The organism is Emergencia timonensis, assembly GCF_900086585.1.
GTDB classification, from domain to species: domain Bacteria; phylum Bacillota; class Clostridia; order Peptostreptococcales; family Anaerovoracaceae; genus Senimuribacter; species Senimuribacter timonensis.
In genome coordinates, this window is the sequence record NZ_FLKM01000007.1 from 57,672 (window position 1) to 173,014 (window position 115,343).

A 115,343-nucleotide genomic window follows, 5' to 3' on the forward strand; every position below is an offset into this window, starting at 1 on the left:
CAATCCCTTCGCCTTGATTTCTTCTTTGACAGAGATACACCCGTCGAGGAAGTTTTCCACCGCTGCGTCTCCAATAGCGTGAATGGTCAAGTCAAAGTCGTGATCGACAATCTCTTTGGCAATGCGGGCAAGTTCCTCTTTGTTCCAGTAAAGGCATCCGCAGGTATCCGGCTTATCACTGTACGGTTCATTGAGTCCCGCTGACCAGGCCCCCAGTGATCCGTCGCCAAGGAATTTGATGGGACCGATTTTGACGTTGCCAAAACGCTGCCAGGAATGAAATCCAAAATCAAAAAACTCCTGCAGTTGATCCGGTCTGTGAATACGCAGTTGCAGAACCAGGTCAATGGGCATTCGTCCCTCAGCAAATAGTTCCAAGTAGGCCTCCCAAAGCGCGCGTTTGTCACTCACGGAATAAAAGTCCTCTGTATGACACACGGTTACACCGTTCTTAACCATTTCGTCAAAAGAAAAGGCCAGTAGTTCTTTTAATTCCAGCTTATCTCCGATCTTTGGCACGCAGTCCCCGATTAAGCTCATCGCACTTTCCAGCATGACGCCAGTAGGAGAACCATCAGCAAATCTCACCAGTTCTCCGCCCTGTGGGTCTTTGGTATTCCGGTCCACTCCAGCAATCCTCATGGCCATAGAATTGGCAGCGCAGATGGTTCCGCATCTTCGATTGAGCATCAGCGGGTGCTTGTCTGTAATCTGATCCAACTGCTCACAGGTAGGGAACTGTCCATCGGGAAAAGCCTCCTGATCCCAGCCAAAACCGGTAACCCACTGGCCTTCAGGAATATTCACATCGGCAATATACGCTTTCATGGTTTGAACCAGTTCCTCTACACTCTTCACCCCGCTGAGAAGTGCCGTTTTCTTCTCAAAGATGGCGTGGTCCAGAAGATGAATGTGTGCGTCGATGAAGCCAGGCAATACGTCTCGGCCAGCCAGATCTACAATCTCACAATCGCCCATCGCCTTGATGACCTCATCCTTGGTACCCAGCGCTGCAATCTTTCCGTCTTCACAGCCCATAGCCTGATAAAGACGATTTTCTGCATCAATTGCTCTAATTCTTCCATTAATAAATATTCGTTTCATTCTTAACCTCTTTTCAAAAATGCCGTACAGCAGTGAATCGCTCCGTAACCCTTCAAGATTTCATCAAACTGCACCGGTATGACTTTAATTCCATTTTGTTCGAGCAGTTCCTGGGACCGGGGATTGCCAGCCGGCATAACCACAAGCCCCGGTTCAATGGCTACAAAGTTGATAGCCAGCCCCTCTTTTGCCTCAATCTGTGACGGGCATTCCAGCAGCTTGATGCCTTTTTTCTTCAGTGCATCGCAGACATCATAGGGAACCTGTGATGCATGAATCATAGCTATCTCTTGACTGGCCATATTGAGCAATCCGTCAATATGGGCGTGGCCATAAGGAATCTGCATGTGTAAAATATCGGTGACTCCCATGCGCCGCAATTCTTCCTCTACCATCTCGTAGCCTTCCCGATTCGTTCTGACCCCTGAAGCTAAAACGACTGTGTGACGATCAATCCAAAGACCCATGGCCCCCTCAAAGGTGGCACTGCCGCAGACCGTTCTGATGATGGGAACGCCTAAGTCCGCTAATTTCTTTGCAGCGAAACGTTCTTCTCCTCGTCGCGCTTCCATAGCCGGTCTGGTCACAATGGCGCCCTCCGGCGTCATAAACACTAGATCCCGACAAAAGAGGGCATTGGGTCGGTCGCTTCGCTGCTCTTCTATGTAATGCACTCTGACTCCGTGGTCTCTGTAGATGTCTGCCAAAGCGTCATGCTGTGCCCTGAATCGTTTTACATCAATTGGCGCCTTAAATCTGGCCGCCTGCCAATCGAATTTTTCAATTTCAGTTCCCGGCCGCCGCATCAAAACGTCACGCAGGGGATCGACTTCGGAGCAGACACCCCAGTCGCCCCAAAGATCGCACATATCCTCAATGATGGATGTCTCTTTCGCAAACCACCGTTCGCCCGCCAAAGCGTCGATATCTATTCTCTTTTTTTCTTCCATCTTGTCTTTCTCCTCTAACCTCTTTTTAAATACGCTGTGATGCAGTGCAGCGCCCCCTTGCCTTTTATAATTTCAGAAATATCTACCGTCTGCACCTTGATTCCATTCTTCTCCAATAATTCCTGTGTGCGAGGATTCCCTTCCGGCATCAAAATGTGCCCTGGTTCCAGAGCGACAAAATTGCAGCCGAAGGACTCTCTCACTTCCGTCCTGGACGGCGCTTCCAAAATTTGAAAACCCTTCTTTTTCAGCATGTCGATGATGTCATAAGGCACTTGAGATGCATGTATCAGCACAGCCTCATTGCTCAGCGGGTTCATCAAACCATCAATATGAATATTGCTGTAAGGCTGCTGCATGTGATACACTTCCACACCCATCCGGTTCAATTCGTATTTTACCTGCTCATAGCCGCTTCCATTGCACCTGCTGCCAGTAGAAACTACACAGGTATGGCGGTCTACCCACATGGCATTGGCGCCTTCAAACATTCCGTCTCCTGTGATGGTTCTGAGAATCGGTACACCCAGCTTTCCCAGTGCCTCCGCAATATATCTTTCTTCACCACGCCGTGCCGCCATACCCGGTCTTGTCAGAATTGCGCCCTCCGGCGTCATAAACATCAAGTCTCTGCAAAAGATTGCATTCGGCCGATCTTCTCTTTGGTTTTCCACATAAAACACTTTGACTCCAAACTCCCTATAGATATTCACGACATCATCATGTTGTTTTCTCATGAGTTCGATATCAACTGGTTCCTGCGAGAATCTCACCGCTGCCGCGTCAAAGTGTTCAATTTCTTTACCCGGTCTGCGCATCAAAACTGCCTTCAGCGTATCTACTTCTGAGCAGACTCCCCAGTCTCCCCAATATTCACAAAGGTCCTCTTCAAAATTCGACTCCTTAGGGAACCACCTCTCTCCCGGAATCGCTTCGATATCCATTCTCTTATCTGTCATTATCATACCTCCAATCTATTTACTTCTGATATGTAACGCAATAACTGTGCCAAATAAAAAAGTGAATTCTTTCGTTTACATAGAATCCACTTTTATTAAAATCGTTAGAATTTCAACCTTTATTTTTTACTCCTGCAGGCTGACCGCCGTTCCCTCTTTCAGAACATATAAAATTTTTTCTCACTGTCAAAAATATTTTCATTTCCCCGCTGGCATCTGTAGGTGATACTGTTTCATCTTATGGTTTAGATTCTGCCTGGTGATCCCCAGCTTTTGCGCCACCTGTGGTAAATCTGCCGATTGTCTCATGGCTTCTTCAATCAGATGCTTTTCATAATTTCTGACCATATCCTTCAACGTCCCACCTGTCAAAAACCGATCGCAGAAGTCGTCATCCTCCATTTCTTTACCTCCATCATACCAACTGATGTCCTGCAGTTTTATAAAATGACCCTCGACAAAGTTAAAAGCCCCTGCGACGGTGTTTTCTAGTTCTCTGACGTTTCCCGGCCAGGGATATGTATGAAAAAATCGTTCCGTCTCTCCATTGAGTCCCATCACGTTTTTGCCCATCCGTTTATTGTATTTCTTAATAAAATACTTGGTGAGCAGGTCAATGTCGCCTTTTCGTTCTGATAATAGAGGCAGATCAATCTGCACGACCCGCAGCCGATAGTAGAGGTCTTCTCTCAATCTCATATCCTTGACGAGCTGCCAGGGATCCTGATTGGTCGCCGCAATGATTCGCACATCGATAAGCTTCGATTCATAATCCCCCACCCGGGTGATTCTCTGCTCCTCAATGGCTTTCAAAATTTTCGCCTGTATACTGAGATCCATATTGTTAATTTCGTCGAGAAACAGCGTCCCTCCATCGGCACTTTCCAACAGACCGATTCTATTTTCCGCCCCGGTAAAACTTCCTTTTACCGTACCGAACAAGATGCTCTCTAGCAGAGACGCTGGTATCGCCGCACAATTCTGTGAGATAAATCGCTTTGCTTTTCGCTTCCCACCTGTATGTATAGATTCCGCTACCATTTCTTTTCCAGTGCCCGTCTTGCCAAAGATCAATACGGAGGAATCCGTCTGGGCTACCTTTTTAATCTTGCGTTTCACTTCTTGCAGTTGTATACAGTCAGATATGATATCATCTGCAGTATATAGCTGCCGATGCTGCCCCATTGTCACTGGCGTAACAAAAATATTCTGGTGAAGTTCGTCCCCGATGATATATTTTGACACCTCTACCGCTCCAATAATGTTGTCGTTCTCGAAGATGGGAATTGTCGTGTTCACTTCGTTCAATTCTCTCCCCTTGAACGTCTTTACCCTCTGCGCTTTATTGGATGTCGGTATGCCTTTTGTCAGGGCCTCTATAATTGTACTGCTTGACAGGTCAAGGTTTGGATAAATCTGGCTGAGGTGTTTGCCCACCACATCTTCCTCTGTCAAATTGTTGATATCCTGTCGATTGTTATAATAGTATACCGCCACTGCATTCTGATCGAAGATAATTGCACCGTTAAAATAATTATATAGATTCAATACCTCCTGCGCATACTCTCTTAATTTCTGCATATCACGATCTCCTATGTCACAGATGCTCTGTAATCTCCAGTTCTTTCATCTTGTTGTTCAGCGTCTGGCGGCTGATGCCCAGACAGTCAGCCGCTTTTATCAAGTTATCGCACTTTTTAATGGCATCTGTAATGGCTTTGCGTTCAAAAATCCGGATCTGCTCTTTCAGAAATCCTTCACCACCCTTGTCCGCTTTTAAACCACTCGTGTTTTCGTTCGCCAAATTAAATAAGTTGATATCGATGTCTTCCTTTTCGATGATTTCACCCTCGCAGAGGTTAAAACCGCTTTCGATCATATTCCTCAGCTCTCTCACATTCCCTGGCCATTGATAATGAAAGAACAAAGATTTTACCTCGTCAGAAAGGTCTTTAATCTGCTTCTGCATTGTCCTGTTAAAAAAATCAAGGTAGTAAGCGGTCAGCGGCAGGATATCCTCTTTTCTATCTCTTAAAGGAGGGATATTCAGCTGCACCACCTTCAGGCGATAATAGAGATCCTCCCGCAATAGTCCTTCTTCTACACATTGCCACGGATCGGCATTCATGGCTGCGATGACGCGCACATCGATGGGAATCTCCTCCAAACCGCCGATTCTGAGAATTTTTTGTTCTTCTATCGCTTTTAGAATTTTTGCCTGCACAGAAATATCCATCGAGTTGATTTCATCTAAAAACAGGGTGCCGCCATTAGCCGCTTCAAAAAGCCCCATTCGATTTTCTGCATCAGTATACCCACCTCTGACAGTACCGAACAAAATACTTTCTAACAGGTTTTCTGGAATCGCAGCACAATTCTGAGAGAGAAAGCGCTTTCCGCTCCGTCTGCCGTTAGCGTGTATTGCTTGTGCGACCAATTCTTTGCCAGTGCCCGTCTCTCCATAGATCATCACAGTGGAATCCGTGTCTGACAATCTTAAAATCCTCCCTTTGAGAAGATTCATAGATCTGGAAACAGAAATGATATCATCCAGAACATAATAGCGCTTTGGCCCCTTGGCCTCTGCACCTGTGATGAAGATGTTCATGTATTTATCGCGCTCTTCCAAATAGAGAAAGATCTCGATGGCGCCGATGATTTTATTGTTGTCAAAGATGGGAAACGTGCTGCAGATTGCACCATATTTCTCTCCTTTAAAGTTAACCAGGCTCTGATAAACGCTAGACATCGCTTGGCCGGTACGCATCACTTCCATCAGCGTGCTGTTCTCCATGTCGATGCTGGAATAGATTTCGAAAAGGCTTTTCCCTAGGACATCTTTTTCTGTCAATGTATTGATGTCTTTTCGATTGTTATAGTAATATTCGATCATCCCTCTGCGATTTACCATAATCGCTCCGTTATAGTAATTATAGATGTTTAATATCTGTTCTGCGTAGTTTGATAATCCCATGGTCATTCGTCTCCCTGCTATAATTAGGTAAAGTCTATCACAGCCTTAAACTACCTTCAACGGCAGATGCGCGCTTCCCAAAATTTGGAACATTTGCACAGCAAGATTGGGACAGCCCTGTTTGCGTACTGTCCCAACAATTTTAATGATTTACTGCGATTTCTTGTTTTTCCTGTCATAATAAATGTAGATGACTGCCCCGATAATCGGTACAATGACAAGTCCCAGAATTGACATAACAGGGTCTTCGATAAAGTTGTTAACCATTAGTCCTGCAAAAATCAGTGTAGATATGACTACTGTCACCGCACCGCCCCATACTTTGTATGGTCTCTCCAGTTCTGGAAATCTGATTCTGTTGACCAGGACACCAGCAACACCCAGCAGCGAACCGATCATTCCCAAGAAGACGACCAGTGTAGTCAATTGATCCAAGTTTCGCAGGAGAACCAGAATGATAGAAATCACACCCTGCGTAATCAGACTGATTGCAGGTACGCCACGTTTTGACAGCTTCTTCTGGTTTCTAAAGAAGTGGCCTTCTTCTGCCATAGCATAACCGATTCTAGAATATGCCAGCACCTGACCGTTTAAAGAACCCAGCATGGCGATGAGCATTGCCACGACGACTAGGATGCTGCCTGCACTGCCGAACAATCTTCTAGCCACCTCTGTCCCTAAATAAACATTATCGGATTCGATCATAGCTTTTGCCTCTTCAACCGGAATCACTCTGTAAATGGCAAAGTTGAAGACCACATAAAAGACAGTCACAAAACCGACGCCGATAATCAGCGCCAATGGCAGGCTCTTCTTCGGGTTTTTCATCTCTTCTCCGATATTGGCAACGTTGGACCAGCCCTCATAAGCCCACAGTGATGACAGCACTGCGAAGGACACGATGCTGATGCTGCCACCAAAGCCCATGGTTTCTCCCTCTGCATCGGTCGGCACCGGATTTAAATCTGGCATATGACTGCCTACGGCAATGGCCGCTATGAGGATGATGAACATCGGCAGCAACTTGGCTATCAAAGTAACATTTGCCATCATCGCAGCCTCTTTTACTCCCAGAACATTGTATAGCGTAAATAAAATAATCAAAACGATAGCGATGGATTTTACCTGTCCATTGCCCATTTCTGGGAAAAAGTCGATCAGCGCTGTGGGTATGGCAATGGCCACAGCCGCAATGGAACCTGGACTTGCAATGAGCCACTGGCTGAATCCGTACATGTAGCCGACAATTGGGTGATACACCTCGTTCAGGTATACGGTAAGACCTCCTGCTTTCGGCCTTGATGCACCCAGTTCGGAAATACATAAGGCGCCCAGCAGGCTGATCAGACCGCCGATCACCCAGCAGAGAAGTGCCGTTCCAGTATTATAATTTGCTCTCTGCAGAACGTAAGATCCTAAGTAGAAAATACCGGAACCGATCATAATACCAGCTACGATGCTGACTCCTCCGAATACGCTGATTTCTTTTTTAAATTGTCTCCCTTCTGTTGGTGTATTCTGATTCTGACTTGACATAAGTTTTCCTCCTTTTCCTTTATTGGCATATATTATCGCAAGTTATATGCCAACTGATCAGAATCGTTTCCAAGGGTTGAAAATTACGCAATTGTCCGCATTTATTCATTTACCACGGTACTATTTTCACAGTCATATATCAAGAAAATTCGAAAATTTTTTAGACATGTCAACAAAGTTGTCCTGGCTTCTGTTTTGTAATAACGGATTTACAGCTTCTCTGTCGTTTATAAAAAATACCCGGCAGAGCTAAAAAAGTCCTGCCGGGTTTATCCATAAGTTTAAGGCTATTTTATTGTACACTCTCTTAAGACTGCTCTCGCCAGCATTGGCTAAGGGAAGGGAATAAAGCTTCCCAGTCTGTCGCATGCGACCTGTTTATGATCCAAGGCCACGCAGCCGCCGATGAGCACATAATCAATCCCTTCCGGCTGCTGATATAGATTATCGTAGGACGCACAATCCAAAATCGTCTTCGGGTCGAAGACCGTCAGATCCGCGTCAGCGCCGATGGCAATACGCCCCTTTGCAGACAGAGACAGCCTTTCTGCAGGATACAGCGTCATCTTCCGCAAGGCGTCCAGCAGGGGCATTCTCTTTTGCTCCCTGACATATCTTCCCAAAACACGCGGAAAAGTTCCAGCCGCTCTCGGATGTCCCTTTCCCTTATTCAAGATACCGTCACTGGCTATCATACCACATTTATGGCTCATAGCCTGTGCGATCTCCCCTTCATCCATGATAAAACCCACCGCCAGCATATCGGGATACTCTGACCGGGCCTTCAGGAGCACGTCCTCTGTACAATAGACATTTTTGTACGGCTCCTGGGTGAGCATGATGGTTCCGATGTCTTTGCACCACTGATCCAGGCTCTCCTTTTCGAACACCTCGCTGCCAATCAATGTGGAAAAAGCGTTATAAGGATAAATATCGAAGTCGATCCATGAATGCTTCTTCTTCGCCTCGTCAATGAGTTCCAAAGACTCCGCCATCTGTCCCGTAGCCGAGCAGCTGCCCAGGTGAGAAATCTGAAACTTTGCCCCCGAAACTTCAGACAGCGCGATCATCTCTTTGATCGAGTCCAGTGCTCCGTCTGCCGACTGGCGAAAATGTGCCGCCGCCAGATAGCTTTGATTGCCATGAAGCAGCATCAAAGCCTCCGCCATCTCGTCAAAGGTGATCGCGGGGTCGTATTCTATGCCAAAGGAAATACCGCTGGCGCCTTCCTCCAGTTCCTCACGCAGCAAATCCAGCACCTGCCGCTGCTGCTTTGGAGAAATGCTCTCATTATGGCCTATTCCCAGGAGATAGCGCATCTGATTATACCCCGCCAGCATGACATAATTGACCGGTGCGCCACCCAGGCGTTCAATCATCCTTTTAAACTGCGAAAGCCTTTGATTCTGCATACCGCAATTGCCGCCGCAGACGGTGGTAACGCCCATTTTCAGCATCAGTTCTCCGATGATATAGCCTGACCCGTCTTCCTGAAAATTTTCTTCGTGCATGTGGATATCTATGAAGCCAGGAGATACTACCCGCTCCGCCGCATCGATAATCCTTCGTGCAGACGGCCTTTGATCACCGATATAACTGATCTTTCCATTTTGAGTTCCGATATTCGCTTCTATCATTCTATCTCTTTCAAAATCAGGATAGCAGCCGTCTATAATCAACGTGTCTAGCATTTTGCGTCACGCTCTTTTCTTTTCTTCACGGCGAGATAGATGGAAATCGCCAGATACGTCAAAGCAAAGGCCACTGCTACCGCGTTGACTGCCCCTGGCAGCGGCAAGGTGTCTTTGACAAGAAGAAACACGGACATGGCCGCTACTGCTGCAATCACCAAGGCGCTCTTTTCCCGTCCGTAGGCAAGAGAAACTGCCAGTGCCACTGCTGAACAGATAGCGGGAAGGAACATCCATACATATACCATGGTCTTTACCTCTCAAAATCCTCTTTCAGTTTTTCCATATTTTTCGGGTCACAGAGCAGTTTTGCAACTTGCCTGCAGATAATCCGCGCCCCTGTCTGCAGCGCCTCATGTGCCCGCTCTGACTTCATGGCCTCGGCGAACTCCCGCGTGTGGACGGCTACGCCCTGATCCACCACCTGCAAAGTGGGATGGAATACCGGACAGATCATACTTACATTTCCGGTATCCGATGAACCGAAGATTTCCTCCGCATTGCCGTTTAGGGGCAGCTCCAGCTCCTCATAAACCCGCTTTAGATTTTCAATACCAAATGGATTCTGCTTCATGTTGTCGTAGACCTCTGCCGTCGCCTTCTTTTCCCAGGTCGTCTGGGTTGCAATGGCCGCACCTCTGGCACAGTCGTCGATCTTCCGAACCACCTCGTTAAGATTTTCCCGCTCCAGTGCGCGGATATACATCTCCAAGGCGTTCTCTTCCGGCACGATATTCGGTGCCTCTCCAGCATATCTGATAATTCCGTGGATCCTCACGTCAGGTGTCACGTGCTGCCGCAGCATATCCACCGCATGGAACATCAGCTGGCTGGCATTGAAGGCGTTACGTCCTTCCCATGGGCAGGCGGATGCATGCGCGGCCTGTCCGTGAAAGTAGTAGGTATAGGTGTCCATGGCCTGAAGTTTGGTATAAACCAAATTGGAGTCGTACAGATGTACCATCATGGCCATGTCATATCCGTCAAAAGCGCCCGCTCTGAGCATCTTTACCTTGCCGCCGTCGTATTCCTCATCCGGCGTCCCTATGATATGGATATCTGCATCAAGCTGATCCTCCAGGTCCTTCAATGCAATCCCTGCAAGTAAGCTGATGCAGCCGCTGAGACAATGTCCGCAGGCATGGCCCAGTTCGGGCAGCGCGTCATATTCCGTCAAAATCGCCACTTTGTATTTATGCTCTTTGCCTGTGTATGCCTTGAACGCTGTATCGAGGCCGGCGAAGGGGTAAAGGATCTGAAACCCCTCTTGAGCCAACAGCGCTGTCATCTTCCTGGAAGTTTCAAACTCCTTGGTCGAAACCTCAGGATGATCAGCAATGTCATCGTTGAGTTCTGTTAATTTTTTGTGATAGCGGCGGATTGTCTCCTCCGCCGCTTCTACTATCTTCTCATAACTATTCATCATTACCTCTCAACTTAAAATGGTCCCCAATTCATCAGATGTGCAATCACAATCAAAATCGCACCCAGCAGGTATTGCAGACCGATCAAAGGCAGAATCCATTTTGCCCATTTTTCCCATGGAATCTTTGCCAGAGCAAGTGCCGCCATGAAATATCCCGACGTCGGCGTAAAGATGTTGGAAATACCATCGCCCAATTGGAATGCCAATGTGGCTGTCTGTCTTGTAACACCGACTAGGTCCGAAAGCGGCGCCATGATTGGCATAGATACTGCCGCCTGTCCGCTTCCTGACGGAACGACAAAATTGAGCAGGCACTGGAAAATGTACATGCCGATTGCAGATATGACGGATGGCAGTTTCATGAGCACGTTTGCCGTCGCATGGAGAATCGTGTGAATGATGTTGCCGTCTGTCAGTACAACCATGATACCTCTCGCAAAACCGCAGACCAGCGCACCCGTTGCGATGTCTGCCATGCCTCTTCCCATCGCATTGGCAAACTGGTTCACGGACAGTCCGCCCAAAATGGCTGACACGATGCCCAGTCCGAAGAACAGACCTGCAATCTGCTCAAAATACCATCCCCATTGAATGGTTCCATAGGCTAAAAGGCCTACGGTAATTGCCAGAGCGATGAGGATGAGTTTCTGACGCATGCCGAAAGGATGTGTCCCCTCGTCCAGTTCAAGCTTATCTTCTCTCGCCTGGTCAATCTGGTACATCGGCGAAAGCTGTGGGTTTTTCTTGACTCTTCTGGCATAGATGAATACGAAGGTGATGGTCAGAAGCACCAAGCATCCGTAAACGACTAATCTGTATCCCAGCCCCGAAAACATCGGCAGTCCGGCAATACTCTGCGCTACGCCTTCGGTATATGGATTCAGAAATGCGCCTGCAAATCCTGCGGCTCCACCGCACAATACGATGGCCGTACCTGTAATGGAGTCAAAGCCCAGTGCCAAGCACAGGCTTACGCAGATCGGGATGTAGGGTAGCAAGTCCTCCGCCGAACCGATGATAGCGCCCATTACTGAAAAAATGACCATTAATACTGGAATAATTACTACTTCTTTGCCTGCAAGCGCCTTTGACGCCTTGACCAGGCCAGCCTCAATCGCTCCGGTTTCTCCGATAACGCCAAAACAAGCGCCAAAGATAAAAATCAGAAATACGATTTCCGCTGCTTCCAGCATGCCGCGGAATACGGCGGACATGGTTCCCATGACGCCTACCGGCGTCTGCTCGATGTAGTGGAAGGTTTCAGGATTCACTACCTCACGGCCGTCCTCCAGGGTCATCATGTCATAGGCGCCTGCCGGAATAATATAGGTTAAAATTGCACAAAGGATGATCAATCCTACCAGCAGCGCATAGACATGAGGTACTTGAAACTTTCTTTTTTTCTTTTCCATTTTCTTCTCCTCTCTATTATTTATATTGCAACTTATAGTTATTGTAATATAAACTATAAAGGGGAGTTTATCATTTGCTTTGGGTTTTCTGGTAAAGGATTCATATTTTTTGATTATTCTAACGATTGTACTGCGTTTTGCCCAAGCACAGGTTGGCGAAGAGGATTTTCAGAACATAATAAAAACGGCACAGCGCACAAACATTCACCGTGCACGTGTCGTATCTTCCTTCTACTATTATATCGGTACGATCAGGGACTTCCCAGCCTCCACAATTCTGCTGTCCCTCTTCTCGAGTAGCATATACTGGATCTCACTGCCTGCTTTGCTTTTTCACCTCCCCAAATACATTCTCTCCTGCTAACTAAATTTAAACATGACTACGGCTATTGGGCTGATAAACAGCATCTGCAGACCGATAATCCAAACAAAATTTAAAAACTGAGCTATAATTACCAACTCTGCAATGAGATATGATCCCATCAAAATTACTGCTAGCTTCTTGTTATTTTCACATAGGTATCTGCCATAAATAAAACCCAACAATAAATACGCCTGTGGCAATGTGGTGGACATCAAGGCTACTATAGTCATAGAACCACCCTTCATTGGATAAATATTTTTTATCTAATTCCCCTGCAGAAATCAAGCCACTAATGATGTCTTCGCCTGCATTCTTTGAAAAGCAAATACTAAAAAGCAAAATTAATATCGAAATCATGCTACAGAAAATAAACAGTTTTTTTCTTTCCTTCATTTCTTCACCTTCTTTTGAATCACTTCAATATTTACCACTTAATGCTACTGTTATCCTTCCGCTGTTACACTACATCTGTAGAAACAGCACTGCAGACATTTTAGCCTGTAGTGCTGTTTAGGTTCCTATTTTATTGCATAGTTTCTAGATCCCAGGATAATGCTTGCGGAAAATCATCTAAGCCATCATCAACGTGTGCTTCATTTCTTTTCTCGCCATCTTTTACATAGCGACCCATCTTCCTGCTTTTGCATATCCGCTGTAAATTCTTGCCTGCTAATTAGTTCCGCAGCCTGGTTCAACTTCTCATCCATAAACTCTGCTGCAACCTCTGGCGCTACGATATCCTTTAAATTTTCTGTATTGACATCCTGCTGCAAGACTGCTTCAATTGATCCACATCATCTATGTAACCTTGCTCCGTTTGTGCAGAAGATGGGATCGATGTCATTCCTAGAATCAGTGACGTGCTGATCAGTGCGATTAATAGTTTCCTTTTCATCTCCTAACCTACTTTGTATTAACACTGTTCCTTACTTCTAACCACACTATACCTCATGCTCTTCTCTGTCGCAACGACTGTGAAATAACTGGTCGTTTTTTGCAATAAGTGGTCATAATGATCACGACAAAGCGGCGCAAAACACGTTTTTTATGCGCCTTGCGCCGCTTGAGAACAAATTCCGAGGGTATATTCATTTTTTTAATGGTAAAGCAAAGGTTTTGGGGCAGCATCTACCAGCCTCACTTACATTATTTAACAAATATGTGCCATATAGTGATCAGATCTCATATTCAACTGCCCCGCAGCTGCCTCCGCTTAGAAAAAAGCGGCGCAGCAGTCCCCAAAACAGGTGTTTAGCGCCGGATAGGCTGATTTCATGGGCGCATATAGGACCAGGGGGTATCTGGGTGGGTAGGTCTCAAGGCGAGGAAAACAATGGTTCTGTTTTAGATCAAGTTGCACGGAATAAAGCAGTCCTTCTCATCAATCGGGATCACTTCTTCGCACATACAGATAATCCCGCCACTGCCCCGCTCACGATTTGCCTTGTCGACGACTTCAAACTTACGGGTTTTACGGCGATTCGGGTTCGCCGATTTTTTGATTTCCAATGGATGAATCTGAAAATCCGCCTCCACAAATACATCAATTTCCTTCATATTGGCGTCACGATAATACGTCAGGTTCGCGGTAAATTTTGCATATGCATAATTCTTTATCAACTCCATGACTACATAATTTTCAAAGTAATGGCCGCTTGCCGCGCCGTTCATCAGCGTATCCCGCGTCAACCACATAGAGAGAAATGCGCAGAGACCTGTATCGCAAAAATACAGCTTTGGCGTTTTGGTCAAACGCTTTAATTCGTTATTTGCATAGGGCTGCAACAGGTAAAGAATCCCCCCGCCCCTGGAGAATGCTTACCCACTCCTTTGCCGTGGGCTGTGAAATTTCCGCAGTCTCTGCCAGAGTTTTGTAGTTAACCTGCTCGCCCACAAGAGCCGCACATGCATTCAAAAATTTTCGAAAACGCACCACATCGGTGATTCCGCCAGTTTCTGATACGTCTCTCATGAGATACGTATCCACATAAGAATTGTAATATTCCATTCGCTGTTCTTCGTCGGCAAGGAGAACCTGCGGCATTCCCCCTCGCCAAATATGTTCAAAAACGTCGACGATATCATTCTTCTTTGTGACCTTCTGCCTCTCCAAAAGACAGGAAAGAGAAAAATCCAAAGCATTCGTGAACGTTGTTCTCTTTGATAAGCTGTAAAGAGTTAAATTTCCGATTCTGCCGGCAAGTCTTTCTCTGATATTCTTCATCACAGGTCACATTTGATATATTCCATAGGGCGCCTCCTTATTTTTATGATAATATAAAGCAGACTTTTCCAATAGAAAAGCTGCCTGCGAGGGGTCTCCCCCTGCAAAGCAGCTGTTCTACTTACGTTATTATATTTTAAGCAAAAGTGATTGCTGTACCAGTTTTTCCTTCTAAAGCATCGATTGCTTTATCCAGTGAAGTGATAATCGCTTTCTTGTTCGGATTTGCTCTTACAAACTTCATTGCCGCTTCTACCTTTGGAAGCATGCTTCCTGGCGCGAACTGTCCTTCTTCGATGTATTTTACTGCATCTTCTAAGTTCAATCTGTCTAAGTCTTTCTGATCTGGCTTGTTGAAGTTTACGGCAACCTTTTCAACCTCTGTCAGAATCATCAGCACGTCTGCGCCTACCTCCTCAGCGAGCAATTCTGCTGCAAAGTCTTTGTCGATAACGGCAGCAACGCCTTCCATAGTACCATCCATGTTTTCAACGACAGGAATTCCGCCGCCTCCGCAGGAAATGACGATGGAAGAATCCCACAGTTTCTTCACTGCGCCGATTTCTACGATCTTTCTAGGGAGCGGGGAAGCTACGACTCTTCTCCATCCTCTGCCGGCATCTTCCTTCATGGTGTATCCCTTTTCAGTTTCTAAAGCTTTTGCTTCTTCTTCTGAATAGAAAGGTCCAATCGGTTTTGTCGGATTCTGGAACGCAGGGTCCTTCTTCTCGACGATCATCTGTGTCGCAACCGTCAGAACAGGAATGTTCTTGTCTCTTTTGTTCAGTGCATACTTCAGAGCCTGCTGCAGGTGATATCCGATATATCCCTGTGACATAGCGCCGCATACGTCAAACGGCATAGCCGGTGTAACATCTTTTGCAGTTTCAGATGCAAGAAGAATTCTGCCTACCTGCGGTCCATTTCCGTGAACCAAGCCGATTTCGTATCCTTTGCAGCTGATGTCTGCAATATATTCACATGTCTTTTTAACTACTTCTAACTGCGCTTCCGCAGTAGCCTCGCTCTTACCTGACTGAAGAGCGTTTCCGCCTAAAGCGATAACAATTTTTTCTGCCATGTTTTTTCTCCTATTTTACAAACAAATTTAGTACGCGAACCCAAATAAATGCGCAACACTTCAACTGAAATACAACTGCACGCCAGGTGCCCTGTGTACACAAGGCACACGGGGCACACAGCGAAAGTTGTTTACAATGCTGTGAGTGAAATAACAAGCATCTTTTATAGGTCGTCTCTATTAACAGGGCAAGACATACATCTTGGGCCCCCTCTTCCTCTTGAAAGTTCAGCACTTGGAATGGTCAGCACTTTTACGCCCTTTTTGTCTAACAGATCGTTAGTCACGTAGTTTCTCTCATAGGTCACTACTGTTCCCGGAGCGATGCAAAGCGTGTTGGAACCATCGTTCCACTGTTCTCTCTGTGCAGCCATCAAGTCAGTTCCTCCGCAGCGGATTAACTCAACTGCCGGCAAATTCAGAACTTTCTTCAGGATATTCGGTAAGGAATCTGTCACTGATTCGAAATGCGCTTTTCCATCTTTTTCAAGAGTGATTTCGAACAACTGCAGAGGTCCTTCAATTTCTGGATGAATCGTGAACTTATCAAAGTCAACCATTGTGAATACGGTATCCAGATGCATAAATGCACGAGTCTTCGGAATGTCGAATACCAGTACTCTCTTGAAGGTGGACTTGTTCAACATATTTTCTGCGAATCTTTCGATGGCAGCGGCTGTTGTTCTCTGGCTAAGCCCGATTGCAACAGTTTCAGCGTTTAATACCAAAACGTCTCCGCCTTCAATTGAATATTCGTGGTCATAGTCATACCAGATCTGTGAGCCTTCTGGTGCAAAATCTCTGTTGTGAAGGAACATATACTTCAGAAGTAATGCTTCTCTTCTTCTCGTCGCTGTGCTCATGTGGTGAATGTTGATTCCATTACCCACGCATGCACCAGGGTCTCTAGTGAAGTAAAGGTTCGGCATCGGATCCATATAGAACGGATAAGAGGATGAAATGAAATCTGCTAAAGATTTACTTTCAACACCTGTGATTTCCTCTCTCTTTACTCCAGCGACGATTTTTTCAACCATCTGTTTCTCTGGCATTTTGATCAGATAGTCAAAGATGGCTTCTCTGATGCCTTCTGAATTGAGATGACTCTCGTCTAGCATTTTGTTTAAAAATTCTTTTTTAATTGTTGGATCTGCTAAAGCCTTTGCGGTTTCATCGACGTAATAAACAACTTCTACGCCGTTTTCTCTCAGCACTTCAGCGAATCTATCGTGTTCCTGCTGGGCAACTTTTAGGAAAGGAATGTCGTCGAACAACAATCTTTCAAAGTTGTCTGGAACTAAACCTTCTACTTCTTCACCGATTCTGTGAAGAAGCACTTTATTTAATTTACCAATTTCAGAATAATTATGAATTCCAGGATGCATAATTTATCTCCTTTTCATCTTTCGCATGAGGCTTTCCGCCTCACACTTCTTTTGCGGATCAGATCCGCGGTGTCTTTTTCTTAGAAATCTTTGAAAAAAGGACCGCCGCCTTCCGCGGCAGCCCTTGGGTTGGTTAGTACACATTACATAATGCGCATTCTATAATTCGCAGAGATTTTTTCGTTATGCTAGGCGCGACTGACGATGAGACTCGGAGCATACCTATAGTATGTGAGAATCGAATCGACAGGCAGCAACAACGCAGAACGGAAAAATAATGCGAATTAGCCGATGGTAGCTACGATAACAGCCTTGATTGTGTGCATTCTGTTCTCTGCTTCGTCAAATACTACAGAGTTCTTGCTTCTGAATACTTCGTCAGTAACCTCACGGATGTCATATCCTTCTTCCTTCTGTGTCTTAGCCATTTTGGTTTCGAAATCATGGAAGGAAGGCAGACAGTGCATGAAGATGCAGTCTGGGTTTTCAGTTGCTGCCATTAATTCTTCGGTTACTTTGAATGGAGTCAGAAGTCTTACTCTTTCAGGAATCTCTGCCTCTTCACCCATGGAAGCCCATACGTCAGCATAGATAACGTCTGCACCCTTCAGGCAAGCTGGATCTGAAGAAACTTCGATTGTTGCGCCAGTTTCTTTTGCAACTTCCTGAACCTTTGCGATAACGTCCTGCTTTAATTCAGCTTTCATTTCGTCTGGTCCATATGCAACGTAGTGCATTCCCATCTTAGCGCATCCATACATCCAAGCATAGCTCATGTTGTTTCTGATATCTCCGCTGAATACAACTTTTACTTTGTTAAGCGGTTTTGCAACGTGTTCTTCGATTGTCAACAGGTCAGCTAAGATCTGAGTAGGGTGGTCAACGTCAGTCAGACCATTCCATACAGGTACTCCAGCGTATTTTGCCAAACCTTCTACGACTTCCTGGTCGAATCCTCTGTATTCGATACCATCGTAGAATCTGCCCAATACTTTTGCAGTATCTTCCATTGTTTCCTTCTTGCCCATCTGGGAGCTTCCGGAATCTAAGAATGTAACGCCAGCGCCTTCATCCATAGCTGCTACTTCAAATGCGCATCTAGTTCTAGTTGAAGTCTTCTCGAACAGAAGAACGATGTTCTTTCCTTTCAGGACCTGATTGCAGATGCCTGCTCTCTTTTTTGCTTTGAGATCGTGTGCCAGATCAAGCATATATCTGATTTCTTCTGGTGTGAAATCCATAAGTGTTAAAAAGCTTCTTCCCTTTAAATTTACTGCCATTGGTGTAATCTCCTTTTCTCTTTGAATAATTTTAAATTTCGTTCATAAGATAGTTTAACTCTCGATAAAAAAATCATACTATATTTGTCAAAAAATTAAAGTACCAGCGCTTTGCTTTTTTTGTGTGCCAGTTTTAACCTTTCTTTTCCAAATTTGTCCTATTTTTACTCAAATTTACCTATTATGTCAATCCTCTGACAATGTCTATTAAATTCTCCATACCCAGTTTGATTCGGCCAATGGTCTCATAGGAATAATTCAGGCGAATATTATTCTGTCCGCCGTTTCTCGATGGATAAAAAATTTCTCCTGGTATAATAGAAATACCTCGTTTTAAGCTTTCAGCTACGACTGCTTTGCTGTCAACTGTCTTTGGTAGCTGACACCAAATATAAACGCCGCCGCCAGGTTTTTGATAGCTGACGCCAATATCAGACATCCGATCAAGATAAGAGCACATCAAATCCCGTTTTGTTTTGTTGAGAGCTGCAATTTTCTGTACGTTCTCATAGTATTTCCCATCTGTTATGTATTTAGCCAACAGTTTTTGCGTCATCCAATCCAAAGACATAATTCTAATCGAAACCAGATAACTGAGGCTTTTAATCAACTTCTCCGGGGCCGCTACAAAAGCCATGGACATGCCCGGAATAAAAGTTAAAGCAAAGGAGTAAATATAGATCACATTTTCACTGCGATCCATTGATTTGATCGTGGGCAAAAACTTTTCTTCAAAAGACAGTTCTGAAGCAGCGTCTTCCTCGATAATTGGCAGTCGATAACGGTTAGAAAGCTCCAAAAGCTTTCGCCTGCGTTCTACCGATAAAATATTGCCTGTAGGGTCGTGATAGCTGGAATTGACATAGATAAATTTGGGCCGATGGGTTTCTATCAGCGCTTCCAAATTATCGCAGATCATGCCATTCTCATCTACTGGTACTGTGACCGGTCTGCCGCCGGCCAGCTCGATTACCCGGTATACGTCGGGAGAAACCGGCTCCTCCGTTATCACCCTATCCCCAGGATTTAAAAGAGACGTGACGATAAAATCCAGTGCCTGATTGGTTTCTGAAAGAATCTGCACTTGGTTTAGTCCAGCTTTGATCCCCTTGGTTCGCAGATAGGCAATAATCTTATGCCGCAAGGTCAAATCCCCCTGATATGGGGAGAGGAAAAACGGCTTTCTGCCCTCTTCTCTGAGTATTGCGGCAAGGTCAGTCGCCAAGTCTTCTTCATCATAAATTGCTGGCGGCATCCCTGTTGAAAATGATATATTGTTTTCTTCTGTAAAGCGAAGGAATATATCGTCAAAGGTCTTCTCCATATCCTGGTACTCATCCTTAATAATGGTACTCCAATTGACCTTCCTCCTTACATCTGGCTCATAAAAGCTTTCACTTTTATAGGTTACACGATAGCCGACGCCCTGCAGCGAATCAATCAGTTCCTGATCCCTAAGATGAGAATAGGCCTTGATAATGGTGTTTCTGTGCACTCCCAGCATTTGGGCCAGGGAGCGCTCTGAAGGCAGAATTGATCCGTCCGCCATCTGCCCTTCAATAATCATCGCTTTAATCTGGTCTGCAATCTGCCAATACAGCGGCGTTCTGATACTTTTATCTACCGTAATATCCACAAGATCTTACTCCTTTTTTCCATGAAACTGGTAATAACATACTTCCAGCCTTCCGTTATAAAGCTTTCGTCTTCTATCCGCGGGTCTGCCCATAATCCTTTCCTCTACCGTCTTATCAGTGGTAATGAGAAAAAGCGACCAGGTTGGATTTTCTGCCATAAATTCTCTATATTTTTGATAGATTGTTTCAATCTGTTTTTCTTCGCCGATACGTTCCCCATAAGGAGGATTGGTAATAATAATGCCGTTGTTTTCCCTGCCTGCCAATTTTGTCATATTCATCCTTTTAAAGATGATGCAATCGTCTACTCCCGCCTCAATGGCATTTTCTGTAGCTGCTTCAATGGCTTTGCCGTCGATATCAAAGGCAAAGATCTTCAATTCAGCATCGTAATCCACTGCTTCGAAGGCGCTGCGTCTTTCGTTTTTCCACATCTCTTCTGGTATCAGCTCCCAATCTTCGGCGGCAAATTTACGATTGAGTCCCGGGGCGATATTTCTGCCTATCATAGCCGCTTCGATGGGAATCGTTCCGGATCCGCAGCAAGGATCGATCATAAGTCTGCCTGCCCGCCAAAATGACAATTGCACCATAGCTGCAGCAAGAGTCTCTTTAATGGGGGCCGCCACGTCACAAACTCGATATCCTCTCTTATGAAGCCCTGTGCCGCTGGTATCAATGGTCAGCGTCACCTTGTCCTTCAAAATAGTCGTTTTGACCGTATAAGACGCGCCGGTCTCTTCGAAATGATCGATACAGTAGTATTCTCCCAGCCGTTCTACAATGGCTTTTTTTACGATACTCTGGCAGGATGGAACGCTGTGCAGCTTTGACTTTACAGAGGTTCCTGTGACTGTAAATTTACCGTCTATGGGAATCAGCTCCTCCCAAGGGATCGCCTTGGTCTGCTGAAAGAGTTCCTCAAAGGTCAGCGCTGTAAACTCGCCCATCTTCAGCAATACTCTGTCTGCCGATCGGAGCCATAGATTGCTTCTGACGATGGCGCGTTCGTCTCCTAAAAAAGTAATTTTTGCGTCCTCAGATTTAATTACTTTATATCCCAGGTCCTGTATCTCTCTTTTTACAACTGCTTCCAGGCCAAAAGTGGCGGTTGCGATTAACTCTAATTTCATGAATTCTCCTCTGTTCTGATTGGTAAGGTTTTCAGTATTATAAGCGAAGCCCTCGCCTAAAGGAGGACATCCGGCATCTGTTATTATGATACCCGCTTTTTGCAAGTGTGTAAAGAAAATTTGCGCATCTCTGCGCTTGCTATCTGTATTATTTCCTTTTGCTAAAAGCTTGTAAACGGTCAGTCCTGATACCTTATAACGAGACGAAAGAAGGCGCTCTCGCAAAACGACTGATTTCAGCTATTTTGCAAGTGCGCCTTTATTGATTATAAATATGGTGCTCTTCTGTTTAAGGAGTTACTTTCCAGTGATTCTAACTCGTTGAGTGCCTTTCCTGTTCCGATTGCCACACAGGATGTCGGGTCGTCTGCAATTCTTACCTGAATGCCTGTCCGATCCTGAATTCTTCTATCGATACCATAAAGGAGGGCGCCGCCGCCAGTGATAACGATACCAGAATTACTGATATCTGCTGCCAGTTCAGGCGGTGTTTGTTCAAGAACGCTGTGGGCCGCTTCACAAATAGTGTGGAGCGGTTCTTCCAGAGCCTCCATGATTTCTTCTGAACTGACCTCTACTGTCTTAGGAAGGCCTGTAACCAAATCTCTCCCTCGGCATTCCATGACCATGTTCTCTTCTCTCGGATATGCAGTTCCGATGGTCTTTTTAATCTCTTCTCCGGTTCTTTCACCGATATACAGCTTGTGTACTTTTCTCATATATTTAATGATGGAATCGTCGAATTTATCTCCGGCCATCTTTACGGATGTACTTGCAACAATACCGCCAAGGGAAATGACGGCGATGTCTGTGGTTCCGCCTCCGATGTCGATAACCATGACACCATCTGGCTGTGCGATGTCTATTCCAGCGCCGATTGCAGCTGCAACTGGCTCTTCCATCAGATATACATCTTTCCCCCCTGCCTGTGTTGCCGCTTCTCTGACAGCTCTTTTTTCTACTTCAGTCACTCCACTTGGAACGCATACCATGATTTTAGGCTTAAAAAATCTGCCGCTTCCGCATGTCTTTTTTATAAAATATTTCAGCATCCTCTCAGTAATATCATAGTCTGAAATCACACCGTCACGAAGCGGCCTGACGGCGATGATATTAGCAGGTGTTCTGCCCAGCATCTGTCGTGCTTCTTCGCCTACAGCGAGAATATCATCAGTGTCTTTGTTAATTGCGACTACTGACGGCTCGTTCAGTACTATGCCTTTGTTTTTTATATATACTAAGACATTGGCTGTCCCTAAGTCAATTCCTACTTCACTTGCCATTTCCATACTCCTTTTCTCTAAAAAATTATATATTCTCAATTATATATAGCATTGACATTTTTTGAAACATTATACCATGACTTACCTCTGAATTTAGAATCAAATGTCATGATTCAATGGTTCCTACCTTACGGCAACGCCGAAAGATCGTGGAAACATGATACCATTTGCTTCCTCTAAATATAATTCAGATGACATGCTGCAAAGTTTCTCTCTTATAAGGTTACACTGCAAAAAACATGATACCATGTGTCTTCTTTTGAGTTCAGAATCGTGACACATGATTCAATGAACGCTTCCTCTCAGCAACGCTGTTAGAACGCTGCGTTTATTATATACAATTTTATATAATTTTTCAATGAAATTGCCGATTTTTTCAAAATATAACGCTAGATGGCATATTTTTTCTTGTACTCTGTAAACATTTTCCTAAATTCAGGATCATCCATGGTCTTCAGCTTGTCCAAATATTCATGAGTATCAAAGGCAGATTTTGATAATTCGATCATAGCGACAGCAATATTTGAGCAATGGTCTGACACCCTTTCATAGTTAGTCAATATGTCAGAAAGAACAAATCCCTGCTGGATGGTGCACTTCCCCGCCTGCAATCTATTTATATGGTTCAGCTTAATGCCTTCAATAATTCCATCTACCACCTGTTCCAGCGGCTCTACGCGGTAGGCGAGTTCTAAATTGTTCTCGTCAAAAGCCTTAATCGCAATCTCCATGATTTCGCGAATCGCCGCAGTAGCGACTTTGATTTCCGCCAGACCCTCTGGCGACAGAGGCGCTTTCTTCTCTTCAATTTCCTTAGCTGCTTGCATGACGTTCACTGCATGATCGCTGATTCTTTCAAAATCTCCGATGGTATGCAGAAGTTTAGAAATCTGTTTGCTATCCGTATCAGAGAGGTCGTAACCCGACAGTTTTACAAGATAAGAACCGAGGCGGTCTTCGTAAATATCCACTTCACCTTCCAGATCTTTTACACCGGCGGCCTTTTTCTCGTTGTAAGAGAAGAGCAGATCCATGGCGTCCATCATGGATTGCTTTGATACATATGCCATATCAGTCGTAATGTGATTGCATTCCTGCAGAGCGATAGAAGGCGTCTTCAAAAGACGTTCATCCAAGAAAGCAATTTCCTTTTCCGGTTCTGTTTTTATGGTTCCTTCCGCCAGCTTTACCAGCTGTTTCGAGAATGGCAGCAGTAAAACAGTCGTGGTGATGTTAAAGATACTGTGAACGACAGCAACTCCCACTGGACTGATTGCCTGTTCGATAAAGGACAGATCTACAAGGAAATGCAGTACAAAATAGAGCAGCAGACACACTGCCGTGCCCAAAAGGTTGAAGGCGATATGAATGACAGCGACACGTTTGGCATTTTTGTTCACACCGATACTGGAAATCAGAGCCGTCACACAAGTTCCGATATTCTGGCCCATAATGATAGGAATTGCCATGCCATAGGAAATTCCGCCGGTCAAGGTCAGCGCCTGCAAAATACCTACCGAAGCCGAGGAACTCTGTATCACTGCAGTCAGTACCAGGCCAGTGAGAATCCCCAGGAGCGGATTGGTAAATGCAGTCAGCATGGAAGTGAATTCAGGCATGTCCGCCAGAGGGCTTACAGAGTCACTCATAAAATCCATCCCATACATCAAAATGGCAAAACCGATCATGATGCTGCCAATATCCTTTTTTTTGCTGGTCTTTGATGACATCATTAAAATAATACCGATCAGTGCCAGGATTGGTGAAAAGGACTCTGGCTTCAATAATTTAATCCAGACGTTATTGCTTTCGATCCCTACCAAACTGAGAATCCAGGCAGTCACTGTCGTTCCAATATTCGAACCCATGATGACGCCGACTGTGCCGGAAAGCTGCATGATCCCCGAGTTAACCAGGCCTACCAGCATAACAGTAACGGCCGATGAGCTTTGGATCACAGCCGTGATGCCGATTCCCAGGAACAGACTCTTTACCGGGTTGGAAGTCATCTTTTTAAGAATTCCCTCTAATTTACCTCCAGCTAATTTTTCCAGGCCTTGTGACATCAGGCTCATGCCGTATAGGAACAGCGCCAGGCCTCCAAACAGCGAAATAAATGAAAAAATATCCATGTACGTTTTTCCTCTCTTAAATCAAAATCGTTATCTATATCAAAAAACAATTGTAATGCTCGTACCGTTGTTTAACTTGCTGTCAATTCTAATCCGTGCATTGTGATAAGCCGCTCCATGTTTTACGATTGACAGACCCAGCCCCGTTCCGCCGATCTCTTTGGAGTGACTCTTGTTAACGCGGAAGAACCGTTCGAATACGCGGTCTAAATCCTCCTCTGGTATCCCAATTCCCGTATCCTGTACAGTCACCGCCGCTTTTCCATCCTCCTCGTGGACGTTGACCGTGACGCTGCCGCCTTCCTTGTTATATTTTATCGCATTATCACACAAGTTATAAATAATTTCTCCCAAAATCTGTCCTACGCCTTCTGCGTAAAGATGCTTACCCATTATCTGCACATCGACATGGCGCTCAAAAGCAGCCGGTTCCAAGGTGTCGATGACGTCTTGGCATATGAGATAGAGATCCAGCCGTTCTTTTCTAGCTGCAATCTGCTTTTCATCTAGCTGCGACAATTTGATAATATCACCAACCAGGGTAATCAGTCTCTGGGCCTCATCATAGATTCTTCCCGCAAATCTTGGAATATCTTCTTCCTTGACAATGCCATTTTTGATAATTTCGGCAAAACCTGAAATCGAAGTCAGCGGCGTTTTCAGTTCGTGAGAAACGTTAGCCGTAAATTCTTTCCTGAAGTCCGCCTCCTTTGTCTTTTCGTCCACATCCACCTGCAGCTGGTTGATCTGATAGTTGAGCACCTTGTTCTGCTCTGAAATTTTATCTACCAGAGGTTTCACCTCTTCATAAATTTGTGCCGCTTCCGGATGCTCCAGGTCGATTTCGTTAATTGGGTTTACGATTTTTCTGGCAATCTGTGCCGCTAATAACAATGACAAAATCACCGCCAGCACCAGCACAATTAAAATCGGCTGCAGCATGCTGAGCACCAAGGTAAAGATAGAAAACTGCACTTGCGAAACTCTCATAATCGTGCCGTCCGTCAGCTTGACAGCACTGTAAATGGTTTTCTCAGCTAAAGTTTTTGAATAGCGGGTGTCCTCACCATAGCCTGTCTCCATGGCCTCCAGAACTTCTGGCCGACTGCCGTGATTCTCCAGCTTATCAGGATTGACGGAAGAGTCGTACTTTACAGTACCGTCTTGACCAATCCAGGTTATTCTGTGGTTCTCCGCCAATTTCAGGTCAGTAAAATAGTCCCCGCCGTTCTGCTCCACAGCGTGGGCTACAAGATAGACTTCGTTTTTAAGCTCTCGTACGTATTCACCGTTATACTGCATATAAAGGGCGCCCATGATGAGAATCATGCATGCAATCCATACCAGGATGGCTACTAGAAAAATTCCTTTAAATATTCGGCTTTTCATATTTATCCTCTCCAATTTTATAACCGATGCCCCGAACCGTTTCAATCAGCCCTCCGCATGCTCCCAGCTTCTGCCTCAGAGATCTGATGTGCACATCTACCGTTCTGCTTTCACCGTCAAACGCATAACCCCAGATTTTGGTGAGCAGCTGGTCGCGTGTAAATACGATGCCTTGATTTTCTACCAGCAGAGTCAGCATTTCAAATTCTTTCAGGGTCAGGGTTACATCGTCACCGCAGGCCCGAACAACGTGCTTTGAGGGAGATACAAAGAGCTGGCCGATGGTATAATCCCTGTCCGTGTCAACGACCTCTGCCCTGCGCAGCAGCGCTTTGACTCTGGCAATCAGTTCCATCATCCCAAAAGGCTTGGGGACGTAATCGTCAGCGCCATAGTCCAGGCCTATGACCTTGTCGTATTCTGTTCCCTTTGCGGTCAGCATCATGATAGGTATTTTGCTCGTTGCCGAAGAAGCCCTCAGTCTCTTCAAAATCTGCAGTCCATCTTCTTCCGGCAGCATGATGTCCAGCAAAATCAGCCGCGGCGCCTCCTGTTTCAGCGCCTCCCAAAAAAGAGACGGCCTTTCAAAGCCTCTGGCCTCATATCCTGCATTGTTAAGTGTATATAAAACAAGTTCTCTGATACTATTGTCGTCTTCAACAAAATAAATCATAACGATTTCCTCCATTTTTCTACATTCAGTCTACTATATCAGCAATGTAAATTCTATAGTTTTAATGTTAAATCTGTGTTAAACCCTAGTCTTAGTACCTTGATTTGGCAAGGGATACCCGCCGTCTGTGCCAGGTCTATAGTAAATAGATGTAAGCCATATGAACATGGCAAAAAGAAAAACCTGACGCAGAACGCGAAGGTTTTCTTTATCAGCGTAGGAACTCTACCTTAATCCATCTTGTTAAATAGTTCTGTCTGCCCATAGTCGATTTCAATACAGACTGTTTCCTTACGGTACAAGCTGTCTTCTACCTGATCCGGTTCCGCCAGGAATACCAGTTCCTGCCCGCCTGCCTTGACATGAATTTGGTAAGTGTCACCCAGATAGAAAATTTTCAAAAGAGACACTTCAAAGCCTTGGTCCGACAGTCTGATTTTCTCCTTTCGCAGCAAAGCGTCATATGCGCCGTCTGGCCGATTAGTTTCAAAAGTGACAGACTCCGCCCCACAATCACCGCGGAAGAACCCTTGCGATACGGTTCCAGAAATGGTGTTGCCCAGGCCTAGATATTGGGCAATCTGCAGATTAGCCGGGTGTTTATAAATCTCCTGCGGTTTATCACACTGTAAAATCCGTCCCTCTTTCATGACGGCAATTCGATCTGATAACTGCAGCGCTTCTTTTCTGTCGTGCGTGACGAGGACGATGGCGTTTTTCATCTCTCTGTGCAGCTCCAGCAAAAGCTGCCGCATATCCTCTCGCAGATTTTCATCAAGGCTGGAAAAAGGCTCGTCCAGCAATAATACGTTAGGATCTGCCGCCAGCCCCCTGGCTAAGGCCACCCGCTGCTGCTGGCCGCCCGAAAGCTGGGAGATCCGCCTGCGCTCAAGGCCGGAAAGCTGCACCTTCTCTAAATAATAGCGGGCCTTTTCATGACGCTCCGCCCTTTTCATACCTTGCATTTTTAGGGGAAAGGCCACGTTGTCTATGACGTTCATATTTGAAAACAGGCGCAGATCCTGGAAGACGACCACGATTCCCCGCTTATCCGGGGGCAGATGATCCAGCCGCTTTGCGCCTGCACTAATCTGCCCCCCTGCAATTTCAATGAAACCTGCAGCAGCCTTCAGCAGTGTACTTTTCCCACAGCCCGAAGGCCCTAACAGCGACAGCAGTTCTCCATCCGCTACGGATAACGACACTTCTTGAAGAATTGGAGTCTTTTCAATATCTACTGTCAGATGATTGATAGTCAAACTCATGCGATGCACCTAGCTTTCTTGCCAATTTTGTCAAAAATCAGAAATACGATAAAAGTAATGAGAATAAATAAGACGCTGTAATTTGCCGCGATGGTCTTATCGCCGCTTTGGATAAACGGCACCATGACCACGGAAAAGGTCTTTACCCTGCCTCCTCCAATCAACAGCGTCAGAAAATACTGGCTGAAGGAAATGATAAAGGTCATACTCAGAGCGGAGGCAATGCCTGGCGTCAGCTTCGGAAAACCGACCAGCCAGAAGCTTTGCCAAGAATTTGCCCCCAATACCATAGCCTGCTCTTCCAAATTGCGTCCATACAGCTTCGTGATATCAGTCATGATTTTGACGCCGTAGGGCAGTGATACCACGATGTGGGTCAAAATCACTCCCGTTATCGTGTGGTTCAAACCGCCTTTGATGAACATCATATGAATGCCCATACCGAAGACCGTTGCCGGTATGATGACGGGAATCATGGTCAGAAACTCCAATATACGCTTCCCCTTAAAATCATAGAAGACAACCGCTCTGGCCGCAAGAGCTGATGCAGTCACGCAGAGGACCGCCGCTACTACAGAAATCAGAATACTGGATCCGACAATCCGGCCCATGTCATGATAGCCAAAAAGGACTTGTTCCAAGCCTCGCAGCGAGAAGTTCTCCGGCAGCAGTGAAGGGTAGGCCCAGCGATTGGCGAAACACCATACCAGCAGCACCATCAGCGGCAAAACAATCAGAGAAGCGGTCAGCCAAATCAAGGTTTTTGCCGCTCTATGTTTTTCTCTCATCAGTCCCTCCTTCTTGTCTCAGATATCTTTTGTCTAAGCAATAGATAGTATACTCCCGCCGCAATCAGGCAAATCAGCAGCATAATCATATTTAACGCCATAGCATAGGGACGGTGGGTCAGATCAGGATGGGTATATTCGATATAGGTCTGCACGGGAAGGGCTTTGGGCAGAGTGCTGCCCAGCAAAAGAGGCAATTCATAGGCTCCGAAGCTATAGCAGAAAATAATCAGGCCGCTGTTTAAAATTGCCGGCTTGCACAGCGGCAGCGTAACGTTCCAAAAAGCGCGCCATTTACCTGCGCCCAGATTTCGCGCTGCGTCTCCATAAGAGCCGTCGATACTGCCCATGACTGCTGCAATGAAATAGCATACGAAGGGTATTTCCTTCCAGAGATATGCCATGATAACGCCCCAGCTTTCCGGCGTATAGAGGATGCAGGATATCCATTCCGCTGCCTCCGTCATACCCATGGTCATGAAGATCCGGGAAAGAAGTCCGGTACTGGAAAGCAGATTGATGGCCAAAATAGCTACAACCGTATGAGGTACTAAAATCGGAATCTTTAATATCTGTTCCAGCGCGCCGCCTTTTTTCTTCAGCAGAATCAGGCTCCAGCAGAGCAGGCTGCCGATGGCCAGCGCCAAAAACGTCGTTGCCACAGCTAAATAAAGACTGAGGCCGATGCTTTCCATCAGACTTTCGCTGTGCAAAATCTCCTGGTAGTAGGCCAATGTAGGTTTCGTCATATCAAAAGCAGGGATGATACCGAAACTCTGTATCACCCCATTGATTATGCTTATGATGAGAATTGCACACAGTACAATGACAGGCGCCGACAAAAGGTACGGCGTTATCTTTTTTCTCACTTTCCTACAACCTCTTCTAACCAAATTTCCTCAATAATTGGAACCAGATTTGCCGGCATTTCCGGCAGTCTCTTTGACAACAGTTCCTCGGAAGAGATAGATCCTTTGCCGATGTCCACGCGCTCAAAAGCTTTGACTTCTTTATCACTGAGTTTGTTGTAGCCTACGACTGGAATATATTTTGTCAATTCAAATTTCGTCTGCTGCATTTTGGCGGACAGCACCTCGTTGATGGCTACAATGGCGCCGGCCTTATTCGGTGCATTATTGGCAATTGCGATATAATTGGTGTTGCCGATTGTACCTTTATCAAACTGGAAGGACGTGGTTGTATCTGTATAGGTGCCGTTTTCGATGCCCTGGGCGACATCGTAAGCCGTATAGCTTACGTGGAATACCAGTTCACCTTCCGCAAACATATTCTGTACTTCTGTTGAAGATGCTGGGAAGGTCTTTCCTTCTTTCCACAGATATGGATTCAGCTCTTTCAGATAGTCGATTGCCGGCTGAATGGCGTTCTTCACTGTTTCTTTATCAGCTTTCATATCGGTGAACTGCTCATAACCGCCGCACAGTTCGTAAACCAGGTTTCTGACAAAAGCGCTGCCTGTGAAGTCCGGCAGGGCCGGATAGGTTACTTTGCCCGGATATTTCTTGCAGAATCCCATGAAGCTCTTGGCATCGGTTGGAATGGCGTTCGTCTCTATCTTCGCCGTGTCAGTAATCATAACCAGCTGGGCTTTGGAATACGGTGCTTCGTAGCCTTCTATCGGCGTACAGAAGTCGTTCTCTGTCTCTGGGTCCTCCATATCCACATACTTGTCCATATTCGGGAGCAGGCTGGTGAATGGACCATATAAGAGCCCGTTGTCTTTTGCAGAGTAGAAGTTTTCACCGTTGATCCAAATCATATCGATGGAGCCTTTTTCTTCACCCGCCTGTTTTTCATCTGACAGCTGTGCGAGAATATCCTCGATATTCATCGGCACTCGTTCCAGGGTGATATCGTATTCGTCCTTCAGTGTCTTGGCCAGGGATTGATCGATCCACTTGTTGAGTACTTCGTCTCCGCCCCAGCCGTAGAAAGTAACTGTAGTACCCTTTGCCGCCTCCAGTGCCTCTTCATAGGAGGTCAGTTCAGCAGAAACTCCATTTTCTTTGTCAGGTCCACAAGCTGCAAAGGTGAAAACCATCAGCAGAACCAAGCAGATTGCCAGTAATTTCTTTTTCATCGTTCGTTTCCTTTCTTAATGGTACTCGCCCCAATTTGTAAAACAAATTGCTGGGGAGACCTTACGCTTTCATCTCTCAACTCTCTGATTTGATGAGATTTGTCGTGTATTTTAGTTCTCGCTTTGATTTGTGAAACATTGATCTACGTATTCCTTTGTGAGGGCAATTTTGGATTCATCGCCTCTGCGCAGATAATCAAAGCCACATTCCCAGAGCATCTTACGGCAGTCATTCATGTCCATGCCTCTGCCCTTTGCGGTATCATTATTGGTATCTCTCGGATTACAGCCGCTTTCTGCGGTGATAATATTGGAACCAGACGCATAACTCAGCTCATTTGGTTCGTGAATGCCCAGATAGGCCATGGTCGGCACCATGAAAGAAGCCAGTCCAACCACTGCCACAATCTGTGCCAGACGGAGATTGCTGATCTGGCCGTATTTCGCCAGCGGCGAGCCCGGTACGGCTACTCTTCTCATAGCTGCATGCTGATAGATGCCTCTTTCAATTCCGATAAACATGTTATCTACCAACATCTGCGGCGTATGCTCCGGTCCAATTGGTTCCAGGCAGGTGTAGAGCTCAAGATCTGCTTCTAAGGCATTATCCATGGTAGCAATCCTATCCTCCGGCTTCAGCTTCGTATCCACGCCTTCGTTAATTCTGCAGACATGATATACGCCGGTGACACCAGCTTTCTTCAATTCTTTAAAGGTGTCCAGATCGGTATCTCCGATGTTGACCCAAATCTGCGTCGTCTTAGGCGACAACTCTTTGGAAATATTTATAGCGTTTAGCAGAACTGGCAGTTCATAATCGTGCATCATCATCAGATACAGTCCATATAAATCTCCCATCTGCACAAATTCCTTTACTTTTTGTCTCAGCTCCTCATCAGTCAGTCGTTTCTCCACCATGGCCGTATGGTCCTCACCAAAGGTGCAGAATTTGCAGCCGCCAGGACATTTGGTAATATCCACGCCGATCTGCCCCAGAATAATGGCCGAATTCTCACTGTTTCGGCGTATGATGTCATTGGAAACGGCTCTGATCATCGAGCTTTCCATGGAAGTCTCTTCAAACTCCAACAGGTAGACGCACTCCTCCCTAGTCGGTGCCTTTCCTTCATAAGCTCTTTCCAGTATTCCCTTTAGTTTGTCACTTTTGATTAACATGATTTCCTCCAATATTGATCCATTTATTTATCATTTCTGTTTTGACTGCATCCCAACTTTTTATGATGGGAAACTTTAACTTAGTGCCGCAAGTTTCACAGGCAGGCAGCCAGCCTTGGCGCAGATTTTTTTCACTAACCTGACACCTCTGGCAACCTGGGTCATATAACCCCTCCTCCATCATATAGATTGCCGCGATGACGTCCCAAGCGATAAAGCCGTCCATTCCATAGTTCTTTTCGTAATAGGCAAACCAATACGCTGTCTGCTGCGCGAGATAACGTCCGAGTTTTGGATTTTGGTGCAGCAGTCGGTCGTAGTCTTTTCGATAAAAATAGGCATCTATACATTGATTACCCGTGACGACCGATACGTTACGCCCTTTGGTCAAAACAACTTCCGCCGCTCTCGGGTCACAGGAAAAATTCAACTCATCCATTTTTCTGCCGTTGACCATGAGCGGCTGCGTAATGCCTCCCATCAAAACGATTTCCGACACTTTGTCAAAGAAATAAGGGTCCAGCTCGTACGCTGCAAGCAGATTGGTCAAAGACCCTGTAGCCAGGATACTGAGACTGCCGCCATATTGATCCGCCTGATGATTCAAAAAGGCGCCTGCCCGACTGCTTCTCGACAGGGCATCTTTTTCCCCTTTGATCAGAGGAATATCTGTAAAATGCAAATTGCGCAGGAGGTTTGCCGTACATTCATAGACTTTGTCCGTGGAATTGTTTCCATAGGTGGCAGTGATGCCAACGCAATTTGCTTCTGGATGACCTAAGATATACAAAATCGCCAGAGCATCATCTATATCACAATGAGGGATACCCATCGTATTGTCACAATCTATCAATATGTACTTCAAAATACCTCCAATTAGACTTAATCTATTAGACTAGGTCAAGCATACCAAATTTTCAGACGGCTGGCAATATCCACTGATAGGCACCTAAAAATTTTGCTTAATTCTGTAAAAATCTTACCAACGAAAATCACGACGAAATGATGATTCCTTTGCATATCCCGTCATTCTGCTGCATATATTGGTTCTAACTTGAGTTTAAGGAGCGGTGTTTAATATGAAGGATTACATAGAAGAGAGAGTACTTGCGCTGGCTGAATACATAGTTACAACGAATTCAACTGTCAGAGCCGCTGCAAAGAGATTCAAGGTCAGCAAAAGTACAGTGCACAAAGACGTCACGGAAAGACTGCAGGAAATAAGTCCTTCGCTTGCCGCACAGGTAAAGTCAGTACTTGATGTCAACAAAGCAGAAAGACATATACGCGGTGGTCTTGCGACCAGAGAAAAATATAATCATATTAAAGAGGACGAATAGAAAAAAAGAGGTAGCTGCGCTGACAAGGATTGTCGGCGTGACCACCTCTTTTAATTTGCAGTGATTATCTCTGCAAGCTGGCTTTGATGAATTCCCGAAATAGGGGGTGTGCATTATTTGGTCTGGACTTAAACTCTGGATGATATTGTACGGCTGCAAAGAATCTTTGATCCGGAATTTCAACGGCTTCTACCAGTCTTCCGTCAGGAGAAGTTCCCGAGATTACCAATCCTGCCGCCTCCAGCTTTTCTCTATAAGCGTTGTTGAATTCATAACGATGCCTGTGCCTTTCCTGGATTTCTTCTTTTCCATAGGCTTTTGCCAGCAGTGTGCCCTCTTTGACTCTGCACGGATAGGCTCCCAGCCTCATGGTACCTCCTTTAGGCAGATTTCCCTGCTGATCAGCCATCAGATCAATGACCCGATTTCTACCATTCGGTACAAACTCTCCCGAATGGGCATCTTCAATGCCAGCTGCATTTCTCGCAAACTCGATGACCGCCGTCTGCATGCCCAGGCAGATTCCCAGGTATGGAATATCGTGTTCTCTGGCAAATTTTGCTGCTAGAATCTTTCCCTCGATACCCCTGTCGCCAAAACCGCCGGGAACCAGGATTCCGTCCACATCTCTCAGCAGGCTGTCAGCACTTCCCTCTGTCAATTCCTCTGCTTCGATCCATTTGATTTCTACCTTTGTATCATTTTCGTAGCCGCCATGGCGCAGCGCTTCAGCCACAGAGAGGTATGCATCGTGGAGCTTCACATATTTACCCACCATGCCGATGGTCACTTTGCGGTGGCGGCTGGCAATGCGCGCCAGCATATCTGTCCACTCCTGCATATCGCAAGGGCCGGCATTGATGGAAAGTTCCCGGCAGACGATCCAGCTCAGGTTGGACTTTTCCAGCATCATGGGCGCTTCATAGAGCACTGGCATTGTCAGGTTCGTAATGACGCAGTCCTTTTTGACATTGCAGAACAGGGAGATTTTGTCGATGATGTCCTGATCCACCGGTTCATCCACGCGAAGGACGATGATGTCGGGCGAAATTCCCACAGCCTGCAATTCTTTGACGGAATGCTGCACCGGCTTGGACTTGTGCTCGCCCGAACTCTGCAGATAGGGCACCAGGCAGACGTGGATGAAAAGGCAGTTTTCTTTTCCCACTTCCAAGGATACCTGTCTGATGGCTTCCAGGAAGGGCTGGCTCTCGATATCGCCCACAGTACCGCCGATTTCCGTAATGATAACGTCCGCCTCCGAAGTCTCTCCTACATTATATATGAAGGATTTGATTTCGTTGGTGATATGGGGAATCACCTGCACTGTACTGCCCAGGTACTCTCCGTTGCGCTCCTTGTTGAGTACGTTCCAATAGACCTTTCCTGTGGTCAGATTGCTGAATCTGTTCAGGTTTTCATCGATGAATCTCTCGTAGTGCCCCAGGTCAAGGTCTGTCTCCGCTCCGTCCTCGGTGACAAAGACTTCCCCGTGCTGGTAAGGACTCATAGTGCCCGGATCGATGTTGATATACGGATCCAATTTCTGTGCCGCCACCTTCAGCCCCCTGGCTTTGAGCAGCCGTCCCAGCGACGCTGCCGTAATTCCCTTGCCGAGACCCGATACCACGCCGCCTGTAACAAAGATGTATTTTTTCATAATCCTTCTCCCTTCTATCTTCGCTGTGCAAAAAACAAAAGCGCAAAAACGAAAAAGAAATAAGGTCACAGGCGTTTTCAGTGAGTAGGATATCTAAGACCCCGAAACTCGCCATCTTCCTTATTTCTATATGTTCTGCGCATTTTTAAATAATATTACTGAAATATTATACTCGCTTTTGGTGCAAATGTCCAGTAGAATTACCTCTGCTCGCCTCGTTTTAACCCCCATTTCATCAAAAAATGCTAAAATCACCTAAAATTTTTCTTGCCGCAAAGGCTGTACACCTGATGCCGATGACTGTAACCGTTGAAACTTTGTTGCGACGTGTATCTTTATTGTGACTGCACTTAAAATCTTTAAGTTTTCGACTTGTTTTTACAGAATGACGGGTAAAACCGCTTTCTGCACTCGCATTTTTTTGTTATCTGATCTTGCACATTACAGTTAGCTCAGACAAAAAATGAAAAAAATAGATGAATTGTTCTGAAAGCTATTCTATAATAGCATTATCAGACAGATGCCATTTACACGAAAGGAACCATCGTCATGCTTGAAAATTACAGCAAATACATCAACGAATTATTTGACAAGCCAGATTCCGTTTTGATGATTGATGCAGATGGATATGTGGAGTATTCTGCCACTTATGACCACGCCCTTGCCTGTCTCTCGAAAGATAATTATATCGGGAAGCATATCCTGGATGTGTATCCCAGTCTGACGAAGGAAACCAGCACGCACTTTCGCGTGATGCGCACGAACCGTCCCATTATCAATGAAAAGCAGAACCTCATAGATATGTATGGGAATCATTATTCTTTCGTCAATTCCTCTTTCCCCATTACCTCAGAGAGCGGAACCCCTATCGGAAGCATCGAATTCTCAATATTAATTTCAAAGAACCACATCCCGCACAAAAAATCCTCTGACGTAAAAGACAGCGGCAGTCTCAACAGCCGGAAGAAATTATATACCGTTGACGATATCATCACAGAAAATCCAACGATGCAGGCAATCAAAAAAGACATCCTCAAGCTGTCTTCCAGTTCTTCTTGCGCGATGATTTGGGGTGAAACCGGAACAGGCAAAGAACTCATCGCAGAAAGCCTCCATATTGCCAGCAGGAACAAAGGCTCTTTTGTATCCGTGAACTGTTCTGCGCTTCCGGCTTCTCTGTTTGAAAGCCTGCTTTTCGGTACGAAAAAAGGCAGTTTTACTGGAGCAGAAGACAAAAAAGGCCTTCTAGAAATGGCCGATGGCGGCACACTCTTTTTAGATGAACTGAACTCCATGGATATTTCACTACAGCCAAAACTGTTAAAAGTGATCGAGCAGCAGAAATTCCGTCCCATTGGAAGCGAAAAGGAAGTTGAAGTCAATGTGCGTTTTATCGCAGCCATGAACATGAACCCGGAGGATGCCGTAAGCACTGGTCTATTAAGGCAGGATCTGTATTATCGCCTCGATGTGATTGATATCCATATTCCTCCGTTACGAGAACGGCCCGAGGATATTCTGCCTATCATCGACCACTATATCCATTACTATAGCCAGCAGATGGACAAAAATATCGAAGGCCTCACCAGCCTTGCCAAAAACGCCTTAGTCAATAATGACTGGCCTGGAAATATTCGTGAACTGAGAAATTCCATAGAATACGCCGTCAATATGACCACTGGCAAATATATTACATTGCAGGAGCTTCCTGCGCGCATCCTGCCTAGAAAAAGTACGCTGGAAGAATTAAATCTGCCCTCTGTGATGCCGGATTTGGGACAGTCTGCGTTTTCTCTCCAAAACCATCTCAATGACTATGAGAAGACAATCATCTTAAACACCCTGCAAAAAAGTGAGAACATCACCGCAGCTGCAAAAAAATTAGGCCTGACAAGACAGGCTTTGCAGTATAAAATGCAGAAACATCATATCATATGGGAAAAGAAAATAATATTGCCCTAAGCGCTGGGCCAAGGGCAATATTTTACGTAGTCTATTTTTCGGACTTTTGTCGAGACCACGCACTTGTTCCGTCTGCGTATTTCACACCAATTCCAAGATAGGATGTGACTACGGCATAAATTGGATTGATTAAATTCATGAACGCCCAAGGTCCATATACAAGAGGTCCCATACCCAGCGTTGCTGTACAATATACGCCACATGCGTTCCACGGACATAACGGACTCCACAGCGTCCCCGCATCCTCCAGCGTCCTGGATAAGAAACTCCTGTCCAATCCTAGTTCATCGTACTTCTCTTTGTACATGGTGCCTGGAATGACGATTGCCAGGTATTGGTCAGCAAGGAGGAAATCGCAGAAAATAGATGAGACAAGCGTAAGTAAAACAAGCTGACTCGGAGTTCTTACCTTTTTGATCAGACTTCCAAATAAAGCTTCGACAAAGCCGCACTCCACGAATATACCGCCAAAGCCCACGGCCAGGATGATCAGATTGATTGTCCACATCATAGAATCCATACCACCGCGATTGATCAGATAGTCCACAATTTCATTACCCGACTCTCCTTCGTAGCCGAAATGCATCGCAGTGATGCAATCGTTCAAGCTGGCTCCTTGAAATATCATAGCGAGAATTAATGAAGAAAAAATGCCGGCTGCCAAGCCTGCTTCTGCAGGAACCTGCAGAACGCAAACAATGATAATAATGACTACTGGCAGCAATAGTACCGGACTGATGTAGTCGTAATATCCCATAATTGTATTACAGATTTCATCTGGCAGAGAAGTGTCATAAGTACCATCTGCAAAAAGTCCCATAACAGTCCATATCACCAGTGCGATTGCAAAGCTGGGGAATGTGGTCGTCGCCATTGCCCGCACATGTCTGAACAAAGGTGTCTGTGCCGTTGCCGCTGCAAGATTAGTCGAATCTGACAAGGGGGAGAATTTGTCTCCCAAATAACCGCCTGAAATGCATAAGCCGGCGATGACCGCAGGACTGATCCCCAGTCCCTGACCGACTGCCATAAAGGCGACGCCGACTGTACCGATTGCCGTCCACGAAGAGCCGGTTGCAAGACCTACGACTGCAAGAATCAGTGCGCCCACAGGAAGAAACGTTTTTGGCGTCAACATATGCAGCCCATAATAGACGATGGAAGCAATGGTTCCTGACCAGACCATGGCGCCGATTAGCATGCCCACCAGACACAAGATAAAAATCGCCTCAATGCACTGACTTACTTGTCCAACAAAAGCGCCAATCAAATCTTTCCATTTGCGTCCACAAAGAAGACCGATGATCATTTCTATAATAATCGTCAGGAATATCATAATGTGTGGGTCCTGCCCCCAAAGGCCGACACCGACCACCATTAATGCCAGCATGCAGACGACTACAAAGACCGCATGATACCACTTGGCTGCAGTCGGTTTGATCTCATTGTTTTTTTCAATATTCATGGGTTACTCCCTTTCTTTCGTATATGCCATAGCAGCACACAAAAAATTCTGTGTTGGCGCTGCTATGGCAGCCTTCAGCATTACTTATACGTTCTCCATAATAAGGTTGTTTTCTCGGACTTCTTATATAGTTCCTCCGGGAAATCCACATATTCAAAAGGCACACCGTTGATCTCAAACGTAATAATGTCTTTCTCCTCATCCCATTTTGTAATATTATATCGTCTCGCTTTTCCTGGAGGAATCGCTCCGACTAATCTGATCGCGTTTACCCAGCCAGATGAATGGTAATTGAGGTGGTCAAAAATCTCGCAAATTCTCTGATATGGAATACGGAAAGAAGCGCTGTAAGCGATAATATCCGGTGTAAATGCACTCATCTGCCTGATTCTCATGTTATCAAGCTCCGTATATAGGATTTTTAGCACTTCGGGATCGTCGTTGATGCCGGCAAGGAGCGGATGCTGGTTGTACATTCTGATATTCGCCTTCCTAATCTGCTCGACTTTGTTCCTAATTACATCACAAATTTCATAGGGATGCATGATATGAAAAACAAGGCGCACATCAAATTCTGCCAGCAATGCGATGAGCTCATCTGTGATGACCTCCGGATTGTACACGATGGCTCTCGTGTGCAGTCTCAAATGTGGAATTCCAAGCTCCCGAACTCTTGTAAAAATCTCTCTCAGAACAGATACCGGAACGAGAGAGGCATCGCCGCCAGAAAGAATGACCTCTTCAATTTCAGGCTGTCCTTTTAAATACTCAATCAGCAAGTCCAAGCTATTCCTGATCCGCTGTGTAATATCTCCTGATTCGGCCAGCTTGATTGTTCTGAAGCAATAGGCACAATTACAGACACACGTTTCCGTAGTCATAAAAAGCAGTCTGTTTGGATATTGTCTGACGATATCCGTATTTCCCGGCACCGGGTAGTGATTGTACTCCTGTACAAAGTCTTCCACTTCGCCTGGACCAAACAAAGTCAGCTTCTCCTCCGTGGGATATACACATTTGTATAGCGGTCCTCCAATCCCGATAGCCGCAACCTCCTCATCAACCTTCTTCTTGTAAAAGTCCGAAACTTTCATCGGCAGCAGATGCTCACGCTCTGCCACCTCTTTGAACTTTGTGAGTAAATTTTCATCATATCCTTTACACATTGATCTTCCTCCATCTTCTTTTTGATATTGAAACGTTTCACTAGATTAATGAGCAAACATCGTGCCAATCTAAGGAACATTGAAAATCAGCCGTCATACAGGTAATGATTCAGTCCACGCAAGAAATCTTGCGCCATAAAAAGGCAAGGTTTCTTGCCTTAGCAAATTTTCTTGCCTCTAAAATACACAAATTTCTTTGCAAAAAAAGATAAAAGTAGATGAATTGTTCTGAAAACTATTCTATAATATATCTATCTGACAGATTAGAGGAGGAAGATTACAATGATTTATTTTAGAAGTGACTATAGCCAGGGTGCACACCCGGATGTTCTTCAGGCGTTAATTGACACCAATTTAGAACACACTGACGGTTACGCCCTGGATTCACACAGCGAACACGCTGCACAGATGATTAAGGATTTAATCGGCAGACAGGATTGCGAAGTATATATGATGGTGGGCGGCACACCGTCGAATATCATCACCATCACAGCTGCTCTGCGTTCCTATGAGGCAGTTGTAGCGCCAAAATCGGCCCATATCTGCACCCATGAATGCGGTGGTGTAGAAGCAGCCGGACACAAAATCATGTACTACGATGCCGAAGACGGCAAACTGACACCAGAACATATCGAGGCAGCATGGGACGAGTTTGAAGACGATCACACTGTGATTCCAAAGATGGCCTCTATCTCTCATACCACTGAGCTGGGTACGATTTATACAAAGGCAGAGTTAGAAGCACTGAGCAGATGCTGCAAAGAGCACGACATGTATCTCTACATGGACGGTGCAAGACTAGGGACCGCATTGACTTGTGAGGACAGCGATCTGACAATCAAAGACATTGCACAATTAGTAGACGCATTTTATATAGGCGGAACAAAAAATGGCGCTTTGCTTGGGGAAGCTGTAATTATTTTTAACAAGGCGATCAGCGATCATTACAGATGGGTTATCAAACAGCACTGCGGCATGCTGGCAAAGGGACGTCTCATCGGCGTACAGTTTGAAGCTCTGCTCAAAGGCGGTGAGGACAGCATCTACTTCCAGATGGCTGCACATTCCAACGCTATGGCAAAGATGCTTCGCGAAGGCATCGAAAAAGCCGGCTATGGATTCCTGGGCAACTCCCATACGAACCAGATCTTCCCTATTCTTCCCGCTGCAAAAGTGAAGGAACTGGAAGAGAATTTCTTCTTTTATGAATGGGCGCCAGAAAAGGACGGCATGATTCCTATCAGACTTGTAACCTCATGGGGGACGACAGAAGACGATGTAAAAGCATTCCTGGATGCTTTACATAAATAAACTACTTATTTCTTTAATAAGGTCTGTCCTTCGATTTACTCCGCAAATCGGGACCAGTACCATTATACGACTAGCGCCCTTCCGCTCTCTTTGTTCGCGGGGCGCTAAAGCATAAGGTCTGTCCTTCGATTTACTCCGCAAATCGGGACCAGTACCATTATACGACTAGCGCCCTTCCGCTCTCTTTGTTCGCGGGGCGCTAAAGCATAAGGTCTGTCCTTCGATTTACTCCGCAAATCGGGACCAGTACCATTATACGACTAGCGCCCTTCCGCTCTCTTTGTTCGCGGGGCGCTAAAGCATAAGGTCTGTCCTTCGATTTACTCCGCAAATCGGGACCAGTACCATTAAGGAGGCGAATTATGAGAAAGAAGAAAAAACTTTTGACGATTCTGTTGGCAGTATGCCTGGTCGCAGCTATGATGCCGTCCATGGTCTTTGCCGCAAACGCAAAATCTGATGACATCGTGGTTCTCTATACCAACGATGTTCATTGCGGAATCGACGACAGTATCGGTTATGCCGGTCTCGCCGCTTACAAGGCAGACAAGCTGAAAGAGACGAAAAATGTCGTCCTTGTTGACGCAGGCGATGCCATCCAGGGAGACCTGGCAGGCGCTCTCTCCAAAGGTGACTACATCGTCGACATCATGAATCAGGTCGGCTACGACGTAGCAATACCAGGGAATCACGAGTTCGACTTTGGTATGGATCAATTTTTAGCACTGACAAAAAAATCCAACGCTAAATACATCAGTTCCAACTTCACGGATACCAAAGCAAACAAGACAGTCTTTGATCCATACGTTATCAAAGAATTAGGCGGAAAGAAGGTCGCTTTCGTAGGTATCAGCACACCGGAATCCATCACAAAATCTACGCCGGCTTTCTTCCAGGATGAAAAAGGCAATTATATCTACGACTTCTGTAACGACAAGACAGGCAAGAAGCTCTATAAAGCTGTTCAGAACGCCATCGATGCAGCAAAGGCAGAAGGCGCTGACTACGTCATCGCTCTCGGACATATGGGAATCGACGACCAGAGCAAGCCTTGGACTTCCAGGGAAGTCATCGCTAACACCACCGGCCTCAATGCATTTATCGACGGCCACTCCCACAGCACTGTAGCTAGTGAAGCCGTAAAAGACAAGGATGGCAAAGAAGTCACTTTGTCTCAGACTGGAACCAAGCTGGCTGCTATCGGTGAATTGATCATCACAGCAGACGGTAAAATCTCAACTAGTCTGGTTACAGACTATGCAGAAAAAGATGAAAAGACTGCGTCTTTGATTAAAGAAGTAAAAGACAAAATCGAGGCAGTTTCTTCTAAAAAGGTAGGCACTTCTGAAGTCCTCTTAACCACCTTAGATGCTGAAGGCAAGCGCGCTGTCAGAAACCAGGAAACCAACATGGGCAACTTCTGTGCTGACGCTTACCGCATCATCGGAGGCGCAGACATCGGAATCGTTCAGGGCGGCGGAGTCCGTGCAGATATCAAGGCCGGAGACGTGACCTACGGCGATATCATCGCCCTCCATCCTTGGGGCAACATGTGTGGCGTCATCGAAGCAACCGGTCAGCAAGTTTTAGACGCTTTAGAACTTGGCGCCACAAACATACCAGATGAAGTAGCTGGATTCTTGCAGGTATCCGGCATCAGCTACGAAATCGACACCACCGTTCCTTCAACTGTAGTAATTGATGAAAATAAAATGTTCGTCAAGGTTGCCGGTGCGAGAAGAGTCGTCAACGTCAAAGTAGGCGGCGTGCCAATCGACCCTAAGAAAACTTACACCGTTGCATCCACGACTTACATCCTCACCCAGCAGGGCGACGGATTCACCATGTTCGACGGCTGCAAAGAAGTCACTAAGGAATCGCTGGTTGACACTGAGGTTATCCAGAAATATATCGAAAAGCTAGGCGGAACCATCGGCCAGCAGTATGCAAAGACTGAAGGCAGGATCAAAGTGCTTACTGCTTCTGACAAAGCCCCTATCAAGGAATATAAAGCAGCCCTCGCCCGCACGACCAAGATTACTTCGGCAAAGGCGTCCACTAAGACAAAAAAGATCACCGTTAAGATCAACGGCAACAGCAAAGCATATGGATTCTACTATAAAGTAACTAACTCCAAAGGCAAGACTGTATCTTCACTGTCTAAACCAGGTAAGACCTTTACCACGAAGAAATTGTCTAAGGGCAAATACACTGTCAGCGTAAGACCTTACACCTATGTGATTGGCGAAAAAGTTTACGGCAAGACGGTCAGCAAGAAAGTAACGATTAAATAATGTTATTATTTCAGGAACTCTGCCTGCTGGCAGAGTTCCTTTTTAAAGGCTCGAGTACAGGAGAACATCATGACATTACAGCAATTGAAATATGCCGTCAAAGTTGCAGAAAAAGGTTCCATCAATGAAGCTGCAAAGGAATTATACATTTCACAGCCCAGTCTTTCCAGTGCCATTATGGAATTAGAGAAGGAAATCCAAACAACGATTTTTATTCGTCATAACCGGGGCGTTTCGATTACCAGCAAAGGCGCTGAGTTTCTCAGTTATGCCCGTCAAGTTCTGACGCAGACGGATTTGCTGGAAGCCAAATTTATCAGCGGACGACACGCAAAACAGCATTTTTGCGTATCTACACAACACTATCCGTTTGTCTCCAACGCTTTTGTAGAATTCGTCAGTGAATTCGGCCAAGAAGAATATGACTTCGCCTTATATGAAACCACTACCCATGAAGTCATCGAAAATGTGAAGACCTTGTTCAGCGAGATGGGAATCATCTACCTATCCAATTACAATGAAAGTGTTATCAGAAAAATTCTATCTGAAAGCAATTTAATTTTTTCTGAGCTATTCTGCGTCAGACCCCATGTCTTCTTGTGGCGTCATCACCCCCTGGCAGGAAAGCAGATCATCGAATTGGCGGATTTGCAAGAATACCCAAGGATTTCACTCAGCCAGGGCCAGAATAATGCATTCTATTTTTCAGAAGAAATTCTCAGTTTTAAATCCGTAAAAAAGAATATCCGCGTCAGTGACCGCGCAGCCGTGGTCAATTTTATGATCGGACTCAACGGCTATAACTTCTCTTCCGGCGTTTTTCCGAAGTATTTGCACGGAGATGATATTATCTCTTTACCTCTAAATGTTGATGAAAAAATGCAGGTGGGTACCATTACCCATAAAGATGCGGTTCCTACAGAGCTAGGCAGAGAATTCCGCCGTGCGCTGGAAGGCTACGCACGGCGCATCTAGTTTCGTCATCGTCTCAGATATAGTTTTATTCTATATCACGCTATATAAATCCAGCATTACCCTATAGCGTTTATCTTGTGATAGAATAATAACAAGCTAAAATCATAGAAATGAAGGAGGAAGGCAAATTGAATGAAACGTTAAAACACCAATTACGCCAGCTGGCAATAGAGAAGGGCGCTTTGAGGGCAGAGATTTTTACCCTGGATCAGATTGTCTTTGATCAGAGAACCTTTCTAAAATGCCTTTTTGGATGTCCTGGCGGTATGCCCTACTGCCCGACAAAACAAGATGTAGCAAACTCTCTAGTCTATGCAGACATCATGAAAAACTACAATTGGGGAATCATTCTCTGCACAGATAACCTGAAAGCGGGACAGCAGATCACGCTGGAGCTGGAAAGCGCTGCTTTCCTGGCCGGCTGCCACTTTGCCTTTGGCGCAACAGAGTGTGAGAACTGCGAAATCTGCGCTTTTGACGCATGCGGCCAATGTGCAGCTCCAAAAAAAGTCAGACCGCCTCTATATGCCCTGGGTATCGACGTGTACACTACCGTCAGGAATTTGGGATGGGAGCTGAGTGTGGTCCAGCATAAAGGAGACCCTGCCAAAAACATTACGGCAGTTTTCGTAGAATAAAAAACGTGGAAATGACGGAATCAAAGATTCCTATTTCCACATGTCGCCCACAAGGGGCGACGCTTTGCAAGGTACGTTCTTTGATATTCCGTCAATATCGATTTCATCCATATTTCTTACATAATAAAAAACGAGTGTATAAGATTGCGTCGCACCTATGTTATAAAAAAGACCCATAATTGAAAGCACTGGAGCTCTTGACATCCCATGCCAATAAAACTCCAGTGCCTTTTTTATTCTTTTTTATATGGATACTCCACTGAATTTCCATCTTCGTCATACTGATATCTGCCGGAGTTCTTGTATTTCTTTAGTAATTTTTCCAGGCGCTCGTTGGTCGCCAGCTGCTTCTCCAAGACCCTTTGTTCATAAGGTGTCAGATTGTTGATATCCTTAATATGCTTCCTCACCGGCTTTGGCACCACAGCCAAATACAGTGACGGTGAAATGAGGAAAATATCAATCAGAAACCAGCCGACAATCGAAAGAACCCATTCTATGCCAGTAAAACGTTCCAGCCCATAAACAGCTAAAGCCGCAAAACCAAATGTGCCGATAAAGAATGTCAGGTATAATTTTTCGATTTTATTAATCGATGCAGTCAACTCCTCGTCATACCACTGGCTCTTTAGCTTTTTAAAAATAAAACTGGCCCCTCTGAACTGGGTGTTGGCCAAAAAGATACACGCCTTATAATCGTCAAAGCAGGCTTTTTCTTTTGGTATGATCGTCGGCCCCATCTCCTCCTGATGATAATTATAGAAAATCTGCGCTCTGACCAGATGGCCTTCGCCCATGACCGACAGCGCGGGAGCTTTGCCGTTTTCACAGTTTATAACCAGCTGCTGTCCCGGCGTCAGCATCATCGTCTCGCCGTCAATGGTAATTGTGGCAAACCCATCGCGGCAATAATAGCCTTGCGTGAACTGCTCATATTCCGGATAAGACTCCAGCTCCGGTGTCTGACTATTGGGGCCAGGAGTGATGACATCGAGAAATCCTTTATTTCCTTTAGCCAAAATCAAGTTATAATCAGTAATTTTGCCAAAGCTTTTGGTGCTGTATCCGCCGTCAAAGCTGTCCTGTTCCAGTTCTCCCAATCTGGCTACTCGCACGTCCTGGTGAGCCAGCACTACATCCCCTTGCAGCACCATCAGAACCCGATCAAATTCCGCTAGCTTCGAAAAATCGGACTCCTCTTTTTCACAGGTCGCCGAGCTTAAACGCCAGATAAAATTACGTTCCAGATACTTTGCAGTTTCTGGAAATATAGCCAGTTGCGTCGTCTTCCCGCCCATCCAGTTGGATACGCGAAAATCGTCCTCTTTGTAAATTTTGTATTCCATATTTGTCATCCTATAAAAAACGTGAAAAGATTAATAATATATTAATTATAACGTTGATTTCTTGATTAAACAACCTTTTTATAGTATAATTGCAGGCAGATTAGCGATTGGAGATAGTAATGAATAGAACAGACGGATATAGGCTAAAGAATTGCGATCCGATGTATGAAATCATACCCCATATTATGACAAAACGGTATGACGCGACCAATTACATCGACCTGGATCTCGATTTGGACTCAATACAGAGCTATATAAACAAGTGTCGCAGCAGGGGGATCAAAATGAATCATATGAGCGTGATGGTGGCAGCCTATCTCAGGCTGGTGTCCCAGAACCCGAACCTGAATCGCTTTGTGGTAAACAAGAGAATCTTTGCCAGAAATCATTTCTGCGTTTCCTTTGTAACCCTAAAATCCAACGGAAACAGCGGAGAGGAAACTGTAGCAAAAGTTTATTTTAATTTGGATGACGATATCTTTGAGGTAAACAGAAAGGTGACAGAAGCCATTCAGATCAATCGTTCCGACGGAACGACCAGTTCAATGGACAAACTTCTTCGCAAGGTCATGAAAGTGCCTTTTCTGATACGTTTTACGGTCAGTCTCCTCAAATGGTGGGACAAGCATTTTTCTCTGCCCTTTGCTGTGATTGACGGAAGTCCCTTCCACACCTCTCTTTTTATCACCAACCTGGCGTCTATCAGATTGAACGCCGTATATCATCACGTATACGATTTTGGAACGACTGGGCTTTTTATCGCCATGGGGCAGCCACAGAAAAAGCTGTTCAAAATCGGCGAAGTGATTGAAGAACGAAAGGTAATTCCTGTCAAAGTCACAACTGACGAAAGAATCGAAAGCGGTTACTATTTTGGCCGCTGTTTTAAGGAGTTCAAAAGATACCTGAGCAATCCGGAGGTTCTGGAATCAAAGCCAGAGACCATCGTAAAGGATGCTAATGTATATGTAAAGAATCCAAAATTTATTGTAAAATAGAGGTGAAATATATGAATAAAAAAGAACAAGCAGTAGAACTGCACGGAAAAGGTTATAACTGTGCCCAGTCGGTCGTCTGCCCATTCTGTGAAGACCTGGGAATAGATGTTCAGACCGCATTCAAGCTTTCAGAGGCCTTCGGCGGCGGCATGGGAACCTTTAGTACCTGCGGCGCAGTATCCGGCATGGCCATGGTCATCGGCATGAAACAGTCCGATGGCAACCTAGACAAGCCCAAGTCAAAGAGCCAGTCCTATAAGCTGATGAAGGAAGCCACTAATAAGTTCCTGGAGATGAATCAATCCACCATCTGCCGTGAAATCAAAGGTATGGACGGCGGTGAAGTTCTCAGAAGCTGCAATGGCTGCATTGAAGACGCTGTAGCTATTCTTGAAGAGCTGCTTGATAACTAGACAAGGATGATAAAAGCGGCCGGTCTTTCATGACTGGCCGCTTTTCTTCTGATCTGCATTCTATTAACAAAGGACAAATTCGCCTTCCCTGATGACTAGTTGACCGTCCAGATACAGCGTCGGCTTTAAGATAATTCCATCCATGTGACAGTCCGCCTTATTTTCACCGCCAAAAGATGTATTGGTTCCAAAGGCGATATGCACTGTGCCGTAGACCTTCTCATCTTCCAGCGTGTTACCACAGAGCAGCGCTTTTTCATTGGTGCCGATGCCAAGCTCTGCTACGATTCCATTCTGCGGCTTCTCAAAGAGGATTTCTAAATTTTCCGTTCCTTCTCCCTCAATACACTGCAGCTGACCATTTTGCACAACTGCTTTCAAAGGCGTACGAAGCGTGCCGATGCCAACCATGGAACCGTCTATCACGGTTTCTCCGCTGACGCCGTTTTCCACTGGTGCAATGTAGGCCTCACCTGACGGCAGATTGCCGCTGGTGCCAGCTTCCTTATACACCCCGGTGCTGGCGACACCTTTTCTGCCGCGCAAGTTCAGCTTCATCACAAGACCATCCTTTTCAATGACCGCCTCATCGGCCTTAGAAAGCATCTCCGTCAAAACCAGGGTTCTCCTCTCAACTTCTTTAAAGTCAGCTGTAATTGCTCCTTGGGTAAACATTTCTTCTGTAATACCGGGCATCGTACCGATTCTAGCGCCTCTTGCCGCAGCTGCGATTTTCGCATCAGTATGCGTCAGAGATTCTTCCGTAGGGCAGACGATGACATCCGCTTCTAACATGGCCTTTGCCACTGCTGCAGGCGGTTCCTCTCCCGATACCGACCTCACTCTCATGGCCATCAGCAGAGACTCACATCCCAACTCCAAGCCCGCTTCGTAGAAAGCCTCTCCAATATGATATTTCAGCGTGTCTGTAATGACCAGCAGGGTTTCCTCTTTCTTTAGATTCATACAATCTAAAAGAACATTTTTTGCGATTTCAATTAATCCTATCATGATCTGCAATCTCCTCTAAGATATTAACACTTGAACGATGGAAGCAGACAAAGTTCTGGGCAGTATAACGATTTTACCAGAAATAGACTCGACGAGATGTTTCATTTTACTGGTATAACCCATGCAGTCCAGCAGCACATAGCTTCCTTCCGACTCTTTGATGCTTTCTGCTGCCGTGCAGAAATCCTCTTGGCTTCCCTCATAAGGGGAGATCGGAACAACCTGCGTCTCTAGGCCCAGACTTTCCCACTGCGCCACTGCGTCTGCGGCTTGTTCCTGATCTGGTACCATTACGATGAGTTTATGATCTTCACAGAGCGCCGGTAGTAACCCTGTCAATATTCTGTTGGGGTAAATCAGCGGCACTTTTGCAGTGAGCCTGTCTTTGAAATCACCTGTACATAGAAACAGAATGCAGGCAACGCCTTCGCTTTCCAGTTCTGCAATACAAGTCTGTAATAGGCCGATGACTCTCTCTTCTGCCATTGTGACAGCGGTTCCGTCTCTCAGACAGGAAACCAATACAGTCTCACCTTCATTGGGTGTGAGGGCAGCAAGTTCAGCCTGCGTCAGCTTATCCAAGGCGCCGCGTTGTAGAAGTTCCGCATCCTCGTCAAAGACGGACTCAATATCGCTTAGGATATCAAGCCTGGGCGACTGACCGATGGTAATGAGTCCGATTCGTTTCATCACGCTTCTCCCATCGTCTGCAGATGGTTCATTTTGCCATAAAGCTTTACTAGATGTTCAAATTCTTTTTCATCGTAGAAGCTGCACTGTTTTCGGCCATAAGCTTTGGCCGCTTCCAGAACAAACCTTACTGTCATATCCACATCCGCCCCGTGGGTCGCGCCTGTACCGCAGCCCGGCACTGGCACTTCTGTCGTTATTGCAACCCCGACTACAGGCGCATTGGTTGCAACGGCCGGCTGCAGAACACTGTTCAGATGATATAGATCGTTGCCATAAGGCGTGATATCCTGCGTCGTGATAGGAAACACAAAAGGCAGTTTCCCTGTGGTCATCTCCATCAAATCCAGCAAATCCTCGCTGGTACGCAGAATATAGCCCTCTTTTACCGTGGGAGAGATGGCAAATCCCATGGTATTGATGACTCGGTTCCCTTTTGTCGTATCTACGGTCAAAATCGCCTCCATCTCCTGACAGACTTCTGCGTCATTGCACTGCTGCATACTGATCGGAGAGTCCATGAAGTCCACAGGTTCATGAGGTTCCGTCGGTGCATCGCCGCAGATATGCGTCACTACCACTACGTCGCCATCTAAGGCGTCCCCCTTTTTCTGCATATCCAAAAGTTTTGCAGCAGCGGTAAGCACTGTCAAAGCGCCGTCGCCGTCGGACACAAAGCCGATTCGCTCAGGACGGGCGCCCAGTCCGCCCAATCTGCCGATCAGGCCAAGGGTCGGTGCGTCGCCGCCTTGTCTCCGTCCATTTGTGCCCGGAATCGTTATTTTAATTAAATCCGTTTTGCCTTTATCTCCATAAATCGCTTTGACTTCTATTTCCGCATCATCTTTGATGCTGTACAGATAATCCGCTACTCTTTTGCCACTGGCGTTGATGTCGTCTAAAAGATCATAAACTTCAATCATTTGTTTGAATACCATAATCAATTTCCTGCCTTTTTAGTTTATTCGTTAAAATATCAATTCGCGTTTTCGTCGATTTGTCTTTGCTGCTCCTTTCCCAGTTTGTGTAATTCCGGTGTTTTTCTTTATTCTAGCAAAAGGCAGCCCGGCTCACTATTGTATGGTCATATAGTTATTTTTACATTTTTTTATATGTTCCTATAGTTTTATTATTGCATCTCGCAGAGAATCATGTAAAATGAAAGAAAGAAACGAAAGGGAGTATGATTATGAAAGATATCACTGTTCTGGACATTCTCAACCTGCCCATCATGGCCAATGCGGAGTTGAAAGCCGGCCAAAGCGGTCTCTCCAACATTGTATCCTATGTAAATGTGTTGGATAACTACTACGATGAGACAGATCCAGAATCAACGCCGGTAAACTATGGACAAAACTTCTATCTCACTTCTATGTATTATGGTGTCGGCAACGCGCTTTACGTCGATTCTCTGATGCAGCATTTCGTCGATTTAAAAGTATCGGCAGTCTGTATCATTGATGAATATCTATCCGCCCTTCCGTCCAGCGCCTATGAAATTGCAGACAAAAACCAGGTGCCTGTAATTTTCATCGACAAAAATACACCTTACGCCTTGATTATTTCCAGCATCATGGAGTTAAAGCTATCCTATCAGGAGTCAGAGCTGCACGAAAATCTCCTTCATGAGATGATGCTGCCGCATTGTTATGAGGATAGAAAACAGGAAATTATCGGTCAATTAAATCCTAACTTTCACAACCGAGTGACAGCCTTCTTCTGTATGAACACGGATCTGTCTAACAACAAAGCTGCAGAGATTTCCAACGGACTGCATCTGCTAAACAAAATACGCACCTACAAAACCTCTTTTGCCTGCCAATACAAAAACGGCATGATCATCGTCCGCTCCTATAATACCTCCAAGATGGCGATTCAAACGGATTTGACTGAAGATACGATTCAGTTCATTCGCAGAATGCTGCCCAATGCAATTATCGGTATCAGCGACTCTCTGCCGCTGACGCACTTAGACGAAGCCATTGCGCAGTGCAGCACTGCCTCCTTATCCGGCACCCATGACATCAACGGTATCGTTTACTATAGAGATGTCGGCATCAGCAAATTATTGATGAAGCTGGTCTCCCATCCCGACTTAGAAGAGTATTACCGCAGTCTAATCAAGCCAATTAATGAATATGACAAAAAATACAAGTCAGAGCTGCTGGCAACAATTAAATGCTTTGTGGAATGCAGCCTCGACCATGTTAAAACCGGTAAACAACTGCATATCCACGAAAATACAGTGAGATACCGACTGAATAAAATAAAAGAGCTCATACCATACGGCAAAAGCTCTTTAGATTTCAATCAGTCTATTTATTTTCTGTACAAGATATTGAAGATCAAGGAATTGGTGTAGATGAGGCTCTTGTCTCATACACCTTTCTCGGCTTTGTTATCAAACATGTTTCTATTCAGATAGTTCGTTTTCGATTTCCTCAATTGTCGGCAAACTGCTTTTAAATTCTTCTCTCAATATTTTTGTCAGGCCATACTGGGCGATTCCTATAGGCTGTGGCATATCATCCAACGCATACTCTGCAACAACATCATCTTTATCTTTACAAATTAAAATGCCTATCGTTTGGTTATCCTGTTTCATTTTCATATTTTTGTTAACTGCAGTTACATAAAAATTAAGTTTCCCTGCAAATTCAGGTTTAAATTTTTCTGTCTTTAATTCTACGACTATATAGCAATGTAACCGCACATGATAAAACAGTAAGTCGATATAAAAGTCGCTTTCACCTACTTTTATATGTACTTGTCTGCCTACATAAGAAAACCCCGTTCCAAGCTCAAGAAGAAATTGCGTAATCTGGCTTATCAAGGCATCTTCTAGCTCTCTTTCGTTATACTCTTCCTTCAAGGTAAGAAAGTCAAAATTGTAAGGGTCTTTCAGAGTCTGCTCTGCTAAATCTGATTGTGGCCGTGGTAATTTTACTTGAAAGTTGGTAATTGCTTTTCCTTGGCTTCCATATAAATCGCTATCAATCTGATGTTCTAAAACACTTCTGCTCTAATTGTTGTCCATTGTTTTTTGCACATAAAATAACGCTTCATCTATCGACTTGCATTTGTACATAATTCGCTGGTTATGTCCCCAAGGTATACTTTTCACCATGTTTTCAATGGTTTTTAATTTGCTTACAGCTTGTAAGTCATTTGAACAGTTATGATAGAACTGATACCAATAACGAATACTTCTTAAATTCTGCTGAGAAAATCCCGACATTCCAGGAAAAGTTTTCTGTAAATCCTTGCTCATCATGGCGATGAATGAATCTCCCCATTCCGCATTTTGCTGTTTGTTTACTATATCTCTTCCCAATTCCCAGTATAAGTCCAAGAGTTCATAATTGATTCTAACGGATGCTTTTATCTGGCTTTGTCTTATTCGATTTTTAATATCATCTATCCAAGCTTTATATTCTTCTGTCATAATAAAGCCTACCTCTCTTGTAGCCATTTAATAGTCCTCCTGCTAGTATTTCCTCTTATTCAAATTCAAATTCACTTCATATATATTTTACCATCATTACAAACCTTTCTCCACAAAAAAATGACCATATTATGCTGCTAATATAATACGGTCACTTTTCACTTCATAATTTATTGCCTCTATTTTTTAAACAAGCCCAGCATAGAGCTAGAGAAATCGCGCAGTGCACAGCCCACCAAGGCGCCGGCGCCGAGGATGGCAAAAATGCTGTCTCTCTCCGGATTCTTCCTGACGATCAGCCATCTGATCAATATGGCAATCAGAATGACAACGCCCGCCTCTGTCCAGCCTACTAAAAATCCAGTAGCAAAGAGAATGCCTGCCTGGTGATTCCCTCCGATCAACTGAATCAGGGCGCCGGGAACAGCCCAAATCGCCAGCCATTTCATGACTTCAATGGTGGAACCAGCTTCTATGGTCGACTGGTATACAAAGTTAATCGGTGCAAACATACCTTGACTAAAGTAGCTCTTTGCAAAAATTGCTACCATGACGAAGGCAACACCGAAACCCAGCAGTTCTGCAAAATATTGCTGTCTTCTGCCCACCTTTTCCAGTTCCATGTCGGCGCCCTTGCCCCGCAGAATCCAGCCTGCCTTTAAGTCGTTGCCCATGTCAGAAAATGCCGGTCCGGTGGAGGCCGTGAAGCCAGCCAAAATAGCTAAGGGCAACGTTGGAAAACCGATCATCATGCCGATAATCAGAAATAAGAGAGCCGTGGCAAAGCCCGGAAACCATCCCGAGTGCATAGCTGAAACACCGACGATCAGTTCTGAAATCAACGCCGCAACTGCAGCAAAGACCACCCACGCGATAAACATGCCCACGCCCATCTCATAATACAGCCCCGTAGCAACTGCAAGACCCAGCGCAATGACTAGATACGCGATAAATCCTTTTCCTAAGGCGCCTTTCATATCACTGAGACTTGTCCCAAATTGTGCTGCAGCGGAAGTCCCCTTTCCTTCCTTTCTGAACAGGATTTTGGCACACTGCAGTAATGAAATGATGCCTGCGCCAATCATAGCGCCGTGTCCCAGATAGGAAAAAGAGACGCTGTCAGCAAAAGAGAAGTCTGAACCAAAGAGATCCGTTGCAAAATTAGCCGTATGGCCAGCAAAGGTGAGGCTGAATTCATTGGTGGAGAGAAGCCCTTTTATCAGAGAGCCAACGCCAAAAGATCCCATTGCCACCAGACTGCCAACCCAGACGACACCGACCAGATCCATAGGAATACCAATCATTGCACCGCCCCAGCCGAATACCGCGCCGACGAGCAACAGCACTGCTCTCTTTCCCTTATCCGCCATAGCGTAGATGGACTCAGCGACTGCAATGCCCGGAGGCCATGCGCCTTCTGCTGGGAACATGGGGGAACCAAAGGATTTGTACAAAATAGTCGCGTCCACAATCGTAGCCAAGGTTGCACCGATGAGCATCGGCACCATCAGCTGCGGCCAGCCCATTATGACAGGAATACCCATTGTGAGAAACATGCAGTTAGCCGATGCAAAGGTTGCACCTGAGATTGAGGTCTGTACTAAATTCTGTCTGTGTATGTTTTTAAAACTTTTCAGCCATCTCAAGGGAATCTGAGCGACCAGAATTGCAAAGATCGCGCCTACGATAGATGTGTCCGGCGTCGTACCCGTGTGTACCTGCACCTGCAGACCCACAATACAGCCGAGGATAGAAACAACAATAGACACAATAAGAACCACCGGCTCTATGACTTTTGGCATTTGCGCTGCGGTGATCTTGTGCCTATCCAACTCTTTCTGCTCTTCTAACAGAATCTCATTCTGTAGATTTTCTTTGTTCATCATAACTTTCTCCTTCATCATTTCTGTAACAGCTGTACAAAGTCTCAGAGAAACGCTATGAATTTAATATTTTAACTGAGATGATTTTATTATACGATCCGTACCTTTGTCAACAATATTTTTACAATTTCAAATCTTCTTTTTTTACCATTGACTTTTTTCCTTGCACAAATTATACTATTGGCGTGTAATTCCGGTACTTTTCATCAAATGAATGGAGGTACTGAAAATGATAATTAATTCTACAGATATTCAAAAGATTGCCGCAGGCAGTCTGATTCTCGGCGGCGGCGGAGGCGGAAATGTCCAGGAAGGCCTGGATACGGCTGCGAAAGCGTTGCAGATGGGCCAGGTAGAAATTCTGCCTGCTTCAGATATTTCTAACAAAGACGGTGTCGTTCTGACGATTTCCGGTGTGGGATCACCTGCTTCAGAAAACGCCTTTTACGCAGACGACGTCTATGAAAAAATTCTCCACTTTATGCAAACACAATTGGAACAAAATATCATCGGGTTTATACCCTGTGAGATGGGCGGTTCTTCTTCTTTTGAACCGTTTATTCCCGCTGCGCTTTTAAACCTGCCTGTAATCAACTCAGCCTGCGACGGACGGGCACATCCTTTTGGCATTATGGGTTCCCTGGGTCTTGAAAAGGGAGAGAATCACACAATTCAGGCCGGAGCCGGCGGGCGCAAAGAGGATAACACCTATATTGAAATATTAACCATGGGTACCATTGAGGCTACTTCTGATTTAATTCGCAATACAGCCTCCAAAGCTGGCGGTGCCATTGCTGTAGCCAGAAACCCAATATCACTCACTTGGCTGGAAGAAGCCGGAGCGACAGGTGCTTATGATTTAGCTTATCAATTGGGAGAAGCCTATCTATCCGGCAGCACGCCGGCGGATAGTCTGAACAAAATAAGCCCTCTCGTCGACGGAACTATCCTCTGCCGTGGAATCGTCAGAGAGTATACCCTGCATACGGAAAACGCTCTCGATAACGGCCACTTTACAGTCAGTACCGACGGCAGCGACTACAAAATGTATTTTTTCAACGAATATATGGCCCTTGAAAGGGATAGAACGAGATTACATACTTTCCCTGATTTGCTCCTAACTGTGGACGCAGCCGACGGCCGAATCTTGTCTACTGCAGAAATTGAAAACGGTCGGGAAGTAATTGTCTTTGCTGCACCGAAGGAGAAAATGATTCTTGGCAAAGGTCTCCGCTACCGCAGCACCTATCGACGCATCGAAGAGATCTTAAAAATAGATATGCAGAAATATGTAAGTGATATATTTTTAGATTAATCAGGGGAGGCATCGCTATGAAAATCATGTTTCTCATCCCTGTGACTGCGAATTTTGAGCAAAAGAAAAAAGAGATCGAAGGTTATTTAAAAAAATATATCCGTCCAGACACGAACATCGTGTTTCGGCAGATTTCCAAAGGGTTCCCTTCGATAGAAAGTGATCTCCAGGGCATGTTCAACGGCTGTCAGGTCGTAGAAGAGGTCTTGCAGGCAGGCGAAAGCTTCGACGGCATTTACGTCAATTGTTTTGATGATCCCGGCGTATATGCCTGCCGTGAACTTGGCCGCCTGCCTGTAATCGGTCCCTATCAATCTGCCCTATCCACGGCCTCTGTCATCGCAGAACGGATCGGTATCATCACCACGGATAAGGCTGGAATCCTCAGTGAGGAACGTAAGGCTAGGCTGGGCGGCACCGCTAATATCGTCTCTATTCGTCCAGTGAATCTAGGCGTTTCTGATATCAGAATGGAACAGGAAAGTGTGACAGAACGGCTTCTGCAGCTCTGCCGCGAAATGGCGGACGCAGATCGCGTTACTGCAATCTGTCTGGGCTGCACCGCCATGTTTTACATCGTGGACGCACTGAGAGAACGTCTGCGGCAGGAGAAAATTTGCGTCAGTATTATCGAACCCATGGCAAACGCCGTCTCTTTCTTGGAGCGGATGATTCAGCAGAAGCTTGTTAACTATGTGCCGCTGGATACCGTAATTACCCGCCATATTTCTCAATAAAACCAAAGACAGCGTCCCAATACAACTGCGGGTTCACAATGTAAGACTCGGCATGACCTGCCCCTTCAATCAGCAGCTTCTCTTTAGGACAGGCGGCGGCCTCATAAACAGTATCCAGCATAGATGTAGGAACGAAGGTGTCCTTTCCACCGTGAATAAAGAGCATTGGCCGCTCTGCCTTAGCCAGTTGTTTGACTGCAGAAGCTTCTTTAAAAGTGTAGCCTGCCCTGATTTTGCAAATCAGGCTGGCTGCACTGACCATTGGAAAATAAGGCAGATGGAACAGATATTTCGCTTCGTGGGCCATTTCCTCTTTTACAGAGGAATATCCGCAGTCTTCAATAATCAGCTTTACGTTGTCCGGCAGTTTTTCGCCCGCAGTCATCATAACGGCTGCTCCGCCCATGGACAATCCATAGAGGATAATCGAGCATCCAGGAAATTGTTCATTCAGCCAGGCAATCCAGTTCAGGATATCGAAGCGGTCGTGCCAACCCATGCCTACGTATTTTCCTTCGCTCTTTCCGTGGCCCCTGTTATCAGGAAACAGCACATGATATCCCCGCCTATAAAATTCTCCTGCCCTGTACCCCATCTCTTCCGCGCCGCCAGTATACCCGTGAATACCGATGACCCAACAGGCAGATGACTCCTCTTGTCTGGCCATTAAGCCTCGAAGTCTGTGGCCGTCAAAAGACCGAATCCATACGGTCTCTACCTCTGCCTGATCTAAAACATTTTCCGGGTGCCCTTTCCCGTCGTCCTGATCCCTAAAGATCCTGCTTTTGTCAAAGGACGGGTTTAGGGCCAGGTTATATAAAAAGTTGGCGCATACAAATAATGTTATAAGCAAAATCACGATTACTGTGAACAAAATGATCATTCAAAAACTCCTCTGCATGTCGGTTTCCTTTTATAGTATTCCATAAAGCAGTCTGCCTGATACGCACTCAGTAAGGACTGCTCTTTCAGATCCACCCCCGGACAGGACAAGAAACTGCAGGGCTTAATTCGGCCGTCAGCGCTGAGACTGCAATAATACCTGCCGGCAATACAGCCTCCAGTCATCACGGTATCCTTGCAAAAGTTGATCGTGAGCAGAGGCTTTAACTCTCGGTACATTTTCGTCAGAGCATAGACCCTATCTTCCTCCCTTTTCAGCGAAGAGAAAAACCAGCAAAATTTTGCACCCCGGCTGATAATGTCGTCAAAGAACGATTCCTGGGCAAAATCTTCTGCATCTGATTTGTCGTATGTGCAGTAAACTCCGTAAGGAAGTTTTTTTGCCTTTAAAAGCGCAAAGATGCTGTCCAGCCTCAGATCTTCTGTTCGGCCCGTCACATGAATAGCCCCTATAAAGTTTTTTACCCGCAGTGCCTGATCTGCAAAATCCTCGTCAATTGCCAAGCCGTTCGTGAATACCATGAACTGACAATCTGTATGCTTATTGCAGAGGGCAATTACTTCCTCTTTCCGTTCCAGGGGTTCCCTGCCCGTCAGCAAAAACATAAATGTTCCCAGTTCCTTGGCTTGCTCCATAATGTTGTCCAACTGGTCAAAGGAGAGGCTCGCCCCTTCTTCCGTCTCTCCCAAATCGAAAGCCACGGCCCAAGGAATATTGCAGTGATACTTTTCCTCAGACTCCCTTGCCTGCAGCGCCGCCAGAGCGTTAGCGTTAATGACAAGATTTTCGAACAGCGTCTTTCGGACATCGCCGTCTATGTCCTGCCATAAGCTGGCCAGCAGCTGATACCAGTTGCTGTTCTTTTCCGCAATGATTTTCCTAAATACTTCCCGCTGTAATGTCAGCACATCCTCTTTGACGAATTTGTCCACCCATTCCATGAGTTTAGGCATGTTCGTCTCAGGATCTCTGTCAAGATAATTGTACGCCGCTTTTAGTCCCAGTTTCTTCAATTCACTTCCAACATTCATATCATCCAACTCCTCATTTTTACCCTATATTTCGATCTTATCATATAGGCAAGCTGGCTTTTCCTCAATAGACAAAGAAAAAGACGTGCAACATTTTGTGACACGCCAACTTGATTGTATAAAATTCTTACAGATGCATAAACGTTATTTCGCAAACTTGTCTAAAGTCCCTTCCATCGTTCCATCTATGACCAAAAAGAACTTGTCGATATCACCCTTATAGCCTTCATTCATGCCGTCAGAAACCCATTCTGTAATGATGCCTACAAGACCAAAGGTAAATACGTTGACCACGAAGTCCAGATCTTGTTTTTCGATGCGCTTGCCCTCTGCAAAGGTCTGGGCAATGTCAGCAATGGCCGGTCTCGCCAGATTCTGCATGAACTTCTCAAGCTGTCTGCGATTTACCGAGTAAAAGGTATTCATGATAAAAGATTTATCATCCAGCAGTCGGTCCATCAGCGCCTCTATGCTCTCTTTCCAGTCCCTGCCTTCTACACAGCTGTTCATGAACTTCTTCGCTTCTTCTGTAAAAATCCACTCCACCAAATCGTAGACATCGTGAAAGTGATAGTAAAAGGTCTGCCTGTTCACACCGCAGTCGTCGGTGATATCCTTTACCGTTATCTTATCCAAGGTTTTCTTTTCCAGCAGCTTCTTAAGGGATGCTGCCAAGGCTTTTTCTGTCAAAAGAGACATAATCGCTTCCTCCCATCTTTTACATTAAGTTACATGATACAGTACAAATTGATTCTTATAAAATTCAATCAGCCCTTCCTCCTTCATCTTAGAAAGTTCCCTCGACAAAGCGCTTCTCTCTACAGACAGATAATCCGCCAGCTGCTGCCTGTTAAAGGGAATTTTAATCTCCCGTTTCCCCTGCCTGCTGCTCTCATCAGAGAGATAGGATACCAGTTTCTCTCTGATAGATTTCCTGGACAGGTGGGCCATTTTTCTAGTCAGCATCAAATTCTTCTGCGCCATGACACGCAGCATATTCTTGATAATTATATTATGAAAAGTACAATTTGATGAGCAGGTAGTCAACATCTTATCAATTGAAAAAAATGCAGCCTCCGTCGGTTGCACTGCCACTACGGCGATACTCTGGTATTCGTCCGCCAATACGGCATAAACCTCGTCAAAGATATCTCCCGCTCCAACCTCGGTCAGAATCTCCCGGTTACCGAGAAAATCTTCTCTGATGATATGGAGCTGGCCGCTGACGACAAGACCCACACCCTTGGCCCGCTCTCCCTGGTGGATGACGAATTCGTCTCTGTCATAACGAGATAGCTTTACATCAAAGCAGCTGATCACTCGTTCCAAGTCTTCTTCCTTTATATCCCAAAAGAGGACAGATTTTTTCATCGCATCGCAAACTTTTTTCATTTTTTCTCCTCTACGTTGCAGAAGCAACGGAAATATATTTTCTATTGTATTATACTCATGCTATAAAAGTCAAGAAGAACCCTTTAGGAGGCAAAAAATGATTAGAAGAATTATACACATAGACGAAAAAAAATGCAACGGCTGCGGTGCATGTGCAGCGGCCTGTCACGAAGGCGCCATCGGCATGGTGAACGGTAAAGCAACGCTGCTGCGGGACGATTACTGCGACGGCCTGGGCGATTGCCTGCCAACCTGTCCAACTGACGCCATCACCTTCGTAGAGAGAGAAGCAGCCGCTTATGACGAAGCGGCCGTGAAGGCAAATATGGCAGCAAAAGCGCTGACACAAGAACTGCCTTGCGGCTGTCCCGGATCAGCGGCAAAGGCTCTGCATCCACAAGCTGTATCAGAGTCCAAGCAGGAAATGCCGTCACAGTTAGGAAACTGGCCGGTTCAAATCAAGCTGGCACCGCCGAGAGCCGGATATTTTGACGGCGCAGATCTTCTCATAGCCGCTGACTGTACAGCTTATGCCTACGCCGCTTTCCATCAGGATTTCATCGCAGGCCGCGTCACTTTGATCGGATGTCCAAAGCTGGATAGTGTGGATTATGCCGATAAGCTGACTGAACTCTTTCGTGAAAACGACATCTGCTCTGTTACCGTAACTCGCATGGAGGTTCCTTGCTGCGGCGGCTTGGAAATGGCAGTAAAGCGCGCGGCAGAAGCGTGCGGCAAAAACCTTGACCTTCGGGTAGTGACTATTTCGACAGATGGTGGTATAATGATTCCATGATCTTAGCGACTTTGTCGTAAGGTAGGAATCATTGAATCATGACGTTCGATTGGGTTTCCAAAGGTATCGTCATGGTATAATAATTCCATGATCTTACCGGCTTTGTCGTAAGGTTGGAATCATTGAATCATGACGTTCGATTGGGTTTTCAAAGGTATCGTCATGGTATAATAATTCCATGATCTTACCGGCTTTGTCGTAAGGTTGGAATCATTGAATCATGACGTTCGATTGGGTTTTCAAAGGTATCGTCATGGTATAATAATTCCATAATCTTACCGACTTTGTCATAAGGTAGGAATCATTGAATCATGTGCCGCAATTCCATTTTCGGAGGTATGCACATGGTATATTTAGATAGTCACTTTAAGAAAAGGTCGTAATTATCAATGAAGAAAATTTTGCTCATCGGTTCTACCGTAGCCGACATCATCATCAATCTGGATCATCTGCCCACCACGTCTGCAGACGTTAACATCGTTTCACAGGAGATGTCTCTAGGCGGCTGCGCATACAACGTTTCCAACATGATTCATCTCTTCGAGGTTCCTTACAGACTGTTTTCACCTGTCGGTACAGGACTCTACGGAGATTTTGTCAGAAATCAACTGGCAGCCAAGGGGTTAGCGTCCCCCATGCCGACGCCTGATCAGGCCAACGGCTGCTGCTACTGCTTTGTCGAAGAAGGCGGCGAAAGAACCTTTGTCTGTGATCACGGCGCCGAATATCTCTTTTATAAAGAATGGTTTGATACGCTTAAGATGGAAAAAGTCAGCAGCATTTATATCTGCGGATTGGAAATTGAGGATAAAACCGGTGGCACCATTGTGGACTTTCTCGAGGCAAACAGCAGCATTCCGCTATTCTTTGCACCAGGACCGCGTATCTGCTTCATCGAACGGACTTTGGTAGATAGAATCTTTGCTCTGCACCCTATTGTACATCTCAATGAGGACGAGCTCTGCGGATTTACTGGAGCAGCTACACTGGAAGAAGGAGCCAAGGCGCTGTATGCTCTGACGGAAAATATGGTCATCGTGACTCACGGTGCCGAAGGCGCTTATTACTACGATGGAGACGAGTTTATTCACGTGCCGCCAGTCAAAGCAGAGAAGGTGGTCGATACCATTGGCGCAGGGGATTCCCATATTGGCACTGTCATGGCCTGTCTGGCAAAGGGCCGCACACCATATGAGGCCATCAAAACAGCCAACGCCGTCTCTTCCCTAGTAGTAGGCAAGAAAGGCGCAACACTCAGCAAAGATGAATTGACAATTACAATATAGAGCAGCAATGTACCTGCATAACTGGACTGATCCCGTCTGGTCATGCGGGTATTTTTATGCACTTATATTTATAAAAATTTTTGATGAAATGGTATTTTTTTGATATAATTAAAAAATTTTCATACTTTATAACATGAGCAATGACTGCATGAGTACCATTTCCAATATTCTGAAAATGGCACAACTCTTGCAATACTTTCGTGTGTGAAAGGAGCGTGAAAAATAACATGAGCGCAAACAAAAAGACGGTCTATGTAAATGCTAAAATATTTACATCCGACGATCACAATTTATACGCCGACGCGATGGCAGTGGAAAACGGTATTATTACATGGGTGGGCAAAGAAACCGAAATGCCCGCTGATTATTCTGAAAAAATTGATTTAGAGGGTAAACGCGTCTTACCTGGTTTCGTTGATGCACATATGCACCCGATTATGCTTGCTGATTACAGTAAGAAAATTTCGGCTCTGCCTCCTAATGTAAACTCTCTCGCTGATCTGGCAGCCAGAATCCGTGAAGTCAGAGAGCAGCAGGCAGCTGACCAATGGATTGAAGGCTGGGGCTACGATGAAGGCAAGCTGGCAGAGAAACGTTCGCCAAACAGGTATGATCTGGACGAAGGCTGCAGCGACGCACCGGTTTCTATCATTCGTACCTGCGGACACATCAGATGTGTCAACAGCAAAGCCTTAGAACTAGCCGGCATCACCAAAGACACCCCTGACCCTCAGGGCGGTAAAATCGACCGCGATGAAAATGGGGAACCGACTGGCGTGCTGCGTGAAAACGCCAGAAACCTGGTAACGCCTTATATGCCTGATCTGACCTTTGATCAGACCATCGATCAGCTGCTGGATCTGGGCAACCTGTTGTCCTCTCAAGGTGTCACATCTATCAGTGACATGGGACTTTTAGATAGTAATGACCCTTATGTTTACTATACGAAAGCCGTTGAAAAGGGCTTTAAGCAGAAGGTGAGCATCTACTATATGTGGGACAATTTTATGGGTGACGACAGCTTTAAGATTACAAAAGAACAGTTTAATAAGGATCAGCAGATTCATTCTGCCGGCCTGAAAATCATCGGTGACGGCAGCGTTTCCGGCAGAACAGCCTGGATGAACGAACCGTATCTGGGAACGACTGATGATTACGGCATCTCCGTCTGTTCCGATGAAGTCATGGAAACAGCCATTGCTTTCTGCAAAGAAAACCGCTGTCAGCTTTCCATGCATGCCATGGGCGGCCAGACCATCGATAGAATTGTAGATAGAGCTTACATAGAAGAAAAATGGACTGACGACGATACGCCGTATCTGCGTTTAGAACATGTAACGGAACCGTCCGATCAGGCGATTGCAAAAACAGTAGAAAAGGGCTTCGGATTTGCCACGCAGCCGATCTTCCTCTACTGTGAAATAGAAAGTTATCTTACAAATCTGGGACCAGAGAGAACAAAGACGACCTATCCAGTCAAGAAAATGTTGGATGCGGGTGTTCTGCTCTGCTTCTCCACAGACGCGCCTGCTACCTCTTGGGCAGTGCCGTCCGATCCGTTCCCATGCATCAAAGCTGCCGTAACCAGAAAGGCTTACGACGGCACAGACTGCGGTCAGGATCAGAAAGTCGATATCGAAACCGCCATCAAGCTCTATACAAAGAGCGGAGCAAAGGTTTCCGGACTCCAAGGCGTCGGTGAATTAAAACCTGGATATCATGCAGATTTTATCGTATTGAGTGACGATATACTGGCTGTGTCTCCTGAAGAAATTGATAAAGTAAACGTAGAGAAAACTTATATCTCTGGCGAAATGATCTATGAAAGGAACTAACATATGAATACAAAGAAAAATGTTTTTAAAGATAGTTTAGTAATAGGGTTCGCCATGTTTGCCGTTTTCTTCGGCGCAGGCAACTTGGTATTCCCTCCTCAAATCGGATTGGTATCTGGCTCATCAGTCTTTCCAGCCATCATCGGTCTGACCTTATCTGGTATTTTATTCCCAATGCTGGCGGTAGCCGCCGTCGGCAACGTGGGGACAAATCTGGAAGATATCTGCCGTCACGCTCATGCAAAGCTGCACCTGGCTTTCATGGCTGTGGCAATCCTGGGCGTGGTCTTCGGAACGATTCCAAGATGCGGCGGCGTCGCTTACGAAATCGGGCTCTGCGGCATCTTCCCTTCGATTCAGTCCACAGCCGTAAAATGGGCATTTCTGCTGGTCTTCTTTGGCATCTCTTTCTTGCTCGCCAGCAGTAAGTCCAGCGTCATGGACAATATCGGGAAATTCATTACGCCGATTCTCTTGATCTGCCTGTTGATCATTGTCGTACTGACCATCGTCAATCCGATTGGCAGTCCGAAAGGCGGCGTAGTCGAAAATTCCTTCAGCAATGCCTTCCTGACTGCCATCAATACCGGCGACGTGGGAACGGGCATCCTCTGCGGCGGAATCTTCATCGCAACGCTCAATTCAAAAGGCTACAAGCCTGGTAAAGAGCAGAAAAAGATTCTGTTCAACGTCATCGTGGTAGCTTTCATCATCCTGTTTATCGTATACGCAGGACTCTGCTACCTGGGTTCCACAGGAACAGATCTCTTCGCTCCTGACACAGACAACACCGTACTGCTAGTAGGTCTGATCAGAAAACTGGCAGGCTACACCGGTATCGTCGTACTGTCTCTGGCCATCATCTTTGCCTGCTTCACCACTGCAGCCGGCATGATTGCCACTGCTGCAGACTGGGTGGTTATGCTGTCAAAAGAGAAGGTTCCATATAAACTGGCTGCTCTGCTTTTAGCTGTGGCTATTATGTTGGTAGCATCTACAGGCGTAAGCTTCGTCATCAAGCTGTCCGGCCCGCTATTTATGCTGCTGTTCCCGATGTGTATCGCCTTGACCGTTCTGGGTGTCTTCAAGAAGTTCATCCCTAACGATGGCGCATGGAAGGGCGCGGTCCTGATGGCTATCATCGTCGGCTTTTACCAGGCTTACAGCGTGGCCATCGCCAATGGATTAATTCCAGCCGGCCCTGCTTTCATCGACAATATCTTCAACGCCATTCCGCTATCTCAGTACGGCCTGACTTGGCTGGTGCCTTGTTTGGTCGGCGGCGTCGTCGGCGCCATCATCTGGAAGGCTCTTGGCAAAGAGAGCATCGTAGATGAAATCGACAAGATTATTGCGGAAGAAAATGCAGAAAGCGTTAGTGCGTAAACTGCTTAGGCCGCGCACTGCGAGATTGCTAGCTAGCGCGCTGCGAGGTCTTGAAGAGACAACATGAGGTTACGTTCTGCGAGGCTTCGAGGAAGACAGCTTGAGGTTACGCTCCGCGAGGCTGGGTTAAGCTAACTTAGTAATCTAATAAACTCCTAGAAATTATAATAACGAATCAAAGGAGGAAGGGCCGGTGGAGAATTTCCACCGGCCCTTCCTCCAGTTTTATCTTATTTACATAACAGATATCTACTCAGCTTATGTATCTGATGCGATGGGCCTCCATTTAAGGAAAGACAAACCCCTGCACAGCCCTCGTCAAATCCAATTCCGTTCCTCTCCAATTCGCTGTGTATTTCTCATCATAGTGAATCCACAGAATTTTGTTGAAAGAATACTTAAAAGTGCCGATCACTTTGCCATCCTCATAAGCATGCAGCTTGTTTCCCTCTTTTTCTGCCCTGAATATCTTGTTTTCATCAAAGCTGTAAACCCAACATCCCTTTGAAATATCAACATCGCTTTCCTTTGCGCATTTCACCAGCGACTCATGTTTGGTATCAACATCAATAGAGAGCAAAAAATCCGTTGGATAAATAGGATCCGCTGGCTGCTTATTTTCTATCGTGAAAGATCCATATAGCGGGTCATCTGACAAATACGTTTCTTTTTGAGACACATGATAAATAATCAAAAGCACAGCGATTACCATTATCACTACCGAAAGCATAATTAATATTTTTTTGTTTTTTTTACTCATCGCAGTTACCACCTCTATGTCCCGCCTTAGCTGGCAGGCCTCTCACTATATAGAACAAACCTGAAAAGTGTTTTGTGACATCCATTAAAAATTTCTCGAATTTTTTCGCCATTCTCTGTCCATCGTTTTAATCCGTATTAAAGTCAGCGAGTAACAATATAACCATTATATCAGTTCTCTATATTTTCAGTATACTTTTACCACAGTCCCTCGTCAACGAATGCTCTGAAATTTAAGAATTCTTAAGAATTGATGCAAGCAAAAAGTGCCCGCCAGCAAACGTCCTGCATTTAACGTTCTGCTGGTTGACACTTCGTATTCTCTTATAATTCGTTCCTGATTTTTCTCAACTGCCTAGTCAGCTTATTGATATTATTGATTCTTCTAACCACGGTATAAGCGTTCTCTTCTCTATAAAGAAGAATCCGGTTTAGGGTACCAATCAAATCCTCGCAAAGCATCTCCACTTGTCTTAAAAACTCGCCTTTATCCATGGTAACCAATCCCGCTGGCAACTGGGTTATATCATAATGGTATTCCATGCCAAATAAGGTCAGCACTTTTTCCGACAGTTGTAGCTTCATCTCGTTCAAGTGAATTTCAAAACCCGCCTCATAGCCAGCGGCCTTCTCTTTGATTGAGTCGACGGTCTTTGATATGGTCTCAAAACGCTGATCCAGTTCCTTATACTCCATATTCATAGCTTTCCAGTAAAAATCTAACTGTGTCAAAGCGCTGGTGATTGCGTCTTTCAATTTTTTCTCTGTGGATTCCTCCAAAATCTCTCTGGCAGATTTCTTGCAGTCTTTGATAATGAATTTCTTCAATTCCTCCACACCTCTGCCGCTCTTTGCGCTGACTGGAAACATAGTAATTTCTTCTACTTCCATCATCTCGCACAACAACTTTTTGCAGTAGTCCACGTATGCAGTCAAGTCGTTGTCGTCCACAATATCGGTCTTGTTAATAGCGAAATAAAATTTTCCGGCAAATTCTTTGGTGTTATGTAAAAAGTCGATTTCAATCTGATTAATTGGGCTGTCTACGGATAAAAGAAAAATTACGGCATCACTTTCTTTCATGTAGTGATAGGCCGTCTCAGTATTATTTTTATGAAAAGAGCCGACTCCTGGTGTGTCCACAAAAGTCAACCCGTTCTTTAGAAACTTTGATGGAGTATGTAAAATAACGGACTCCACGCCTAGCTTGTTGTTGCTATTCTCCTGCTCACTGATGAACTCTGACAGGCGCGAAAATTCCACAGGCTCCACCACTCCATTTTGGTAATGGACCTCTGCTGCCCGTTTGCCGTAGACGACTTTTGTTACCGCCGAAGTAACAGGCACAATTCCCACTGGCAAAACATCATCTTCCAAAATCGCATTAGCCAGAGTGCTTTTTCCCCGCTTAAACTGTCCTATCATCGACACGGTAACATCCTGATTTTCTAATTTATCAATCAGCATTTTCACGTGCTGTGCCTGTCCGCTGCAGGCCTCATCACCTGAAAGAAGCTGGTATGTTTTCCTTGCTTGCTCTAATATATTGTTGTTCATTTAATTCCTCTCCTAATCTGGAAATTCTTATATGTACCATTCAATGGTTCCTGCCATCTCACTACTTTCATTAATTGCGGAATTATTATAACACAAGAAAATTCTATGGGCAAATTTTTATTGCTGATACAGCCTATTCACGATTCGTCTCTAACCGTCTGCAGCTAGCTTTCGCACATAATATGTGCAGAGCATTTTCAAGAGACAAGTGAACTGCGGGCTGTCGGGTTGCAACTTTACAAGAAAGCTGTCGACGCCTGTATGTAATCAGTTCCCTAGCCCCCATTGTTTTCCTACTAAACTAGTAGTATAATGGTTCTACCATCTAACGGCGTTCTATCGGCGTTGCCGCACGGAAAGAACCATTGAATCATGTGCCACGATTGTATTTTCAAAGGAATGCACATGGTATAATGGTTCTACCATCTAACGGCGTTCTATCGGCGTTGCCGCATGGAAAGAACCATTGAATCATGTGCCACGATTGTATTTTCAAAGGAATGCACATGGTATAATGGTTCTACCATCTAACGGCGTTCTAACGGCGTTGCCGCATGGGAGCGTTCATTGAATCATGAGAGGTGATAAATATGATGAAAATATCAACAAAAGGCCGATATGCTCTTCGAGTTATGATTGACCTTGCTGAAAATAATACGGGAAATTATATCCCCTTGAAGGACATTGCCGCACGGCAGGATATCTCCGAGAAATATTTGGAGAGTATTATCTCCGCATTGACAAAGGCGCACTTTTTAGAAGGCCTCCGCGGCAAAGGCGGCGGCTACAAGCTGACACGGGAGCCTGCTCAATACACTGTGGGCAGCATCCTTAAATTGACGGAAGGCAGTCTGGCGCCTGTCGCCTGTCTTGACGACAATCCCAACAAATGCCCCCGCATATCCTCTTGCAAAACTCTTTCCATGTGGGAAAACTTCTACAAAATGATAGAAGATTACTTTGAAGGAATTACATTGGAGGATTTGCTTCATTCACAGACCCCTGGCAATGATTATGTCATATGATACCCCTTGCGTCCTTCATCAGCGTGGTCATTATCGGTCTGTCTTCTGCTCTTTTCACAAACAGTTTTATCAAATTCTATTTTCCTATTGACATGATAGGTTTTTAGAAGTATAATTCCTATTAATCTAGTAGGAATATAGGAAAGGATGACGAACATGACAAAGAACACATATCAATTTGAAACATTACAACTTCACGCAGGGCAGGAGAATCCTGATCCAGCTACTGATGCAAGGGCGGTTCCAATCTATGCGACGACTTCTTATGTATTTAAGGATTCCGTCCAGGCGGCTGGCAGATTCAACCTGACAGAAAGCGGCAACATCTATTCCAGGCTCATGAACCCGACGTCTGATGTATTTGAGCAAAGGATTGCGGCTCTCGAAGGCGGCAGCGCAGCTTTGGCCGTCAGCTCAGGCGCGGCAGCTATCACCTACGCAATACAAAACATTACCAGAACCGGCGACCACATCGTATCCTCCGGCAGCCTGTACGGAGGGACTTACAATCTCTTCGCCAACACTCTGGCCGACTGCGGTCTCACAACTACCTTCGTAGATGGCAGCAACCCCGATAACTTTGCCCATGCCATCAGGGAAAACAGCAAAGCCATTTATCTGGAATCACTGGGCAATCCCAACTCCGATATTATAGATTTGGAAGCAGTGTCGAGAATCGCTCATCAAAACGGAATTCCGGTCATCGTAGATAATACCTTTGCTACGCCGTATTTATTTCGTCCATTAGAGCACGGAGCTGATATCGTCGTCCACTCAGCGACCAAATTTATCGGCGGTCATGGAACGGTTATGGGCGGTGTCATCGTAGACGGCGGAACTTTTGACTGGTCCGCAAATGATAAGTTTCCCGGACTCAGTCAGGCAAACCCGTCTTACCACGGCATCAAATTTACCGATGCTTGCGGCAGTCTGGCCTATGTCATGAAAATCCGCACTACTTTGCTCAGAGATACGGGCGCTTGTTTGTCGCCGTTCAATTCTTTCCTGCTGCTGCAGGGACTGGAGACGTTGTCCCTCCGCGTGGAACGTCACGTCAGCAATGCCCTGCAGGTGGTGGATTTTCTGTCAAAACACCCGCTGGTAGAAAAGGTGCACCACCCTTCCCTGGCTGCAGGCAGGGAAAAACAGTTGTATGACGCCTACTACCCAAATGGCGGCGGCTCTATCTTTACCTTTGAATTAAAGGGAGACGAAGAGAAGGCGAAAAAGTTTACAGAATCCCTAAAGCTGTTTTCTCTTCTCGCCAACGTAGCAGACATGAAGTCCCTGGTCATTCATCCTGCGTCCACCACCCATTCCCAGCTTTCCCGCGAAGAACTGCTGGCAGCAGGCATCAAGCCGACCACGATCCGGCTCTCTGTCGGTACGGAACACATCGACGATATTATCTGCGACCTAACACAAGGCTTTGATGCGGTAAAGTGAATGCATCGCGGAACCAAATATCGCTAATCGCTGGAGATGGACGGTGCTTTATAAGATATATCTATTGAAATATACAGGAATATGTCTTGCAGACGATATTTCCGATGTTATAAAAGGAGATTATAATCATGAAAAGAATTTATCAATCAGCAGATCAGCTGGCAGGCGGTACACCGCTGCTGCAGCTGTCCAATATAGAAAAGGAGCTTCATCTAAAAGCCTCCGTCATAGCGAAGCTGGAAATGCTCAATCCAGCCGGCTCCGTCAAAGACAGGATTGCCAAAGCCATGATTGAGGATGCTGAGAGCAAAGGTTTCCTAAAACCCGGCGCTACGATTATAGAGCCGACCAGCGGCAACACTGGAATCGGCCTTTCTGCCATGGCCGCAGCCAAGGGCTACAAGGCAGTCATCGTCATGCCGGAAACCATGTCAGCCGAGAGGCGGGCTTTGATGAAAGCCTATGGCGCAGAACTGGTATTAACGGATGGTTCTAAAGGAATGAAAGGCGCCATCGCCAAGGCGGAAGAACTGGCCGCAGAGATACCTGGAGCCTTCATCCCCGGCCAGTTCGACAACGCTGCAAATCCAAAGGTGCACAGAGAGACGACCGGACCTGAAATCTGGCAGGATACCGATGGAGAAGTCGATATCTTTGTCGCTGGAATCGGAACCGGTGGCACCATTACGGGTGTCGGTGAATACCTCAAAGCCAAGAACCCGCAGATCAAAATCGTCGCCGTTGAGCCGGCAGCTTCTCCCCTGCTCTCAAAGGGCACAGCCGGTCCCCACAAGATCCAGGGCATCGGCGCAGGTTTTGTCCCATCTGTTCTCAATACAGATATCTACGATGAAATTTTTGTAGTCGAGAACGAAGACGCCTTTGCAACCGGCAGACTGCTAGGCCAGACAGAAGGTCTGTTGGCTGGGATATCTTCTGGCGCAGCTCTCTTTGCGGCATTACAGCTGGCCCAGCGGGCGGAAAACGAAGGGAAGAATATTGTGGTCTTGCTGCCTGACAGCGGGGACCGCTATCTCTCCACCCCACTCTTCTCTGACAAATAATTTGAAGATTAGAGAATAGACCAAGCTCTTTCCTAATACATATTAACATATTGAAAAAGCATGGTGTTTATATGTTCTTAGGAAAAGTAAAGCAAAATATCATCGTTCTGGCGGTATCTAATTTGATCATCGGCCTGATCGAGTTCATATTTAATATGTATCTGTCTCGAATTTTCGGTGCAGAAGGTTTGGGACTGCTCAGTCTGGTCTCACCGATCAACTGTCTGTTCCTCTCCTTCATGACCGAAGGGTTGGTGGTCACCATATCAAAAATATCGGCGAAACACCAGCATTTCCGAAACTATGCAGAGATGGATGTCAGCATCAAAATCTCCACGGCATTCAGTTTTTTGTGGTCCCTGTTCCTGGTGGGCGTCGTTTTTCTGACGGCAAAACCCATTGCGACCTGGTTTCTGGGAGATTCTTCACTGACCTATACAATCCTGGCAACTTGTCCGCTGATGATTCTCATGTCCATATCTAATATCGTCAAAGGACATTTTCTCGGTCTAGCCAAGATCAAAGTTCCCTCAGCCATCAATATCAGCGAAAAGATCCTCAGGTTTCCCATTCTGTACTGCCTGATCAAATTCTGTCTCAACAAAACGTCTTTTCCTCCTGTTACGCTGATTTATCTCTGCTACGCTATCGGCGAAATGCAGAGCGTATTGTTCCTGATGATTTACTATAAGAAAACAAAACCGAAAGTTCCCCCACTAAAGATGAAATTTGAATTAGTCGGCAGCACATTAAAACCTTTGATCAAAGGCGCCACCCCAATTTGCCTGACACAGTGCCTGATGGAATTCGTCAACGCTTTTTCCTCCGTTATCGTAAAATCGAGGCTTTGCTCCATCGGCTACACTGCCGCTGAAGCTTTGACTCTGATGGGCAAGTACAAAGGCATGGTTTTTCCTTTGATGAACTATCCGATGATTTTAGTAGCCTCCACTTGTTCCATCGTCGTGCCGAAGATATCTACCATGATGGCTACGGGAAAATCTTATCATGGAAACAGATTGATTCACAGAGCGCTGTTGACGGCTCTTGCTATCGGAATGCTCACAGGAATCATTTTCTGGTTTTTAGCTGATGAGATGGGTATGTTTTTCTATAAGAGAAATGACTTGACTTGGATGATCAGGCTGGCTGGCCTCTGTGCCCCTCTGCTGTACGTCACCGGCACGACCACAAGTCTTATGATCAGTATCGGTCAAGAAGCACAGTCCTTCCGCAATTCTTTGTTCCAACAGCTGCTGCTTTTGATCTGTCTCATTATTTTTACGGGTATTCCATCCCTTAATATATATGGCTACATAGTAGCAATTGCGATATCCAATATAGTACTCCTAATAAGAAATATGCATTCGCTTAATCTACACCGAAGCGCCCAAACTTCTTCGTAAAATCATCACACTGCGGCGTTATACTGATATTGTCAAAAGGAGATAGGTTACGCACAAACTTTTGAACGTTCTTTCTTAATTAAATACTAAATATCGCAGGCAGAATCCCCGTCCAAGTGGCGGGGATTTTGCTGTGCCCTACTGTTTTGCTGAGTATATGAATGACGGCTTGTCCGTCAAATTTGCACATACTTATTGAGTTTGTGTTGCAGTAACGTCATTATTTTCAATTCATCCAATGCGTCAGTGAGCGCATTATGCTGTTCACAGTATGTCACATCATCGCTAAGTAACCTCAAAATGGCTTCGACCCCATAGCCCCGCTTTAGTCGGCCTGTACCATAGCAATCAAAGTCTTTTGAAATTTTCGGATTATGCTGCCTGTACGCAGCTAACTTCATGATATCATACCAAGCAAAAGATGACAGCTCTGGCAGATGCCGATAGTCAAAGGTAGCATTGTAGGCGAAAATGTCAGTAACTCCATATTCTTCAAAGCAGCCTTTCAAATGGTATATAGCATTTTTCCGTGAACATTCAAAGTTCATTTTCTCATTTTTAAAAAACAAGGTGTGTGAGAACATCCCTCCAGCCTTATACTCAGGTGTTATGATGTAGTACCTTGAAGAAACAGGTTCAAATGAATTGGAATCTGCAATAACCACTCCTATTGACATTACTTCATCATGCCAGTTAGTTTCTGTGTCAATGACTGCAAAATATGCCATCTGCTTTCCTCCTTTGATGCGTAATACTTATTCAAAAAGTCTTAGGTAATCGTTCTGTTCTCTACATATTACCATGATAGTTGCAGGCTTGCAATTAGGAAGTTCCTGGTTCTGTTACGGATATACAAAAGGCACTGAAAGCGCATCAGGACAATTGTAGGACAAAAACTGGTGATGGAGTATCCATAAAATTAGATTTGTTTATAAATAATCAGTCGGTTCGCACCGCTCGCTGCGAATCCTTCCACTGGAAGCATTCGCTTACTCTCGCGCCCTTTCGGGTTCGAGTCCCCTCTCTTATTTACACAAACAAAATCGACAGACCCTATCGGTCTGTCGATTTTATTTAATGGAGCATAGGGGGCTTTGCAGATTGTTTCCAATCTGCCGTCCTTCACCTCCTCTTTCAGTCGGTTCGCACCGCTCGCTGCGAATCCTTCCACTGGAAGCATTCGCTTACTCTCGCGCCCTTTCGGGTTCGAGCCCCCTTTCTTATTTACACAAACAAAATCGACAGACCCTGTCGGTCTGTCGATTTTGTTTAATGGAGCATAGGGGGCTCGAACCCCTGACCCCCACACTGCCAGTGTGGTGCGCTCCCAGCTGCGCTAATGCCCCAGATCAAGTATTTTTACACTTACAAAGTTGATTATATGATATTCGTTTTTATAATGCAAGTCCTTTCTTAATTTTTTTAATAAATTTCTAAAATAAAAGCAGCTAAATACGAAGACAAGATGTCAAAAATGCCGGCACTGTATTCAGTACCGGCAATTCTAATCTTAGACTTAAATTAGTTTTACTGTGCTTGCTGTGCCAATCCTGTGCACGATCAGCTGCGACGTATTACCGCCAATGATAAACTGACCTGGCGTAAACGCCTGCACTGTCACCTGTAAATTATCGCCAACATTCAGCAGCACCACTGCTCTGCGGGATATCTCGTATAAATTATCAGGCGCCATGGTAATATGGGCGATGGAATTCAAAATCGGCGTTCCATTGACTGTTACAGCCGTGTCGTACTGGCCTGCAACTGAAGCAGACGCACCGCTGAAATCATAATAGACTTCGTAGTAGCCCGCTTCATACACTGTCAATGTTCCTGGTGTAATCCTATAGGGATCGAGTTCAATACTTCCTGGCTCAAAAGAAAAATTCCCTTGTGTCGGCGATTGCTGATCGAATAGAACCGGCACGATCTGACCAATTTCAGTTGTGACAACTGGATAGCCAGTAATCGTGTGCATACCGCTGAAAACCCCCATAATACCAGAATTGGTACTACAAACACATGGAGAAATAGGGTCCATGGCAAAACCTCCTGTTTGCTTTAAAAGCAATAACAGTATATGCTTTTACTGCAAGTCTCGTGCGTATTTCATCATATCCTATTCCCTAAAAAATTGTTCTGCCATAACAATCATGTCCTCTGTATCCTTGACACCTGCCGTTTCCCAGGCCGAATGCATGGCAAGCTGCGGCAAACCGATGTCTACACTTTTCATAGGAACCATCAAGTTCGAAAGGTTTCCCAAAGTAGAGCCGCCAGCAATATCAGATCGGTTGGTAAAGTTCTGTGTTTTAAGTCCCGCTTTTTTACAAATCTGTCGAAAGAATGCAGCAGAAGCGCCGTCCGTGCAGTATTTCTGCGCGGCATTAAACTTGATGACGATACCGCCGCCCACGACCGGCCTGTTGACCGGGTCCGCTTTCTCCTGATGGTTAGGATGCAGTCCATGGGCATTGTCTGCCGAGACCATGAATCCTTCTGATAAGTCGATGAGATAATCCTCGTAAGATCTGCCCATCGCTTCATTGATTCGCTGCAGCGTATCATAGAGGAAACTGGAGGCAGCTCCTTGCTTGGTTCCACTTCCCGTTTCTTCATTATCAAATACACAGAGGATGGAGATATGCTTTTTTTCCTTTGCTGCCGTAAATCCTTTTAATGAGGAAAAGGCGCATTGCAAGTCGTCAAGCTTAGGAGCTGCCAAAAACTCATTGCTGCCTCCAAGTACGCTTCCCCGCCCCCTTTGGTAGAGGAATAAATCGTGGCCTAGAATAACGTCTGTTTTTGTGTCTGCCGCCTCCGCCACTTCTTCCATGAACCTTCCTTTCGAGGCAATAGTTCCATAGATGGGCTGCAGATCTTTTTGCGGATTATACTTATATCCTGTGTTGACTTCCCGGTCCATGTGGATGGCCAGGTTCGGTATAATCAGAAGGTCTCTGTCAATATTGACCAACCGCTCCGTAAGTCCGCCGCGGCCATCATCACAGATGATCCGCCCCGCAACAGAAAGGGGTCTGTCATACCACGAGCTGTAAATCATGCCTCCATAATTCTCTACGTTCAATTTCACATACTTATCTTCCACTACAATCTCAGGATTTTCTTTTATTTTGAAACAAGGCGAGTCGCTGTGACTTGCCATAATGCGATAGCCACTTACTGGATTTTCCGGCAAATCCAGGGCGATGATAGATGAGTGATTTCTCATGACAAAATATTTACCGCCGGCATGAATCTTCCACTTTTGACTTTCGTCAAGCTGTTCATACCCTGCTTTCTTTAGATGTTTTTTTATTTCGTCCACCGCGTGAAAGCAGGATGGACTTTTGTATAAAAAATCGAGCATTTCTTCTATATGTTTCATATTGTCTCCTTTTCAATCACATCAAGATTATCATTCCTATCACGAAAATGCAAGTTCAATATCTAGTATTTTACACAAAAAAGCAACTTTGATTCCGCATATATTGTATGACTTTTTCCGTCTTTATAAATAAAAAATGATTTTTCCTATGATATAAAAAACTGGATAAAGTACGAACCTTTCGCTCTGTACCTTATCCAGCTAATTGTTTATCAGCAAACTGCCCTTGGACTGTGCAGTTCATCATTGCAGACAATAACACAAAAGTCAATTTCCTAAGTCATTATCATTTCTGTTTTCTTCACCTGCCATCCCCGAGTAAAAATAGTATTGCGCACGTCCTCTGATCTTCGCTTCATAAAGGGCTGCGTCGCTCTGTCTAATCAACTCATCAATATCTATAATCGAGCCGACTGCACTGGAAATCCCGATACTGGCCGACAGCGTCTGAAAACATTTTGAACCAGAGAAGGTCTGCCTCATTCTTTCGAGGAAATGTGCAGCTTGCTCTGCCAGCTCTGTTTCCGTAAAATCGCCCAGCTTTGTTATCAAAAACTCATCGCCGCCAATGCGGGCAATAAAGTCCTCTGGGAAACATTCTTTCAGCAGATTAGAGGTTATCACCAGCGCTTCATCTCCAGCTTTATGGCCATATGTATCGTTTATATATTTAAACTGATCCAAATCTGCGTATAGCAAGCTCAAATTTCGATTATTCTTACGTTCCCTTATATACTGATAAAAACTCCGTCGATTATTGAGGCCTGTGAGAAAATCGGAGTTAGAACTTCTGATAATCTTCTCTTCCAGTTCTCTTTCCTTTGTGATGTCACGGTAGATACACAGCCAGCCAGCCTCATTGTAAAAGACGTCGTGGATTGGCACCTCGTTGATTTCCAGGATGCGCAGACTGTCCTTTGATTCATCGTAATATACTTTTGCTTCCATATAACCGGCATCATTCATCACCTTGATATCCTTCAGGATGTTCTTACTCCAAACAGTGGATTTTTGTCCGATGATTTCGTTCTTCTTGATGCCAAAATACTCCTCAAATTTTTCATTACTGTTGATGATGGTTCCGTCTTCATTCCACACCAAAATAGCAAAAGGCATGCTCCGCAGAATCAGCTCCAATTCGTTGCTGATATTCTCCAGCGCGGTAATATCATGTCCGATTCCCACAGTTCCAAGCAAGTTACCCCGGTCATCAATGACAGGCGCTTTGTAGGTATTGAACTGGCGCATGCCGTGTTGGCTGCTCACTTTTTCAGTGGAAGAACATTTTTGCCGTTTACGCATGACAAATTCGTCTGTTTCTTTGCAGACAAATTCGCCCTTTTCGAATTCTTCTTTTGATATATCCCAGATAAAACAGTGGTCTCTGCCCGTGACGACTTCTTTCGGTTTTCCCACAGTCTGGCAAAAAACGTCGTTTACCTTTACGTGGCTGCCCGCTATATCTTTAAACCAGACCATATCCGGCATACATTCAATGAGCGTATCCAAGCAGATCTCATTGACTCTGCTGCGCCAGCGAGATTGTGCCATCTCTAAAAGTTTGCGGAATCGCAGCGAAAACAATCGGCTTCGATAGGGTTTCTCCCATACCTCGTCCGCAAACATCAAATCGTCCCCCACTGCCTCTACCTGGTCAGAATCAACACAAGCAACCAATATGCCGCCTACAGTCCTAAAATCCGAGAGTGGAGGTTTACAGGGGACATCCACAAAAACGATATCTTCGCAGCAGGGTTCTCCTTCTGTAAAATCAGTGCAAGTCTCAATTTGAAAGCAAAATTCAGTTGGTAGGTCAACGCTTTTTAACAGCGTTTCTAATTGAAGATCTGGGCTGAAAATCTTGATGTGTAAACTGCGGGAATACATATTGCACACTTCCTCCTCTGTGAAAAGATCGGAATCTTTAGTTATTTACTATAATAACACAGAAACGCACTAAATTCCATCAGTTCAGGAAGATTTATTCTTTCATTTCAGGAGGAATCACAATTGCCTTACCGTCTACGACCACAGTTCTATCTTGATTCAGGCAAGTTGTCCTTAAGGTGACCCTGTTTCTCCTCTCATCTTTTTCTATCACTTCTACAATTGCCGTAATTGTATCTCCAAAATGAACAGGGCTGACAAACGCCAGTTCCTGTCTCAGGTACACGGTTCCCCTGCCTGGAAGCTGCGTTCCAAGCACTGTAGAAATCAGACTGGCCGAAAGCATACCGTGTGCGATTCGTTCTTTAAATGCCGTAGCTTTTGCATATTCCGTATTCAGATGGGCTGGGTTGGTATCCCCCGTCACTCCGGCGAACAGATAAACGTCTGATTCACTGATTGTCTTTGAAAATTCCGCCTTTTGTCCGATTATTAATTGCCCTATCGTATAACTCATCCGTCTCCTCTCCAAACTAAAATTGTATGGCTTTGATTGCGTCCATCGCCGCCGCTACAGCAGAGGTTTTGCCGATTACTGCAAGGCAAGTCATATGCTGCGGACAGCTGCCATCGATTTCGCCGGCGAAAACGTCAGCAGTTTTTTCTGCCACATCACTGGCAACAATGATTTCAAGCACCGTCCCCTGACAGATCCCTATGGATTCTACATGTCCATTTTCAATTATATCTCGCAGGGCTTTGTCACGAACCTTTCTCGCTATCAGAGATAATGCAGCCTCTGACGGTCTATGTATCACAGCACATTTCATACGTTTCCTCTTTTCCTAAGCAAGTAAGCAATTCTTCTATGCCCCTTCTATCCACGTTGGATACTGCAATGACGCTTTCTGCTCCGGCGATCTTCAATGCTTCTTTTGCAAGGCCGATCTGCGCTTTGGATGCCGCATCAATCTTCGTAACCACGCCAATGACTTTGGCGCTGAACATAGATGCCTGACCTGGAGAATACCACAATGCATCGCTAGATGCATCTTGTACAAAGATGACCACGTCTGCGTCACACGCTGTCACTGTCAATGCGCATAAATAATCTCGATTTTCCATATATTCTCCGGGAGTATCTATGACTCTGTCGTCAAACTCAATGGCTTGTGTCTTTCTATAGTGCAGTTTTTCTCCCTTGAGACTTTGTATCAAAGAGGTTTTGCCCGCAGCCACAGGACCGATTATCATCATTCGTTTCATCGCTTTAAGTCCTCGTAATTCTTGTCTGTGCAAATCCCATCTGCTGGCATAAAACGTCAAGAACCCCCTGCAGCGCTGCTTCCACACTGGTTATATCACCGCACACTACCAGAGAGCCCGAAAACCTGTCAACAAAAACCAGTTCTACATTTCCAGCCTTGGTGGCAATATCCGCCGCAATAATGGCGCCTTCACTGGGTGTGATGGTTAGCACGCCCAGGGCGCCGTCCTCCAGAACAACGCCGATTTTTTTATAGAGCAGCGGTTCTGGATTTGCAATCAAATGGGCCAGTGTTACTTGTTTCCCAGGCACAAACTCTTGTATGATCCTCTGCTTTTCTTGAAAATCCATTTTCTCTAACTCCTTCTGTCAGTAAAGGGACTCCAGCAGCGCGTTGTCAGGTCCCGAAATGACAGCACTGTGAACCAGCATGCCTTCTACATTCTTCTCAGCAATCCCCGCTTTGACGGCAGCTTCCACAGCCGAAACTGTCCCTGTCAGAGTTACATAAGATTTTCCGCCGATACCGATACCTGTTCGAAGCTCAATCAGGTTGACATCTGCCGTTTTGACCGCAGCGTCGGCAGCATAAATTGCGGCTGTAACACTGAAGAATTCCATGACGCCCAGGGCGCCGCCCAGAGTCACACTGGTCGCCATTGCCATTGCTTTGATAACGTCTTCATGAACGTTAGCTATCACAGTGCTGTCCACGACATTTTCCCTGCCAATGGCCGTTGCGGCTATCACAGCAGCCTCTACCGCAGTCGTGTCTCCTTTAAACAGGAAATAGAACTTTCCCGGGCAGCCGGCATGACAGGAAGCCAGCTGGACATCAGACGTTTTCAAAGCGGCGTCGGCAGCCTCATAACCCCTTGCGATACTATTCAGTTCAACAAATCCGATTGCACTCATTTCAATCTCCTAATTCTAATTACATCAGATATTTCTGTTACGGTTCCTTTGATGCTGGCATGAAGATTCGAACCCATGGCTCCGTCTGGAATGGATGCGATGAGGCTGCCAGCTTCTACGACATCACCAACAGCGACTACTGGCTCCGGCAGCCTTCCAGGTCCCTGCTTCAATTGAATCACTGCTTCTTCCGGCCTTAGTTCAACAATTTGCTCACTGACCTGTCCCTGGTAATCAGCGACTCCGATTCTATGGCTGATTCTCTCCGCAGGGATCTTTCTCCACTCTCTGTCTGCCTGCGGAACCGCAGTCTCCTTTGTCCCACGCCTGAAACCTCGCTTAGTCATTTCGTCCTTTAAAAAGCTGTTCACTTTGCTGGGCTGCAGTCCCATCGGACACGCATAAGCAGTACATACCCCACAGAGCGAGCAGAGTGAAGCGTTTTGAACCACTTCATTGTCAGCAAAGAGTTCCTCCAGGTCTTCGGTAAAAGCGATGGTTCTCATGATGAGATGGGGCTTCAGCGGATGACCCAGCAGATGTCTTGGGCAGAGCATGCTGCAATAACTGCATTGGATACAGGCTGCCCTGGCCTTCTTCTGAATCAGAGGCAGATCGAATGCGGATTTGTATCCTTCCATAAACCCTCCTTTGGGGAGAACCAAAATACCAGAAGTCGTCTTTGTCACTCTTCTGCGGTCTTCCGATTCACAGGATAATTCTCTGCCCATCATCGGGCCGCCGATGACAACAAGGTAATCGTCTATGGATGCGCCGCAGGCAGCCTCGATACACTCAGAAACCGCAGTGCCTATAGGCGCTTTTATAATTGACGGACGGCGAACTGCTCCTGTCACAGTGATATACTTTTCAATCAGCGGCTTCCCCTCTGTGGCATCAAAGGCTGCAATCATCGTTGCAACGTTGGATACGACCACACCCACGTCCAGGGGAATCCCTCCGCAGGGAACTCTTTTGCCGGTCACCTCGTAGACAATCACTTGCTCGTCGCCTGCCGGATAAAAGCTCTGCAGCCGGTGAACCTTGATATTCGCGCAGGCAGTTTTAATTGCTTTCTCAAGAGCCGCAATTTCTTCTCTGTATGACCCTTTGATGGCAACAACTGTCTCTTTCGCCTGCAGCATTTCTGCCACGCTGCAGCAAACGGAAATGAGGTCTTCTGCTCGATGCCTCATCAGATATTTGTCTGTGGACAGCAAAGGCTCACATTCCACGGCATTGATGATGAAAGATTCTGCCCTCGCTTTCCATTTGATGTGTGTAGGAAAGCCTGCGCCTCCGCATCCTATGACTCCAGCTTTTTCCACACCTTCTAAAAGATTCATAGATCAACCTCCGAAAAGTTTTCTTTTTCGTTCTCTGCTATTTCGATAGAATCGACGATGCCGACAATGGAAGCGTCAATAGGCGCGCCTTCCTTTGCAGAGACAAAGCGGGCTGTGCTTCCAGTTATCACCAAGACCCTCTCTCCAATGCCTGCGCCTACATAATCTGCGGCAATCAAAGGGTCCCCTTGACTGCCGTATAACGGCATGACGATCATCAGTTTCGCACCTTCCAGCTTCACATCTTTCTTTGTCGCCCAAACACTGCCGACAACCTTACAAATCTTCATCGCATTTCACCCCGTCAATCTATCACTTGCGAATCCTCGCTCTCTTTGCACTATCGTATCCGCTGGCATTTGCTTCATCCATATCAATATGCATCATAGCATGCATACCCTCGCCCACTCTGATCATGACGTTGTTCATAATCAGAGGGCGCCTTCCTTCCAGCTCTGCTCTGACAAGATCTCTGTCAGCCAGTCCCATTTGTTCTGCCTCTTCCTGGCTCAAGTGAATGTGCGCCTGGGCGATGATGGCGCTGTTTTTGGCATAAATCATACCGTGGCTCCCTATCAGATACACATCCTCCGCCCCTGTAAAGTCTCCCGAAATATTCACCGGGGGCTTGATTCCCAGCGCAAAGGCATCTGCTGCAGATAGTTCTACTTGTGTATGCTCTCTTACGGGTCCCAATACAGCTACATTTTGAAAGACACCCTTGGCGGTCACAATGCTGACTCTCTCTTCAGCGAGAAACCCCGGCAGGGAGAGATTCCTCTTCAAAGTGAGCTGGGCGTCTCTGCCGAAGAGTGCCTGTACATCCTCCGGTGTCAAGTGCACATGTCTGGCAGACATCTCAACCGGAATCGCCATATCTTCTGTTCCCGCAGCAACCTCTCTCACGATCTTTGTCACAATATTTTTCAAATCCATTTCTTCCATCTTCGTCACACTCACGTAACCGTCCTTCCTTTATCTGATATTGAAGTTGTCCACCATGACCAGCTTACGCTTTCTCGTAAATGTCCGAGGTGTCGTCGGTCCCTCACCAGTAGGTCCTGCAATAGTCAGAGCATTCGGTCCGATCCCGCCGTTGAATCCAAGTCCGTTGAAGCAAGAGCCGTTGACTACGAATATGGTGGTCTGAATTCTTCGCGCCAACTCTGTAACAACGTCCATGTTCTTTGAATGACACAATGCAGTATGCCGCCTGCCATGCTCTGCTTCACAGGAGAGCGCGATTCCCTCCGCCGCATCCTTCACCCGCACCAGCGGAATGATCGGCATCATCTGTTCATTCATGACCAGCATGTGGTCTGCAGGCGCTTCAAAGACGGCAATACGCGTGTTCTCAGGAATCGTCACGCCAATCTTACTGAGTATATAGGCCGGGGATCTTCCGATCAATTCCTTGTTGGGACTATCCGCTTTCGGCATGCATAGCTTCGTAAGCTGTTCTATGATGAATCGGTCTTTTATCAGATAGGCTCCGGCGTTGACCATGTTGCTCAGGAGTTCATCCGCCACAGAATCTACAACGATGATTTCTTTCTCTGCGATGCACGGCGTATTGTTTTCGTACCCGGCTCCCGCTACGATATCTCTCGCAGCTTTTGGAATATCAGCACATGCATCGACAAATACCGGCGGATTTCCAGCTCCTGCGCCAATGCCCTTTTTCCCACAGCTGAGGATTGACTTCACGACGCCTGGACCGCCTGTAGCGCAGAGCATGGTCACTTTCGGATGGTTCATCATCTCCGTCGTTCGCGCCATGGTCGGATTATTTAAAGAGACGACCAGGTTTCGCGGCCCTCCAGCAGCTTCAATGGCCTCTGCCACCAGCTCCACCGCACGACATGACGACTGAAAAGCGCCAGGATGGGTGCTGAATACCACCGAATTCCCAGCGGCAATCATCATAATTGCGTTAGCGATGACCGTCTCTGGAGGATTTGTAGACGGGGTAAGGGCACCGATTACTCCAAAAGGGGCGTGCTCGTACATCGCCATGCCGCCGTCATTGGCGTTGATATCCGCTGCCAGATCTTCCACTGAAGGCGTCATGGTGATGGCGCCTTTCATCTTCATGAGTTTATCCGGATAGTTTCCATAGTGGGTCTCCGCAAGCTCCATCTCCGCCATCTCTTCTGCGTGGGCCATACATACAGAACGAATACTGTCCGTAATACGCTTTCGTTCCTCGATCTTGAACTTTAGAAATTGCTTCTGGGCTGAATATGCAGCATTGACTGCCTCATCCACATCATCATATAAGTATTTCAACGTGGTCGTTTCCCCAGAAGGTTTCATGGTTCCACTGAGTTCCTGGGTCACCCTCTGTACGATACGTTCTATTGTCTTTTCATCCACTGTCATATCATCAATTCCTCCCTAACTCTGGTCAAAATAAACAAGAAGTCAGATAAACGGTTCATATATATCAAAATCTCCTGGCTGACTCTCGCCTCCTCTTTAATTCCTATAACTAGGCGTTCAGCTTTTCTCACCATAGCTCTTGCGACATGCAGATAAGCTGATTTCACCGTCTTCCCCGGAATTTGAAATTCTTTTGATACAGGCAGTCTTTCGGAAAATGCATCTATCAGGTGTTCTAGCTGCAGCGCATCCTGTGCGGTTATTTTTTCTTTCAGCATTCTGCGACCCCTGTCGTCTGATGCCAGTTCCGATCCAATCAGGAAAAGCTTTTGCTGGCAGATGCGAAGCAGGGTTTCCAGGTCTTCATTCTCAATCTGCGCTGCTGCCAATCCGATCAATGTATTTGCCTCATCTACTGCACCATAAGCGTGGACGCGGTTTGAGCACTTTTTTACTTTACTGCCTCCATAGAGCGTCGTTCTTCCATTATCTCCAGTTTTGGTATAGATCTTTGTCATTTCACACCTCCAAACCCCTAATTTCTGTATCGGATGACTTTGATACTTCTCTTCTCAATCAGATTCTTTGCCGTCGTGGTCATGACCGCATCTTCTCTGATTTCCAGTTCCCCCTCCAGAACATTTTTCAAGTCTTGCTTTGCAATCACCCGCTGATCTATCCTAATCCGTCGGAATGTGCCGCCCTCTTCATCGCGCTTTAGATCATTCCAATCTGCAAAGGCAATTCCATACGAAATTAACGTCTTTTTCAAATCATCTATCTTGCTGCGCAGAGTCGGAGTTCCGCAATCTGCGTCAATCCACCTGGACAGTATCGTCACTGGTCTGCCCTGCCTCAGGATTTCTACGACTAATTCTGTCAAAGAATCCTCCATCTGCATTTCTGCTATTCTCACCAGTTGTTTCAGTGTAACACCTGTCACCAACAGTCCCTTGTGTCGATCCGCTAAATCTTGTATCTTGCCGTCTGCCAAAAAATCTGCATCACTGTTGATCCAAATCTTATGGATGCCACCGCTGTTTCTCAAATAGCGGTCAATCCGTTCCTCATCTGCCGGGGAATTCATCAATACCAGAGTTTTCTTTTCAGGACTGATGTGATGAATCCGTCGGATGACCTCTTCTACTATTGCCTGTATTTCCTTTTCTGTCATCGTAATCGCCGCCTTTCATCGGAGGAGAGACCTCTCCTCCGATTTTCCCAAACTCTTACTTCTGCAGTAATTCGTCCACGCTGGCATGGGGTCTTGGGATGACATGAGTCGATACCACCTCTCCAACGTTACAAGCGGCAACGTTTCCGGCCTCCACAGCTGCTTTGACAGCGCCTACATCGCCCCGCACCATGACGGTCACCAATCCAGAGCCTATTTTTTCATATCCACACAATTCTACGCTTGCCGCCTTTGTCATGGCATCCGCTGCTTCAATGGCTCCAACTAAACCTCTCGTTTCAATCATTCCTAATGCTCCGCTCATTTTTTTCCTCCTATTTCTTCATCAATTCTACGTAGTGTATACATTTTACTTTTGGTTCTCCGCGAACCCTTGGACAGTTTGGATCTTGGCAAAGATTACAGGAAACCATTCTCTCCTCTGACTCTTTTACCGCAGTATCTTCTGTTTCCCTTTCCTTTTCATGTAGACCCTCCGTTAACATATGTTCAAGTTCATCACTGGGTCTTGCAATGACGCTGCTGGCAAAGACGATTCCGCCCATATTGGCAACGGACCGGATGGACGCTTCTACTGCTGCTTTGACAGCGCTGACTTCGCCTGCGAGGGTAACGGTCATGCGGCCGTTGCCACGCGAGTTTTCCAAGCCAGACAATTCTACCTCTGCGGCTTTTACAGCCGTATCCATCGCCTCTATGGCTGCTGCTTTACCCACTGTTTCAATAAAGCCTAGCGCTTTTTTCATCGGCACCCCTCCTTCCCTTATCAGTAATTCTGATTACTCGGCGCTGATTATTTTGTCTACGCCCGTATGCGGTCTCGGGATGACATGGCAGGATACAACTTCGCCAACATTACCTGCAGCCACATTGCCCGCTTCTACTGCCGCTTTCACAGCGCCTACATCTCCTCTGACCATGACAGTAACCAACCCCGAACCGATTTTCTCCATGCTGTCCAGTTTGACACTGGCAGCCTTGACCATGGCGTCTGCTGCTTCAATCGCCGCGACGAGTCCTCTCGTTTCAATCATTCCTAATGCTTCTGCGTTCATAATTTTTTTCCTTTCTCATTATCTTAACTATATTTCTGCATTTTCCCAGTCTGCCGGATAAGTGAAGTATACTGCCCGGCATGTCTCTGGTGAGGAAAAGCAGATGGATGTTCCTTTTGGAATATGGAGAATATCCCCCTGATATCCCAGGTTATGTCTTCCCTCTACGACGATATCTAATATGCCCTCTACGACGTAGTAAAACTCGTCATAGGTCAGCGTCCAAGGGTAAGTGCTGTGGTCGATCTCCAAAATGCCGCAGCCTAGTCTAGGGCTCTCCTCGAGAGTTACAACGTCAAGCAGTTTCACCTTTGCCGGAACGCCGACGTCAAAGGTCTGACATTTTACCGTTTCCGTTTTGATGGTGATGACCCCGGTCGGATCGATATGCTTTTCAAAATCATCCCCCTTGCTGTCAGGCATCCCTTCTGCTAAAACCTGCTTCACAATCTTGTAAATCAGTTCGTTGTTTACTTCCATTTCTAACCTCCCTTATCTGTTATAAATAGGACGATCTGCCACCTCCTGTACTGCTGCGCCAAAGGCTTCACAGCAGATGGTGCAGTCGGACTGGCTGCCGATAAAGATCGCTCCGCTGCAGTTGGTTTCCGTTGGCGGCGTGTAAAATCTGACCATCTTCGCATTGGATGCTTTGTCTGCCGCATCTGCGGCATAGATGGATTCAATAGGCGGTCCCACCAAATAAGCCATTGAGCATCCCAGAGGGATATCCATCGTCTTGGCAAAATAGGTTCCAACACTGGCAGCAGTATAGGTCAAATAGGCAATACTATCCTCATCGTTGCAACTGACAGCGTAAACCCGTCTGCTGTCATAGAAATCATAGATCGCGTCAATGGCCGCCTGAACACTTGCAACAGTCTTTCCGGCGAAGATGCCAATACCCTCCCCCTGCAGCTTGGAAGACGAATTAGGATTTCCTCCATAAAATGATCCTGTATATGTAACGTCAACATCCGCTTTCTTCGTGGCCTCATCTAAGGCGAGAAACACAAAGTCATCAATGGTGGCAGTTATGACTGCGCAGCTGGTATGCTCCTCCGACAACTGCAAATCTGCTTTTAGTCCTTCACTGACCTGTGTAATCAGTACCATGCTTAAGATTTCAGGATATATCTTGTCATTCTTCATAACGAGTTTCCTTTCCCTGCAGCCTAGATGATCAGATCCACGCCGCTTTTACCCTCTTTGAGAATGCGTGCAATCAAATCTGCAATATAGGCGCCTGCCTCCGCAGGAGGCGTACCGCCATTATCCTGAATATTCGATACACAGGTCCGTTTTGATTCTAAGATTCCTACCTTTGGTGCATAAGTGATATAACATCCAAGTCCGTCCCAGGAAAGCAGGCCCGGCCTCTCTCCCAGAATCACACAGACTACCTTTGCGCCCACCTCCTGGCCAATCAGATCTCCGATTCCTACCCTGGTGTATTCCACGAAACACGGAGTTCCGTAATTTATCTTGTTTGACTGCAGCCCCTGCAACAATGCAGGCAACAGTTCCGGCATGCTTTTTTCAAGTCCCTGATTGCTCTGTCCTTCACCGATAATCAGCTGTACATCTGGATTTTTCTGAAGCTGCGTTCTGACGAGATTCATATTCTCATTGTCCAGTATCACACCTAAATCCGGCCGCATCAGGTATTCTTCCTTTGATTGAGGCATGCTCTTCAAGACGGGGTACCCCAGACTGCTGACAAACTCTCTGTTCAGCGGCGTCCACACGGCATCCACTGCTGCAGAAAGATTGGCCATCTTCCGAATGGTTATGATGGTCTTTTCTCTGTCACCAGTTCTGCCTGTCGCCGTTCTGGCAGGCGTAGACCGTTTCAGCCTCATCAGCGCCTCTTTGTTCCTCGGGTTTTCAACAAGACAGATTTCTTCTTCAGGAATCATTGCGATATCCGTAAGGCTTTCATCACCGGCCAGGGGAGTATCTGCCTGCATTTCTTCTGTCAGTTCTAAGTCTCCCAATACTTTCTTCACAACTTCCATAATTGCTTCTTCACTGATATTTTGATTCAACATTTTAAACCTCGCAATTCTATATAATCAAGCGTTTCACTATTTAGAGGAAAATCGATGCGTCGCCGGCGTTTTCTCCCAAATTGCCGTCCTCATCTAAAATACCCCACTTCTGACACCACTTTTCGAACTCAGGTATCGTATGAAGGCCCAGCATTCTTCGCATGGCAGCGCAGTCATGGAAAGAGGTGTCCATATTGTAGGTTGTCACATCCTGTGCGCCGGGAACTCCAATCCAGTATTCCGTTCCTGCAAGGCTGGCTGCCATCATGACCACGTCATTGTCGTTATAATCAGCCTTGACGTGGCTGGAGAAGGCGATATCTGTTCCGATTGGAATCCCCGACATCTTTGCCATGAACACGTCTTCCAGCATAGAACGAGTGCACTGCTTTGCATCGTATTGAACTTCTGGTCCAACAAAGCCGACAACATCGTTTACGATAAATGGAGCAAAGTGTCTGCCGAAACCGTAGGTACGTGCTTCCAATGTAGCCATATCAGCGCCGTAATGCATGTTACCCGCATTTTCCGGCCCCTGTCCGGTTTCAAAATACATGACATTTGGGCCTGTAGATGTTCCGTATCGCAAGGCCGTCTCCCTAGCTTCCTCAAGGATTTCCACATTGACGCCGAAGGTATCATTGCATTTCTGTGTTCCTGCAATGCTGGCAAAGATTAAGTCTGACGGAGAACCGCTTTTCATGGCTTCCATCATGGTGGTGAGATGAACCAAGTAGCAGACCTGTGTCGGGATTTCATATTTTTCTTTCAATTCCTGCAGCATATTCATAATTCTGCGAGTAGTATCCAGATTCGTCGTCGCCGGATTGATTCCAATGACGCAGTCTCCGCTAGCATAACTCAGCCCCTCGAAAATCGACATTCTGATGCCGTCGGGATCATCGCTGGGATGGTTAGGCTGGAGCCTGCTGGCCAAAATCCCTTGCTGTCCCAGCGTCGTGTTGCAGTGGGTGACATTTCTGATCTTTCTCGCAGCATACACTAAATCCATATTTCCCATCAGTTTGGAAACGCCAGCGATGGTCTCAGAGGTCAGTCCCCTCATAAGCCGTTTCAGGTCGTTTTCACTGGTCTTATCACTGAGGATGTATTCTCTCAGTTCAGAAATCGTCCAGTTTTTGATACTGTCATAAATTTGCTCATTCAAATCATCCTGGATGACTCTTGTCACTTCATCTTCTTCATATGAAACAACAGGATTGTTGCGAAGATCTGATACGAGCAGGTCACTCAATACAATTTTTGCTGCCAGCCGTTCCTGCTCAGATTCAGCAGCGATTCCGCAGAGCACTTCACCACTTTTCAAGTCCCCTGCTTTTGCAAGCACCTCTTTTACAGAGTCAAATTGATAAACCTTGCCGAAAAGTTTTGCTTTTAATAACATGTTCTTCTCCTTCTAATAATTAAATGCGATCGTTTTAATAACCACCGGTACTGCGTCCGCAATACCTACCGGTCTGCCGATGTCTACGTAATCACCTTTTCCTGCATCTATAGAGTCGATGCAGATAACATCCTTCCCCTCTGGCAGGTCCATGGAGATACTCTGTCCCAAAACTTTTCCATAGTCCCCGTGTATGATGATGATCAGCAGGTCCTGCACTGCAAGCAGTTCCTTCGTAGAATCGATGATTTTCTCCGCCAAAGCCTTGATGTCACGAAAGCCCAGTTTTCGATCCACTTTCAGGTTCAGGGCGATGTTTTGCTCCTGATCCAAATCCTGGAGCCAATGGTATTTCTTTTTCACTTGTGACCGAAAGTCCTCCGCAGAAAGATGCAGTGCATCTTCAATGGTCAAAATCGGAAGATTCTTCAAAGGCAGTTTGTTCAATTGTGTAATGGTGATTGTTCCGCCGCTGACTTCCACGGAATGGCTGCCCGCGCCGATGACCGTGGCGCTGATGGTCTCCTTTGGCTTCACTAGGCGGATACCGTGTTTTTTAACTGCTCTTTTTAAAGAATCCGCAAGATATACGCCGATATCGCGAAAAGCCAGTTTGTTCTTTTCCTCTTCCTCATAGACCAGCTTGCCGATGCCTCCTGAAAAGCATACTGCATCAATCTCTCTCATCAGAGGCTTGTGTTCCTGCTGCTCCGTACTGAGGAGAAGGAAATTTTTATTCGTCTGTGATATCTGCAGCTTCCCTATAATCGCATCGGCCATGACGTCAGTCAGCTTTCCTATCTCTGCTTCATTTAAAGTGTCGCCAATTTGGGCGGAAATACCCATCTGTCTTCCGATCTCTGCAATCTTTGGGAAAACATATTCTATCTCTGTGCTTCCAGCTTTAAAACGGATCAGCCTGCCCCCGGCATCCAGGCAGTCGGCATCGATGCACTTTCCATCATAAAAAGTCGCTGTATTCGTCGTACCTCCTCCGATATCCATATTACAAATCGTCTCTACCGTATCGACGGAATAACCTTCTGCTCCGCTGCCTTTTCCAGCCAAAATGCTTTCCAGTCTGGGGCCTGCTGCCGCTACGACAAAGTCACCTGCAAACTGGCTGATTTCTGCCAGCACTCTTTCCGCGTTGGTCTTTCTCGCTGTATCTCCGGTGATAATGACTGCGCCGGTTTCCACTTCACTGACTCGCACCCCTGCACTCTGGTATTCTGCTTCAATGATCTGTCTGATTTTCTTCGCATTCAGTTCCGTATTGGACCTTAAGGGAGTAAAATAGATGGGGCTTCTGTAAATGACGGTCTTATCTGTGATGGCTGTCTTGGGCATGAACATATCGCCAGTTGTCTTTTCGACAGTTAAGTTGCTGAAGACCAGAGATGTGGTGGTCGTTCCGATGTCGATACCGACGCTGAGTATTTTTTCAGCCACTATGTGTCTCCTTTCTGTTAAAATAAAAAAGCTTATCGATTAAGAACATAAAATGTCCCTTATACCGATAAGCTTCAGCGCTTAGACATCTGCTGCGCTGCAGATGCAACTATATTGTATTGTTTTCTATGCACCGAAAGGTAAAAACTACCGAGGTGCCCGTGGAGTCTGATAGATAAAGTATCTGCCCCTTTAGTTTTTGCTTGACTATGTTCTCTGCAATTCGGCGTCCAAAGCCTTCATCGGCACGATCCGCCTTATCACAGTCAAAGCCTTCACCATCGTCAGAAACGATCAGCTCGGAATAGAGCGGCCGCTTTAATACGGTTACGCCGACTCTTCCAAAGCCTCGGTTGTTAAATGCGTGTTTAAAAGTGTTCTGCAGAAGTTCGTTTACTACCAGAGCAATATCTGTAGCATCGTCCATCGTGACAAAGACGTTGTCTCCCTTGACTTCGATATGAAGTTCGATATCCGAACTACTGTTTACCAGCCTTTTAAAGTCCGCCGTAATTTTTTTCAGCAGATCCAGTATATTGATGATCTCCGCACCCTCTTGGGACAGGAGTTCGTAGGCGCTGGCAATGCTGGCAATACGGTTCATGGCTTCACTGAGCGCTAATTTCATACGCTCTTCCGGCAATCTTCTTCTCTGCATATCTAAGAGATTGTACACCGTCTGCAGATTATTCTTCACCCGATGGTGGGTTTCTCTCACTACAACCGATTTATGGATCAGATTCTCCTCTTTCTCCTTTTCCTGTGTAACATCTTTGATTACGATGACGTAATAATATTCCCTGTCGAAATAACAATACTCTCCGATTTCAAAATGATTCCCTGCACACCTCAATTCTGTGTGATTCTCAGAATTCTCTATGCCCGGCCCTACATGGATTGGTCCGTGGAAAGAAAAATCATCGTAATCTTTATCATAGATATCTTGAATATAGCCGTAACCCTGATATATTTTCTGTGCTCTGTCATTTCTAAAAATGACTGATTTATTCTGATTGAGAATGATGATTCCATCGTTTACGCATTCTGCCAATTTTACCAGATTGTCGAGGACTGGATAACTGCTGATGTCAGGCTCATGATAGACGACCTTCTTCCATGTCTCCAGATCCTCCTTTGTCATATCTCTTTCTATGACTATCACCCCTATCACTTTTCCATTACGCTTTATAGGGTAGCAGTCCTGAATGATATTATTGCCTTCTGTCGTCGTATATGACATCGCATGTGTATCCCTGCTCACCAGGCCATAACGAAATGTCCGTAAAACAGCAGGTTCGTCATCATCGCTTATAATGGCGCCGATCGTAGTATAATTGTATAAAGAATTTGGAGCATATGCTCCTGCCACTGTTACTGTATCATTGCCTGAGGCTCTGACACAGTTGATAAAACAGTCTCTGCCCAATTTCCGAGCTGTATGTACAAGTGCCTCTGCAGTTTTATGTATGAAGGCAATGTCACTTTCGTCCAAAATAGTATGTTTTCTGCAGATAGAATCGATGTCCTCACAAAACGCAATATGCTTGTCTCTCTTTTCTTTTAAAAAATTACCTTCTATCGTCATTTTCATCCAACTGGCAGCTGAGGAGAATCTCAGCCACAAACTCCATAGAAATATTGTTTTCTTTACTAATGCCTCTGATATAATTATATGCTTCTTGTTCGCTGAGTCTGAGCTTATCCATAATCAGTCCTTTGGCGCGTTCAATCTTCTTCCGCGTTTCCATATTCTTGTTGACTTCAACGACTTCGCTTCGCAGGCTGCTCAGTTCCTTGCTCCTTGCAGTGGCCACTTTTAAGGTGGACACAAGAGTTTTGGAGTCTATGGGTTTCACCATAAACGCCGACACGCCGTATTTTCCGGCCTTTTGTACGAATTCTTCGTCGTCAAAGGCACTTTCAATTACAATCGTATCCACATATCCCCCCTCGTGGACGAACTTGGCCGTCTGCAGCCCGTCCAGCCCTGGCATGCGAATATCGATGATTAAAATATCAGGGTGATATTCCTTGCAAAGATCAATGGCTGCAAATCCGTTAGAAGCGGTGCCTACTATTTCGTAACCGCTGTCCTCTAAAACCTCTTTTAGGTTCATAACGATGATCGGTTCATCATCTGCTAAAACAACTCTCATATCATTTCACCATTTTCAAATAAAAAAAGCAACAACAAAATATGTATCGACTGCATATCATTTGTTGTCACTCCTGCGTGGCAAATTCTGCACTGCATCTGCAGAACTATTCTTTGCTATAGACTATCACACAGAAAGGATGTATGTCAAGAGGTAAAAATTAGAATACAGAAAATTTAGTTTTTAGCTTGACAAATCATCTCAAATATTATAAAGTCATGATAATTAAATATATGGTTCATAGGTGTATTATGTGCCCGTTGCGAAGCAGTGACGACAATTTTCGAATCTTTTCGATTTTTGTCGTTTTTTTGTTTTTTGCTGTCTTTCCTCATATATCGGTGCAGCCACGCCTTGAGCCGCTACAAAAAAATTCTAATACTAGGAAGGAGAATGATCTTTATGTCAAAATTTTTAGATCGTATTGTAATGGAGAGCAAAGAAAAGTACGATGCTGTCGACTTCTCGCCAACGGCGAAACTGCCGAAACTGGATTTCCATTTCAACTGTGCAGGCACCAGTATCGGAACAATGATTCCATTCAACGTCTTCGGGTACTACCTGCTCTACTTCTACACTGATATTTTAGGCATCAGCCCTTTGACTGCCGCAAATATCATCATCTTTGCCAGGGTGTTCGACACATTCACAGACCTGATGATGGGTCATTTCATCGACAAATCCCACTTCAAAGCCGGAAAATATCGCGGATGGGTACTGATTTCGATTTTACCGCAATTCATAATGTTCCTGGCCGTGTTCTTTGTCTGGCCCGGACAGGGTGACAGTACCTTACAGATTATCTGGTGCTGGATTACCTATGGGGCTTATGGTGCGCTCTGTGCCACCTTAGGTTACATTCCGCAAAACTGCCAGACTCAGAACATGACGCGTAATGAAGGAGAGCGCGCCAAAGCGGCTTCCTGGAAGGGTATCTATGAAAACATTTCTATTTTGATCGCTGCAACCTGTTTTCTGCCGGTTTCACGATTTTTCTGCGACATTACAGGAAACACGACGCTGGGATTTTTAGTGACCTGCCTGATCTTTGCAATCATATCCTTCTTCGCTCCTACCATTTCAGGGCTCCGTTTTACTCGTAAGTATGAGCTTACATATGAAGGCGAATACCGGCCGCAGCTTCTTGTCGAGGAGGCTCCGGAAAAAAAGGTCTCTATCTGGATTTCCCTGCGCGACTTTGTCAAATGCCGCCCTGCAATCCTTACGATTTCCGGCATTGCCATCATGTTCGCCCTTGCCAATGTACGCAGCTCCATGGCAGTATACCTCTTTGAATACTACTTTGAACTGCCAGAAATGACCTCTATCAGCCTGGGACTTAACATCTCCCTCGCCATTGTAGGCGCTTTCCTGGTGCCATACATCATCAAGTTATTCAAAGACACTGCCAGAGCCTTCATCATCATGGCTCTGATCAACGGCAGTGTCTACGGCCTTCTGTTCTTGTGGATCAGGTTCTCTCCAATGGAAGTCGTACAGGAGTCGATGCACTTTGGCCCTATGTTCTTCCTATACATCGGCTGCGGGTTATTCCAGGGCATTTACGCCACATTCCCGATGGCTATCGTGCCGCATACGGTAGACTACGCACGCCTGAGATATGACAGAAACATGTCCGGTTTCATTTACGGAATTTACGGCGTCATGCTCACTGCCGGCGGTGCAATCGGAAACTGGATTTCCGGTACGATGCTCTCTGCTTCCGGCTATGTCGCAGGAATTGTCCAAAGTGAAGCAACCCTGTCAACCATTCTCTTCTGCGGTATGGCAGTACCTGCTTTGTTCGCAGGTGTACATGCACTCTTCCAGTTGTTTGCCGGTGTGTCCGATAAGAAGCATCTGCAGTGGCTGGCAGAAATTGATGCGCGCGATGCCAGAGAATTAGAGGCCGCTAAGAAAGCGCTTAACGAATAAATCTTTTAAGCTTAAAATCGCTTGGAAAAGGGACAGTCGATACGACTGTCCCTTTTCCTGTGCTGCTGTCCAAGATGCCTTTGTCAACTGAAGGTATCTGTTTTTCATTACTCCCGGTTCCGCTTTACCCGATATTTCTTTGGCTCTACGCCTTTACAAACGGTAGACAAGTGCTTTTTTCGACAGACGATCATGGCAATCGGGAGTGCAAAGATCGCAGCAGTAATATTCGATATCATCATGGGAACAATCATTGTGCTGTCCACTCCCGCTACAAACCCCAGGAAATCACCCAGCATGCTGTTTGCTCCGACACAGAATGCCAGAGAAACCACGACTCCCGCAGGGGACATTTTGTTGCACGAATGCAAAAGCGGCATGACATTAGCGGTACACGATAACATGGAGATGACTGCCACTTCGTCAATTTTCATAATTGCTCCTATTTTTTTCAACGGCCCGGCGCAGAGTCTGCTGATGATGTCTACCATTGGAAATGCACCGCAAAGCACGATGGCAATACTTCCGACAATTTTGATTCCATCCAGCACGGAAGGAAGGTCTTCAATAACCGTAAGCGGGGTAAGTTCCTGAACGATGCCGATAGCAAATCCCAGGGTAGAAACACCCACAACGATGTATCCCAGTATATTGAACACCTTTATGCAAATATGCTGTACTTTCCAAAGTCCCAATGCGACAATGACAGAAAAAATCAGTACCGGAACCGTATTGCGGGCAACCATAGATAACGAATATCCTGCTGCAATGCCTCCCGCAAATAATCCGGCTGGAACCGATATGATGCCGATCATAATGCCCAATGCGTAAAAGCTGCGATACTCTTTTTTCACAAAGGTCATGCCAACAGGTATCATAAAGGTAATGATACTGCCTAACAACGTTCCCAATATACAGCCTGCAAACTGCGCGCCTTCCTCCGTATCTGCTATGGCATATGCCAATGGATAACCGCCCATATCACATGCGAGTATGGACGTTGCCGCCATGGCAGGATCTGCGCGGAGAAAGTGAAACAGCGGTGTTACGATAGGTGTCAGAGTTCTGCCAATCAAAGGCGAAAGCACAATCATCCCCACCATGGGAATGCATAAAGGACCGATGGCCGCAATTCCCTGTTCCAACTTCTCTCCAAGCCCCAGGGGCGAGCCCACGATTCGGTCGACTGCAGCGATAGCCATGAATAAGACCATGATGTAAATAATAATTTGGTTAAGAGCCATTTTTTCTCCTCCTTCTTTTAGGCAACAAAAAAGACAACACAAAATGAGATTTCTCAAATTATGTTGTCACTTCGTCGTGATAAACACTGCAGTTCATCTGCAATGAAATTATATTCAATGTATCACATCTGCCAGGCAGATGTCAATAAAGAATCATGATTCGGCGTTAACCGCTTTTTATCCACAATCAATATTTTAGGGCGTTATATTAAAAGACCATTGATTCCCATCAGCGTCTACATAGGAAAATTCATCCGTCTCACTTGTCAAGATGGATTGTACTTCTAATTCCCTATCAATGCCTGGTGCAAATGCAACGCAAAGGGTGGGATAGAGAAAATGGTCTTCCGTATCATAACATTCTCTAAAAAAATCAGTAAACAGCAGCACGCATTCGAAAACGCCGCCTAGAGGAATGCTGGCAGGCAGGCGGACAATATCCGGTAACGCTGTAATCAAATTACCGTTGTAATATTTCCAAGGCATTTGTTCATACGCCTGCCTGAAAGGAGTCAGATTGTCTAAAGTGTTCTTCTTTGCACCTGGACGCTTCAAATACGCATCTTGAAGCAAAATATGGCGAGTACCCGTGTTTAAAATCTGAAGGTGAATATAACTTTTTACCACATCTTCTTGTATATAAATAAGATTGTTTAGTTCGTCGTATGTCCGTACCTGAATGTGAGGTCGTTCTGCCAAATAACGCGCCACTTCAACTGCCAGGGAAATTAATCCAGTGACACAGCCGATGACAGCAATCCAAAATGTATATCCCATCTGTTCCTCCTCGAATGATTTAAATATCATATGTTTGCAATCTTTCTCTAGCCAGTCTCAGTTGATTTTCGTCTATTGAGATCATCTTAATTACAGGTCGCTCATTGTACTTGTAGTAAACAACCATATTAGACAGAAATTGTTCCTTGCAGTGGATGGCTTCTTTTTTTATTTGTAGTTCATCGGTAGCGTGACTTAACCATCGTTTCATTATACTGTCAGGAAGTTGAAAGAAATAACTCTGGCTGCCCGATCTTAGCTGCCAAGGAAGTTCCGGTTCACTCCAATGCAGAGAATAGTCATCTCCAAACTGGATTTGCTCGCTGGTCATACAATACAAAAATAGCATTTGACCAGAATTAGTAACCGCCACAGCCATATGTTTTCCCACTTCAACTGCCAAGTTTATAATTTGTGTTTCAATCGCCATGTCTTCATTATGCTCACTATTAAATCTATAAGATAGATCGTCAACATACCCAGGTCTAATCAGTCTAAGAAATTCCCTCCAAAACGGCATCCGATTAAACTCCAGTAAAGGAATTCGATAAGTTGCCGCAAGACTTTGGGCAGGTATCGTGTATCCGTTTAAAGCGGCTATCGCAACCTGATAAGAATATCTCTCATAATTATGTACTAGCTCATGGCGATTCTGTCTTCGCCGGGCAGTCAATTCATCTATATCTACTAGATCAAAATGGTTGATATCCTCTCTTAAACCTATGACACTTCGCACAGTATTTAAACCAACCCGCCGACTGTAATCTTTGCATTCAATTAATAACCTTGTCTGCGAATAGAATGGAGTTTGAACTGGAGGCTCTAAAAGTACATCTGCATTATGTGCCGCACCTAAGCCTTGAATCATTTTGCCAGGAGCACCGTTAAAAATATACAAGTTATCAGGTGCAACCACTGAGAATCCAACGTTTATAAGAACATGCTCTACAAATATTTCAAAAGCTTTACCAAGTTTCATCTATAGTCACCTCCTATACCAGCTTCAAGTCTCCTATTAATGTCTAAATTATATCAAACAACCTCCTTGCTTTCAACTTCTGTATAATCTCACATCCTTGAGGCCATGTTTAAATGAATGGAAATAAGAAAAACTATATGGTGATTGGCCTGCCGCGTCGCTGCAATCCAAAAGTCTTTGGGCACATTAAACCATATATTTAGTGTAAATACAAAGTGAAAACCTACAAAGAAGTGCGCTTGCTTCCTTGATAGTTAACGAATCACCCCATATCCGTAAATCACATTATCCCCAACAGCGTAACTCCTCTCGCGGCAATTATCCCCACTGTTTCCTTCTATCGTGTAGATCGTGCCGTTCTTACATTGATTTACAATGCCAACATGATCGACTTTATTATTTCTGTCCCAGTCAAAAAAAATAATCATCCCTGGCTCGGGGGTTATATTTTGTTGGCGCCAATTTTTGCTGGAGATAAACCAATTAACGCCGTCTTGACAATTGGAGAACTTCGGTGCTTTACCCGCTTCTATATATCCGCACTGGTCAGCACACCAACTGACAAAACAAGCACACCAATCTACTGGCTCATCAAAGCCGTACCAACTCCAGTAAACTTTACCCTTCTCCCCGATCTGCGACTCTGCGACTTCGGCAATCGTGCCGTCTTTCGGGACGTCTGCCCCATCGCCGCAATCCAGGATGAGCAGGAACAACAGGCTAAAGACTGCCACACTGCAAGCAAATAGGACAGGCAACATCATTTTCCTCTTATGTCGTCTACAAGGAGGTCTTCTTCTCCTAAGTATTTTATGCAGTCTGTAGATAGCCATCATTTGCATTTGTCCCTTTCTGATGAGAACATTTCTCTGCTCTACTTGTCTCTTATCAGAATATGCCCCTGCAGACTTGTCTAATATAGAATTTTATTATTTTCAATTTTCAAATTCCTTGTCTCCTTCAAATCCTGGATTCCGCTTATTACATATTCAACGAATGCTTTATAGATCCCCTCCGGTTCCTTTGTCCGTGGATATGCAAGGTAAGTATGATATGCAACGGGTTTCTCTAGGGGAAGCGCAGTGATTTCATCACAGATTATCCCTGCAGCAGTAGATTCTGTTGCAAAGGTAATTCCATCATCATTTGAGATCATTTCAACAATCAGGTCTCTGTCAAATGAGTTTTCCAGCACGACATGAAAGTCAGCGTTTCTGTCCTTATATATCTTTTGAAAGTCAGTCCATAAATTTGTAGTCCTTTCTCCTACCAGTACAGGCAAAGCGGTTAAGTCTTCTGCTGTAATCGCCTTGTGGGAGGCGATAGGGTTATTCCGATTGATAATCACCAGCAGTTCTTCTTCGATTAGCGGGATGTACTCCAGTTGCTTTAAGCGATCCTCCGGTCTCAGCTTCACAAGAGCAAAATCCAAATCCCCGCTTTTTAAGCCCTCGTAGGCTGCATAATTATCAGTTATTCTTATCGACCCCAAAACATTGGTATTTGTCTTGTAGAAATTTTTAAGAATCGATGAAACCCCCACTGTCCATGAAAAGGGAAAGGCCCCTACGTTTATAATCGCCTTTTCAGCTTCCGTACTCTCGTTAAACTCTTTCATGAGAATATCGATTGCATCGACAACTCCTTTTGCACATTTACAAAAACGCTCGCCGTCTTTCGTTAGAGTGACGTTGTGGTGCGTTCTGACAAAAAGAGTGGTTTTCAGTTCTGCCTCCAGAGAACTGATTTGCTGGGATATATTGGACTGCGTTATGTATAGAGACTGTGCTGCCTTCGTGAAGTTTTTACACTTTGCTACCTCGAGCACGTAATATATTTGTCTTATTTCCATGATCTTTCCTTTCCCGTTCAAAATGCCAGCTTAAGCACTCATGATTACTTTCACTAATTCTTACAATTATAACCTTTAATTTCCATTATATCAACTCGAATGCTATAATCCAACTATCTAAATAGAGTGATAACTCAAATTTATCAGTAAATTTTAAAAGAGGAGGTAAAGAAATATTGGATACCATTTTAGCAAAGGCTGAGGCAGTCTTTGAGGACATCGTCGAGATCAGGCGAGAAATCCATCGCCACCCTGAGCTGGGAAAAGAAGAAATCAAAACATCCTCTCTAATTAAGGAACAGCTAGCAAAATATGGTGTTGACGAAATACTTGCTCCAGACGGAACCTCTGTGATCGGTGTAGTGAAAGGGCGAAAAGGTAGTGGCAGATGTATCGGCATCAGATGCGATATGGATGCACTTCCTGTTCTGGAAGCAACCGGCCTTCCGTTTTCCAGTGAAAATAGCGGGGTCATGCACGCATGCGGCCACGATCTGCACACTGCGATGATGCTTGGCAATGCAAAAATTCTCGCTGATATGCGAGAGGAATTTGCTGGCACGGTTAAGTTGATTTTCGAAGCAAGTGAGGAAAAACAACCTGGCGGTGCCCGGGCAATCATCGACTCCGGCACGGTAGACGACGTCGACGTGTTTCTCGCAATGCACGTCCTCCCAACCGAAGATGGATTGGGCAAAGTCGGGCTGAAAAAAGGTTCTGTAACGACATCAGCCGATGAAGTATATATTACCGTCCATGGCAAAAGCGGGCACGGTTCACAGCCGCAAGAGGCGAAGGATGCCATACTCGCCGCATCACAGATCAATATTCTTTTACAGCAGATTCAAGCGAGAAATATCAATCCACTGGATACCTGCATTTTTTCCATCAACTCTTTTCATGGCGGCGTAGCGACGAATATCATCGCCGGCCAATGTAAAATGGCAGGTGCCATGCGCGCCTATACAGAAGAAGCTCGTACGATTGCTACGGAGAAGATTTATGACATCTGTGCCGGCGTTGAAAAAGTGTCTGGATGTGCAATCGACGCAGAAGTAATAAAAGGCTATGATGCCTGTATCAATGATGACAAAATCGTTGATGCACTGGCGTCTGCATTTGAGGGCACACTCGGCCCTGAAAGTTATTATTTCATGAAAGAGCCTTTGGGCTTCAGTGAAGATTACAGTTTTTTCGGAAGTATGACAGGAAAGCCATCTGTGCTGATGTTCCTCAATGCAGGCCATGCTTTGGGAATGGAAGTTTCTACATTGCACAGTCCCGACTGCACCTTTGATGAAGCCGCAATGCAGCACGGCATGGCCGCGATGACCCACAGCGTCCTTGCACTTCTGAGAAAAATGATGTAATTCGTTATTGCTATTTATATATTGAAAAAATCTAAGAAAGGAATTATTATGATACTTTATAACGCATTTTTAGCTGTAATCATCGTCGGTATCGCCTATGTGATCGGTGAATGGGTATCAACCTTGACCCGTGCATGGGTACCATCCGTATTAGTAACCGCAATTATTTTCCTCATCGGTTTTTGGACAGTGATACCAAAGACAGTCGCTGCTGACTCAGGACTCGCTCCTTTCGCCAGTACCATCGGCGTTTTGATGTTCATCACGCACATTGGAACTGTAATCAGTTTGAAGCAGCTCATTGAACAATGGAAAACCGTTGTGGTATGTCTGGTCGGTCTGGTCGGCATGGTCGCCCTATGCTGGTTCATCTGTCCTCTCATTATGGATAAAGCCCTGGTAATATCCGGACTGCCGCCGCTTACAGGCGGTATTGTCGCAGCACTTACAATGCAAGGCGCTGCTGAAGCCGCTGGCCTAAAGGAAGCCGCCGTATTTGCCATCGCAATGTACAGCGTACAAGGACTCGCCGGATATCCTATTACCGCTCTGTGTCTGCATTCTGAAGGGAAAAAGCTCTTAAAAGAATGGCGTTCTGGTACCTTAAACCTTTCGCAGTCTGAAATTGATGAAATGAAAACCATCGGTCTTTCAACAATCGCAGATGACAGCGGATTGAAGAAATTAGTTCCTCCAGTCCCAGAGCAGTTCAATACCCCTGTCTTCATCATCGTAAAAATTGCTGGCAGTGTCTGGATTTCTTCAATACTCGGACAGCTGCTCCCTCAAATCCCGACCATCGTTTGGTGCCTGATCGTTTCCGTCATTCTGACGCGGATTGGCATCCTCGATACAAGCTCTCTTTCAAGAGCAAACACTTATACGGTTTTCATGTTTGCTGCGATGCTCAGCGTGTTCTCAGGCCTTGCAGATTGCACGCCAGCTATGCTGAAAACATTGATCGTCCCAATGCTCATCATGATCATCATCGGCGTTGCCGGTATGGGTTTAGCTGCTTTTGTCATCGCAAAAATATTCCGCATGGATTTCCAATTGGCCTTTGCCAATGGACTGACCGCGCTGTACGGCTTCCCTTGTGACGCGATCATCACCGAAAGCACCTGTAATTCACTTACGACCGATGCTGACGAACGGGGATACCTGATGAGCAAAATGTTCCCATCTATGGTAGTGGGCGGATTCGTTACCGTAACAATTACATCCGTCATCTTCGCTGGTTACTTTGCTAAATTGTTAGGCGGAGCAGGAGGCGTTATATTTTAGAATTATGGGCAGTATAGGGCTGATGACTTGCTGACCGCTAAGAGAATAAGGTACAAAACCCGCCCAAAGGCGGGTTTTGAAGTCTTTGCAAACATAGAGAAACTGGGTTTGCTAATATCTATTTTTATATATTAGTTTGGCATCATCCGTATTTTTCTTGATAAAATCGGATTTAGCATTGGTGTAACCGTCTCTGTCATGCTCATACTCTCTCCAAAGCTTTCGTTTCATTTTCTCATATTGACTGGCTACATCAGGAAATTCATTGAGATAATCTCTGAAATACAACTCATCATTGTCTCCAATATATCTCAAATGTAAGTGAAATACTCTTTCAGCGAATCCACATTCAGTATATCCTTTATTAAAAGAAATCCTTTCGGTACTCTCCGTCATACAAATGTAGCCATTATTCACTAATATATCTTTGAAATCAGATAAATTACATTCTCTTTGCACTTCGACAAGAATATCAATAATGGGCTTTGCCCAAATAGTATTTATGGCTGTACTCCCTATATGGTTCAACTTCGCCGTTTGAGGTAATAGTGACTTTAATAAAGTTTTTTCCTCAGCGTACCAATCTTTCCAGTAATCTTGATGTTCCGTCAAAAAGATAGGAAACAGCTGCCACAATTCTTCCAAACTCATTTCTGATAGTTTTTTGCTCACAGCACACCTCCTGTAACGTAAAATTCAATTGCAATGAAAGTAATTGTTCATTGCAATTCAAGATACCATTTTTTACATTTAATGTCAACACCGTTATTTCTGTTTCATAGGTGAAGTAAAATGCCCTGCCCATCTGCTGTCAATGATGGAGAGGGCTAAGTCCGCATCCTGCTTCTCAGTCTGCCGTCCAACGCCTCCCCTTCCAGTTGACTGGGCCATGCACCGCATAGGAACAGAAAAAGCCCTACCCTTCCTGGGCAGGACTTTTTTGTTCTTGGTGGAGATGGCTCAGCCCACATCCTGCTTCGCAGTCTGCCGCCCGACGCCTCCCCTTTCGGTCGCCTGGGCCATGTCCTGCTCGCCGCTCCACTGGAGTGGCTCGCTTCACGGACATGCTCGTCGAGTTCGACTCTCTCATTCCATTTATAGAAATAAAAATAGGCCTTTTGGCCTATTTTTATTTCTATGGTGGAGATGGCGAGAGTCGAACTCGCGTCCGAAAGCATTTCCACAAGACTTTCTCCGAGCGCAGCTAATGATTTGTTATTTCGCTTCTCCGATCGCCCATCAGCAGGCTATCAGATCAGCTATCTCGTTGTTCCCTTACGCTACCGAGAACTCACGCAAAGTTTTCCTGTATAATCGATGCCAGATTTCCGGCCTACAGGTGAACCGGAGCTGACACGCACAGCTAATGCTGCTTACGCAGCGATTGCCATTGGTGCGAAGTTTGTTTTTTCTTTAGCGTTTATATTTAAACGGCCACTTTTAACGTAGACTTGGCGACTACGGCTCGCTTACCTTGCTTCTACACCCCCGTCGAAACCTTTACACCCCCATATCATGCTTGTTAATTTGTGAAATTACTGCGTTGCTGCTCAGTCATCCGATGCTCATCGGCGGAGCCAACAACCTCTATATATTATATTATTCACTTTTTGAGATTTGTCAACCACATTTCTTAATATAAATATTTCCACCTAATACCCCGGTGGGGTATTAGGGCGTTACGAATCTGTAAAAATGCCATAATATCCTCTTTTTTGGTTATTTAAGGCAGATTTGTCTTGCAATCCAGGTACAATCAACTCATTTTTACGATTTCAATGACATAATATCCTATTATTTTACAGAAATTAACAAAAATGTAAGCCATGACAATGTCTAATATTTTCATTACATAACAGAGCGCTCTATTTTTCGTCTAATTTTTCCCAAATTATACTGTATTTTTTCATCAACTGCCATCTAACTCTATAAAATCTGCCATAATATCCTCTTTTTTAGCCTTTTTAGGCAGATTTTCTTGTGATCCAAGCGCAAGGCGCAATTCAAACTTAAGGCGCGATCCAGATGCTATCAATCCATTTTGTGCTATAGCCTTGGATTCCTGGCAATTTCTTCCTTGATCTCTCGGCGCCGCTTGACTGCTGGGATGATGTTGATTACCATGGCGATCACAATGATGATTCCAACAATAGATATCTTCTTTTCCTGCTGCCAACTGACGAAAATCAAGATCACGCCCATAACCAAAGCACAGATGGAAATGGTCATAGTAATCGTCGTCTGTCTGAGCACTTTTTTCAAATCTTCCTTCATCGTATATCCCTCCATCACGCTGATGCAAGTTACCATCTCTGTTTCATGGCCTGGTCTATCTTTCTGGCCGCATCTTTCTTAGCCATATCGTCACGTTTATCGTAGTTCTTTTTACCGCGGGCTACAGCCAGCTGCATCTTAGCGCGACCATCCTCATTGATGTACATATTGAGAGGAATCAAAGTCAGACCTTTGATGGTCGTATAGCCGATCAGCTTTCTGATTTCCTGCTTATGTAGCAACAGCTTCCGCGGCCGCAAAGGGTCCACATTGAAGCGATTTCCCTGTTCATAAGGACTGATATTCATGCCATAGACGATCATCTCGCCATTTTCAATCTTGGCATAACTCTCTTTGATGCTGACCTTGCCTGCGCGAACTGATTTGATTTCTGTTCCTGTGAGCACGATGCCCGCCTCGTAAGTCTCCTCTATAAAATAATCATGGCGCGCCTTTTTGTTGTTGGCGACCATTTTCTTTTCTCTCTTTACCATTTATAAATCACCTTACCTAATATATCATCTGTGCTGACCAGCCCCACAGCTTCACTTCTGCTGTCAGTGCTGGCAGCGCGATTATCGCCCAGAACAAAGACATGCCCCTCGTCCACATTGACTTGATCCATCTCTCCACTGGTTCCTTCTGTAAAAGTATACTTTTCTGTTATAGGCTTATTGTTTACATATACTTTTCCGCCAGTAATCAACACCGTATCTCCCGGGACGGCGATGACCCTTTTCATCATCACTTTCCCTTCTCCCGTGATTGCATAGACCTCATTGGGAAGCAATATTACATCGCCCCGCTTCGGCTCGCTATTCCGGTAGGAAATCTTATTTACTAAAACGGTTTCGCCTTCAGAGTATGATGGCAGCATCGAATTATCTGTCACACCAGTGACCTGAAACGAAACGGATATGGCTACTCCCGCACCTACACCTAAGCATGCTGCGACTAAAAAAGCAATGAATTTTTTCATCTATAGTAATCTCCCGATTTTTCCAAATTTACTAAACGGGTATACTCTGAAAAAAGCCTTTCCTTCGATTGTATCTTCCTTGACAAATCCAACCTCTAAGAAGCGGCTGTCTGTGCTGTGTAATCTATTGTCGCCGAGGCAGAATACACTACCTTCGGGTACTACTACCGGAGCTACTTCTCCATTGGTAATACCGTCCTTCGTGTAATCATCATCTGTTTCTTTCCCGTTTATGTAAACCTTGCCGCCTTCTACCGCGACCATATCACCAGGGAGCGCGATGACCCTTTTGATCAGTTTCTTGTACTTTCCATCCTGGTCCTTTTGATGAGAAACGAATACGACCACATCGCCTCTTTGGGGCGTTTTTCCATTGGTATATGCCTGTTTGCTGACCAAAAGATAGTCTCCGCCCTCAAAGTTTGGCTCCATGGATATCCCCTCGACCATGGTCGGCATGATAAATTGAATGACAATCACTGCTGCTACAATGCCATTTGTAATCGCCTTTAGCCATTCCTTTCTATTCTCTTTCATCTCTATGACACCCCAATATCTTATTCAGCGTATGGATTTTTGATGAATCCGATCTTGTTAAAAGGATACAGCCTCAAGAAGACTTTGCCCACGACTTCGTCCATATCGATGCACCCCACCTCAGGAGAACGGCTGTCAATGCTGACTCTGCGATTATCACCCATACAGAACACCTTCCCATCAGGAACGACCAATCCATCTACATCGCCAGTTGTATAACCTTCTTTCGTATAGTCCTCAACCAGCTCTTCCCCATTTATGTAGACCTTGCCGTCAGAGATATCGATCTTATCGCCTGGAAGTCCAATGACTCTCTTGATCAAAAGCTTTTCATCGCCATTTTCACGAAGCAGCGCCGAATGAACGACTACAACGTCACCGCGCTTCGGTTCGCCAAAGGTGTACGACTGCTTACTGACAAAGAGATAATCGTTTTCATAGAAGTTCGGCTTCATGGAACTCTGCTTGACGATGGTTGGCTTTATAAACTGCACTACAATCAATGCGATAACAATTGCAATAATGATATCCTTAATCCACTCTTTCATGATCCTTTTGTCCCCCTATTAATACTGTTCAAAAATTTGCTTTTTTATTCTCATAAAGTCTTCCGGAAGCTCTGCCGTAATCATCAGCCCATTCAAATAGGCCAGCTCACCGCTGCAGCCACTGAAAGTCAGCTTATACGCGTGAAGAAGCTGGGTGTTCAGGTTAAATCGTTCTCGCACGATATGATTCACCCTTCGGTCGCCATACTTAACATCGCCTATGACAGGATGGCCTGCCTGCGCCAGATGCGCTCTGATCTGATGTGTTCTTCCCGTTATGATTTCTACTTCCACCAAAGTATATTTTGCACTGCAAAGCAGTGGGCGTACGACGGTTTCCATGTCCCGTCCTTCACGGTCCATAGGCAGTACGGTCACTTTATTGAGGCACCTATCCTTTACCATCTTGTCTTTTAGATGCAGTTCCTTCTTTAATTGACCGCTGACAATGGTCATATAATATTTATTGATTTTATCTTTATCTCGAATCATCTGATTCAAATTTTGTAAAGCCCCATTGGTCTTGCCAAAGAGAACCAGACCCGTGGTATTGCGGTCCAGACGATTGACCGGCGCCGGTGTAAAAGTCTTCTCCAGGCGAGGATTATAATCTCCTTTTTCGATCAAATAGTCTACGACCTGGTTTGCGAGATGATTCTTTTTCTCTGTGCTGTCACCGTGGGTCAGCAGACCAAAAGGTTTCTCGACAGCGATAATGTTTTCATCTTCGTAAGCCACCTTAAATTGACGTTTTGCTCTGGATGTTCTCTGCTTGCGCTGAAACTTCCGGACGTCTTCCTCCTGCATATATAAAGTCACTTCGTCACCTAAGGCCAGCATGGTGTCTTCCTTGCACCGCTTTCCATTGACCTTGACATCTTTGCGAATCGCTTTGTATATATAGCTAAGAGGTGCATTTTCCAAATATTTCCGCAGGAACTTGTCCAATCGCTGATTCTGTTCATTCTTCCCAATTTCTACTCTAATCATAGCTTCTATTATACATCATCAGCGGACGCAAAGCAAAATTTATTTGCGAGGCAGGCAAAAGTATGTTAAATTATTATATATAATGTGCATGCGGAAATGTGTCCCGCGGACAATATTTTTCATGTTATTATCAAAAGGAAAAGGGGAGAAAAAATGAAAAGTCTAAAAGATTTTATATACGACAAAAATGACATTATCATCGCCTTGGTAATTTTAATTCTAGCAGCGCTGTTAATCGTCTGGCGGATGGACGCCATCATGGAATATCCGCAGACCCTGGCACAGCAAACAGGCACGACAGATACCACCGATGAAACGGCAGTCCCGAGCGAGGATGACAGCAAAGGCGGAGATTCTGGCCTTTGGTCCAAAGGGGTCTTATCAAAGGAAATTAAAGTAAAGGTAGCCGGCGGTTCTGCAACTGCAGCAGTACAGAGCCTGGTCGATGCCGGTCTGTTCTCTTCTTATGAAGAATTTACGAAGGTCTGCAAAGCTGCAGGATACACCCCGGAGGATATCAAAGCTACTACGTTTACCTTTGAGGCAGGGTGCACCCAGACAGACATTGCAAAAAAAGTTACCAAATAGAAATTTTTATCTTAGCAGCGCGATTATTTTTTCCAGTCGCGCTCTTTGTTCTGCATTCATCATCGGCATCAGACTTTTTACTGCTGCCATCTGTTTCTCATAAGGTATATTGCTCTGATTGAGCTTTTCTTTCAGTTTCATGATCTCGGATACTAGTTCGGCATCACTTTTCTTTTCGAAAGATTTGGCCTTCGCCATGGTTGATTTCTTATCTGCAGAAATACCCAGCTGGCTGGCCAGGTCCATGATTGTCTTGTCATCTAAACTCATTACATCACTCCTTTTCACGATTATTATATGCACGAAATTGTCCAGTATTTCATAATATATATATAGAAATTATGGAGGTGACATATAGTTATGAATCCAATCCCGATTATCCTTGTTTTATTCGTATTAAAAAACAAGAGCAATATTCAGCCGCCGGTGATTAACACCTTGGAATTAGAATCCTTCCTTGACAACGCCCGGACTGTTCTGAACACCATAGACAAAATAAACGGATTTACCCAGGGAGGCGGACTTTCAAATCTGCCCGATATGAAAAAAATGATGGAAATCGTTGATAATTTACCTCTTTAGTGTATAATGTTGTATAGATTATTTTTTAATTTTAATACGACTGAATCCTGCCAATCGTGCTTCGCACTCTTGGGGATTTAAAGCATAAGGTCTGTCCAATGATTTCCTTCAGAAATCGGGAACAGAACCATTAGGAGGTATATTATGGCTCTAGTTACAACTAAAGAAATGTTTGCGAAAGCAATCAACAGCGATTATGCAATTGGTGCATTTAACGTGAATAACATGGAGATTATCCAGGGTATCGTTGAAGCCGCTCAGATAGAGAATGCACCTTTGATTCTGCAGGTTTCTGCGGGTGCAAGAAAGTATGCAAAACCGATATATTTACTTAAGCTGGTAGAAGCAGCAATCGAGGACACAGGCGTAGATGTTGCGCTGCACCTGGACCACGGCGAAGATTTTGACATCTGCAAGAAATGCGTCGATGACGGATTCACCTCTGTCATGGTCGATGGCTCTAAACATCCTTTTGAGGAGAACATCGCACTGACAAAGCAGGTCGTCGATTACGCTCACGCCCGCGGAGTCGTCGTAGAAGCCGAATTAGGCAAACTGGCTGGCGTAGAAGACAATATCAAAGTAGATGCCAGATCCGCCACCTTCACAGATCCAGACGAAGCGGCGGAATTTGTGGAAAGAACCGGTGTCGACTCCCTAGCTATCGCCATCGGCACAAGCCACGGAGCATACAAGTTTAAAGGCGAACCGTATCTTGACTTCGAAAGATTGAAGAAAATACATGCTTTGATACCTGATACACCGCTAGTGCTTCACGGTGCGTCCTCAGTACTTAGAGAATTTGTAGACAGATGCAACGAATTCGGAGGTGAAATCCCAGGCGCACAAGGCGTTCCAGAGGATATGATCCACGAAGCTGTCAACTATGGAATTTGCAAGGTAAACGTAGACACAGACTTAAGGCTTGCAATGACTGCAGAGATCAGACGAGTTCTTACAGAACATCCAGAAGAATTTGATCCAAGAAAATATCTTGGACCTGGCAGAGATGCGATTACCAGAATGGTACAGCATAAAATCAGAGATATGCTGAATGCATCCGGTACTAAATAGATAAACATAACAGGGTAAGGGGTTGACCGATTCAGTCAGCCCTTTTTGCAAAGAATCTTTTCATATTTCTATATTAGCACTGATTAAAATCCGCTCCCTATCATTCTGCTCCATCAAAAAATCCGATTAGACTCAGATAAGCATCTGGCCAATCGGATTTTCTTGTTATTGTTCTCTTTCTTTCTCTTCTCTGACGATGCAGACTGCTTCTACTCGATTCTTAACATTCATCTTTCGGAATGTATTATAGATATGAGCCTTAACAGTGCTTTCAGAAATGAATAGTTCCTCGGCAATCTGTGTATTCGTTTTGCCTTCGTATATTTCCTTTAGTATTTCAACCTCTCGTTTTGTCAAATCGTATTTCTGTTTTACTAAATCCAACGCCTCATTGATGTCCATTGCAACCGGCGCATCTACCAGATAGGACTTGGAAAAATCCCGCTTATACAATAAAATGATATTCGCAGCATTGATTACCAGCCAGTAGAAGATTGTCAAGTCCATTATGTCTTCATTGGACTCTTTTACGATGCCCGATTCACTGATAAAATAGGTCACGTAGTTCACTGTCATGAATAAGGTAATCACACTCTTATAAGCAATCAATTTATGTGAGTCGCCGTTCTTTAAGCCGCTGACAATACAGGCAATACTGCCGGCAATCAACAAGCATAATAGCGGTATGTCGATAATCAGCCTAGTCCACTTGATATCGACAAAGAAGATGACAGAAACCATCCAGATGCAAAAATAAAATAGAATGTATTTCTTCGCTATACGGACAACCCAGTTACAGTCTTCGCTTTGGCAGATATTTGTCTCTACGCGCAGCCAGAACAGCACCAAAACCGCAATCAGGCAATCACCGATACTGAGAATCATGTTGCCGCTGGAGTGATTGATGATCTTGTCGCTGTAATAGATAAAGAAATCATACAAGTTCATGATTACGAGCATTAAAATAAACGGCTTCATTACGCTGTATTCTTTCCCTTTATCGCCTTTACCAGCCAGCCACTGAATCGTCAGCGCAGACACGCCAATGAGGATTGTAAAAATATAGCAAAATACAATTACATGCTTCATCCACCTATTAGTCCTTTCAATAATTTATTCCCTATTCATTTTACTACGAATCAAATCGAAAGGCCAGGTAAATTTACCTGGCCTTTCGACTTTTATTTTACTCAATATATTAAGGAGAACTTTCGTAAGCCCCTTATTATCTTTTTGCCGCTCTATGCTTCCAAAGCTTTGAGCGCCTCCTCTTTCTCTCTTTCTCTTTCTTCTAATATCTTCTGATATTCCTCTTCCGTCATCTCCGACATCGTAATGCCAGTGAAACCATAGAGGATGGAAATCAGTGGGTTTATCCAGTTAAGAACAGCGAAAGGAATGTAACCGCTTCCGACCTGCAGGAAAGACCTCATAGTCGCTCCACAAGTGTTCCATGGGAAGAAGTTGGATGTAATCGTTCCCGAGTCCTCGAGACATCTGGACAGGTTCTTCGGCTGCAGTCTTCTGTCTTCGAAAGCCTCCTTAAACATTCTGCCTGGCAGGATAATCGCCAGATACTGGTCACAGCAAAGGGCATTGACAATCAGACACATCAGTTCCGTCATCAGGACCAAACCGCCTCTCGTGCCTCTCGCCAGCTTCAGCATTGCCGCAGCAATGGTGGCCATGATACCGGTAGAGTCTACGATACCGCCGAATACCATTGCACACAGAATCAGTGAGATGGTCCACATCATGCCCTGCATGCCTTCATTGGAGAGCAGGCCAGCCAGCTCATTGAGCACGCTGGAAGCACCTTCTGGAACGTCCGTCGTAACGCCGTAGTTCAAATAAGCGCCTGCACCTGTGACGCCTTCTGCCCCACTGTTAAAAATGCTGTCTGCACCGTTGCCTATAATGCTTCTGCCCTGCATCGGGAAGAACGGCAGACCGAGAACAACGCCGCCGACCAAGGCCGGTAGTGCCGGAAGTTTCAGTGCTACAGCTGCGATAACGAATAGCGGCGGAATCAGGCAGACCAGACTTACATTATAGCTGTCGCTGATAAATCCGAGAATTTCATCGATGGTACTCATGTCCGGACCTGCGGTACTGCCAGTGTGCATGAATCCCATGACCAAATAAACTACCATGGCGATGACCCATGCCGGACCGGTAGTGAACACCATGTGTTTGATGTGGTCAAATAAGGTGGCACCTGCTACTGCTGGCGCCAGGTTGGTCGTGTCAGACAGTGGCGACATCTTGTCCCCGAAATAAGCTCCGGATACAACAGCACCAGCGGTCATGACCGGCGGGAAACCTAAAGCTGTTCCTACACCAATCAAGGCAACGCCCATGGATCCAGCAGTTGACCAGGATGATCCTGTTGCCAGAGATACGATGGAACATAGCAAACAGGCAGTGGCCAGGAAAATGCTTGGAGAAATAACTTTGATACCGAAATACATCATAGACGGTACTACGCCCCCTGCCATCCAGGAACCCAACATCAAGCCTACTACTGCCAGAATCAGAATTGCCTGCATGGTTCTGTTGATAGCAGCCAGAATGCCTGCTTCCATGTAGTTCCATTTCCATCCATTGAGCATTGCGATGATGGCAGCAAAAGCGCCTGCAAGAACTAGCGCAACGTGCGCTTCCCCGGCATCTGTATCAATCATAACGTTCCAGAAGATCAAGACGATCATCACGACCATTACGAGGATACACTGCCACATAGGAATCTTTCTACCCATAATAAGTCCTCCTACTTAAAATAAATAGTGATAAAAAAATAAAATCCTGTAACGCGGAAATCCAAATCCGAATTACAGGCTTATTATATATTTGACAGATAATTCTGGCAATAACACAAAAGTTTTAAATGTGCTTTTTTGCTAAGCAAATATCTACAACTTTTTATTTAATGCCTCCTATTTACAATGGATTCAACTATTAGGACTCTTTTATTCACCTCGCTTTTTTGTAATATAGAAAGCCTCCATTCTGTTTTTCACTAGAATTTTTTATAAATCATGTTAAGGTGTGCTTTTACGGTTCGCTCCAAATTAAGAATTCCTATGCATTCTGGTATTAGTCTATCTTCCTCTTAGAAATATTCTAATCGTTCAACGCTATGTATCAACACTCCCACGCTAAAGGCCGGACAAATGTCCGGCCTTTAACTGGATTTATTTTATTTTATTCAATTTATATCAAGGAGAACTTCGACTGCGGTTAAAGCTTTCAAAGCTTCCTCTCTATCTAACCTGTTTTCCCTCTTTATCATAAGGGATATTATAAAAATGATATTTTTATTATAACCTGCGTCCCCAAAACTGCAATTGAACTCAGGGCTAATTTTTGCCTGAATTGTCTAAACATTAATGCTTAGACTTTTGAAACTCCAAGAAAAGCAGCCTGCGCATTTTCTGCGTCAGGCTGCTTTTAACTTCTATATTGAATTATCTGATCGTATGCTCTTCAATCAACTTGTTCTTTACGTCCCATAAGTTCTGTGATAAATCCACGTAATAAGTCTGTGGGTTTTCAAATCGCAGCGTCTCGTCCCAGAGAGTTTCCATCTGTTCTCTGCAGTATTCTTTGACTTCTTCGATGTCAGGACACTCATAGACACAGGTTCCTTTGTCAAAAAGCTGTATCCGTAAGTTCTTCGCGTAGAAGTTGCACAGCCGCTTCTTCTTCCAAATGGCGTTGGGGTCGAAGATTTCGTAGCCATCCACCTCTGGAATTTCCTCCCCATCCAAAGTCATCACGTCTGCCAGGGCTTTGTGATTATCTCTGTCAAAGAGTCTGTAAAGGGTCTTGAACCCAGGATTGGTAATCTTCTCAACATTCTCGGAGATTTTGATCTTCGGTATGATGACACCGTCCTGTTCCAGAGCCGACAATTTGTACACGCCGCCGAAAACCGGTTCGGATTTAGCAGTAATCAGTCTCTCACCGACACCGAAGGAATCGATCTGCGCCCCCTCTAAAATAATATCTCGAATAATATATTCGTCAAGAGAGTTGGATACTGTAATAGAACATTCTGTAAGACCCGCTTCATCCAGCATCTTTCTCGCCTTCTTCGTCAGATAGGCCACGTCGCCGCTGTCAATGCGGATTCCCATCTTCTTCGGCTTCAGTTCTTTAAAAACCTTGATTGCTGCCGGTACGCCAGAACGCAGTACATTATAAGTGTCCACCAGCAGTACGCAATTGTCAGGATAAATCTCTGCATATTTTTTAAAGGCCTCGTATTCGCTGGGAAACATCTGCACCCAGCTGTGGGCCATGGTTCCAAGGGCTGTGATGCCGTAATCACGATCTGCAATCGCACAGGCTGTTCCCGCACATCCTCCGATGTAGGCCGCTCTTGCGCCAAAGACCGCTGCCGCCGTCCCATGTGCCCTTCTGGTGCCGAACTCCATGACAGGTCTGCCCTTGGCAGCTCTGACGATACGGTTGGCTTTTGTGGCAATCAGGCTTTGATGGTTGATAATCAGCAGAAGCATGGTCTCGACAAACTGCGCCTGGATCACCGGCCCTCTTACGGTCAAAATCGGTTCGTGTGGAAAAATGGGTGTTCCCTCTGGTACTGCCCAAACATCACAAGTGAACTTAAAGTTTCTCAGATAGTCGAGAAAGCTTTCACAGAAAATATCTTTTCCCCTGAGGAATTCTATATCTTCTGCTGTGAAGTGAAGACTCTTCAGATACTCTACTGCCTGCTCTACACCTGCCATAATGGCATAGCCTCCGCCATCGGGAACTTTTCTGAAGAACATGTCAAAATAGGCGATGTCTTCAACATTACCTGACTGAAAGTATCCGTTAGCCATCGTGATCTCATAAAAATCCGTCAGCATAGTCAGGTTTTCATTGTTAATCATTGGATTATCTCCTTTGTTGTGTTGTTAATGATGTACAATTAATCATTATACACTATTTCAACATTTTCTTCAAGAACTGCCCTGTATAGGAGTCTTTGCACTTTGCAATGTCCTCTGGCGTTCCTGTAGCAACGATGGTGCCGCCCCTGTTGCCGCCTTCCGGTCCCAAGTCAATGACATGGTCAGCTCGTTTGATGACGTCCAGGTTGTGTTCAATGACGACAACGGTATTCCCCGCATCAGCCAATTTGTCCAAAACCATCAGCAGTTTATCCACATCGGCAAAATGAAGTCCCGTAGTCGGCTCATCCAGTATATACAGCGTTTTCCCCGTTCCTCTCTTTGAGAGCTCCGTAGCCAGCTTGATTCTCTGCGCCTCGCCGCCCGATAACTGTGTTGACGGCTGGCCAAGCTTGATATAGTCGAGACCC

At 45.4% G+C, this 115,343-nt stretch carries 113 protein-coding genes, 1 tRNA gene and 1 other RNA gene (2 of these 115 cut by a window edge); 25 read left to right on the forward strand and 90 right to left on the reverse strand.

Annotation, left to right across the window (positions count from 1 at the left end; genetic code table 11):
* The 29 genes from BN6539_RS00560 to BN6539_RS00695 all read right to left on the reverse strand — a co-directional run.
* Nucleotides 1-1,104 carry the 5' portion of an amidohydrolase gene (locus tag BN6539_RS00560; protein ID WP_067532378.1) on the reverse strand. The gene continues 513 nt to the left of window position 1, outside the view, so 1,104 of the gene's 1,617 nt are visible here — the first part of the coding sequence; its start codon is at nucleotides 1,102-1,104; its stop codon lies beyond the left edge, outside the window.
* 2 nt (nucleotides 1,105-1,106) lie between these two features.
* The gene (locus BN6539_RS00565) at nucleotides 1,107-2,054 is read right to left on the reverse strand and encodes a dimethylarginine dimethylaminohydrolase family protein (RefSeq protein WP_067532381.1); all 948 of its coding nucleotides are present in this window, start codon (nucleotides 2,052-2,054) and stop codon (nucleotides 1,107-1,109) included.
* Nucleotides 2,055-2,068: 14 nt separating this feature from the next.
* Nucleotides 2,069-3,013: a dimethylarginine dimethylaminohydrolase family protein gene (locus BN6539_RS00570; protein WP_197492870.1), complete on the reverse strand. Its 945-nt coding sequence runs from the start codon at nucleotides 3,011-3,013 to the stop codon at nucleotides 2,069-2,071.
* Between the two features lie 198 nt (nucleotides 3,014-3,211).
* Entirely contained in the window at nucleotides 3,212-4,594 is a 1,383-nt protein-coding gene (locus BN6539_RS00575; RefSeq protein ID WP_067532384.1) for a sigma-54 interaction domain-containing protein, read from the reverse strand.
* Nucleotides 4,595-4,610: 16 nt separating this feature from the next.
* Entirely contained in the window at nucleotides 4,611-5,987 is a 1,377-nt protein-coding gene (locus BN6539_RS00580; RefSeq protein ID WP_067532755.1) for a sigma-54 interaction domain-containing protein, read from the reverse strand.
* Nucleotides 5,988-6,137: 150 nt separating this feature from the next.
* Nucleotides 6,138-7,523, reverse strand: coding sequence for an APC family permease (locus BN6539_RS00585; protein WP_067532387.1), 1,386 nt, complete (start codon nucleotides 7,521-7,523; stop codon nucleotides 6,138-6,140).
* Nucleotides 7,524-7,855: 332 nt separating this feature from the next.
* Nucleotides 7,856-9,214: an amidohydrolase family protein gene (locus BN6539_RS00590; protein ID WP_067532391.1), complete on the reverse strand. Its 1,359-nt coding sequence runs from the start codon at nucleotides 9,212-9,214 to the stop codon at nucleotides 7,856-7,858.
* The gene (locus BN6539_RS00595) at nucleotides 9,208-9,462 is read right to left on the reverse strand and encodes a hypothetical protein (RefSeq protein ID WP_067532394.1); all 255 of its coding nucleotides are present in this window, start codon (nucleotides 9,460-9,462) and stop codon (nucleotides 9,208-9,210) included. The genes BN6539_RS00590 and BN6539_RS00595 overlap by 7 nt, the downstream gene beginning before the upstream one ends.
* Nucleotides 9,463-9,467: 5 nt before the next feature.
* The gene (locus BN6539_RS00600; RefSeq protein ID WP_082907276.1) at nucleotides 9,468-10,640 is read right to left on the reverse strand and encodes a M20 family metallopeptidase; all 1,173 of its coding nucleotides are present in this window, start codon (nucleotides 10,638-10,640) and stop codon (nucleotides 9,468-9,470) included.
* An 11-nt stretch (nucleotides 10,641-10,651) separates the two neighbouring features.
* Nucleotides 10,652-12,052: a YfcC family protein gene (locus BN6539_RS00605; protein ID WP_067532400.1), complete on the reverse strand. Its 1,401-nt coding sequence runs from the start codon at nucleotides 12,050-12,052 to the stop codon at nucleotides 10,652-10,654.
* Nucleotides 12,053-12,563: 511 nt separating this feature from the next.
* Nucleotides 12,564-12,809 (reverse strand): hypothetical protein, encoded by a 246-nt coding sequence (locus BN6539_RS00610; protein WP_067532403.1) that lies wholly within the window; start codon nucleotides 12,807-12,809, stop codon nucleotides 12,564-12,566.
* 349 nt (nucleotides 12,810-13,158) lie between these two features.
* Nucleotides 13,159-13,311, reverse strand: coding sequence for a hypothetical protein (locus tag BN6539_RS22205; RefSeq protein ID WP_156524164.1), 153 nt, complete (start codon nucleotides 13,309-13,311; stop codon nucleotides 13,159-13,161).
* A gap of 449 nt (nucleotides 13,312-13,760) precedes the next feature.
* Entirely contained in the window at nucleotides 13,761-14,168 is a 408-nt protein-coding gene (locus tag BN6539_RS22810; protein ID WP_242869358.1) for a DUF4143 domain-containing protein, read from the reverse strand.
* A gap of 13 nt (nucleotides 14,169-14,181) precedes the next feature.
* Nucleotides 14,182-14,640 carry a DUF4143 domain-containing protein gene (locus BN6539_RS22815; protein WP_227142575.1) on the reverse strand — a complete coding sequence of 153 codons (459 nt, stop codon included), beginning with the start codon at nucleotides 14,638-14,640 and terminating at the stop codon, nucleotides 14,182-14,184.
* 136 nt (nucleotides 14,641-14,776) lie between these two features.
* On the reverse strand, nucleotides 14,777-15,721 hold the full coding sequence (gene arcC, locus BN6539_RS00625; protein WP_067532409.1) for a carbamate kinase: 945 nt from the start codon (nucleotides 15,719-15,721) through the stop codon (nucleotides 14,777-14,779).
* 164 nt (nucleotides 15,722-15,885) lie between these two features.
* Nucleotides 15,886-17,106 (reverse strand): arginine deiminase, encoded by a 1,221-nt coding sequence (arcA, locus tag BN6539_RS00630; RefSeq protein WP_067532412.1) that lies wholly within the window; start codon nucleotides 17,104-17,106, stop codon nucleotides 15,886-15,888.
* A gap of 284 nt (nucleotides 17,107-17,390) precedes the next feature.
* Complete coding sequence (gene argF / locus BN6539_RS00635; protein WP_067532415.1) at nucleotides 17,391-18,386, reverse strand: ornithine carbamoyltransferase; 996 nt, start codon at nucleotides 18,384-18,386, stop codon at nucleotides 17,391-17,393.
* 181 nt (nucleotides 18,387-18,567) lie between these two features.
* Nucleotides 18,568-20,022 carry an aminotransferase-like domain-containing protein gene (locus tag BN6539_RS00640; RefSeq protein WP_067532418.1) on the reverse strand — a complete coding sequence of 485 codons (1,455 nt, stop codon included), beginning with the start codon at nucleotides 20,020-20,022 and terminating at the stop codon, nucleotides 18,568-18,570.
* A 6-nt stretch (nucleotides 20,023-20,028) separates the two neighbouring features.
* On the reverse strand, nucleotides 20,029-21,156 hold the full coding sequence (locus tag BN6539_RS00645; RefSeq protein ID WP_067532420.1) for a THUMP domain-containing class I SAM-dependent RNA methyltransferase: 1,128 nt from the start codon (nucleotides 21,154-21,156) through the stop codon (nucleotides 20,029-20,031).
* A gap of 266 nt (nucleotides 21,157-21,422) precedes the next feature.
* The gene (gene mreB, locus BN6539_RS00650) at nucleotides 21,423-22,445 is read right to left on the reverse strand and encodes a rod shape-determining protein (RefSeq protein WP_067532423.1); all 1,023 of its coding nucleotides are present in this window, start codon (nucleotides 22,443-22,445) and stop codon (nucleotides 21,423-21,425) included.
* Between the two features lie 383 nt (nucleotides 22,446-22,828).
* Complete coding sequence (locus tag BN6539_RS00655; protein ID WP_067532426.1) at nucleotides 22,829-24,571, reverse strand: Na/Pi cotransporter family protein; 1,743 nt, start codon at nucleotides 24,569-24,571, stop codon at nucleotides 22,829-22,831.
* Between the two features lie 39 nt (nucleotides 24,572-24,610).
* On the reverse strand, nucleotides 24,611-25,960 hold the full coding sequence (locus BN6539_RS00660) for a sensor histidine kinase (RefSeq protein ID WP_067532429.1): 1,350 nt from the start codon (nucleotides 25,958-25,960) through the stop codon (nucleotides 24,611-24,613).
* Nucleotides 25,941-26,633 (reverse strand): response regulator transcription factor, encoded by a 693-nt coding sequence (locus BN6539_RS00665; protein ID WP_067532431.1) that lies wholly within the window; start codon nucleotides 26,631-26,633, stop codon nucleotides 25,941-25,943. The genes BN6539_RS00660 and BN6539_RS00665 overlap by 20 nt, the downstream gene beginning before the upstream one ends.
* A gap of 230 nt (nucleotides 26,634-26,863) precedes the next feature.
* Complete coding sequence (locus tag BN6539_RS00670; protein WP_067532433.1) at nucleotides 26,864-27,898, reverse strand: ABC transporter ATP-binding protein; 1,035 nt, start codon at nucleotides 27,896-27,898, stop codon at nucleotides 26,864-26,866.
* Nucleotides 27,895-28,686, reverse strand: a complete 792-nt coding sequence (locus BN6539_RS00675) for an ABC transporter permease (RefSeq protein ID WP_067532437.1) — start codon at nucleotides 28,684-28,686, stop codon at nucleotides 27,895-27,897. Before BN6539_RS00675 ends, BN6539_RS00670 begins: the two co-directional genes overlap by 4 nt.
* The gene (locus BN6539_RS00680) at nucleotides 28,686-29,555 is read right to left on the reverse strand and encodes an ABC transporter permease (protein ID WP_067532440.1); all 870 of its coding nucleotides are present in this window, start codon (nucleotides 29,553-29,555) and stop codon (nucleotides 28,686-28,688) included. Before BN6539_RS00680 ends, BN6539_RS00675 begins: the two co-directional genes overlap by 1 nt.
* The gene (locus tag BN6539_RS00685) at nucleotides 29,552-30,787 is read right to left on the reverse strand and encodes an ABC transporter substrate-binding protein (RefSeq protein ID WP_067532442.1); all 1,236 of its coding nucleotides are present in this window, start codon (nucleotides 30,785-30,787) and stop codon (nucleotides 29,552-29,554) included. The genes BN6539_RS00680 and BN6539_RS00685 overlap by 4 nt, the downstream gene beginning before the upstream one ends.
* Before the next feature lie 111 nt (nucleotides 30,788-30,898).
* The gene (locus tag BN6539_RS00690; protein WP_067532445.1) at nucleotides 30,899-31,963 is read right to left on the reverse strand and encodes a radical SAM protein; all 1,065 of its coding nucleotides are present in this window, start codon (nucleotides 31,961-31,963) and stop codon (nucleotides 30,899-30,901) included.
* Entirely contained in the window at nucleotides 31,947-32,828 is an 882-nt protein-coding gene (locus BN6539_RS00695) for a nucleoside hydrolase (protein WP_082907277.1), read from the reverse strand. The genes BN6539_RS00690 and BN6539_RS00695 overlap by 17 nt, the downstream gene beginning before the upstream one ends.
* A gap of 214 nt (nucleotides 32,829-33,042) precedes the next feature.
* Between BN6539_RS00695 and spoIIID the strand changes: the two genes are divergently transcribed.
* A complete protein-coding gene (gene spoIIID / locus BN6539_RS00700; RefSeq protein WP_067532448.1) occupies nucleotides 33,043-33,303 on the forward strand; it encodes a sporulation transcriptional regulator SpoIIID in 261 nt (86 codons plus the stop codon).
* A gap of 64 nt (nucleotides 33,304-33,367) precedes the next feature.
* Here spoIIID and BN6539_RS00705 read toward each other — a convergent pair whose 3' ends face one another.
* Nucleotides 33,368-34,963 (reverse strand): CTP synthase, encoded by a 1,596-nt coding sequence (locus BN6539_RS00705; RefSeq protein WP_067532450.1) that lies wholly within the window; start codon nucleotides 34,961-34,963, stop codon nucleotides 33,368-33,370.
* A 549-nt stretch (nucleotides 34,964-35,512) separates the two neighbouring features.
* On the opposite strand from BN6539_RS00705, the gene BN6539_RS00710 reads away from it, so the two are divergent.
* Nucleotides 35,513-36,925: a sigma-54 interaction domain-containing protein gene (locus BN6539_RS00710; protein ID WP_067532454.1), complete on the forward strand. Its 1,413-nt coding sequence runs from the start codon at nucleotides 35,513-35,515 to the stop codon at nucleotides 36,923-36,925.
* 31 nt (nucleotides 36,926-36,956) lie between these two features.
* On the opposite strand, the gene nhaC (BN6539_RS00715) is transcribed toward BN6539_RS00710, so the two are convergent.
* Nucleotides 36,957-38,390: a Na+/H+ antiporter NhaC gene (gene nhaC, locus BN6539_RS00715; RefSeq protein ID WP_067532456.1), complete on the reverse strand. Its 1,434-nt coding sequence runs from the start codon at nucleotides 38,388-38,390 to the stop codon at nucleotides 36,957-36,959.
* A gap of 80 nt (nucleotides 38,391-38,470) precedes the next feature.
* Entirely contained in the window at nucleotides 38,471-39,556 is a 1,086-nt protein-coding gene (locus BN6539_RS00720; RefSeq protein WP_067532458.1) for a radical SAM protein, read from the reverse strand.
* Nucleotides 39,557-39,838: 282 nt separating this feature from the next.
* On the opposite strand from BN6539_RS00720, the gene BN6539_RS00725 reads away from it, so the two are divergent.
* The 4 genes from BN6539_RS00725 (at nucleotide 39,839) to BN6539_RS00740 (ending at nucleotide 44,774) form a co-directional block, all read left to right on the forward strand.
* Complete coding sequence (locus BN6539_RS00725; protein ID WP_067532460.1) at nucleotides 39,839-40,867, forward strand: threonine aldolase family protein; 1,029 nt, start codon at nucleotides 39,839-39,841, stop codon at nucleotides 40,865-40,867.
* 362 nt (nucleotides 40,868-41,229) lie between these two features.
* Nucleotides 41,230-43,161: a bifunctional metallophosphatase/5'-nucleotidase gene (locus BN6539_RS00730; RefSeq protein ID WP_067532463.1), complete on the forward strand. Its 1,932-nt coding sequence runs from the start codon at nucleotides 41,230-41,232 to the stop codon at nucleotides 43,159-43,161.
* A 69-nt stretch (nucleotides 43,162-43,230) separates the two neighbouring features.
* Nucleotides 43,231-44,136 carry a LysR family transcriptional regulator gene (locus tag BN6539_RS00735; protein WP_067532466.1) on the forward strand — a complete coding sequence of 302 codons (906 nt, stop codon included), beginning with the start codon at nucleotides 43,231-43,233 and terminating at the stop codon, nucleotides 44,134-44,136.
* A 128-nt stretch (nucleotides 44,137-44,264) separates the two neighbouring features.
* Nucleotides 44,265-44,774, forward strand: a complete 510-nt coding sequence (locus tag BN6539_RS00740) for a DUF2284 domain-containing protein (protein ID WP_067532469.1) — start codon at nucleotides 44,265-44,267, stop codon at nucleotides 44,772-44,774.
* A 233-nt stretch (nucleotides 44,775-45,007) separates the two neighbouring features.
* Here BN6539_RS00740 and BN6539_RS00745 read toward each other — a convergent pair whose 3' ends face one another.
* Complete coding sequence (locus BN6539_RS00745; RefSeq protein ID WP_067532472.1) at nucleotides 45,008-46,120, reverse strand: HutD/Ves family protein; 1,113 nt, start codon at nucleotides 46,118-46,120, stop codon at nucleotides 45,008-45,010.
* A 119-nt stretch (nucleotides 46,121-46,239) separates the two neighbouring features.
* Here BN6539_RS00745 and BN6539_RS00750 point away from each other — a divergent pair, with 119 nt between their 5' ends.
* Nucleotides 46,240-47,118 carry a hypothetical protein gene (locus tag BN6539_RS00750; protein WP_067532475.1) on the forward strand — a complete coding sequence of 293 codons (879 nt, stop codon included), beginning with the start codon at nucleotides 46,240-46,242 and terminating at the stop codon, nucleotides 47,116-47,118.
* A gap of 11 nt (nucleotides 47,119-47,129) precedes the next feature.
* A complete protein-coding gene (locus BN6539_RS00755) occupies nucleotides 47,130-47,531 on the forward strand; it encodes a C-GCAxxG-C-C family protein (RefSeq protein ID WP_067532478.1) in 402 nt (133 codons plus the stop codon).
* Between the two features lie 63 nt (nucleotides 47,532-47,594).
* On the opposite strand, the gene BN6539_RS00760 is transcribed toward BN6539_RS00755, so the two are convergent.
* Genes BN6539_RS00760 through BN6539_RS00770 form a run of 3 tightly spaced genes read right to left on the reverse strand, consistent with a single transcriptional unit; the run spans nucleotide 47,595 to nucleotide 50,170 of the window.
* Nucleotides 47,595-48,542: an aminopeptidase gene (locus BN6539_RS00760; protein ID WP_067532481.1), complete on the reverse strand. Its 948-nt coding sequence runs from the start codon at nucleotides 48,540-48,542 to the stop codon at nucleotides 47,595-47,597.
* 15 nt (nucleotides 48,543-48,557) lie between these two features.
* Entirely contained in the window at nucleotides 48,558-49,232 is a 675-nt protein-coding gene (locus BN6539_RS00765; RefSeq protein ID WP_067532484.1) for an AroM family protein, read from the reverse strand.
* A complete protein-coding gene (locus BN6539_RS00770) occupies nucleotides 49,232-50,170 on the reverse strand; it encodes a DUF1177 domain-containing protein (protein ID WP_067532486.1) in 939 nt (312 codons plus the stop codon). The genes BN6539_RS00765 and BN6539_RS00770 overlap by 1 nt, the downstream gene beginning before the upstream one ends.
* 245 nt (nucleotides 50,171-50,415) lie before the next feature.
* Here BN6539_RS00770 and BN6539_RS00775 point away from each other — a divergent pair, with 245 nt between their 5' ends.
* Entirely contained in the window at nucleotides 50,416-51,594 is a 1,179-nt protein-coding gene (locus BN6539_RS00775; protein WP_082907280.1) for a PucR family transcriptional regulator, read from the forward strand.
* 51 nt (nucleotides 51,595-51,645) lie between these two features.
* Here BN6539_RS00775 and BN6539_RS23165 read toward each other — a convergent pair whose 3' ends face one another.
* The 3 genes from BN6539_RS23165 to BN6539_RS00785 form a co-directional block, all read right to left on the reverse strand.
* Complete coding sequence (locus tag BN6539_RS23165; RefSeq protein WP_330385046.1) at nucleotides 51,646-52,230, reverse strand: PDDEXK nuclease domain-containing protein; 585 nt, start codon at nucleotides 52,228-52,230, stop codon at nucleotides 51,646-51,648.
* A 24-nt stretch (nucleotides 52,231-52,254) separates the two neighbouring features.
* On the reverse strand, nucleotides 52,255-52,704 hold the full coding sequence (locus tag BN6539_RS23170) for a DUF1016 N-terminal domain-containing protein (RefSeq protein ID WP_330385043.1): 450 nt from the start codon (nucleotides 52,702-52,704) through the stop codon (nucleotides 52,255-52,257).
* 152 nt (nucleotides 52,705-52,856) lie between these two features.
* Nucleotides 52,857-54,563 carry an OPT/YSL family transporter gene (locus BN6539_RS00785; protein ID WP_227142576.1) on the reverse strand — a complete coding sequence of 569 codons (1,707 nt, stop codon included), beginning with the start codon at nucleotides 54,561-54,563 and terminating at the stop codon, nucleotides 52,857-52,859.
* Nucleotides 54,564-54,789: 226 nt separating this feature from the next.
* Between BN6539_RS00785 and BN6539_RS00790 the strand changes: the two genes are divergently transcribed.
* Nucleotides 54,790-55,875 carry an S-methyl thiohydantoin desulfurase domain-containing protein gene (locus BN6539_RS00790; protein WP_067532492.1) on the forward strand — a complete coding sequence of 362 codons (1,086 nt, stop codon included), beginning with the start codon at nucleotides 54,790-54,792 and terminating at the stop codon, nucleotides 55,873-55,875.
* 17 nt (nucleotides 55,876-55,892) lie between these two features.
* Nucleotides 55,893-56,612, forward strand: coding sequence for an aspartate/glutamate racemase family protein (locus BN6539_RS00795; protein ID WP_067532495.1), 720 nt, complete (start codon nucleotides 55,893-55,895; stop codon nucleotides 56,610-56,612).
* On the opposite strand, the gene BN6539_RS00800 is transcribed toward BN6539_RS00795, so the two are convergent.
* From BN6539_RS00800 to BN6539_RS00815, 4 genes are all read right to left on the reverse strand, one after another.
* Complete coding sequence (locus tag BN6539_RS00800; RefSeq protein WP_067532498.1) at nucleotides 56,590-57,495, reverse strand: alpha/beta hydrolase; 906 nt, start codon at nucleotides 57,493-57,495, stop codon at nucleotides 56,590-56,592. The two genes, BN6539_RS00795 and BN6539_RS00800, sit on opposite strands and share 23 nt — an antisense overlap.
* A complete protein-coding gene (locus BN6539_RS22535) occupies nucleotides 57,492-58,547 on the reverse strand; it encodes a radical SAM protein (RefSeq protein WP_067532501.1) in 1,056 nt (351 codons plus the stop codon). The genes BN6539_RS00800 and BN6539_RS22535 overlap by 4 nt, the downstream gene beginning before the upstream one ends.
* 144 nt (nucleotides 58,548-58,691) lie before the next feature.
* Nucleotides 58,692-59,246 carry a TetR-like C-terminal domain-containing protein gene (locus tag BN6539_RS00810; protein WP_067532504.1) on the reverse strand — a complete coding sequence of 185 codons (555 nt, stop codon included), beginning with the start codon at nucleotides 59,244-59,246 and terminating at the stop codon, nucleotides 58,692-58,694.
* A gap of 24 nt (nucleotides 59,247-59,270) precedes the next feature.
* Nucleotides 59,271-59,939, reverse strand: a complete 669-nt coding sequence (locus BN6539_RS00815) for a Crp/Fnr family transcriptional regulator (RefSeq protein WP_067532507.1) — start codon at nucleotides 59,937-59,939, stop codon at nucleotides 59,271-59,273.
* A gap of 97 nt (nucleotides 59,940-60,036) precedes the next feature.
* Between BN6539_RS00815 and BN6539_RS00820 the strand changes: the two genes are divergently transcribed.
* From BN6539_RS00820 to BN6539_RS00835, 4 genes are all read left to right on the forward strand, one after another.
* Nucleotides 60,037-60,735, forward strand: a complete 699-nt coding sequence (locus tag BN6539_RS00820) for an ATP-binding protein (protein ID WP_067532510.1) — start codon at nucleotides 60,037-60,039, stop codon at nucleotides 60,733-60,735.
* A gap of 389 nt (nucleotides 60,736-61,124) precedes the next feature.
* Nucleotides 61,125-62,021, forward strand: coding sequence for a PfkB family carbohydrate kinase (locus BN6539_RS00825; protein ID WP_067532513.1), 897 nt, complete (start codon nucleotides 61,125-61,127; stop codon nucleotides 62,019-62,021).
* A gap of 227 nt (nucleotides 62,022-62,248) precedes the next feature.
* On the forward strand, nucleotides 62,249-63,856 hold the full coding sequence (locus tag BN6539_RS00830; RefSeq protein ID WP_067532516.1) for an amidohydrolase: 1,608 nt from the start codon (nucleotides 62,249-62,251) through the stop codon (nucleotides 63,854-63,856).
* Nucleotides 63,857-63,859: 3 nt separating this feature from the next.
* Nucleotides 63,860-65,242 carry a branched-chain amino acid transport system II carrier protein gene (locus BN6539_RS00835; protein WP_067532519.1) on the forward strand — a complete coding sequence of 461 codons (1,383 nt, stop codon included), beginning with the start codon at nucleotides 63,860-63,862 and terminating at the stop codon, nucleotides 65,240-65,242.
* Between the two features lie 286 nt (nucleotides 65,243-65,528).
* Here the strand turns inward: BN6539_RS00835 and BN6539_RS00840 are convergent, their stop codons facing one another.
* Both BN6539_RS00840 and BN6539_RS00845 read right to left on the reverse strand, forming a co-directional pair.
* The gene (locus tag BN6539_RS00840; protein WP_067532522.1) at nucleotides 65,529-66,002 is read right to left on the reverse strand and encodes a hypothetical protein; all 474 of its coding nucleotides are present in this window, start codon (nucleotides 66,000-66,002) and stop codon (nucleotides 65,529-65,531) included.
* 323 nt (nucleotides 66,003-66,325) lie between these two features.
* Complete coding sequence (locus BN6539_RS00845; RefSeq protein ID WP_067532525.1) at nucleotides 66,326-67,558, reverse strand: dynamin family protein; 1,233 nt, start codon at nucleotides 67,556-67,558, stop codon at nucleotides 66,326-66,328.
* Nucleotides 67,559-68,148: 590 nt separating this feature from the next.
* Between BN6539_RS00845 and BN6539_RS00850 the strand changes: the two genes are divergently transcribed.
* The 4 genes from BN6539_RS00850 (at nucleotide 68,149) to BN6539_RS00865 (ending at nucleotide 72,499) form a co-directional block, all read left to right on the forward strand.
* Nucleotides 68,149-68,583, forward strand: a complete 435-nt coding sequence (locus tag BN6539_RS00850; RefSeq protein ID WP_330385044.1) for an RrF2 family transcriptional regulator — start codon at nucleotides 68,149-68,151, stop codon at nucleotides 68,581-68,583.
* 156 nt (nucleotides 68,584-68,739) lie between these two features.
* Entirely contained in the window at nucleotides 68,740-70,029 is a 1,290-nt protein-coding gene (locus tag BN6539_RS00855) for an O-acetylhomoserine aminocarboxypropyltransferase/cysteine synthase family protein (RefSeq protein WP_067532528.1), read from the forward strand.
* A 128-nt stretch (nucleotides 70,030-70,157) separates the two neighbouring features.
* The gene (cysK, locus tag BN6539_RS00860) at nucleotides 70,158-71,093 is read left to right on the forward strand and encodes a cysteine synthase A (protein WP_067532531.1); all 936 of its coding nucleotides are present in this window, start codon (nucleotides 70,158-70,160) and stop codon (nucleotides 71,091-71,093) included.
* A 71-nt stretch (nucleotides 71,094-71,164) separates the two neighbouring features.
* Nucleotides 71,165-72,499: an oligosaccharide flippase family protein gene (locus BN6539_RS00865; protein ID WP_067532535.1), complete on the forward strand. Its 1,335-nt coding sequence runs from the start codon at nucleotides 71,165-71,167 to the stop codon at nucleotides 72,497-72,499.
* Nucleotides 72,500-72,675: 176 nt separating this feature from the next.
* On the opposite strand, the gene BN6539_RS00870 is transcribed toward BN6539_RS00865, so the two are convergent.
* The 27 genes from BN6539_RS00870 to BN6539_RS01000 all read right to left on the reverse strand — a co-directional run bounded on the left by BN6539_RS00870 (nucleotide 72,676) and on the right by BN6539_RS01000 (nucleotide 92,998).
* A complete protein-coding gene (locus BN6539_RS00870) occupies nucleotides 72,676-73,227 on the reverse strand; it encodes a 3'-5' exonuclease family protein (RefSeq protein WP_067532538.1) in 552 nt (183 codons plus the stop codon).
* 191 nt (nucleotides 73,228-73,418) lie between these two features.
* Nucleotides 73,419-73,679: a hypothetical protein gene (locus tag BN6539_RS00875; RefSeq protein WP_067532541.1), complete on the reverse strand. Its 261-nt coding sequence runs from the start codon at nucleotides 73,677-73,679 to the stop codon at nucleotides 73,419-73,421.
* Nucleotides 73,680-73,772: 93 nt separating this feature from the next.
* Nucleotides 73,773-73,845 (reverse strand) — tRNA-Ala (locus BN6539_RS00880).
* 170 nt (nucleotides 73,846-74,015) lie between these two features.
* On the reverse strand, nucleotides 74,016-74,540 hold the full coding sequence (locus BN6539_RS00885; RefSeq protein WP_067532544.1) for a hypothetical protein: 525 nt from the start codon (nucleotides 74,538-74,540) through the stop codon (nucleotides 74,016-74,018).
* Between the two features lie 78 nt (nucleotides 74,541-74,618).
* A complete protein-coding gene (locus BN6539_RS00890) occupies nucleotides 74,619-75,887 on the reverse strand; it encodes a M18 family aminopeptidase (protein WP_067532547.1) in 1,269 nt (422 codons plus the stop codon).
* A 267-nt stretch (nucleotides 75,888-76,154) separates the two neighbouring features.
* Nucleotides 76,155-77,564 (reverse strand): diguanylate cyclase, encoded by a 1,410-nt coding sequence (locus BN6539_RS00895; RefSeq protein ID WP_187375438.1) that lies wholly within the window; start codon nucleotides 77,562-77,564, stop codon nucleotides 76,155-76,157.
* Between the two features lie 304 nt (nucleotides 77,565-77,868).
* Complete coding sequence (locus tag BN6539_RS00900) at nucleotides 77,869-78,291, reverse strand: MaoC family dehydratase (protein ID WP_067532553.1); 423 nt, start codon at nucleotides 78,289-78,291, stop codon at nucleotides 77,869-77,871.
* Between the two features lie 16 nt (nucleotides 78,292-78,307).
* A complete protein-coding gene (locus BN6539_RS00905) occupies nucleotides 78,308-78,604 on the reverse strand; it encodes a BMC domain-containing protein (protein ID WP_067532556.1) in 297 nt (98 codons plus the stop codon).
* Entirely contained in the window at nucleotides 78,582-79,031 is a 450-nt protein-coding gene (locus tag BN6539_RS00910; protein ID WP_242869360.1) for a EutP/PduV family microcompartment system protein, read from the reverse strand. The genes BN6539_RS00905 and BN6539_RS00910 overlap by 23 nt, the downstream gene beginning before the upstream one ends.
* Nucleotides 79,032-79,044: 13 nt before the next feature.
* The gene (locus tag BN6539_RS00915) at nucleotides 79,045-79,392 is read right to left on the reverse strand and encodes a BMC domain-containing protein (protein WP_067532563.1); all 348 of its coding nucleotides are present in this window, start codon (nucleotides 79,390-79,392) and stop codon (nucleotides 79,045-79,047) included.
* Between the two features lie 18 nt (nucleotides 79,393-79,410).
* Nucleotides 79,411-79,956, reverse strand: coding sequence for a BMC domain-containing protein (locus BN6539_RS00920; protein ID WP_067532567.1), 546 nt, complete (start codon nucleotides 79,954-79,956; stop codon nucleotides 79,411-79,413).
* The gene (locus BN6539_RS00925) at nucleotides 79,953-81,302 is read right to left on the reverse strand and encodes a 4Fe-4S dicluster domain-containing protein (RefSeq protein WP_067532569.1); all 1,350 of its coding nucleotides are present in this window, start codon (nucleotides 81,300-81,302) and stop codon (nucleotides 79,953-79,955) included. Before BN6539_RS00925 ends, BN6539_RS00920 begins: the two co-directional genes overlap by 4 nt.
* Nucleotides 81,299-81,592 carry a EutN/CcmL family microcompartment protein gene (locus BN6539_RS00930; RefSeq protein ID WP_067532572.1) on the reverse strand — a complete coding sequence of 98 codons (294 nt, stop codon included), beginning with the start codon at nucleotides 81,590-81,592 and terminating at the stop codon, nucleotides 81,299-81,301. Before BN6539_RS00930 ends, BN6539_RS00925 begins: the two co-directional genes overlap by 4 nt.
* Nucleotides 81,593-81,614: 22 nt before the next feature.
* Nucleotides 81,615-82,262 (reverse strand): phosphate propanoyltransferase, encoded by a 648-nt coding sequence (pduL, locus tag BN6539_RS00935; RefSeq protein WP_082907282.1) that lies wholly within the window; start codon nucleotides 82,260-82,262, stop codon nucleotides 81,615-81,617.
* Nucleotides 82,263-82,277: 15 nt separating this feature from the next.
* On the reverse strand, nucleotides 82,278-83,684 hold the full coding sequence (locus BN6539_RS00940) for an aldehyde dehydrogenase (RefSeq protein WP_067532575.1): 1,407 nt from the start codon (nucleotides 83,682-83,684) through the stop codon (nucleotides 82,278-82,280).
* Nucleotides 83,681-84,202 carry a cob(I)yrinic acid a,c-diamide adenosyltransferase gene (locus tag BN6539_RS00945; RefSeq protein WP_067532578.1) on the reverse strand — a complete coding sequence of 174 codons (522 nt, stop codon included), beginning with the start codon at nucleotides 84,200-84,202 and terminating at the stop codon, nucleotides 83,681-83,683. The genes BN6539_RS00940 and BN6539_RS00945 overlap by 4 nt, the downstream gene beginning before the upstream one ends.
* Nucleotides 84,203-84,219: 17 nt before the next feature.
* Entirely contained in the window at nucleotides 84,220-84,858 is a 639-nt protein-coding gene (locus BN6539_RS00950; RefSeq protein ID WP_067532581.1) for a hypothetical protein, read from the reverse strand.
* Nucleotides 84,859-84,913: 55 nt separating this feature from the next.
* On the reverse strand, nucleotides 84,914-85,183 hold the full coding sequence (locus BN6539_RS00955) for a BMC domain-containing protein (protein ID WP_067532584.1): 270 nt from the start codon (nucleotides 85,181-85,183) through the stop codon (nucleotides 84,914-84,916).
* Between the two features lie 10 nt (nucleotides 85,184-85,193).
* Nucleotides 85,194-85,625, reverse strand: a complete 432-nt coding sequence (locus tag BN6539_RS00960) for a BMC domain-containing protein (protein WP_067532587.1) — start codon at nucleotides 85,623-85,625, stop codon at nucleotides 85,194-85,196.
* Nucleotides 85,626-85,658: 33 nt separating this feature from the next.
* Nucleotides 85,659-85,934 (reverse strand): BMC domain-containing protein, encoded by a 276-nt coding sequence (locus tag BN6539_RS00965; protein ID WP_067532590.1) that lies wholly within the window; start codon nucleotides 85,932-85,934, stop codon nucleotides 85,659-85,661.
* Nucleotides 85,935-85,961: 27 nt separating this feature from the next.
* Nucleotides 85,962-86,414: a cupin domain-containing protein gene (locus BN6539_RS00970; RefSeq protein ID WP_067532593.1), complete on the reverse strand. Its 453-nt coding sequence runs from the start codon at nucleotides 86,412-86,414 to the stop codon at nucleotides 85,962-85,964.
* A 12-nt stretch (nucleotides 86,415-86,426) separates the two neighbouring features.
* Entirely contained in the window at nucleotides 86,427-87,086 is a 660-nt protein-coding gene (gene eutL, locus BN6539_RS00975) for an ethanolamine utilization microcompartment protein EutL (protein WP_067532596.1), read from the reverse strand.
* Between the two features lie 23 nt (nucleotides 87,087-87,109).
* The gene (gene eutC / locus BN6539_RS00980) at nucleotides 87,110-87,985 is read right to left on the reverse strand and encodes an ethanolamine ammonia-lyase subunit EutC (protein WP_067532599.1); all 876 of its coding nucleotides are present in this window, start codon (nucleotides 87,983-87,985) and stop codon (nucleotides 87,110-87,112) included.
* 40 nt (nucleotides 87,986-88,025) lie between these two features.
* Nucleotides 88,026-89,390 carry an ethanolamine ammonia-lyase subunit EutB gene (gene eutB, locus BN6539_RS00985; protein ID WP_067532602.1) on the reverse strand — a complete coding sequence of 455 codons (1,365 nt, stop codon included), beginning with the start codon at nucleotides 89,388-89,390 and terminating at the stop codon, nucleotides 88,026-88,028.
* Between the two features lie 12 nt (nucleotides 89,391-89,402).
* On the reverse strand, nucleotides 89,403-90,842 hold the full coding sequence (locus BN6539_RS00990; protein WP_067532605.1) for an ethanolamine ammonia-lyase reactivating factor EutA: 1,440 nt from the start codon (nucleotides 90,840-90,842) through the stop codon (nucleotides 89,403-89,405).
* 109 nt (nucleotides 90,843-90,951) lie between these two features.
* Nucleotides 90,952-92,427, reverse strand: coding sequence for a histidine kinase N-terminal domain-containing protein (locus BN6539_RS00995; RefSeq protein ID WP_182435617.1), 1,476 nt, complete (start codon nucleotides 92,425-92,427; stop codon nucleotides 90,952-90,954).
* Entirely contained in the window at nucleotides 92,411-92,998 is a 588-nt protein-coding gene (locus BN6539_RS01000; protein WP_067532611.1) for an ANTAR domain-containing response regulator, read from the reverse strand. The genes BN6539_RS00995 and BN6539_RS01000 overlap by 17 nt, the downstream gene beginning before the upstream one ends.
* Before the next feature lie 402 nt (nucleotides 92,999-93,400).
* On the opposite strand from BN6539_RS01000, the gene BN6539_RS01005 reads away from it, so the two are divergent.
* Nucleotides 93,401-94,933, forward strand: a complete 1,533-nt coding sequence (locus BN6539_RS01005) for an MFS transporter (RefSeq protein ID WP_067532614.1) — start codon at nucleotides 93,401-93,403, stop codon at nucleotides 94,931-94,933.
* Nucleotides 94,934-95,040: 107 nt separating this feature from the next.
* Here the strand turns inward: BN6539_RS01005 and BN6539_RS01010 are convergent, their stop codons facing one another.
* The 5 genes from BN6539_RS01010 to BN6539_RS01030 all read right to left on the reverse strand — a co-directional run bounded on the left by BN6539_RS01010 (nucleotide 95,041) and on the right by BN6539_RS01030 (nucleotide 99,785).
* On the reverse strand, nucleotides 95,041-96,177 hold the full coding sequence (locus tag BN6539_RS01010; RefSeq protein WP_067532617.1) for an ethanolamine utilization protein EutH: 1,137 nt from the start codon (nucleotides 96,175-96,177) through the stop codon (nucleotides 95,041-95,043).
* Between the two features lie 195 nt (nucleotides 96,178-96,372).
* Complete coding sequence (locus BN6539_RS01015) at nucleotides 96,373-96,954, reverse strand: hypothetical protein (RefSeq protein WP_067532620.1); 582 nt, start codon at nucleotides 96,952-96,954, stop codon at nucleotides 96,373-96,375.
* 19 nt (nucleotides 96,955-96,973) lie between these two features.
* Nucleotides 96,974-97,933, reverse strand: a complete 960-nt coding sequence (locus BN6539_RS01020) for a hypothetical protein (RefSeq protein WP_067532623.1) — start codon at nucleotides 97,931-97,933, stop codon at nucleotides 96,974-96,976.
* Between the two features lie 254 nt (nucleotides 97,934-98,187).
* The gene (locus BN6539_RS01025) at nucleotides 98,188-98,667 is read right to left on the reverse strand and encodes a CHAP domain-containing protein (RefSeq protein WP_330385045.1); all 480 of its coding nucleotides are present in this window, start codon (nucleotides 98,665-98,667) and stop codon (nucleotides 98,188-98,190) included.
* Between the two features lie 179 nt (nucleotides 98,668-98,846).
* On the reverse strand, nucleotides 98,847-99,785 hold the full coding sequence (locus BN6539_RS01030; protein WP_067532629.1) for a LysR family transcriptional regulator: 939 nt from the start codon (nucleotides 99,783-99,785) through the stop codon (nucleotides 98,847-98,849).
* A gap of 176 nt (nucleotides 99,786-99,961) precedes the next feature.
* Between BN6539_RS01030 and BN6539_RS01035 the strand changes: the two genes are divergently transcribed.
* Together BN6539_RS01035 and BN6539_RS01040 are read left to right on the forward strand one after the other, a co-directional pair.
* Complete coding sequence (locus tag BN6539_RS01035; protein ID WP_067532631.1) at nucleotides 99,962-101,155, forward strand: M20 metallopeptidase family protein; 1,194 nt, start codon at nucleotides 99,962-99,964, stop codon at nucleotides 101,153-101,155.
* A 48-nt stretch (nucleotides 101,156-101,203) separates the two neighbouring features.
* Nucleotides 101,204-102,439, forward strand: a complete 1,236-nt coding sequence (locus BN6539_RS01040) for a hypothetical protein (RefSeq protein WP_067532634.1) — start codon at nucleotides 101,204-101,206, stop codon at nucleotides 102,437-102,439.
* A 111-nt stretch (nucleotides 102,440-102,550) separates the two neighbouring features.
* On the opposite strand, the gene BN6539_RS01045 is transcribed toward BN6539_RS01040, so the two are convergent.
* From BN6539_RS01045 to BN6539_RS22215, 8 genes are all read right to left on the reverse strand, one after another.
* Entirely contained in the window at nucleotides 102,551-103,111 is a 561-nt protein-coding gene (locus BN6539_RS01045; RefSeq protein ID WP_067532637.1) for a GrpB family protein, read from the reverse strand.
* A gap of 466 nt (nucleotides 103,112-103,577) precedes the next feature.
* Nucleotides 103,578-103,949: a transfer-messenger RNA gene (gene ssrA, locus BN6539_RS01050) on the reverse strand.
* Nucleotides 103,950-104,485: 536 nt separating this feature from the next.
* Nucleotides 104,486-104,713: a hypothetical protein gene (locus BN6539_RS01055; protein ID WP_067532640.1), complete on the reverse strand. Its 228-nt coding sequence runs from the start codon at nucleotides 104,711-104,713 to the stop codon at nucleotides 104,486-104,488.
* A gap of 29 nt (nucleotides 104,714-104,742) precedes the next feature.
* On the reverse strand, nucleotides 104,743-105,207 hold the full coding sequence (smpB, locus tag BN6539_RS01060; RefSeq protein WP_067532643.1) for an SsrA-binding protein SmpB: 465 nt from the start codon (nucleotides 105,205-105,207) through the stop codon (nucleotides 104,743-104,745).
* A complete protein-coding gene (lepB, locus tag BN6539_RS01065; protein WP_067532646.1) occupies nucleotides 105,201-105,692 on the reverse strand; it encodes a signal peptidase I in 492 nt (163 codons plus the stop codon). Before lepB (BN6539_RS01065) ends, smpB begins: the two co-directional genes overlap by 7 nt.
* A complete protein-coding gene (gene lepB, locus BN6539_RS01070) occupies nucleotides 105,693-106,229 on the reverse strand; it encodes a signal peptidase I (RefSeq protein WP_067532650.1) in 537 nt (178 codons plus the stop codon).
* Between the two features lie 20 nt (nucleotides 106,230-106,249).
* On the reverse strand, nucleotides 106,250-106,777 hold the full coding sequence (gene lepB / locus BN6539_RS22210) for a signal peptidase I (protein ID WP_067532653.1): 528 nt from the start codon (nucleotides 106,775-106,777) through the stop codon (nucleotides 106,250-106,252).
* An 18-nt stretch (nucleotides 106,778-106,795) separates the two neighbouring features.
* Entirely contained in the window at nucleotides 106,796-107,767 is a 972-nt protein-coding gene (locus BN6539_RS22215) for an RluA family pseudouridine synthase (RefSeq protein WP_067532656.1), read from the reverse strand.
* Between the two features lie 153 nt (nucleotides 107,768-107,920).
* On the opposite strand from BN6539_RS22215, the gene BN6539_RS01085 reads away from it, so the two are divergent.
* Nucleotides 107,921-108,355, forward strand: a complete 435-nt coding sequence (locus tag BN6539_RS01085) for a hypothetical protein (RefSeq protein WP_067532659.1) — start codon at nucleotides 107,921-107,923, stop codon at nucleotides 108,353-108,355.
* Nucleotides 108,356-108,361: 6 nt separating this feature from the next.
* Here BN6539_RS01085 and BN6539_RS01090 read toward each other — a convergent pair whose 3' ends face one another.
* Nucleotides 108,362-108,625: a hypothetical protein gene (locus tag BN6539_RS01090; protein WP_067532663.1), complete on the reverse strand. Its 264-nt coding sequence runs from the start codon at nucleotides 108,623-108,625 to the stop codon at nucleotides 108,362-108,364.
* Between the two features lie 90 nt (nucleotides 108,626-108,715).
* Here BN6539_RS01090 and BN6539_RS01095 point away from each other — a divergent pair, with 90 nt between their 5' ends.
* Entirely contained in the window at nucleotides 108,716-108,937 is a 222-nt protein-coding gene (locus BN6539_RS01095) for a hypothetical protein (protein WP_067532666.1), read from the forward strand.
* A 144-nt stretch (nucleotides 108,938-109,081) separates the two neighbouring features.
* Entirely contained in the window at nucleotides 109,082-110,011 is a 930-nt protein-coding gene (gene fba, locus BN6539_RS01100; RefSeq protein WP_067532669.1) for a class II fructose-1,6-bisphosphate aldolase, read from the forward strand.
* Nucleotides 110,012-110,176: 165 nt separating this feature from the next.
* Here fba and BN6539_RS22820 read toward each other — a convergent pair whose 3' ends face one another.
* The 4 genes from BN6539_RS22820 to uvrA form a co-directional block, all read right to left on the reverse strand.
* Nucleotides 110,177-111,100: a helix-turn-helix domain-containing protein gene (locus tag BN6539_RS22820; protein WP_067532672.1), complete on the reverse strand. Its 924-nt coding sequence runs from the start codon at nucleotides 111,098-111,100 to the stop codon at nucleotides 110,177-110,179.
* A 152-nt stretch (nucleotides 111,101-111,252) separates the two neighbouring features.
* Nucleotides 111,253-112,770, reverse strand: coding sequence for a Na+/H+ antiporter NhaC (nhaC, locus tag BN6539_RS01110; protein ID WP_067532675.1), 1,518 nt, complete (start codon nucleotides 112,768-112,770; stop codon nucleotides 111,253-111,255).
* A 708-nt stretch (nucleotides 112,771-113,478) separates the two neighbouring features.
* A complete protein-coding gene (locus tag BN6539_RS01115) occupies nucleotides 113,479-114,912 on the reverse strand; it encodes a nicotinate phosphoribosyltransferase (protein WP_067532678.1) in 1,434 nt (477 codons plus the stop codon).
* A 52-nt stretch (nucleotides 114,913-114,964) separates the two neighbouring features.
* On the reverse strand, nucleotides 114,965-115,343 hold the 3' end of the coding sequence (gene uvrA, locus BN6539_RS01120) for an excinuclease ABC subunit UvrA (RefSeq protein ID WP_067532681.1). Its footprint extends 2,456 nt past the window's final position; only the last 379 of its 2,835 coding nucleotides appear in the window; its start codon lies off the right edge, out of view — the gene reads right to left on this strand; the stop codon is at nucleotides 114,965-114,967.

What these genes read in the sequence shown, in the direction of transcription:
- BN6539_RS00565 (WP_067532381.1), bottom strand. Translation starts at nt 2,054, where the DNA reads ATGGAAGAAAAAAAGAGAATAGATATCGACGCTTTGGCGGGCGAACGG.
- BN6539_RS00570 (WP_197492870.1), bottom strand. Translation starts at nt 3,013, where the DNA reads ATGACAGATAAGAGAATGGATATCGAAGCGATTCCGGGAGAGAGGTGG.
- BN6539_RS00575 (WP_067532384.1), bottom strand. Translation starts at nt 4,594, where the DNA reads ATGCAGAAATTAAGAGAGTATGCGCAGGAGGTATTGAATCTATATAAT.
- BN6539_RS00580 (WP_067532755.1), bottom strand. Translation starts at nt 5,987, where the DNA reads ATGGGATTATCAAACTACGCAGAACAGATATTAAACATCTATAATTAC.
- BN6539_RS00585 (WP_067532387.1), bottom strand. Translation starts at nt 7,523, where the DNA reads ATGTCAAGTCAGAATCAGAATACACCAACAGAAGGGAGACAATTTAAA.
- BN6539_RS00590 (WP_067532391.1), bottom strand. Translation starts at nt 9,214, where the DNA reads ATGCTAGACACGTTGATTATAGACGGCTGCTATCCTGATTTTGAAAGA.
- BN6539_RS00595 (WP_067532394.1), bottom strand. Translation starts at nt 9,462, where the DNA reads ATGGTATATGTATGGATGTTCCTTCCCGCTATCTGTTCAGCAGTGGCA.
- BN6539_RS00600 (WP_082907276.1), bottom strand. Translation starts at nt 10,640, where the DNA reads ATGATGAATAGTTATGAGAAGATAGTAGAAGCGGCGGAGGAGACAATC.
- BN6539_RS00605 (WP_067532400.1), bottom strand. Translation starts at nt 12,052, where the DNA reads ATGGAAAAGAAAAAAAGAAAGTTTCAAGTACCTCATGTCTATGCGCTG.
- BN6539_RS00610 (WP_067532403.1), bottom strand. Translation starts at nt 12,809, where the DNA reads ATGAAGGAAAGAAAAAAACTGTTTATTTTCTGTAGCATGATTTCGATA.
- BN6539_RS22205 (WP_156524164.1), bottom strand. Translation starts at nt 13,311, where the DNA reads ATGAAAAGGAAACTATTAATCGCACTGATCAGCACGTCACTGATTCTA.
- BN6539_RS22815 (WP_227142575.1), bottom strand. Translation starts at nt 14,640, where the DNA reads ATGAAGAATATCAGAGAAAGACTTGCCGGCAGAATCGGAAATTTAACT.
- arcC (WP_067532409.1), bottom strand. Translation starts at nt 15,721, where the DNA reads ATGGCAGAAAAAATTGTTATCGCTTTAGGCGGAAACGCTCTTCAGTCA.
- arcA (WP_067532412.1), bottom strand. Translation starts at nt 17,106, where the DNA reads ATGCATCCTGGAATTCATAATTATTCTGAAATTGGTAAATTAAATAAA.
- argF (WP_067532415.1), bottom strand. Translation starts at nt 18,386, where the DNA reads ATGGCAGTAAATTTAAAGGGAAGAAGCTTTTTAACACTTATGGATTTC.
- BN6539_RS00645 (WP_067532420.1), bottom strand. Translation starts at nt 21,156, where the DNA reads ATGAAATTAGAGTTAATCGCAACCGCCACTTTTGGCCTGGAAGCAGTT.
- mreB (WP_067532423.1), bottom strand. Translation starts at nt 22,445, where the DNA reads ATGGAAATGGCAAGTGAAGTAGGAATTGACTTAGGGACAGCCAATGTC.
- BN6539_RS00655 (WP_067532426.1), bottom strand. Translation starts at nt 24,571, where the DNA reads ATGGATATTTTTTCATTTATTTCGCTGTTTGGAGGCCTGGCGCTGTTC.
- BN6539_RS00660 (WP_067532429.1), bottom strand. Translation starts at nt 25,960, where the DNA reads ATGAAAAGCCGAATATTTAAAGGAATTTTTCTAGTAGCCATCCTGGTA.
- BN6539_RS00665 (WP_067532431.1), bottom strand. Translation starts at nt 26,633, where the DNA reads ATGATTTATTTTGTTGAAGACGACAATAGTATCAGAGAACTTGTTTTA.
- BN6539_RS00670 (WP_067532433.1), bottom strand. Translation starts at nt 27,898, where the DNA reads ATGAGTTTGACTATCAATCATCTGACAGTAGATATTGAAAAGACTCCA.
- BN6539_RS00675 (WP_067532437.1), bottom strand. Translation starts at nt 28,686, where the DNA reads ATGAGAGAAAAACATAGAGCGGCAAAAACCTTGATTTGGCTGACCGCT.
- BN6539_RS00685 (WP_067532442.1), bottom strand. Translation starts at nt 30,787, where the DNA reads ATGAAAAAGAAATTACTGGCAATCTGCTTGGTTCTGCTGATGGTTTTC.
- BN6539_RS00690 (WP_067532445.1), bottom strand. Translation starts at nt 31,963, where the DNA reads ATGTTAATCAAAAGTGACAAACTAAAGGGAATACTGGAAAGAGCTTAT.
- spoIIID (WP_067532448.1), top strand. Translation starts at nt 33,043, where the DNA reads ATGAAGGATTACATAGAAGAGAGAGTACTTGCGCTGGCTGAATACATA.
- BN6539_RS00705 (WP_067532450.1), bottom strand. Translation starts at nt 34,963, where the DNA reads ATGAAAAAATACATCTTTGTTACAGGCGGCGTGGTATCGGGTCTCGGC.
- BN6539_RS00710 (WP_067532454.1), top strand. Translation starts at nt 35,513, where the DNA reads ATGCTTGAAAATTACAGCAAATACATCAACGAATTATTTGACAAGCCA.
- nhaC (WP_067532456.1), bottom strand. Translation starts at nt 38,390, where the DNA reads ATGAATATTGAAAAAAACAATGAGATCAAACCGACTGCAGCCAAGTGG.
- BN6539_RS00720 (WP_067532458.1), bottom strand. Translation starts at nt 39,556, where the DNA reads ATGTGTAAAGGATATGATGAAAATTTACTCACAAAGTTCAAAGAGGTG.
- BN6539_RS00725 (WP_067532460.1), top strand. Translation starts at nt 39,839, where the DNA reads ATGATTTATTTTAGAAGTGACTATAGCCAGGGTGCACACCCGGATGTT.
- BN6539_RS00730 (WP_067532463.1), top strand. Translation starts at nt 41,230, where the DNA reads ATGAGAAAGAAGAAAAAACTTTTGACGATTCTGTTGGCAGTATGCCTG.
- BN6539_RS00735 (WP_067532466.1), top strand. Translation starts at nt 43,231, where the DNA reads ATGACATTACAGCAATTGAAATATGCCGTCAAAGTTGCAGAAAAAGGT.
- BN6539_RS00745 (WP_067532472.1), bottom strand. Translation starts at nt 46,120, where the DNA reads ATGGAATACAAAATTTACAAAGAGGACGATTTTCGCGTATCCAACTGG.
- BN6539_RS00750 (WP_067532475.1), top strand. Translation starts at nt 46,240, where the DNA reads ATGAATAGAACAGACGGATATAGGCTAAAGAATTGCGATCCGATGTAT.
- BN6539_RS00755 (WP_067532478.1), top strand. Translation starts at nt 47,130, where the DNA reads ATGAATAAAAAAGAACAAGCAGTAGAACTGCACGGAAAAGGTTATAAC.
- BN6539_RS00760 (WP_067532481.1), bottom strand. Translation starts at nt 48,542, where the DNA reads ATGATAGGATTAATTGAAATCGCAAAAAATGTTCTTTTAGATTGTATG.
- BN6539_RS00765 (WP_067532484.1), bottom strand. Translation starts at nt 49,232, where the DNA reads ATGAAACGAATCGGACTCATTACCATCGGTCAGTCGCCCAGGCTTGAT.
- BN6539_RS00770 (WP_067532486.1), bottom strand. Translation starts at nt 50,170, where the DNA reads ATGGTATTCAAACAAATGATTGAAGTTTATGATCTTTTAGACGACATC.
- BN6539_RS00775 (WP_082907280.1), top strand. Translation starts at nt 50,416, where the DNA reads ATGATTATGAAAGATATCACTGTTCTGGACATTCTCAACCTGCCCATC.
- BN6539_RS23170 (WP_330385043.1), bottom strand. Translation starts at nt 52,704, where the DNA reads ATGGCTACAAGAGAGGTAGGCTTTATTATGACAGAAGAATATAAAGCT.
- BN6539_RS00785 (WP_227142576.1), bottom strand. Translation starts at nt 54,563, where the DNA reads ATGATGAACAAAGAAAATCTACAGAATGAGATTCTGTTAGAAGAGCAG.
- BN6539_RS00790 (WP_067532492.1), top strand. Translation starts at nt 54,790, where the DNA reads ATGATAATTAATTCTACAGATATTCAAAAGATTGCCGCAGGCAGTCTG.
- BN6539_RS00795 (WP_067532495.1), top strand. Translation starts at nt 55,893, where the DNA reads ATGAAAATCATGTTTCTCATCCCTGTGACTGCGAATTTTGAGCAAAAG.
- BN6539_RS00800 (WP_067532498.1), bottom strand. Translation starts at nt 57,495, where the DNA reads ATGATCATTTTGTTCACAGTAATCGTGATTTTGCTTATAACATTATTT.
- BN6539_RS22535 (WP_067532501.1), bottom strand. Translation starts at nt 58,547, where the DNA reads ATGAATGTTGGAAGTGAATTGAAGAAACTGGGACTAAAAGCGGCGTAC.
- BN6539_RS00810 (WP_067532504.1), bottom strand. Translation starts at nt 59,246, where the DNA reads ATGTCTCTTTTGACAGAAAAAGCCTTGGCAGCATCCCTTAAGAAGCTG.
- BN6539_RS00815 (WP_067532507.1), bottom strand. Translation starts at nt 59,939, where the DNA reads ATGAAAAAAGTTTGCGATGCGATGAAAAAATCTGTCCTCTTTTGGGAT.
- BN6539_RS00820 (WP_067532510.1), top strand. Translation starts at nt 60,037, where the DNA reads ATGATTAGAAGAATTATACACATAGACGAAAAAAAATGCAACGGCTGC.
- BN6539_RS00825 (WP_067532513.1), top strand. Translation starts at nt 61,125, where the DNA reads ATGAAGAAAATTTTGCTCATCGGTTCTACCGTAGCCGACATCATCATC.
- BN6539_RS00830 (WP_067532516.1), top strand. Translation starts at nt 62,249, where the DNA reads ATGAGCGCAAACAAAAAGACGGTCTATGTAAATGCTAAAATATTTACA.
- BN6539_RS00835 (WP_067532519.1), top strand. Translation starts at nt 63,860, where the DNA reads ATGAATACAAAGAAAAATGTTTTTAAAGATAGTTTAGTAATAGGGTTC.
- BN6539_RS00840 (WP_067532522.1), bottom strand. Translation starts at nt 66,002, where the DNA reads ATGAGTAAAAAAAACAAAAAAATATTAATTATGCTTTCGGTAGTGATA.
- BN6539_RS00845 (WP_067532525.1), bottom strand. Translation starts at nt 67,558, where the DNA reads ATGAACAACAATATATTAGAGCAAGCAAGGAAAACATACCAGCTTCTT.
- BN6539_RS00850 (WP_330385044.1), top strand. Translation starts at nt 68,149, where the DNA reads ATGATGAAAATATCAACAAAAGGCCGATATGCTCTTCGAGTTATGATT.
- BN6539_RS00855 (WP_067532528.1), top strand. Translation starts at nt 68,740, where the DNA reads ATGACAAAGAACACATATCAATTTGAAACATTACAACTTCACGCAGGG.
- cysK (WP_067532531.1), top strand. Translation starts at nt 70,158, where the DNA reads ATGAAAAGAATTTATCAATCAGCAGATCAGCTGGCAGGCGGTACACCG.
- BN6539_RS00865 (WP_067532535.1), top strand. Translation starts at nt 71,165, where the DNA reads ATGTTCTTAGGAAAAGTAAAGCAAAATATCATCGTTCTGGCGGTATCT.
- BN6539_RS00870 (WP_067532538.1), bottom strand. Translation starts at nt 73,227, where the DNA reads ATGGCATATTTTGCAGTCATTGACACAGAAACTAACTGGCATGATGAA.
- BN6539_RS00875 (WP_067532541.1), bottom strand. Translation starts at nt 73,679, where the DNA reads ATGCTTCCAGTGGAAGGATTCGCAGCGAGCGGTGCGAACCGACTGAAA.
- BN6539_RS00885 (WP_067532544.1), bottom strand. Translation starts at nt 74,540, where the DNA reads ATGGACCCTATTTCTCCATGTGTTTGTAGTACCAATTCTGGTATTATG.
- BN6539_RS00890 (WP_067532547.1), bottom strand. Translation starts at nt 75,887, where the DNA reads ATGAAACATATAGAAGAAATGCTCGATTTTTTATACAAAAGTCCATCC.
- BN6539_RS00900 (WP_067532553.1), bottom strand. Translation starts at nt 78,291, where the DNA reads ATGAGTTATACGATAGGGCAATTAATAATCGGACAAAAGGCGGAATTT.
- BN6539_RS00905 (WP_067532556.1), bottom strand. Translation starts at nt 78,604, where the DNA reads ATGAAATGTGCTGTGATACATAGACCGTCAGAGGCTGCATTATCTCTG.
- BN6539_RS00910 (WP_242869360.1), bottom strand. Translation starts at nt 79,031, where the DNA reads ATGATGATAATCGGTCCTGTGGCTGCGGGCAAAACCTCTTTGATACAA.
- BN6539_RS00915 (WP_067532563.1), bottom strand. Translation starts at nt 79,392, where the DNA reads ATGGATTTTCAAGAAAAGCAGAGGATCATACAAGAGTTTGTGCCTGGG.
- BN6539_RS00920 (WP_067532567.1), bottom strand. Translation starts at nt 79,956, where the DNA reads ATGAGTGCAATCGGATTTGTTGAACTGAATAGTATCGCAAGGGGTTAT.
- BN6539_RS00925 (WP_067532569.1), bottom strand. Translation starts at nt 81,302, where the DNA reads ATGAATCTTTTAGAAGGTGTGGAAAAAGCTGGAGTCATAGGATGCGGA.
- BN6539_RS00930 (WP_067532572.1), bottom strand. Translation starts at nt 81,592, where the DNA reads ATGAAGATTTGTAAGGTTGTCGGCAGTGTTTGGGCGACAAAGAAAGAT.
- BN6539_RS00940 (WP_067532575.1), bottom strand. Translation starts at nt 83,684, where the DNA reads ATGACAGTGGATGAAAAGACAATAGAACGTATCGTACAGAGGGTGACC.
- BN6539_RS00945 (WP_067532578.1), bottom strand. Translation starts at nt 84,202, where the DNA reads ATGACAAAGATCTATACCAAAACTGGAGATAATGGAAGAACGACGCTC.
- BN6539_RS00950 (WP_067532581.1), bottom strand. Translation starts at nt 84,858, where the DNA reads ATGACAGAAAAGGAAATACAGGCAATAGTAGAAGAGGTCATCCGACGG.
- BN6539_RS00955 (WP_067532584.1), bottom strand. Translation starts at nt 85,183, where the DNA reads ATGAGCGGAGCATTAGGAATGATTGAAACGAGAGGTTTAGTTGGAGCC.
- BN6539_RS00960 (WP_067532587.1), bottom strand. Translation starts at nt 85,625, where the DNA reads ATGAAAAAAGCGCTAGGCTTTATTGAAACAGTGGGTAAAGCAGCAGCC.
- BN6539_RS00965 (WP_067532590.1), bottom strand. Translation starts at nt 85,934, where the DNA reads ATGAACGCAGAAGCATTAGGAATGATTGAAACGAGAGGACTCGTCGCG.
- BN6539_RS00970 (WP_067532593.1), bottom strand. Translation starts at nt 86,414, where the DNA reads ATGGAAGTAAACAACGAACTGATTTACAAGATTGTGAAGCAGGTTTTA.
- eutL (WP_067532596.1), bottom strand. Translation starts at nt 87,086, where the DNA reads ATGAAGAATGACAAGATATATCCTGAAATCTTAAGCATGGTACTGATT.
- eutC (WP_067532599.1), bottom strand. Translation starts at nt 87,985, where the DNA reads ATGTTGAATCAAAATATCAGTGAAGAAGCAATTATGGAAGTTGTGAAG.
- eutB (WP_067532602.1), bottom strand. Translation starts at nt 89,390, where the DNA reads ATGTTATTAAAAGCAAAACTTTTCGGCAAGGTTTATCAATTTGACTCT.
- BN6539_RS00995 (WP_182435617.1), bottom strand. Translation starts at nt 92,427, where the DNA reads ATGACGATAGAAGGTAATTTTTTAAAAGAAAAGAGAGACAAGCATATT.
- BN6539_RS01000 (WP_067532611.1), bottom strand. Translation starts at nt 92,998, where the DNA reads ATGAGAGTTGTTTTAGCAGATGATGAACCGATCATCGTTATGAACCTA.
- BN6539_RS01005 (WP_067532614.1), top strand. Translation starts at nt 93,401, where the DNA reads ATGTCAAAATTTTTAGATCGTATTGTAATGGAGAGCAAAGAAAAGTAC.
- BN6539_RS01010 (WP_067532617.1), bottom strand. Translation starts at nt 96,177, where the DNA reads ATGGCTCTTAACCAAATTATTATTTACATCATGGTCTTATTCATGGCT.
- BN6539_RS01015 (WP_067532620.1), bottom strand. Translation starts at nt 96,954, where the DNA reads ATGGGATATACATTTTGGATTGCTGTCATCGGCTGTGTCACTGGATTA.
- BN6539_RS01020 (WP_067532623.1), bottom strand. Translation starts at nt 97,933, where the DNA reads ATGAAACTTGGTAAAGCTTTTGAAATATTTGTAGAGCATGTTCTTATA.
- BN6539_RS01030 (WP_067532629.1), bottom strand. Translation starts at nt 99,785, where the DNA reads ATGGAAATAAGACAAATATATTACGTGCTCGAGGTAGCAAAGTGTAAA.
- BN6539_RS01040 (WP_067532634.1), top strand. Translation starts at nt 101,204, where the DNA reads ATGATACTTTATAACGCATTTTTAGCTGTAATCATCGTCGGTATCGCC.
- BN6539_RS01055 (WP_067532640.1), bottom strand. Translation starts at nt 104,713, where the DNA reads ATGAAGGAAGATTTGAAAAAAGTGCTCAGACAGACGACGATTACTATG.
- smpB (WP_067532643.1), bottom strand. Translation starts at nt 105,207, where the DNA reads ATGGTAAAGAGAGAAAAGAAAATGGTCGCCAACAACAAAAAGGCGCGC.
- lepB (WP_067532646.1), bottom strand. Translation starts at nt 105,692, where the DNA reads ATGAAAAAATTCATTGCTTTTTTAGTCGCAGCATGCTTAGGTGTAGGT.
- lepB (WP_067532650.1), bottom strand. Translation starts at nt 106,229, where the DNA reads ATGAAAGAGAATAGAAAGGAATGGCTAAAGGCGATTACAAATGGCATT.
- lepB (WP_067532653.1), bottom strand. Translation starts at nt 106,777, where the DNA reads ATGAAAGAGTGGATTAAGGATATCATTATTGCAATTGTTATCGCATTG.
- BN6539_RS22215 (WP_067532656.1), bottom strand. Translation starts at nt 107,767, where the DNA reads ATGATTAGAGTAGAAATTGGGAAGAATGAACAGAATCAGCGATTGGAC.
- BN6539_RS01085 (WP_067532659.1), top strand. Translation starts at nt 107,921, where the DNA reads ATGAAAAGTCTAAAAGATTTTATATACGACAAAAATGACATTATCATC.
- BN6539_RS01090 (WP_067532663.1), bottom strand. Translation starts at nt 108,625, where the DNA reads ATGAGTTTAGATGACAAGACAATCATGGACCTGGCCAGCCAGCTGGGT.
- BN6539_RS01095 (WP_067532666.1), top strand. Translation starts at nt 108,716, where the DNA reads ATGAATCCAATCCCGATTATCCTTGTTTTATTCGTATTAAAAAACAAG.
- fba (WP_067532669.1), top strand. Translation starts at nt 109,082, where the DNA reads ATGGCTCTAGTTACAACTAAAGAAATGTTTGCGAAAGCAATCAACAGC.
- BN6539_RS22820 (WP_067532672.1), bottom strand. Translation starts at nt 111,100, where the DNA reads ATGAAGCATGTAATTGTATTTTGCTATATTTTTACAATCCTCATTGGC.
- nhaC (WP_067532675.1), bottom strand. Translation starts at nt 112,770, where the DNA reads ATGGGTAGAAAGATTCCTATGTGGCAGTGTATCCTCGTAATGGTCGTG.
- BN6539_RS01115 (WP_067532678.1), bottom strand. Translation starts at nt 114,912, where the DNA reads ATGATTAACAATGAAAACCTGACTATGCTGACGGATTTTTATGAGATC.